Consider the following 83,555-nt stretch of genomic DNA (forward strand, 5'->3'; position numbering starts at 1 on the left):
AACGCCGCTTCGAGGTACTCCACCCCGAACCGCGCCAGACGATCACGATGCTCCACAACCACCACACTGACAGACGGGTCCGACAACACCCGCCGCAGTTTCGGACGCTTCCCATTCAGCCCCGGACCCGACCTCACACCACCTCACCAACCTCGTGGCCATTCGCAGTCGCCCACTCGGTGAGCCGAGCCACCTGACGATCCAAGTCCGCGCGCTGATCATGGAACGACACCCACGCATACACCACCACCCGGCCACCACCACCGACCTCAGCAACGTCGACCCAGACCGTGCCCGACTCCAGACGACGAGCAGACACCGGCATCCGATCCTCCCGAAACCACCGATACGCAGTCTGCGGATGCACCCCCCTGCGACCGCGCCCACTCAGCCAACTTCACCCACTCAACAAAACACACATTCGATCACGTTTACTCACAACGTAAGGAACAGTTCACAACCCCATCTCAGCGCGCCGCAGGCGGCGCCATCCCGGATGCGGCCGCCTGGAGATCCAGTGCCTCGGCGGTCGTGACGAGATCGGCCACCAGACGTTCTGCTCCCGCGCGATTGGACCGCCAGGCCGCAACCGTGGTGATCGCCGCGCGCAGCCCGTCGATCGGCAGAATGGCAACAGGCTCACCGTAGAAGAGCCGGTTGGCCATGCCATTGCCCAACCCGACCAAGGTGAATGCCTGACCGCTCGCGACCAGGTGCGCCAGTCCGGCAAAGTTGTCCCCGGTCAAGGTGATCCGCTTGCGAATCCCGTGGCGGTCGAGCAGATCATCGAGGTTGCGATAGATCTCCGGCGCGGAGTCGTGGTTGATCGAGGCGAACGGGATGTCGGTCAGGTCGGCCAGCGTGATCGAGGTACGGCCGGCGGAGATGAGATCGGAACCGACGGCGACACCCACCGGCTGCCGCTCGAGAAATCTGCTGTCCACCTCGGCACCACCGACCGGGCCGTGCACGAGCGCGAGATCGACCTGACCAGCGCGCAGATCCCGCAGCAGGGGCTCGGTACTGGCCGGGTACAGGCGCGGGACGATGTCTGGATGGGCCGCGGCGAGATCGGCCAGAAAGGTGTCCCGCACCGTCGCCGACACCTCGGGGGCGATGCCGATCACCGCTTGTCGCGGCGTCGTCGCGTCCGCCTCACGCACGACGTCGGCCAGGCCGTCGACCCGCTCGAGCACATCGAGTGCCCGCGGCAGCAGCGCCGCGCCCGCTCGGGTCAGTTCGATGTGATGGTGCGCTCGGACGAACAACGCCGCACCGAACTCGCGCTCGAGGTCCTTGATCCGCCGGCTCAGCGGCGATTCCGCCATGTGCAGCCGCGCCGCCGCCCGGGTGAAATTGCGTTCTTCGGCGACCGCGACGAAGTAGCGCAGTCCGATCAGGTCCACACCGCATACCTTATCGACGCCGCCAGGGCCATGACCGATCCGGTCACACGCCACTGTCCACATTGATGATGGTGATCGACAGCTCGATCGACCTAGCGTGGCAAGCAGGCACACACAACGAGAAAGAGGGCCGAACATGACACGCGAGCCGATTCGGGTCGCGAACTTCTCCGGATACTTCGGAGACCGGCGTAGCGCCGTCGACGAGGCGATGGCGGGCGATCGGTTCGACGTACTGGTCGGTGACTACCTCGCCGAGATCACGCTGGCCGCGCTGTCGGCGGCCTACCAGCGCGACCCCCGCCGCGGCTACGTCGACTACTTCGTCGACCAGGTACGCCCACACCTGGCGGCGATCGCCGACCGCGGGATCAAAGTGGTGACCAACGCCGGCGGGTTCCATCCCGCGGGCCTCGCGGCCGCGCTGCGCGACGAGATCGCCGCCGCAGGGGTCGAACTGCGGGTGGCTCACGTCGACGGGGACAACATCCTCGACGAATTGCCGCGGCTGCGGCGCGACGGGCACCGGTTCGACAATCTCGATGGCGGCGCACCGCTGGCCGACTGGGCGGCCACCCCGTTCGCCGCCAACGCCTACCTCGGCGGTTGGGGAGTGGCCGCAGCGCTCGACTCCGGCGCTGACATCGTGGTCTGTGGTCGTGTGACCGACGCATCGCTGACCGTGGGTCCGGCCGCGTGGTGGCACGGGTGGCATGCGTCGGACTTCGACGCGTTGGCGGGCGCGGTCGTGGCCGGACACATCATCGAATGCGGCCCGCACGCCGTCGGCGGCAACTTCTCCGGATTCCTCGACATCCCACACCGCACCGTGCCGGGCTTTCCCATCGCCGAGATCGCCGCGGACGGCAGTTGTGTCGTGACCAAACACGCACGCGACGGCGGGGCGGTCACCCGCGACACGGTGACCGCGCAGATCATGTACGAGATCCAGGGGCCGGTGTATCTCAATCCCGACGTCACCGTTCGCCTCGACGATCTCCGGGTCCGCGACGTCGGACCCGACCGCGTTGCGGTGTCCGGTGCGCTCGGCGGCCCCCCACCACACACCACGAAGGTCGCGATCTTCGGACCCATCGGATTCTCCGTCGTCAACACCGTGTTCGTGACCTCACCGCATATCGAGGAGAAGATCGCGCTGATCCGCGATCAGCTCATGCCCGGTCTGCCCGACGGCGTGACGCTGGACCTGACGCCCATCGGTACTCCGGCAGCCGACCCGGAGTCGCAGTGGGCGGCCACTGTGGCGCTTCGCGTGATGGCCACCGCGCCGACCGCCGACGCCCTCGCCGAGGCCGATCTCGCCCGCCGTCTGGGGAGCCTCTATCTGCAGGGCATCCCCGGCTACTATCACGACGGCGCGGCCGGTCTGCATTCGAGCCCTCGACCTCGCATCGACTACTGGCCGGGCCTGCTCCCGTTGACAGTTCTTGATCATCGCGCCGTTCTCGACGACGGTCGGAGGGTCGCGGCCGCGATTCCGCCGACCACCGACGTGGTGGCGCAGCCCGTTCACCCCGAACCCAGGGAGGCGCCGCTCCCGGATCGGGTCACCCGCGCCCCTCTGGGACTGGTGGCGCACGCCCGAAGCGGCGACAAGGGCGGCAACAGCAGTGTCGGCATCTGGACGCGTGATCCGCGGGTGTGGTTGTGGCTGAGAGGCTTTCTGAGTAGCGATGAGCTTCGCAGGCTGCTTCCCGAGGCCAAGGACCTCGACGTGGACCGCCACGAGTTCCCGGAACTGCAAGCAGTGCATTTCGTGATCCGAGGGCTGTTGGGTACCGGCGGGTCGTCGAACACACGCGTCGACCAGGTCGGCAAGGCCATCGGGGAGTACCTGCGCTCACGCCAGGTGTTGATCCCCGACGACCTGCTCGCCGGTGATGACTCCGACCGCGACCCGACGACCGAGGAGCAGCGTTGACCAGCCTGACCGATCGGCTCCGCACCGCCGCCGAGAACCCTGCCACTGACGACACTTTCGATCCGCGGACCGAACTCGAGGATGTGCTCGGCTCCATCGGTATGCGCGCCACCGACACCGGGGGCACCATCAGGTTCCTAGGGGCCGATCCCGTGGTGCCCAGTACGTTACGTCTGGGTGGTGCGGCGGCGATCGCGCTGGCCGCGAAGTCGGCTGCGATCGCCAAACTATGGCAGGTTCGCGGTGGTGACGGGCAGGACCTCACCGTCGATCTGCGCAGTGCCCCGCATCGCCTGTGCCCCTTCTACGATCGTCGCTGGGAACTGGTCAACGGTTATCCTGCAGGCACCCCGTCGAACCCCTCGAATGCCTTGGGATTCCGCTTCTATCGGACCGCCGACGACCGCTGGATGATGCCGCTCAACCCCTATCCCAAGATCAAGGTGGCAGCGCAGAAGCTGCTCGGTGTGCCGGACGACGAGGAAGCCGTCGCCGAGGCGATAGCGTCCTGGAAGGGAATCGAACTCGAGGCAGCCGGCGCCGACGCGGGCGTGGTGATGCCGATGTTGCGCACGGTCCCCGACATCCTGGACGAGCCGCATTTCCGGGACGTTCTCGCCGACATGCCGCTCGTGGAGGTCACCAAGATCTCCGATGGAGACCCGGTCGCCGTCCCGGCCGGCGCCACCGGGCCACTGGACGGCCTGCGCGCCCTGGGCATGGGCCATGTGATCGCCGGCGCCGGAGTCGGACGGGCCTTGGCCCTGCACGGAGCCGACGTGCTCAACGTGTGGCGCCCCAATGAACTCGAGCACGACGCAACCTACGTCAGCGCCAACGTCGGAGTGCGCTCCACGCTGCTGAATCCTTACAAAGGCGAAGGAGCGCAACGCCTTCGCCATCTCCTCGCCGATGCTGACATCTTCTACGCCAACCGGCGACCGGGCTATCTCGACGGGATCGGGCTGTCGGCGGCCGACGTGGCCGCCGGTCACCGCGGCATCGTCTACGCGACAGCCTCACTCAACGGTGAGACGGGGCCGTGGTCGTCCTGGGTGGGCTTCGACCAAACTGCCGGAAGCCTGGCCGGGATGATGTTGTACGAAGGCGGAGGCGACCGTCCGGCGCTCCCCCCGATCCTGGTCGTCAACGACTACATCGTGTCGTGGTTGATGACCGCGGGGATCGTGGAGGCGCTGTCTCGACGCGCACAGGAGGGCGGGAGCTATCGCGTGCACGTGTCGCTGACCCGGGCCGCGCTGTGGATCGTGGGCATGGGCGTGTTCGACCGCGAGTACGCCCATCAGGTGGCGGGGCGCTCCGGCGACGACGACCGTCACGTCTACCTCGATCCGGAAGTGTTCACGGCCGATACGCCGCTCGGGCGCTACCAAGGCGTCACCGACCAGGTGCAGATGACACGCACGCCGGGGGAGTACCGCACGATTCTCGTCCCCCGGGGTTCCTCCCGGCCGGAATGGCTTCCGTTCAGTTGATTTTCGAGTAACCGACGGAGCCCTCGGTCGGTTCGGGTAGCGTCGCATCGTCGGACCGCGAAGGGTGAGGGGGCACGAGCAGTGACCGAGATGAGCATGATGAGGTCGACCGACCCGACCGAGGTGGGCGAGCGTATCGCGGAACGGTTGAGCACCGTGTGGGATCGACCGGTGACGCTGCGGGACGCTCGCGTCGTACCTGCTGGCGCCAGCCGCACCACGTACGCGGTCACGGTCGGGGACGAACGCGGCGACGAAGCAATCATCGTGCGAGCCGCACCGGCCGCAGCGACCGGCGCAGGCGGGTTGCGCAGCGAGGTCGATGTGCTCCGGGCCGCATACGTCGCCGGTGTACCCGTCCCCGAGGTCCTCGACCTCAGCGACTCCGCCGACGAGCAGAGCGTCCTCGGGTTCCCTTATGCGGTCATGCGTTTCGTCGATGGTGAGTCCATCGCCCGACGAATCCTGCGTGATGACGCCTACGGTTCAGTGCGCGATGACTTCGCGCGACAAGCGGGCACCGTACTCGCCCGCATTCACGCGATGAAGTCGACCTCGACCGGCCTCGACCACATCGGCGACCCGATCGAGGCGCTGCACACCCTGTTCGCTCGTGAGTACGCTCGCGCACCGGCGGGACTCGTGCTCGCCATCGACTGGCTCGATCGCCACCGGCCCGAATCCGCTCCGAGTGACACCGTGGTACACGGCGACTTCCGGCTGGGCAACTTGTTGATCACGCCGGATCGGATCTCGGCCGTACTCGACTGGGAGCTGGCCCATCTCGGGGACCCGATGGAGGATCTCGGCTGGTTGTGCGCCAAGGCCTGGCGGTTCGGTGTACCACGCCCGGTCGCCGGGATGGGTGCGCGCGCAGATCTACTCGACGCCTACGCGCAGGTGGCGGGCTGGCGTCCGACGGAGGACGCCCTGCGGTGGTGGGAGCTCTACGCCACGGTGCGGTGGGGCCTCATCTGCGGCTCGCAGGCCAATCGGTATCTCGACGGTACCGAACGTTCGATGGAACTCGCCGCCATCGGACGACGCAGTGCCGAGCAGGAATTCGATGCGTTGCTCTCTCTCGGCATCACCACACCTGTCTCGATACCCGACCCGCTGAACACCGAGGAAACCGCGCTTGCTGCCGACGGGGGTCCACACACCGCGCCCGCGTTGCTCGATCTGCTCGACGCCGTGTCGGGTTTCCTGACCGACGAGGTCGCCGCCGACAGCGGAATCTCTCCGCAGGTGCGTTTTCGGACCCGGGTGGCGGGTAACGTGCTGGCCACGGTCCGCCGACAGGTACTGCTCGGTGCCCAGCAGGCCGAAGCGAGCCGTCGACGACTGGCCCCACTCGGCGTGCACAGCAGCGCCGAACTCGCCGACGCACTGCGCAGCGGTTCGCTGGCCGCCGGCGACGACAGGATACGAGCCGTGGTCGCCGCCGAGGTGATCGACCGTCTCACGGTCGCCAACCCCAACCATCTCACCCAGCCCGATTGCTGACCAACCCGATTGCCGACCGAGAGGCGTTTGACACGTGGACTTCGCACTGCCCGAATCCCTGACGGACTACCTGGCTGAGCTCGATGCGTTCATCGCTGCCGAGATCGTGCCGCTCGAGCAGACCGACGACAACATACGGTTCTTCGACCACCGTCGTGAGGATGCGCGCACCGACTGGGACCGTGGTGGTCTGCCCAGCGCCGAGTGGGAGGCACTGCTGCGGGAGGCACGTCGTCGTGCCGATGCAGCCGGACACTTCCGATATCCGTTCCCGGCCGCGTACGGCGGTCGCGACGGTTCGAATCTGTCGATGGCCGTCATCCGGGAGCACCTGGCGGCCAAGGGGCTCGGCCTGCACTGCGACCTGCAGAACGAACACGCGATCGTGGGCAACAACGTCGGTTTGCTGCTGATGCTCGAGTACGGTTCGCCCGACCAGAAAGAGGAATGGGTCGAGGCGTTGGCGGCCGGAGAGCGGTTTTTCGCCTTCGGTATCACCGAGCCCGAACACGGCTCGGATGCCACTCACATGGAGACCACCGCGGTTCGCGACGGCGATACGTGGGTGATCAACGGTGAGAAGACTTGGAACACCGGCATCCACGTCGCGCATCGCGACATCATCTTCGCCCGAACCAGCGGCGAAGCCGGCGATGCTCGCGGCATCACGGCGTTCCTGGTGGACCCGCAGGCCGCCGGATTCGCTGTCGAAGAGTACCTGTGGACCTTCAACATGCCCACCGATCACGCCCACATCACCTTGCGGGACGTCCGTGTGCCCCACTCGGCGATCATGGGTGAGGAGGGCCGCGGCCTGCAGATCGTCCAGCACTTCTTCAACGAGAACCGAATCCGTCAGGCAGCCTCGAGCCTTGGCGCGGCGCAGTACTGCATCGATCGGGCGGTAGGGCACGCCAACGAGCGATCCCCGTTCGGCAAGAAGCTGTCGACCAATCAAGCGATCCAGTTCCCGTTGGTGGAACTGCACACTCGTGCGGCGATGCTGCGATCGTTGATCCGGGAGACAGCATGGAGGATGGACACCTACGGTCCGTTCGCGGCCTCTCAGGAGGTCTCCATGTGCAACTACCAGGCCAACCGACTCTGTTGCGACGCCGCCGATCAGGCGATGCAGGTCTTCGGCGGTCGAGGCTACTCGCGCCATGAGCCGTTCGAGCACATCTACCGGCACCATCGTCGTTACCGGATCACCGAGGGCGCCGACGAGATCCAGATGCGCCGGATCGCCGGGTATCTCTTCGGCTTCATGTCTGCGGGGGCGCCGAAGGGGGTCGCCACCACGTCCGGCTAGGGCCGGCAGCTGCCGGAGGCCGGGGCCGGGTCGTCGGTCACCTGGGGATACTCATCGGAGCCCGTCGGGATGTCCGGTCCAGCCCTTACGCCCCGGCCGCATGCGGTACCGGAGAAAGCACCGGACGGCGGTTCGCCGACCGCGCGGCGGCCCGAGGTATGACCCGCACGTGATCTCGACCGTCCGTGGCGAAGAGCGAGACACCATCGGGTAGCGCGCGAGCCATACGACGCACCTGCGGTGTGGGATGGTCGTGGCCCATACCCACCACCACGGCAGCCGCGCGCACGCGCGCGGCGACCTCGGCGAGCCCGTGGACCGGGTCGGCGACCACGGTCTCGGTCGTCACCGTCGCCGACGTTCGGCCCAGCACCACTTCCTTTGCCTCGCGAAGCTTCTCATCCAGAATCGCCCGTTCCGACAGCAGGTATGAATCGGCGCGCAGCGCGTCGTAGCCGAAAGTATCCGACCTCGGCGGTCGTGGACGGGTGGTGGCCATCGCCAGTACGATCCGACTACGTCGGTCGAGAGCGGCGGCCGCAGTGATTGCCGCGGTCCACGATCTCTGCGTATCGCTGAATCCGACCACCACAATTCCCTGCGGGAGAACAGAAGTGGTCTCGGTAAACCATCGGTTCAGGTAGTCGCGGGCGCACATGGACATTGCTCTCACCTCGGGTCTGGGGTTGGGTCGCTGCCGGTACCGATGACGCTAGGCGGCAGCCGATCGCCGATCTGCATCCCGAAGTCGGAACCGTTCTCCACCCGAGGGTGGAGTCGGTTTCCACCCAGAATGCGATGCCCCCGGCCGCCGACCGCTTATCCTTGTGGCGGTGAGGTCATCGATCAGGTGGATACGCAGCCGACTGGAGTTGGCCGGCGAGGGATACCCGCCGCTCTTCACCGCGGTGACGCTGCTCGGTTCGTTCACGATCATCATCGGTGCCACCGCGCAGCGTGTGCCGATCGATCCTCCTTGGTGGGCCCTGATGGGTGCGGGCGTCGCCCTGATATCGCTCCTGCTCGACCTGTGGTTGCAGAGCAAACTGCCGTGCAACATCTTGGCGGCCGTGTCGACCGGGCTGATGCTGATGGACCCGGTGTCACTGGACATCGCGCCGCTGTTTCTGGCCTTGACCACGGCGATCGCCGCCGCGATGGAGTCGTTGCGCGCGAGCGTCGCCGTCCTGGCGCTGTCGATCACCGTGATCGTCATCGCGGGGGTCACCGATCATTTGCAGTCACCCGCCGCGTACCTGCTCGCGATCGTGTGCGGATGGCTGGTCGGATACATGATGCTGTATCAGAAATTGTTGTCGGAGAACGAGGTGCGCGCCCAACGCGTGCGAGCCGATCGCGCGGCCGGCGACGAGCGCCGGCGGATCGCCCGCGAGGTCCATGACGTCATCGCACATTCGTTGTCGATCACCATGCTCAACGTAACCGGCGCGCGGCGCGCCCTGCAGGATGGTGATCGCGCCGACGCGCTCGAGGCCCTCGAGGACGCCGAGCGACTCGGCCGCCAGGCGATGACCGAGATCCGATTCATCGTCAAGGTCCTCGGCACCGGCGGCGCCGAAGCAGCGCCCACCCCGGGCGCCTGCGATGTGGAGCATCTGATCGACGAATACCGGAAGGCCGGTCTGACAGTGTCCGTCGATCGCAGCGGTGACCTCACCACCGTCCCCGGCCCGATTGGCTCGGCTCTCTACCGGATCACCCAGGAATCACTCGCGAACGTGGTGAAACACGCTTCCACGCCGTCGGCGTCGATCACACTGCGCGCCGACGACCAGGTGTCACTGTGCGTGCGCAACCCCTATGCGCCGGGCGCGCGGCCAGGAACCGACGGATCGGGGATCGAAGGGATGAAGCAGCGGGCGCGATTGTTGGGCGGCGAGGTGGATGTCCGTCCGGACGCCGATGAATGGGTGGTACGCGCGGTCTTCCCGACGCCCGCCTCTCCCGAATCGGCGGCGGTCGAGCGGACGGCGGTCTGATGTCATCGACGCATCCCGTCGCGGTCGACGCCGACCCGATCCGTGTTCTGCTCGTCGACGACCAGGAACTGGTTCGTACCGGTCTGCGCCGAATACTTCGAGCTCGTGACGGGTTCGACATCGTCGGGGAGTGCGGTGACGGCAGCGAGGTGGTCACCAGCGTCTCCGCCTGTACCCCCGACATCATCCTGATGGATCTGCGGATGCGCCACGTCGACGGCATCACCGCCACCGCGGCGGTCCGGCGCATGGCCGCACCGCCGCCGGTGCTGGTCTTGACCACCTTCGACGACGACCAACTCCTCTCGGGGGCCCTGCGTGCCGGGGCGGCGGGCTTCATCCTCAAGGATTCGCCTGCGGAGTCGCTGATCTGGGCCGTGCGCGCGGTCGTCGCCGACGGCGCTTTTCTCGATCCTGCGGTGACTGCTCGTGTCCTGCATGGGTTTCGACGTTCTGCTCCCGACCACGGGCGGTCCCCGAGCCACCGGCTCACCGACCGCGAGCTCGAGGTGTTGAAGCTGATGGCACGTGGACGCACGAACGGCGAGATCGGCGCCCGCCTGTTCATCTCCGAGGTCACGGTCAAGAGTCACGTCAACCACATCTTCACCAAACTCGATCTGCGCGACCGTGCCGCCGCGATCGTCTACGCCTTCGACCATTCACTGGTGGTCCCGAACGGCCCCGACGAGGGGTGACCCACCCTAGTCCCCAGCCATCAGCCATCAGCCCAGCCACAACATCGGCGACGGGGGACATTCGCCGGCAACGCACCTGGTGCCGCGCATTCGGATTCGCTAGCGTTAAGCATGGCCACGAAGCTGGTCGAGGGAATGGTCTTCCGGACACCGGTAGCGGTGGCCGTCGATGACGCCCTGATCGCTTCTTTTGCCGAGGTGGTGGACGTTTCGGAGGCCGAGACCCCCGTGTCCGTCGTCTTCCGAGTGAGCGTCGAACTCGCCCACCAGGCCATGGATGCCGGAGTGGTCCCGCGCGATGGCATCGTGCACACATCCGAGGCGCTGCATGTGCGTCGACCGCCTCGGCGCGGGGATCTGCTCACCGGCCTGCTCACCGTCACGAGCGTGCGACATCGCGCCGGCACAACCCAACTCACGGTCCGCAGCGACATCCATGCCGCCGACGAGACCCTGCCGATCGCCGACAGCACTTCCACGCTGGTCTTTCGATCAGAAGAGGCCGACGGATGAGTCACGTGGCGTCTCACACCGACCTCGACGCCCCGCTGTGGGACGCCGAGGAGCACCTCACCCTCGACCGTGTCCGACGCTACGCCGCGGCATCGGGTGACGACAACGCCATCCACATCGAACCGGCCGCCGCGCGCGCAGCCGGACTCGATGCGCCGGTGGCACATGGACTGCTGCTGGTTGCCATTGTGCTGAAGTATGCCCAGCGGTGGGCTCGCGATCACCGGGCGATGATCACCGGTTGCGAGACGCGGTTCGTCCGGCCGGTGTGTGTCGGCGACGAACCGACCGTGCTCCATGTGACCGGACGTCTCGTGTCGACCGGCCACATCGCAGCAGCCGTCTGGGTTCTCGACCCCGACGGGAGCACGCACCGTGCCGTGATCCGGCCCATCCGGATCAGTTACGCGTCTGCAGCCGACTGACCCGAGGAGGCGGTCGCACCGACCAGTTCCGCTGCGCGTCGCAGGTCGCTGCGCAGCGCCGGCGGCGTCAGCAGGCGCAGCATCGGCAGCAGCGGCGCGAGGAACACCGGGACGGTCAGATGGGCGAGTGCGCGGACATCTGTGCCGGGCCGGGAGGTCTCGCAGAACTCCAGAGACAGATGGGCGTCGACCGTATGCCAGGCACCGATCTCCGCCCAACGTCGACCCGCCACGCACTCGGTGACCTCCAGTCGCGGGGCGACCCAGGGGGCAACGGTGACATCGGTCCAACTGGTTCCGACGTCACCGGCCCGGCCACTCGGCGTCGTCAGGTTGTTCACAGCACGCAGACTCGACTGCCAGTCCGGGCGGTTCTCCGGGTCGCTGAGGTAATCGAAAACCGCCTCACACGGGGCGTGGAAGGACACCGACACGTCGGCGATCAACACTCGAACACTCACGAATGCACGTCCTTTCGCGGTCCAGCCCGATTCATCAGTGTGCCAACTTCAACCCGACCACCGATGCGACGATCGTCAGGATGAGGCCCACTTTGAGCCATGAAGCCGCCTCGGCGCCGGTGACCATCGCGATGACGACGGTCAGCGAGGCACCGATACCCACCCACACCGCATATGCGGTGCCGGTGGGCAGATCGCGCATCGCATACGCCAGTCCCGCCATCGAAACGACCAGTGCCAAAAAGAAAATGATCGTGGGTGTCGGTTTGCTGAATCCTTCCGACCGACCGAGTGCGGTGGCCCAGACGGCCTCCAGCACACCAGACAACACCAATATCAGCCATGACATCGACTTCCGGACCTCCAGGCGCCGTCTTGTCGCTGTCCGGGTACGGCGCACCTCGTCCGGTTGTCATCATCGACATACCCGAGTGTACCGCCGCCCATCTGCCGCCAGGTGGTGGTTTTCGCCACCATCGCGGTTCTCATCACCGCGGGTGGCTCGACTCCGGCATGCTCAGGCGCTAGTCTGAACACAGGCGTAGTCAGATAGGGTATGGCAATGACCAGTACACAGCGCATGTCACGCGCCGAGATGGACCAGATGGACAGCAGCATGTTCGCACGGTCGCTGCTGTCGATGGGGCAGACGATGAGCACCGCCAACGTGATCATGCAGTTGGCCAACCCCGCGGTCGGATACGGCGTTGCACACAGCACCGTCGAGAGCGGTCGTCTCGACCGACATCCGATCAAACGAGCTCGCACCACCGCGTCCTACCTCGCGGTGGCCGCGATGGGCACCGCCGAGGATCGACGTCGCTATCGCCAGGCCGTCAATCGGCAGCACGCCCAGGTTCGCTCGCACGGGGACAGTCCGGTCGAGTACAACGCCATGAATCCCGAACTGCAGCTGTGGGTTGCGGCCTGTCTTTACTACGGTTGGGAAGACATTTACGAGCGCGTGCACGGACCATTGACCGGTGTCGAGCGCGACACCTTCTACCGTCAGGGCATGGTCGTCGGCACCACCCTGCAGATGCCGGCCGAGATGTGGCCCGCCGACCGCGAGCAGTTCCAGGTGTACTGGGATCGGCAGGTCGAGGACATCGAGATCGGCGACGAGGTCCGTGAGTTTCTGCTCGACATCGCCCATTTCGGCTATGCGCACCCGTGGATCCAGCGGCGCTACGGGCCGACGAAGTATCGGCGCACGATCGGCTACCTGCCCGAACGTTTCCGGACGGCACTCCGGGTCTCCTGGTCCGCAACCGACCAACAGTGGTTCGATTCCTATGTCGATCGTCAGGTGCAGCGCGAACGACGCAAGCCGTTGTGGCTGTCGCAACTGATGTTCCGTGCGCTGCTGTGGGATGTGCGGTTGCGCAACCGCTTCGGGCGACCGCTGGTGTGAGAACTCAGAACGAATCCCGATGTCGCTCCTGCTCGAGTAATGCATCGAGATCGTCGAGGCGTCCCATCGAGGCCACGGCACGTGCGGTGCGATGATTGGACCGCAGCATCTCCCGGTGGCGATGGGTGAACGCCCAGTAGCCGGCGGTGAAGGGGCAGGCCTTCTCGCCGACTCGCGTCCTGGGGTCGAAAGCACAGTCGGCGCAGAGATCGGACATCCGGGAGATGTAGGCGCCCCCGGACGTGTATGGCTTGGTGGCCATCAGCCCGCCATCGGCGTGCTGACTCATGCCGATCACGTTCACCGGCATGACCCAGTCGAATCCATCGACGAAGTTGACGCGAAACCATTCCGTGAGCTCGGCCGGATCGTATCCGCGCTGCAAAGCGTGGCTACCCAGCACCATCAGGCGGGGGATGTGGTGCACCCAACCCCGCTCACGAACTCTGGCCAACGCATCGGACAAACATCGCGCGGTGACCGCGGCGTCGTCGAGTTCACGGAACCAGCGCGGCAACGATCGATGCGCATCCAGGTGATCGCTGGACGGGTAGTCGGATCCAAAGTGCCAGTAGAGGTGCCACACGAACTCGCGCCACCCGAGGATCTGCCGGATGAATCCTTCCGCCGACGCCAGCTCGACGTCGCCGGCCCGGGTGGCGTCCTCCGCGGCGCCGACGACGTCGAGCGGATGGAGTAACGAGAGGTTCAGCGGCACCGACAACAGCGAATGCGACATCGCCCAGTCCTCGCCCATGATGGCGTCCTCCCATCGGCCGAACGTGGCCAGCCGGTGGCCGACGAAATGGGCCAGCGCTCGCTGCGCCTCGTCATGGGTGACTGCGAACAGTCGCGGGCCGTCGTCGCCGGTGAACGCCACATCCATGGTGTCGAGGTCGGCACGTACCTGTTCGTCGATGTCATCCTCGGTGGGCCACCACGGATCGTCGATCCCGAGAGTCCGCCGACGCGGCGGCGGCTCGCGGTTGTCGCGATCGAAATTCCATGTGCCGCCGAATGGTTCGTCACCGTCCATCAGCACCTCGAACCGCCGACGCTGGTCTCGGTAGAACTCTTCCATGCGGAATCGTTCGCAATCGCCTGCCCATTGGCGGAAGTCACTGCGGGACAGCGCAAAAGATGGGTTCGGCAGGATCTCCGACACCAGTCCCTCGGCCGAGAGTCGGTGCACGAATCGCGCTGCGGCTCGCGAACTCGGTTCATGCACCACCACGGGGCGGCCGAGCGCAGCGAGCGCGTCACGGTAGGTCTCGGCCTGCCAGAGTTGGGCGCGATCACCGAGCTCGTCGGCGAGATGTCGCATCCCGGACAGCAGAACGTGCGCTTTCTGTCGGTGGCCGCCACGACGGCGAAAGGCCGTCGACGACTCGATCAACACCACCTCGCGATCGTCGTGCTCGGCGGCCGAGAAGATGTGTCGGCCGAGTTGATCTCCGAACAGCCACAACGGGTCTGTCGATGCCGCATGCGCCACGTGACCACCTCCTACGACACCGACGCTAATCGGTGCGCGGGACGCGATCGCGCACCTCGAGTCCACCGCAACCCGGTTGCGACCTCGGTAACGGCGGGATAACCCCCGGCGACGGTGGTCGGGTATCGCCGACGACCCAGACCGGTTCAGTGGGTTTGTTCGGCGTCGGGGTCGGGGGCGACGTGTGCAGCGGCGAGTTCGTGCAGTGCGCGGAACACTCGTTTGGCCGGTTCGGCCCACGGCATCAGGATCGGGAACACGTGAAACATGCCGAACTCCTCCATCGCGGCAACTCGCACGCCCGCCTTCTCCAAGACGTCGACGAACTCCCGGATGCCGTCGCGGAACATCTCGTCGGCTCCCCAGCACACGAAGGTCGGCGGAAACCACTCCGCGTCGACATCGGCGTAGATGACCGAGACGCGGGAGTCGTTGGGCTGCACACCATGCAGATACGGGGTGACCGGTACATTCCACGGCAGGATGTCGAGCTGCGCGTTCTCGGTGATGGACGGGCGGTCCAGATCGAGATCGACCTCCGGCGAGAACAGCGCGGCCGCCGCCGGCATGGGCATCGAGTGATCGTGCAGGTGAGAGATCAGCGAGGTGGCCAGGCCGCCACCGCCGGAATCGCCGGCCACCACGAGGTGCTCCGGCGCAACCCCGCGGTCGAGCAGGCCACGGTAGACGTCGGCCGCGTCATGTACGCCGGCCGGGAAGGGGAATTCCGGAGCCATCCGATAGTCGGCGATGAATACCTCGAAGCCGGTGTGTCTTACGAGCGCAGCGGCGAACGCGGTATACATGATCGGCGACGTCCCGATATAGCCGCCACCGTGGAGGTACAGGATGGTGGCGCCGATCGTCTGCTTGTCCTCCTGGTCGTCCACATAGGCGTCCGAGCTGGCCTTGGCGCGACACCAGAGGCCGGGCACTCCGCCGATGGTGTCGGCGGTGATCTCGACGCCGTTGCTCACCGCGACGAACGGCGGCATCACCACTCGGCAGATGTCGTCGAGCACCTTCTCCATGGACCGGAACTCTTCGATCGGCAAACCCATCGAGTAGCCCATGAACGACCGGACGACCTGCCGGGTCACCGACTGCCCGAGGTTGTCCAACAACCCACCGGGCCCCTGCCAGGGTCGTCGCAGCGGTACCCGCGCCAGACCGTTGACCAGACTCTCGGCGAGCCCCACGACCGTCAGCGCCGTGATCGGACCTGCCGCCGTCTGCACCTCGCGACGATCTGCCATCACCATGACGCTCATCGTAGTGAGATCCGTGCGTACCGCAGCGGTGTGCGTGTGCAGCGGCGGTACTCCCGACGCGAGACGCTCGCGGTAGCCATTGGCTACACTTGTTTCATATTGCTACCGCGCGAGGCCGGCTCGGCTCACGAACGGCTCGGCTCACGAACGGCTCGGCTCACGAACGTCGAAGCCGCGACGACCCAGCGCAGATACACGGGAGTACACACATGCCTCGCTCCGCCGACAAGGTGACCCGGTTTGACGCCGAGTTGATCGACAGCGCGATCAGCGAGGGCCGCCGACAACAACGAACCGGCAGACAACAGCTCGAACACTGGGCGCGGGTCGGACGCGCGGTGACCGCCTACGAGTCGGCCGCACTGAGTAGGGTGCGCGCAGCACTACGCGGGGCGCACCCGGTCGATGACCTCACGGTCGATGAGGGTCGGGTGTTCAACGCCGAGATCCGGGCGCGGGTCGCTGAAGATCTCGCGAACGCAGACTATCGCGCCACGCAGGTGGCCCGCGGTGTCACGACGGTGGCCCTCGACGATGCCGGCCGCATCGTCGAATACCGTCCGGACGGCAGTGTGCACCACGTGGCCGACGAGTGAGACGTCTCGACCTGGTCATCGGCCCCAACGGGGCCGGTAAATCGACCTTCGTCGAACTCACGCTCGCGCCACTGTTGGCGCGCAGTGTCTTCGTCAATGCCGATCTGATCGCGCGGCAGCGCTGGCCCGGCGACTCCGCGGCGCGATCGTATGAGGCGGCCGAGGTCGCGGCGGCCACTCGCGATCGGTTGATCACCGACGGGCGGTCATTCATCGCCGAGACGGTGTTCTCCCATCCCGCGAAGCTCGATCTCATCGGCCGCGCCCACGCGGCGGGATACGCCGTCGTCCTGCACGTTCTCCTGGTGCCGGAGACCATCTCGGTCCTGCGCGTGCGACATCGGGTCGATGCGGGTGGCCACGCGGTTCCCGAGGACAAGATCCGCGCGCGCCACCGACGGGTGTGGCCGTTGGCCGTTGAGGCCATCGGGTGCACCGACGAGGCGACGGTCTACGACAACGCGAGCGGCGTTGCGCCGGCCATCGTGGCCGAGTTCACCGGCGGCACGCTGGTCGGCGACGCGCGCTGGCCCGACTGGGCACCCGCCACCCTGCGAGACAGCTGGTGACGGTCCGAATGGTCATCGGCACCACACTGACAACCTCGGCCGATGGCCATACAGCCCCCTGCACCGTGCGAGTGCCGAGCGCGGACGTGGCACACTACCTCGGGTCCTCTTTCCCTGCGACCCGGTGAGGCGGCGATGGACAACTCAGAGCAGCCGACGTTGGCGCAGGCGTGGGACGCCAACCGCTCGATTCAGCGATCGGCGGCGGTGCGACTTTTCTCCGCGACCAACTCGGCGCTGTATGTGACGCTGATGGAACGTCACCTCGACTTCGGCGCCCGGCGCACGGAACCCGAACTCACGGTGCGCCTCGAACGCGATCTCGCCGAACTCGGGGTCAGTGATCAGCCCGACGGTCTCGAGCTGATCAAACTGTGGGCCAAACAAGGATGGGTGCACCGGGTCACCGAGCCGGCAGCGGCGACGGGACACAACATCTGCCACCTGACCGCCGAAGCGCGTTCGGTCCTCGACTACATGCGACGCCTGCGGCGAGCCGACAGTGTCGCCACGGGTGGGTCCATCAACGGCATCGCGGCGGGACTACGACGCGTGGCGGGCCAGGTCTCCGACGATCCGGGCCAGATCCGCGAGGAAATCGAACACCAGATCAGTGAACTCGACGCCGAGCTCGCCGACCTCGATGCCGGTCGCCGACGCCGACCCGATCTGCGTAGCGCCGAGGACGAGGCTCGTGCGATCGCCTACCAGATGGAGCAGATCGTCTCCGACATCGGACAGTACGGCGCCATGCTCGACCGCATCACCACCCAACTCCTCGATGACCCGCACGACTCCGACCTGGCCTATCGCGATCGGCAACGCCGGCTGTTCGACGACTACGAGGCCCTGCTCGAGTCGTCGCAGAGCACCTCGTATCACGCGTTCACCCAGATGATCCAGGATCCGACCCAGCGAGAACGACTCGTCACCGATATCTCCACGGTGACCGACCAGCTGCCCGACATCGAACCCGGGCTCCGATCGGTGATGGACAACTTCTTCGAATTGGTGACCCAACAGATGGGGGAGGTCGGACGGACCCGGCAGCGGTGCGCCCGCCGTATCCGTCGCTTCGTCGCCGCCGGCACGCTGGAGCAGAGCCGTGGCGTCGCCCGACAACTCAACGACGCGCTCGCATCAGCGCATGAGTTGCTCAAGTCATCACTGGCCGACCGCCGCATCGGGTACGAGCTGCCGTTAGCGACACCATCGGTCACCTCGATCGGCCGGCTCGCTTTCGAGATCCGCGATCGGACGCCACCGGCGCAGGCCACCCCGGCCACCGCCGGCGCCGATCTGAGTTCGTTTGCGTCGCTCGCCGGGCAGGTCGACACCGTCGAGCTGACCGAGACCGTCAACGCGGCCCTCGCCGACGGCCCCGCGACACTGTCCGACGTCCTCGCCCAGCTCGACGAACCCTATCTGGCACATGTGATCGTGCTGTGGTCCTGGGCACTGCGTCAGCCCGGCACAGCGGGTCCCGAGTCGACCATCATCCGGTTCCGATCATTGGAAGGCGAGGATCAGGCCATCGAGGTTCCCGCATTGTCGTTCACCGAACCCATCCCCACCGCGGAGGTCGACGCAGCATCGTGAGTAACAGCACCGACATTCGGGACGACCGCGGCGACCAGCGGTCCGAGGAGTACACCGGATTCGACGAATTGCCCGCCGTCGAAAAAGGTCGACCGGACGACACACCCGGCGCCCCGCGTTTCGAAGGCGACGTCAGCGCCCTACCGGACCGGGCCTGCTGGGCGCTGCAGAACCTGCTGACCCGTCGCTACGTGAGCGGCGACCGTCAGCCCCAGCTGTGGGCATGGGTGATCGAATACCAAGACGCACTGCGAGTTCGGCTCTCCGAACTCGACCTACGGCTACGGGTCGTCGACGAAGTCGAGGTGGCCTTCGTGGAACAGGCCGGTTACGACTCCCGGTGGGGACGAAAAATCCTCAAACGTGAGACCATCCACACCTACGACGCCATCCTCGCGTTGCACCTGGCCAAGTACGTGCGGGCATCCCGCGACGAACATGTACTGATCACCCGGGAGGAGATCCACGAGCTCTTCGCCGGCGTCACCAACACCATCGATCGCGATCTGGCGTTGTTCGACAAGCGGATCGGACGTGCGATCGACAAGCTCGAGGAGATGGACTTCCTGCGCAAGCACCGCGACGACCCGGACACCTTCACGGTGAGCCCGGTCATCTCGGCGGTGATGACCGCGTCGGTGATCACCGACCTGCAGCGGCAGTTCGAACAGTTCATCGGTGCCGGCGACCCCGGCGACGACATCGGCGAATCGCCGGATCAGGCCGATGCGGCCATCCGGAGTGCGTACACCGGCGATGAGAGGGACGTTCACGGCGAGGACATTCACGACGGGGACGACGAAGGAGACGAGTGGTGAACGAAGCTGTGGACCAGTACCACCTGTCGCGACTACAGCTGATCAACTGGGGGGTGTTCGACGGCTATCACTCGATTCCGTTCAGCGCCGGCGGATCCCTCATCACCGGATCGTCGGGGAGCGGCAAATCCTCACTGCTGGATGCTATTTCCTTGGCGTTCCTACCCGATCACCGACGCAACTTCAACGCATCTGGCGACGCGACCGCGGCCGGCTCGTCCAGTGGCCGCCGGACAGTCGGCAAATACATCCGCGGTGCGTGGGGTGAACGCCGCAGCGGCGCCGGCGGGCAGCGCGAGATCATGTACCTGCGTGGCTCGGGACCGGCATGGGCCGCGATCGCGGTGACGTACACCTCGACCTCGGGCGAGGCCATCACCGGCCTGGTCCTGAAATGGCTGGCGGCGGGCAAGATGACCGACGCCTCGAGCACCTACTTCATCCATGACGGCGACATCGACATCGTCGACGTGTGCAACGAGTGGGCCCGGGCCAACCACAATTCCGCCATCTTCCGGGATCTCGGCTGGCGAGGCGGGCCGGGAGAGGGCAAGTACCTGTCCTCGCTCTACTCGCTGATCGGTATCCGCGGTTCGGATGCCGCGCAACAATTGTTGGGAAAGGCCAAATCACTCAAGAGCGTCGGCGGCCTCGCGCAATTCGTGCGGGAATTCATGCTTGACGAACCGAGCAGCATCGTGGGTATCACCGACGCCCTCGAACAGATCGACCCCTTGGTCGAAGCTCGTGAGCTACTCGACGTAGCGCGGCGCAAGCGCACCATCCTCGGCAACATCGAGACCGTGCACGAACGTTACGCCGCCGAATCGGCCACGTTTTCGGTGCTCGACACGATCGACACTGCGTCGATCCGCGCGTATCTCAACAACCTGCGACGTCGGACCGCGGAGCCCGAGATCTCCGATCTCGACGACCAGATAGCCCGCCTCGAAACCGATCTGGCCGCGTTGACCGCGCAACACGATCAGCTCCGCCAGGACCACAGTCATCTGCTGTCGCGGATCGCCACATCGACCGGTGACCTCGCACCGCTACAGGAACAACTGACCACCGCGCAGCGCGCCGGCAACGACGTCGCGGCGCGGCGCAGTTCGTATGACACCAAGGTCTCGGCGCTCGATTTCGACCTCCCCGACGATGCCGAGGAGTTCTGGACGCTGCGCGAGCATCTGATGGAGGAGGCCACCCGGATCGACGGGCAGCTCGACGCCGGCAAGGCTCACTACGCCGATGCCCTGGCGCGCGAAGTCGCCGCTCGATCCCAGCGCGACGCCGCCCACGACGAACTGCAACGGGTGACGCAGGCCGGTTCGGCGCTTCCGCGGGCCGAGCACGAGATGCGCCGGGTGATCGCCGAGGCCCTGCAGGTCGACGAAGCCGAACTCCGTTATGTCGCCGAACTCGTCGAACTCCGACCCGAGCACGAACGCTGGCGTCTGGCGGTCGAGAAGGTGCTGCGCTCGGCCGGGTTACGACTCCTGGTTCCCGCGGAGCATTTCCGAGCCGCGTTGCGTTTCGTCAACACCCACGACATGCGTGGTCGGATCCAGCTGCACCACGCGGAGAATCGCACTGCACCGGCGCCCGAACCCGGCACGCTCGGTGCAACGTTGCGGTCGGTCGACCCGGGCCACCCGTGTGCGGCCGAGGCGATGGCCATCCTCACCCGACTCGGCAACTACGTGTGTGTCGAATCGCCGACGGAATTCACCGAGCACGCCAAGGCCGTCACCGACCGCGGTCTGCGCAAGGATTCGGCCAAGCTCGCGGTCAAGGACGACCGGCAGTCGCTGCGTCCGTCCCAGCACATCTTCGTCGGGGACGTCGACGCGAAGATCGCTGCGCTGCAGGCCGAGTTCGACGACGAACAACGCGCGTACAACGCTGCGCGGGAGGCCAGTTCGGCGCTCGACCGCGAACGTACCGAGAAGCAACACCGGCGCGACTCCTACCGCAGGGTGTGCGAACAGTTCACCCAGTGGAGTGAGATCGACACCGACTCGGCCGATGAACGGGTGGAGCAGCTCACCGAACAGTACGAGTTGTTGATGGACGAGCACCCCGATGTGGAAGCCTTGCAGCGCAAGGCCGATGACATCTGGGACCAGGTACGCGGGGCGATCTCGCAGGCGGCGTTGGTGCGCGACAAGATCGCCGGACATGATCGACGGCGCACCCAGCTGCTCGACCTCGTCGACCGGCTCGACATCGAGGACATCTCCACCCAGGCCGAGCAGACGCTGGACGGCTTCCGCGAAGAATCCGGGGCTAGCCTCGATGTGCTGGCGCCGGAGCCGTATCGGCAAGAACTGCTGAAGCTGGTGGCCAAGGACCGCGATCGGATGCGCGCAGACGCGCGACGGTCCCGCGACGAACTGGCCCGCATCCTCGACACCTACGACGAGGAGTTCCCCGACGCGGTCCCGAACGACAGCGACGACTTCGACGAACGCATCCATGATTACGTCGCGGTGAGCCGCCGGATCGACGAGCGTGAACTGCCGGCCGCCTATGAACGGATGCGTCGCCTGATCACCGAACAGGCCCCGGGCGCAATTCTCAACCTGCACATGGCCGCCGACGCCGAGGAGCGTCGCATCGTCGAACAGATCGAGCGTGTCAACACCGGCCTGGGCGCGGTGGCTTTCAACCGCGGTACCCGGCTGCGATTGCACCCGGGACGCAAGCATCTGGCTGCGGTGGCCGATCTCAGCGAGCGGGCCAGGCAGATCTCTCAGCGCACCACTGCGGTGAGTTTCGGCGACGAACAGGCGATCCTGGAGCAGTATGCGGACATCCTGCTGCTGCGCGAGCGGCTGGCCGGGGTGACGCCGGAGGATCGTCAGTGGACTCGCGATGCCCTCGACGTGCGCAACCGCTTTGACTTCTACTGCGAGGAACACGACGCGGTGACCGGCGAGACCATCCGCACCTACAGCAACGCGGGCGACAACTCCGGCGGCGAACAGGAGAAGCTGATGGCGTTCTGCCTGGCCGGCGCGCTCAGCTTCAACCTGGCTAGTCCGGACGGTACCGACAACCGCCCGATCTTCGCGCAGCTCATGCTCGACGAAGCGTTCTCGAAGTCCGATCCGCAGTTCGCGCAACAGGCGCTCTCGGCGTTCCGCAAGTTCGGCTTCCAGCTCATCATCGTCGCGACCGTGCAGAACACCAGCACTATCCAGCCGTACATCGACAACGTGGTCATGGTGTCGAAGTCCGAGGTCGGCCAGGAGGGGAGCGCAGACACCCGGCCGGTGGCCACCGCACTGTCGACGACGATCCGGGCATTCTCGGACCTGCGGCGCTCGAGCGGCGGGCAGCTGCCCGTCTGACGTTGGGCCGAACGCTCAGCGTCGAACGGCCCGCCCGGTCTCCAACCACATCGAGAACTGACATCCACGGCGGTCGTAACCGCCGTGGATGTCAGTTCTGCTTGTGGTTCCCGTTCGGCTCAGTCTCGCGCGGCGGCCAGCGCGTCGTTGAACGTCTTGCTCGGGCGCATCACCGAGGCGGTCATCTCCGGGTCCGGGTAGTAATAGCCGCCGAGGTCGACGTGATCTCCCTGCGCTCCGTTCAGTTCGCCGACGATCGCGTCCTCATTCTGGGCGAGGGCTTGCGCGAGCGACGTGAAACGCTTGGCGAGGTCGGGATCCTCGGTCTGCTCGGCGAGTTCCTGAGCCCAGTACATCGCCAGATAGAACTGGCTGCCCCGGTTGTCGAGCTCACCGGCGGCCCGCGACGGTCCCTTGTCGTTCTCCAACAGCTTGCCGGTCGCCGCGTCGAGCGCCTTGGCCAGCAGCACCGCACGCTTGTCGTCGGTCTTCTTGCCCAGTTCCTCGAGGCTCACCGCGAGCGCCAGGAATTCGCCGAGCGAGTCCCACCGCAAGTGGTTCTCTTCGATGAGCTGCTTGACGTGCTTGGGTGCCGATCCACCCGCACCGGTCTCGTACAGACCACCCCCGGCCATCAGCGGCACGATGGACAGCATCTTGGCGCTGGTGCCGAGTTCGAGGATGGGGAACAGGTCGGTGAGGTAGTCACGCAGGATGTTGCCGGTCGCAGCGATGGTGTCCATCCCGCGGATGACCCGCTCCAGCGTGTACCGCATCGCTCGGACCTGCGACATGATCTGGATGTCGAGACCCTCGGTGTCGTGATCGGGCAGGTACTTGTGCACCTTCTTGATCAGCTCGTTTTCGTGCGGGCGGTACGGATCCAGCCAGAACAGCACCGGCATCCCGGAATCGCGGCAACGCGTGACGGCCAGCTTCACCCAATCCTGGATCGGGGCGTCCTTGACGATGCACAACCGCCAGATGTCGCCCTCCTCGACGTTCTGGGTCAGCAGCACCTCGCCGGTGGCCAGGTCGGTGATGTTGGCTACCCCCGCGGCCGGCACCTCGAACGTCTTGTCGTGCGATCCGTACTCTTCGGCTTTCTGCGCCATCAGCCCGACGTTGGGCACGGTGCCCATGGTGGTCGGATCGAACTGCCCGTTGGTCTTACAGAAGTTGATCATCTCCTGGTAGATCCGCGAGAAGGTCGACTCCGGGTTGACGGCCTTGGTGTCCTTGAGCCGCCCGTCGGCGCCATACATCTTGCCGCCGGCACGGATCATCGCCGGCATAGACGCATCGACGATGACATCGCTGGGGGAGTGGAAGTTCGAAATGCCGCGGGCCGAATCGACCATCGCCAGTTCGGGCCGGTGTTCGTGGCACTTGTGCAGGTCGTCGATGATCTCCTCGCGCTGCGCGCTCGGCAACGACTCGATCTTGCTGTAGAGGTCGGACAGACCGTTGTTGACGTTCACGCCGAGTTCGTCGAACAGTTCGCCGTGCTTGGCAAATGCATCCTTGTAGAACACCTTGACCGCGTGTCCGAACACGATCGGGTGCGACACCCGCATCATCGTGGCCTTGACGTGCAGCGAGAACATCACGCCGGTCTTGTAGGCGTCCTCGATCTGCTCTTCGTAGAATTCGACGAGCGCCTTCTTGGACATGTACATGCTGTCGATGACGTCGCCGTCGGTCAGCGACACCTTCGGCTTGAGAACGAGGGTCTCGCCGTCGGAGGTGATGAGCTCCATCTTGACCTCGCGGTCGCCGGAGACGGTCATCGATTTCTCGCCGTGATAGAAGTCGCCCTCGGTCATGTGCGCGACGTGGGTCCGCGACGCCATCGACCACTCACCCATGCTGTGCGGGTGCTTGCGGGCGTATTCCTTGACGGCCTTGGGGGCTCGCCGGTCGGAGTTGCCCTCACGCAGAACCGGGTTGACCGCGCTGCCCAGGCACTTGGTGTAGCGGTCGCGGATCGCCTTCTCTTCGTCGGTCTTGGGATTGCCCGGGAACTCCGGCAGGTCGTAGCCCTTCTCCTGCAACTCCTTGATGGCCGCCAGCAATTGGGGGACCGACGCACTGATGTTGGGCAGCTTGATGATGTTGGTCTCGGGAAGCTGGGTCAGCCGGCCCAACTCGCCGAGGTTGTCGGGCACCTTCTGGTCCTCGGGAAGCAGATCGGAGAACTCGGCGAGGATGCGCGCGGCGACCGAGATGTCACTGGTCTCGATGTTGATGTCGGCGGCATCGGCGAACGCGCGTATCACCGGCAAGAAGGCGTAGGTCGCGAGCATCGGCGCCTCGTCGGTCAGCGTGTAGATGATGGTCGGCTTCTCCGCGCTCATGTTCTCTTCTCAACTCCAGTTCTTGGTCGCGTATGCAAGTGGTGCGAGATTTTGTCTCGGCGTTACCAGTATCACGTCGGAGCGGGCGTTGTGTGCACCGACCGGTTCACCCCCGCCTGTTGGCAGAGCACAACCTGTCATCGGAACGGGTCCCAGCGCGAAGCCCCGAGCGCTCGTAACGCTACGCCGATCCGCCAGTAGAGGAGACCGCCGAGTCCCCGTGGAAAGAACGTCGAGGTCGTGACGAGTTCGGCGCCGACGTGTCCGTCGGCGGATCTGTCGGTGATCGCATGATCGACGAACGCGCGGCCGGGCTGTCCGCGCTCGGTCCCCATCCGCAGATGCGTCGGCTCGGTGGCCGCCACGACCTCCCAGCGCGTGCCCGTGCGCGATCGCAGGCGCCGCCACAGATCGGGGGCTGACCGGTCCTCGACGCGTCGATCGACGGTGCCGAACGACACCTCTCCGGCCCATGGCGGGTCGGTGGGTAGAGGTTCGGCAGCGCATGTGTCGGCGGTCGCGTTCGACCACTCCACCGAGTTGTCGCCGCGGGCCACCCGCTGCAGCGTCGCGGCCAGCGCCGCGCGATAGGTCATGAGTCCGCCGGTCGGCGGGGCGATCACATCGTCGATGTCGTGTTCGTGGCAGATCGCATCGCACTCCAGTGACTCGATCAGTGGGCGGGCGATCTTGCCCCTGATCGGGGTCACCAGGCGCACCCAGCGACTCGCGATGGTGGGGGTGAGGTAGGGCAGGACGATCATCCGTCGTGGGGGCAGGCCCGCGACCTCGGCGTATCGCTGCATCATGTCGCCGTATTCCAGGACGTCCGGTCCGCCGAGATCCCACGTCCGTGACGTCGGCACGTCAGCGGTGGCTGCCTCGACCAGATAGTGCAACGCGTCGCCGACGGCGATCGGCTGGATCTTGTTGTGCACCCACCGTGGTGTGGTCATCACCGGCAATCGCTCGGTGAGGTGCCGGATCAGCTCGAAGGATGCCGACCCCGATCCGATCAGGGTGCCCGCCTGCAGCGCCACCGTCTCGATCCCCGAATCGATCAGGATCTCGCCGACCTCGGCGCGTGATGCCAGATGCTCGGACAACTCCACACCCTCGGGATGCAGACCGCCCAGATACACGATGCGCGACACCCCACAGGCCGACGCCGCGGCCACCACGTTCTGTGCGGACCGCCGCTCCTCGTCGGCGAAGTCGGCGTCGGTGCTCATTGAATGCACCAGGTGATAGACAACGTCGATGTCGACGAAAGCTTCGAGCAGGGAATCACGGTCGGACAGGTCGCCACGCACCACCTCTGCACGGGAGTTGGCGGCCCAGGGCGCATCGGCGATCTTGGCCGGGGTGCGGGCCAGCGCCCGCACCCGATGTCCGCGGGCCAGCAGGCGGGGCGCCAAGCGGCCACCGACGTAGCCCGTGGCTCCGGTCACCAGACACCGTCGAGAGTCGTCCACGACTCCACCCTACGGATTCGCCCGACAGACCACGGTCGCGTTTCGACTCGACGTCGAAAGTGAGGTGAACGTGCCGACAATCGGCACGATCACCTCACACGTCGTCGGGCTGGCCCGCCCCAGCGCTCAGCTGTTGGTTTGTTCCTTCTCGGCGGCGGCGATCTCGGCGCGCACCTGATCCATGTCGAGGTCGCGGACCGCGCCGATCAATTCGTCGAGCTGCGCAGCAGGCAGTGCTCCCGGCTGGTTGAAAACCAGGACACCATCTCGGAAGGCCATCAGGGTGGGAATCGATCGGATGCCGAACCCGCCGGCGAGCTGCTGCTCTGCCTCGGTGTCGACCTTGCCGAACACGATGTCGTCGTTCGTCTCGGACGCCTTCTCGAACACTGGCGCGAACTGGCGGCACGGTCCGCACCATCCCGCCCAGAAGTCCAGCAGGACGATGCCGTCCTGGCCGATGGTCTCTTGCAGATTGTCGATGGTGATCTCACGAGTGCTCATGACACTTCCAATGCATACCCCTACGGGTATATTCCTCGGGTGCAGTCCGCGTTCCACGCTACGCACATTCCGTGCAATGCTCCATCCGACGCCCGCTACCTCAGGGCGGCAGCCAATCTCCGCCACTGCTCGCGGGGCATCGCGCGATGGTCGGCCTGGAGGACCTGGACGCAGACATGATCGGCGCCCGCCGCACGATGTGCCTCGATCCGGTCGAGCACGACCGCTTCGTCACCCCAGGCGATCAGTGCGTCGAACAGTCGGTCGCTGACCGTCTGCAGATCGTCTTCGGAAAAGCCCAGGCGCAGGAGGTTGTTGGCGTAGTTGGGCATTGCGAGGTAGCCGGTGAGCCACTTGGTGCCGATAGCGCGCGCCTCATCGCGGTCCGACGCCAGGATCGCCGTCTGCTCGGGAGCGACCAACGGTCCCTCGCCCACGGCCGCACGCGCAATCGCGGTGTGCTCGGGTGTCACCAGATACGGGTGCGCTCCGCGGCTGCGTTCAGATGCCAACGCGAGCATCTTGGGACCCAACGCGGCCAGGACGCGACTGTCGACCGGAACCGGATCGGCCGCCGCGTCAAGACCGTCGAGAAAGGCTTTGGTGGTGGCCAACGGCTTCCGGTACCGACCGGCCTCCTGGGCATCGATCAACGGCGCGTGGCTGATCCCCAGTCCCACCAGGAACCGAGGTCCGTGTTCTGCGGTGAGGCGCGCGTGCGCCGCTGCGACGTCTGCCGGCTCATGCATCCACATGTTCAGGATGCCGGTGGCGATGACCGCCTTGGTGGTCGCCCCAAGTAGGTTCTCCACCGAATCCATCAGCGGCCCACCGACATCGGGCACCCACAGCGCGGTGAACCCGAGCTCGTCGAGCTCGGCCGCCGCCTCGGCCGCCTCCGCGGAATCGCCATAACGCAGCGGTGAACTCCAGATACCAACCCCGTTCAGTTCCATGACCCGACCCTACCGGGGTGTGCCGAGTGGCCCGAATTGCCGAGTGTTGGCCCGAATGGTGCTGTTGTCGGCACCCAACGGCGCTCTATGTTGATGGTGATCGACATCACAGTTCGGCTGCGGGAGTCATCCGACCCCCGCCGAGGCAGAAGGGGACAAGAATGCCGCTCGAACCGGTATCACAGGGGCTGTTGCAGCAACTCGCCGAGGAACGCCAGCCACCGATCAGCGAACAGACACCGGCACTGGCCAGGATGACCGGACCCATCTTCGCCGGCATGAGTGGTCGGGGACCGGAGGTCGGTGCGGTCCGCAACGTCAAGCTCAAGGGTGCTGACGGCGGCCTGTTCCGGGTGCGCGCACTCATTCCCGAGGGAGAACCCGAAGCGGTGATCGTCTACTTCCACGGCGGCGGTTGGGTGCTGGGTGACATCGATCTGCAGTACGACCATGTCGGGCGCGATCTGGCGAACCGCACGCGGTCGACGGTCGTCCTCGTCAATTATCGGAAGGCGCCGGAGCATCGGTTCCCGACCGCGATCGAGGACAGCTACCTCGGCTTGTGCTGGGCTGCCGAACATCTCGCCGAACTCGCCACAACCGGCGCGCCGCTGATCGTCGCGGGCGACAGCGCCGGCGGCAACATCGCCGCGGTGATGACCCACTGGGCACGCGACCGCCGTGGCCCACAGATCGACTATCAGGCCCTGGTGTATCCGGTCACCGACTGCGATGTCGACACGCCGTCCTACGTGGACCCCGAGAACCAACTGATGCTCAGCCGGGACACGATGATCTGGTTCTGGGACCACTATTTGCCCGACGTCGCGGCCCGAACCCACCCCGACGCATCACCACTGCGCGCCGCCGACCTGTCGGGCCTGCCACCCGCGTTGGTCTATGTCTGCCAATACGACCCGCTGCATGACGAGGGGGTGGCCTACGCCCGGGCGCTGGAGAAGGCCGGTGTACCGGTCACCCTCGCCGAGGCAGAAGGACAGATGCACATCTACTTCCAGATGGCGAATATCTTGCCGGGCTATCAGACCGGCATAGCGCTCGTCGCCGACCACATCACCACCTTCATCAGTAATCACGCGCACACCAGCGCGCCACAGGAAGAGGCCACCAGCGATGCCTGACCGGGACGTACTGATCATCGGCGCCGGTTTCTCCGGCCTGTATCAACTTCACAAACTCCGCGAACTGGGATTCGATGCCCATGTCGTCGAGGCCGGGCCGCAGGTGGGCGGCACCTGGTACTGGAATCGATATCCCGGCGCGCGATGCGACATCGAATCGATCGGTTACTCCTACTCTTTCGATCCCGAATTGCAGCAGGAGTGGAACTGGACCGAGCGCTATGCGGCGCAACCCGAGATTCTCGCCTACCTCGAACACGTTGCGGACAAGCTCAACCTGCGCACGGACATCTCATTCGACACTCGGGTCGTATCGCTCGATTTCGACGATCCGCAGGACATGTGGACCGCAACCACCGAGAGCGGGGCGACGATCACCGCGCGCTACGTCGTCGCCGCGACCGGATGTCTGTCCAAACCGCTGCTTCCCGAGTTCCCCGGCCTCGACGACTTCGCCGGGGACGTGTACTGGACCTGGGACTGGCCCACCGACGAGGTGGATTTCGCCGACAAACGGGTCGCGGTCATCGGCACCGGATCGTCGGGAATTCAGACAATCACGGCCATCGCACCCACGGTCGGTTCGCTGACGGTGTTCCAACGGACCCCAACCTACGCCGTCCCCGCGCAGAACCGGCTCATCGCCGAAGAACTGGCGGAATTGAAGACCCACTACGACGACTTCCGGGCGGAGAGCCGACTCTCGGTCGGCGGAATACCTTGTGGCGATGAACTTCCGCCGTTCTTCGACGACCTCGACGATGGGCGCATCCGTTCGGAACTGCATATGCGCTACGACGATGGTGGCCTGTGCTTCCAGCAGTCCTTCCGCGATCTCCTGCAGAACGAGGAGGCGAATGCCCGGGCCGCCGAGTATGTGCGCAACCGCATCAAGGACAAGGTGCACGATCCGGCGGTGGCCGAGAAGCTGACTCCTCGGTCGTACCCGATCGCGGCCAAACGGATGTGCGTGGACACCGGCTACTACGAGGTCTACAACCAACCCAATGTGACGCTGGTCGACGTCAATGAACAACCGATCGAACGCATCACCGAACACGGGATCCGGGCCGGGGGGACCGACCACGAGTTCGACGTGATCATCCTGGCCACCGGTTTCGACGCGATGACCGGGGCGCTGGCGGCGATCGACATCCGCCACGGCGCACAAACGCTGCGCGACAAGTGGTCCGACGGACCGCGGACGTACCTCGGACTGATGTCGGCCGGTTTCCCGAACCTGTTCACCGTGACCGGACCGCAGAGCCCGTCGGTGCTGTCGAACATGGTGACGTCCATCGAGACCCACGTGGAGTGGATCAGCGCCGCGTTGAGCCACCTGCGCGAACACGGCCTGACACGCATCGAGCCGGACGTGGCGGCCGAGGACAACTGGGTCAACACGACCAATGACGCCGCCGACATGACGCTGCTCAAGCAGGCTCCGTCGTGGTATATGGGCGCCAACGTGCCCGGAAAACCTCGTGCCGCGTTGCCGTTCGTCGGTGGGGTGGGCACTTACCAGCAGATCCTCGACGGGATCGCAGTGACCGGGTACCACGGGTTCGAACTGGTCTGAGGCCGGCCCTGCGCGACGTCGGTTCCCCGTGGGTGCTCCTGCGGGGAACCGACGTCGACGTCATTGTGCGTGTGCCGTGCCCGCCCACCGGCGCATCGCACGCGAGAAACTCGACCAATCGCGATATCCCAAACGTTCGGCGATCTGCGTACGCGGCAGATTCGTGTCCCGCATGAGGTCATGGGCGAGGCTTCGACGCACATCGTCATGGATGGCGCGGTACGACGTACCCTCACGCGTCAGGCCGCGACGCAGGGTCCGTGCGGAGTAGTGCAGGTCGGCAGCGCACTCTTCGAGAGTGCAGTCCAGCGACGGCCTATCGAGCAGGTAGGCACGCACGCGTCCGGCGATCCCGTTGGCATGCAGCCTTTCTGCTCGAATTCGCTCGCACTGCTCGATGATCACCGCAGCGGTGTGCGGGTTGGCCATCGGCAACGGAAGGTCCAGGTAGGACCGCTCGAAAATCAATTCGTCACGCGTACAACCGAATCGAACCGGAGCGTCGAAGACCTCGGTGTAGGCCCGACGCACCGCCGCATCCTCGACGCGATGGGCGAACCGCACTTCCTGCAGCGGCGTGACGCCGGTCCCGGCGAACAGTTCACGTTGCATTTGCACGCTGGCGCTCAGATCGCGTTCGATCACGAATGCGGCGATGTCGTCGGGCACACCGTCGGTGTGCGCGGTGAGCGACCACCGCTCGCCGGCGAGTAACTCACCGGTCATGGTGGCGAATGCGAACGTCAGCGGCGAGTACCGCAGCCCGCAGCGCACCATGTCGGCGACGATCTCACATGCCTGGAGCAGGTAGCCGTAGTAACCGTAGGACGTCAGGTGATACTCCCGACCGATCTCCGCCCCGATTGCCGGTCGGTGCCCGAGGGCATCGAGCAGGTTTCGGATGACGACGATCTCCTGCTGCGCCTCGATCAGGACGGTGGCGTCACCCAGCGATGCGCGGGTCAGCCCACTGCCGTCGAGCAGACGCTCGATCGCACTCCCGTGCCGCTGTGCATAGTCGCAGATGATGGCCACGCCGGCCGTCGTGCGGGGGTGGTCCCACGGATCCGGCATGCGGGCGAACACGGGGTCAGCAGGATCGGAGTCGTCCAGCTCCCCGCCGGCTTCGACGATCATCGTCACGCTGTCATCCTCTCCTCAGACGCACACCCTGCCCTGTGAGCAGTATCACGCCTCATCCAGATCACGGCAACGAACCCGCCGTTGTGACCTGCACCTTTGTGGGACAAGTGTCCAGCTCGAAGATGGCCGCAATTGCAGTGGTTCTGGCCGCGGATGGCCTGTTGTCACCCGGGAGTCCGACCATACGCTCATCCACGACCGAAGTGACAGGTGTCACACGCTGAGTTTCGGTGCGAAGCGGGTCACCGGTGCGTCTGTCCTGCGCACCTGTGCGTGCGCCGGAGCTTTTGCCCGAGTTCCCACCGAGTTCTAAGGAGCAGACAAATGAAGACCAAAGCAGCGATCCTCGAGGATGTCGGCGCCGAATGGAAGATCGACGACGTCGAGCTGGGCGAGCCGGTTGCGGGGGAGGTACAGGTCAAACTGGCAGCGTCTGGCCTCTGCCACTCCGACGCACATCTGCAGAGCGGCTCCAGCCCGGTGCCGTTCATGCCCGTCCTAGGCGGCCACGAAGGAGCGGGGGTCATCACCAAGGTCGGGCCGGGTGTCACCGGGCTGGAGGAGGGCGATCACGTCGTTTTGGCGTTCATCCCCGCCTGTGGCACGTGTCCGGCGTGTGCCACCGGTCGGCAGAACCTGTGCGACGAAGGCGCGGGACTGCTGTCGGGTCAGGCCATCTCGGACAAGAGCTACCGGGTCAGCCGCAACGGGCAGCCGGTGCTACAGATGTGCCTGCTGGGCACGTTCGCGCCCTATGTCACGGTCCACCAGGCGTCGGTCGTCAAGATCGAGAAGGACATCCCGTTGGACAAGGCGGCGTTGCTGGGCTGTGGTGTCTCGACGGGGTGGGGCTCGGCGACCGAGATCGGCGACACCCGCCCCGGCGACGTCGTCGTGGTGATGGGCGTCGGCGGCGTCGGGATCAACGCCGTCCAGGGCGCCGCGTTCGCCGGTGCCCGCTACGTCATCGCCATCGACCCGGTCGAGTTCAAACAGAAGAAGGCCATGGAGTTCGGTGCGACACACACCTACTCCACGGTGGACGAGGCGATCGCCGAGCTGCCGGACCTCACCTGGGGGCACATGGCCGACGTCGTGATCATCACCGTCGGGGTGATCTCCGGTGAGCACGTCCAGCAGGCCCTGGGACTGACCGCCAAGGGCGGGCAGGTCGTGGTCACCGGCATGGGCGATTTCCAGGACGGGCAGGTCGATCTCAATCTGTTCGAGTTGACCTTGCTGCAGAAGCGGGTGCAGGGGGCCATCTTCGGCGGGGTCGGTCCGCGCACGCAGATCCCCAAGCTGTTGCACCTGTATCGGACCGGACACCTCAAGCTCGACGAGCTCGTGACCACGACGTATCGGCTCGAGGACATCAATCAGGGCTATCGCGACATGGCCGAGGGCAAGAACCTGCGCGGAGTCGTCGTCTACACCGATCAGGACTACTGAGGAGAACCACATGCGGACACACAAGGACCACTACATCAACGGCCAATGGGTTCCCGCGACGGGAAGTTCGCTGCTGCCGGTGACCAACCCCGCGACCGACGAGATCATCGCTGAGGTCGGGGCCGGCTCCGCCGACGACGTCGACCGCGCCGTCGCCGCCGCGCGTGCGGCATTCGACAGCTGGGCGGCCACGCCGGTGTCCGAGCGCGCCCGCTACCTCGGTGCCATCGCACAAGGACTCACCGAGCGGGCCGATGAACTGGCAGAAGTGATCTCCAGCGAGATGGGCTCACCCCTCTCGTTCGCTCGGGCCGCTCAGGTTCCGTTGCCGATCAACAGCTTTGCCCAATCGGCCACGATCGTCACCGAGTTCGAATTCGAACAGAGCTACCGGGGCTCGACGATCGTCCGCGAACCCTACGGCGTCATCGGAGCGATCACGCCGTGGAACTACCCGCTGCATCAGATCGCCCTCAAAGCCGCCTACGGCATGGCCGCGGGCAACACCGTCGTCGTGAAACCGAGTGAGAACACTCCGCTCAACGCGATCATTCTCGCCGAGATCGTCGAGGCGGCTGGCCTTCCGGCCGGTGTCTTCAACGTCGTGTTCGGCACCGGACCCGAGGTGGGGGAGGCGATCGCGTCTCATCCCGACGTCGACCTGGTGAGCTTCACCGGATCCACCCGCGCCGGACGGCGAGTGAGCGAACTGGCATCGGGGACCGTGAAGCGGGTCTCCCTCGAGCTCGGCGGCAAGAGCCCCAACATCCTGCTCGACGATGCCGACCTGAACGCCGCGGTGCCGGCCGCCGTGCAGGCGGCGATGATCAACTCCGGCCAGACGTGTTCGGCATTGACCCGCCTGCTGGTGCCCCGCGCCAAGCTGGCCGAGGTCGAGGGCATAGCCAAGGCGGTCACCGAATCGATCACGGTGGGTGACCCGACGGACGAGACCACCGTCCTGGGCCCGTTGTCCTCGCGCACCCAGCAGGAACGCGTGCTCGGCTACATCCGTAAGGGCATCGACGAGGGCGCCCGGGTGGTGACCGGCGGCCAGACCGAGCCCGCGGAGGGCGGGGGTGCCTACCTGTCGCCGACGGTGTTCTCCGATGTCACACCGGAGATGACGATCCACCGCGAGGAGATCTTCGGCCCGGTATTGGCGATCGAGCCGTACGACACCGAGGAGGAGGCCGTCGCGATCGCCAACGACACGATCTACGGACTGGCCGGTGGGGTGTGGTCGGGCTCGACGGAGCGCGCCCAGCAGGTCGCGCGCAAGATCCGCGCCGGCCAGATCGCCGTCAACGACGCCGGGATGAATCTCGACGCGCCTTTCGGCGGGTACAAGCAGTCCGGAATCGGCCGCGAGGCAGGACAATTCGGGCTTGAGGAGTTTCTGGAAGTGAAGTCGATCCAAGGCTGACGACCATGGGGCATCGGGCGCCCGGCGAATCGCCGATTCGCCCTCGGAACACCGGCAGCCCGACCTACTGTGTGGTCGAGGCCACAATTCCGGGGTGCCCGATGGCCCCACACTTTCACGACAGGGGAACAGACGAGGATGACTGCCACCGCCAGCGGACAGACCAGCGAACTGACCACCGAGCCGATCCGTTCACGGCGTAACCATTGGAACAACCAGATCCGCCGACACTCGTTCATGGTGCCCGATCAGGTCGCGGTGAAGTACCTCGACCGGGCGACCACGTGGCGGCAACTCGAGGAACGAACCCACGCGTTTGCGGCCGCCCTGCACCGGCGCGGCGTCCGATTCGGGGATCGCGTGCTCATGGCGATGCTGAATCGCACGGAGTACATCGAGGCTGTTCTCGGTGCCAACCTGATCGGCGCGATCCCGGTACCGGTGAACATCCGGATGAGCCCGGCCGAGGTCGCGTTCTTGCTGACCGACAGCGGTTCGAAGATGGTGGTGACCGAGGCGATGCTGGCGCCGCTGATCGACGCTGCCGTCGCGTCGGCCGGGGGCGTCGAGGGCATCATCGTGGTCGATCGGCCGGCCGACTCCGACCACCTCGACTATGCGGCGCTGCTGACCGAGGACCCGTCGGATCTGCCCGAGATCGATGTACCCGAGGATGCCGTGGCCCTCATCATGTACACCTCTGGCACAACCGGTAAACCCAAGGGCGCCATGTTGACTCACCAGAACCTCCAGGCGCAGGCGATGACGGTGATCGCCACGTCGGGGGAGAGCGGCGAGGATGACGTCGCATCCGTGGTGCCGCCCATCTTCCACATCGCGGGAGTCGCGGCGTTCGCGCCGGTCTTCTATCGCGGTGTCCGATCGGTGATCCACCCGTTGGGCGCCTTCGATCCCGACGACATGCTGGACACGCTGGAACGCGAGGGGACGACTTCGGTGTTCATGGTGCCCGCCCAGTGGCAGGCGGTATGTGCCGCGCAGCAGGCGCGTCCGCGCGATCTCAAACTGCGGACCATCAGTTGGGGCGCCGCGCCTGCGTCGGACACGGTCCTCAACGCGATGAACCAGAACTTCCCACAAGCGATGAACATGACCGCTTTCGGACAGACAGAGATGTCGCCGATCACCTGCATCCTCGAAGGCAAGGACGCGCTGCGCAAGATCGGTTCGGTCGGCAAGGTTGTGCCGGCGGTGACCGCACGCATCGTCGATCCCATGATGAATGACGTCAAGCGCGGCGAGGTCGGTGAGATCGTCTACCGCGGACCCAACATGATGAAGGGGTACTGGCAGAATCCGCAGGGCACCGCGGATGCGTTCCGCGGTGGTTGGTTCCACTCCGGCGACCTGGTGCGCGAGGACGAGGAGGGCTTCCTCTACGTCGTCGACCGTGCGAAGGACATGATCATCTCCGGCGGTGAGAACGTCTACTGCGCCGAGGTGGAGAACGTGTTGTTCTCCCATCCCAAGATCACCGAGGCCGCGGTGATCGGGCGCGCCCACGAGAAGTGGGGAGAGGTGCCGGTCGCAGTGGTGGTGCTCGCCGAAGGCGTCGACGACCTGACGTTGGCCGAACTCGAGCCGTTTCTCAACGAGAGCCTGGCCCGCTTCAAACAGCCCAAGGACCTCGTCATCATCGACGAACTGCCACGCAACGCCGGCGGCAAGGTGGTCAAGCCGAAGCTGCGCGATGCCTATGGCAGCAAGGACGAAGGTCTCGCGCACTGAGCGGATGATCGTCGCGGCGACTGCCCTTCGTGACGGCATCCGCAAGCTCCGGCCTCCTCAGGGACCAGCGGCCCGACCCCTGAGGAGCGAGCTTGCGAGCGTCACGAAGGGGGGTCTACTTCGCGTAGTCGTAGAAGCCCTTACCGCTCTTCTTGCCGAGGTAGCCGGCCTCCACCATGCGCTGCAGCAGCGGCGGCGGCGCGAGGTGCGGCTCGCGGAATTCCTGATAGAGCGACTCGGTGACGTCGAGGATCACGTCGAGGCCGATGGTGTCGGTCAGGGTCAACGGCCCCATCGGGTGGGCACACCCGTTGATCATCCCGGTGTCGATGTCCTCTTTGGACGCATAACCGCTCTCGTACATTCGGATGGCGCTCACCAGGTAGGGGACGAGCAGCGCGTTGACGACGAAGCCGCCGCGGTCACCGGCCTGGATGGTCTTCTTGCCCAGATGGTCGCGCGCGTAGGCGGTGACCGTCTCGACCGCCTGCGGCGAGCTCGCGAGGCTGCTGATGATCTCCACCAGCGGCATCACCGGGACCGGGTTGAAGAAGTGCACACCGACCACGCGCGAGGGATCGGCGACGTCCTTGGCGACCCGGATGATCGGGATCGACGAGGTGTTGGTCGCCAGGATCGCCTCGGGTGCGGTCACCTTGTCGAGTTCGGCGAAGAACCCGACCTTGAGCGATTCGACCTCCGGTAGAGCCTCGATGACGAGTTCGCGATCACCGAAGTCCTTGACCGCCGTGGTGAGACGTAGCCGGTCGAGGGCCTGCTGCGCGTCGTCTTCGCTGATCTTGCCCTTTGCCACGCCACGTGCGAGCGACTTGTCGATGCGCGCACGGGCGGCGTCGGCCGCGGCGTCGTCGCGTTCGAGGACGAGGACGTCATCACCGGCGCGGATCGCGACCTCGGCGATCCCGGCGCCCATGGTGCCGCCGCCGACCACTCCCAGCTGTGTCATGCATTCTCTCCAGATCTCGAGGACGGGTCGTGGTCAGGATAGACGTGGCGACCGGGACGACCACATCGGCGATCAACCGACCACCCGGCAAGAAATGTGAGCAATCCCTCATCTTTGGCATTGATCCGACGCTCAACGAGTTCACGTTCGCCGGGATTCCCGCCGCTGCGGGCCTGTTTTCGGTGCGGCGGCGGTCCGGTTCGGCGTCCCACGGGCGACGTGTTCGCCCGGTCTGCCACGCGGACTCACGCAACGTACTCGCGCGTAGGGAATCGATTCGCAACAATCGAGCGGTGTCCGTCGCCGATGTACCCGAAACGTCGGCCGGAGCCACCCGACCTGGTAATCGTCACGACCCGCTCGGCGGGGAGCGCGACACCCGCGCGGACCGACCGACACGACCACAGAGAAGGGAGTCGGTGATGTTCACTCGCATTGCCATCGTGAACCGGGGAGAGTCCGCGATGCGGCTCATCCACGCCGTGCGCGGACTGTCCGCCGAGACCGGACAGCCGATCGAGGTGATCGCCCTGCACACCGACGTCGACCGCAACGCCTCATTCGTGCGGGCAGCTGACGTCACCTACGATTTGGGCCCGGCCGCGTCGCGCCCCTATCTCAATCTCAAGATCCTCGAACGTGCGCTACTCGAGACCGGCGCCGAAGCCGCCTGGGTCGGGTGGGGCTTCGTCGCCGAGGACCCGTTGTTCGCCGAACTCTGCGAACGCATCGGCGTGACCTTCGTCGGACCGTCTGCCGAGGCGATGCGCAAACTCGGCGACAAGATCGGCGCCAAGCTCATCGCCGAAGAGGTCGGTGTGCCCGTCGCGGCATGGAGCCGTGGTGGCGTCGACACCCTCGACGATGCGGTGGCCGCGGCGGCCGATATCGGCTACCCGCTGATGCTGAAGGCCACGGCCGGCGGTGGCGGCCGTGGTATTCGCAAGGTGACCAGCGATGCCGAACTCCGCGATGCCTACACCCGCACCCGCGACGAGGCCGAGCGCGCCTTCGGCAGCGGTGTGGTGTTCTTGGAACGCCTGGTCACCGGTGCACGCCACGTCGAGGTCCAGGTGATCGCCGACGGCCAGGGCACGGCGTGGGCGTTGGGCGTGCGTGACTGTTCGGTGCAGCGACGCAACCAGAAGATCATCGAGGAATCGGCGTCACCGGTGCTGCCCGCCGACCAGGTCGCCAATCTCAAGGCCTCCGCTGAGCGTCTCGCCGTCGCCGTCGGCTATCGCGGCGCGGCCACGGTGGAGTTCCTCTACCACCCGGGCGAGAACCTGCTGGCCTTCCTCGAGGTCAACACCCGACTACAGGTCGAGCACCCGATCACCGAGACCACCACCGGTTTCGACCTGGTCCGCGCCCAACTGCACGTGGCCTCCGGTGGCCGCCTGGAGGGCGAGCCGCCGGTCGAACGGGGCCACGCCATCGAGGCCCGGCTCAACGCCGAAGATCCCGACCGCGACTTCGCGCCGGCACCCGGCCGCATCGCGCTGCTCGAATTGCCGGCCGGCCCCGGCATCCGTGTCGACACCGGCGTCAGCGAGGGCGACACGATTCCGGCGGACTTCGATTCGATGATCGCCAAGATCATCGCCTACGGACGTGACCGCGAGGAGGCGCTCGGCCGATTACGCCGCGCCATGCGTGAAACCCGGGTCATCATCGCCGGCGGCGCCACCAACAAGAGTTTCGTCCTCGAACTGCTCAGTCGACCCGAGGTGATCGACGGCAGCGCCGACACCGGCTGGATCGACCGCGTTCGCGCCGACGGCGGCCTGGTGGCCAACAGGCACTCGGCCATCGCACTGGCCGCCGCCGCCATCGATGCCTACGAGGAGGAGGAACTCGTCGAGCGGCAGCGCTTGCTGTCGACCGCGTCGGGTGGGCGCCCGCAGGTACAGCACGACAGTGGTCGTCCGCTGGATCTCAAACTGCGTGGTGTCGGCTACCGGGTGCGCGTCGCCCGCATCGGTGCACACCGCTTCCGGGTCGGGATCGAGGCAGGCGTCGAGACCCACACCGCCGATGTCGACCTCGAACGCTTCGACGATCACACCGCCCAGATGGTGGTCAACCATGTCCGGTACCGCTTGGTCACCGACACTCACGGACCCATCCACCTCGTCGACGTCGACGGCGTCACCCACCGGGTGAGTCGCGACGAAGGCGGTGTCCTGCGATCACCGGCGCCGGCCCTGGTGGTGGCCACACCGCTGGAGGTCGGAGCCGAGGTCGAGGCCGGCGCGCCGGTGCTGGTGCTGGAGAGCATGAAGATGGAGACGGTGCTACGTGCCCCGGTGCGCTCCCGACTCAAGGAGTCCATGGTCTCGGTCGGCACCCAGGTCGAGACCGGCGCGACCCTGTTGCGTCTGGAGCCACTAGCCGACGACGACGACGACGCCGAGGCGGCCGAGGAGACCACCGAAGCGGTCGACCTCGAACTGCCCGCGCAGCGCACCGATGTGCAGGCGCACGAGCGCACCACTCGCACGCAGGAGGATCTCCGCAGTCAGCTACTGGGCTTCGACGTCGACCCGCACGATCGGACGCGCCTGCTCAACGATTACCTCGCCGTCCGCCACGACGCGATGGAGAGCGGCCGCCGCCCGCTGGCCGACGAGCTGGAACTGATCACCGTGTTCGCCGATCTGGCCGAGCTCAGCCAGAATCGTCCGTCCGGCGAGGTGCTGGGTGTCGAACACGTCCACAGCGCCCGCGAGAACTTCCACACGTACCTGCAGAGCCTCGACGTCGAACGGGACGGGCTCCCGGAGACCTTCCACACCCAGCTCGGTCGGGCACTTGGCCACTACGGGGTGCCCGATCTCGAGCGCAGCCCGGAGTTGGAGGCCGCGGTCTTCCGGATCTTCCTGGCGCTGCAGAACCCGGCCGACTCGGTCACCGTGATCAGCACACTCCTGCGCGAGTGGCTGCGCGAACCCACACCGCGCGACGAACTCCAGGACGCTGTTGGCAGCGCGCTGGACCGTCTGGTCGCAGCGACGCAGGTACGCTTCCCGGCCATCGCCGATCTGGCCCGCGGTGTCATCTACGCCTGGTACGGCCAACCGTTGCTGCGCCGGGATAGGGCCCGGGTGTACAACAACGTGCGCAAGCAGTTGCGCTACCTCGACGAGAACCCGACGGCGACCGACCGCGCCGAGCGGATCGCGGACATGGTGCGCAGCACCGAGCCGCTGGTCCGGCTGCTCGGTCAGCGCATCGTGCGGGGCAACCTCGACAATTCGGTGATGCTCGAGGTGCTGACGCGGCGCTACTACGGCAACAAGGGGCTCAGCGACATCCGCATCCAGCCCTCCGGTGGCGCGAGCTTCGTGGTCGCCGAACGCCACGGCGCGAATCTCGTGTCGGCGGCGGTCGGGTTCGACGATTTGCCCGCAACCATGGACGGTCTCGCCGAGCTCGCCCGCGACACCGCGTCGGTCGACGCCGACATCTACCTGAGCTGGGAACAGCAGCCGGACGCCTTCGATGCGATGGCCGCCACGCTGCACGAGATCATCTCCGCCACAGCGATGCCCACCCAGGTCCACCGGATCACGGTGACTGTCGCGGGCAGCGGCGACGCTCGGATGCACAACCACTTCACCTTCCGACCGTCGGCAACCGGCATGTCGGAGGAACGCCTCATTCGGGGACTGCACCCGTACATCGCGCAGCGCATGCAGATGGAACGGCTACGCAAGTTCGACCTCACCCAGTTGCCGTCGTCCGATGACGAAGAGGTCTACCTGTTCCGGTGTGTGGCCAAGGAGAACCCCGCCGACGAGCGGCTGATCGCCTTCGCTCAGGTGCGTGACCTGACCGCCATGCGCGAGCACGACGGGCGGCTGCTGACCCTGCCGACCGCGGAGACCACGCTGGCCTCGTGTGTCGATTCGATCCGGCGGGCCCAGCGTGGGTCGCGTTTGACGTCGTCCACCAATCGGATCGTCATGTACGTGTGGCCGCCGATCGACGCACTCGACGACGACCTGAACACGATCGCCGACTACTTCCGAGGCGCGGCCACCGGAGTCGGGCTCGAAGAGGTGCTGCTCATTGCACGGCGGCGCGAGCGCGACACAGGCGAGCTGACCAAGGTCGCCATCCGCTTCTCGGTCAACGCCACCGGTGGATTCGACGTCGCGGTCGGCGAGCCGGCCGACGAACCGATCGAACCGGTCGACGAGTACCGGCAGAAGGTGCTGCGGGCAGCCAAACGCAACACCGTCTACCCGTACGAGTTGGCCGGTCTGCTCGGTGACTTCGCCGAATACGACCTCGACGCAGAGCAGCGACTGGTGCCCGTGGATCGTCCGCGCGGGCGCAACAGCGCAGCGATGGTGGCGGGTGTGGTCACCACCGCCACCGAGAAGCATCCGGACGGCGTGACGCGGGTGGTGTTGCTCGGCGACCCCACGAAATCCCTGGGTGCGCTGTCGGAGCCGGAGTGTGCGCGGGTCATCGCCGCACTGGATCTGGCTGAGCAGATGCAGGTCCCGCTCGAGTGGTACGCGCTGTCGTCGGGCGCGCGTATTTCGATGGACTCGGGCACCGAGAACATGGACTGGGTGGCGCGGGCACTCAAACGTGTCGTTGAATACACCCAGGCAGGTGGGGAGATCAACATCGTCGTCGCCGGTATCAACGTCGGTGCGCAGCCGTACTGGAATGCCGAGGCGACGATGCTCATGCACACCAAGGGCATTCTGGTGATGACCCCGGACTCGGCGATGGTGCTGACCGGCAAGCAGTCGTTGGACTTCTCCGGCGGTGTTTCGGCCGAGGACAACTTCGGCATCGGTGGCTACGACCGCGTGATGGGCCCCAACGGGCAGGCGCAGTACTGGGCACCGAACCTCGGCGCAGCGCGCGATGTGTTGATGTCGCATTACGACCACACCTACGTCGCACCGGGCGAGCAGTCGCCGCGGCGCGCTGTCACCAGCGACCCCAGCGACCGCGACGTTTCCGACTTCCCGCATGTATTGGCCGGCAGCGACTTCACCACGGTCGGACAGATCTTCTCGGCCGAGAGCAACCCGGATCGCAAGAAGCCCTTCGACATCCGAACCGTCATGCGCGCCCTCGCCGACCAGGACCATCCGGTACTCGAACGGTGGGCAGGCATGGCCGACGCCGAGACCGCCGTGGTCTGCGACGTGCATCTGGGCGGCATCCCGGTGTGCCTGTTGGGTATCGAGTCGCGTGAGGTGCAGCGTCGCGGGTACAAGCCCACCGACGGTCCCGACACCTACACTGCCGGAACGCTGTTCCCACAATCATCGAAGAAGGCGGCGCGGGCGATCAACGTGGCCAGCGGCAATCGGCCGTTGGTGGTGCTGGCCAACCTGTCCGGATTCGACGGGTCACCAGAGTCGATGCGCAAACTGCAGTTGGAGTACGGCGCCGAGATCGGGAGGGCCATCGTCAACTTCCGCGGTCCGATCGTGTTCTGCGTAATCTCGCGCTATCACGGTGGTGCCTTCGTGGTGTTCTCCAAGGCACTCAATCCGAACATGACCGTCCTGGCCATCGACGGCTCCTTCGCGTCAGTGCTCGGTGGCGCCCCGGCGGCGGCTGTGGTGTTCGCCGGCGAGGTCGCCAAACGAGTGGGCGCCGATCCACGGGTGCGCGATCTGGAGTCACGGGCAGCCGAGGCCACCGGTCCCGACCGCTCCGCGCTCAACGCCGAAGTGGCCGACATTCGGCAATCGGTGCGGGCGGAGAAGATCAGTGAGATCGCGGCCGAATTCGACAAGGTGCACAGCATCCGCCGTGCCGTCGAGGTAGGTTCGGTGGATGCGGTGATCCGCGCCGACGAGTTGCGCCCGCGCATCATCGGCGCCATCGAGGCCAGCCCGAACTGGTCGGCGCGGGGAGCGCACGCCGCGATGTCCTGAGGTGTGCCACCTGCCCCCTGAGGAACGAGGCGCTAGCCGAGTGTCACAAAGGGCTCCAACATAATTCAATAGGTGCGTGGCTATCGCGGCCACAACGAACCAGTGCCGGGTCAGGGGGAAATCCTCCGACCCGGCACTGGTTCGTATAGTTCACCCTTGACGAGACTTACAACGTAAGGGTACAGTCATCCAGACTTCAGCCATACACCGTAAGGTCGATTCGCCGCCCATCGATCGGAGTCACGCCATGACCGCACCGAGCACACCTCGCCACGAAACCTCCGTACGTTCGGCGGCCCGCTGGGCCGGACTGGGGTATCTGGCCATCTTCGCCCTGGCCATGTTCGCCAACTTCTTCGTGCTGGAGCGCGTGTTCGATCCCGCCGATGCGCAGGCGACACTCGACGGAGTCGCTGCGAACGGAGGCCTGCTGAGGTGGGGGATCATCGCGTTTGCGGCCGTGTTCCTCGTCGACATCGTCGTTGCGTGGGCTTTGTACGTGCTGTTCCGCCCGGTCCACCGAGATCTGTCCCTCCTCGCCGCATGGGCGCGGCTCACCTACACCGTGTTTCTCGGTGTCGGACTGGTCTTCGCGGTGGCCGCCCTGCTGATAGCGGAGAACTCCACCGAAGCGACGGCCGCGGACGTGCAGCTCGCAATGCGCTCGTTCGAGATGACGTGGCTGATCGGGTTGACCGCGTTCGGTGTCCACCTGATCGTGTTGGCCCGCCTGATGTCGGTTTCCGCCGGCGCACCCCGGTGGCTGACCGTTGCGCTCGCAGTGGCCGGTGTCGCCTACATCGTCGACACCGGTGCACACATCCTGCTGGCCGACTACGCGTCCTATGCCGACACCTTCCTGGTGATCGTCGCGGGGCCGTCAGTGGTCGGTGAACTCGGTCTGACCGTGTGGCTCCTGCGGATCGCCGCACATCGGACAGCCACGCCGGCGGCGACATCGCTCGAGGCCGAGCCGACCTCGACGACGGTTTCCTGACTCCGCAGCGCCTCACCGCGCGGCACCAGGCGCCCAGGGCCCTTGCGACATGTGGAGGGGCTCTGAGCGTGTGCAATCGTCCCGTTCCACCCTTGACATACAACCACTTAGTTGTATGTTTGAGAGGTGACCGACGAGGACGAGGAACGAGCAGACGCCCTCTTCCATGCGCTCTCCGACCGCACCCGTCGCGACATCATGCGTCGGGTGCTGGCAGGAGAGCATTCGGTCTCGGTGCTCGCGGCGAAGTACGACATGAGTTTCGCCGCGGTGCAGAAGCACGTCGCCGTGCTCGAACGAGCAGGACTGCTGGTCAAACGGCGCAGCGGCCGGGAACAGTTGGCATCCGGCGACGTGTCAGCGGTGCGCGCGGTATCGGACCTGTTGACCGACCTCGAACAGGTATGGCGGGGCCGAGTGGCGCGAATCGACGAACTGATCGAAACCGAAACACCATCGAAGGACTGAATCATGCCTGTCACCAATGTGTCTCACGACATCGACACCCGCACCCTGACCATCACGGCGGAGTTCGCCGCTCCGGTCGAGCGGATCTGGCAGATCTATGCCGATCCTCGTCAGCTGGAGAAGATCTGGGGTCCGCCGTCGTATCCGGCGACCTTCGTCGAGCACAGCCTGCAACCCGGAGCCCGCGTCACCTACTACATGACCAGTCCGGAAGGGGAGAAGTTCGCCGGTTATTGGGTGATCCAGACCGTCGACGAACCCACCGAGCTGACCTTCGACGACGGGTTCGCCGACGACGAATTCAATCCGGTCGAGTCATTGCCGGTCTCGAGAAACGTCTATCGATTCCGCGACGAGGACGGTCGTACGGTGGCCACCTACACCAGCACCTACGAAACCGCCGAGGGACTGCAGAAAGTCCTCGAGATGGGAATGGTCGAAGGTGCATCCAGCGCGATCAACCAGATCGACGCATTCGTGGCCGGCGCAGACAGGTAGTCACCGACGCGGGCGCGCGTCGAGGATCACCGCAGCGGTCGCCCTGACGGTTCGGTCCGGGTCCGTGGTCAACGCGACGAGCAGCCCGTCGGCCGTCGGGGAGTCAATCTCACCGAGCGCCTGAGTGATCCGCAGTCGTGATCCGGCGTCCGCCGCCGCCAGGGCATCTCCGAGGAGCCGGGCGGCGTCGGTGCAACCGTGAGCGCTGAGACAGCCCAGCGCCTCGGCCGCTTCGACATCGCGTCGCCCGGCGTTCACCATCGCGACCAACACCGACGCCCCGGCGGCATCGCCGCGCTGGGCCAGCGCGATGGCCGCGCGGTCGCGAACGTCGACATCGACGTCGTCGAGAGCGCTGCGCAATGGTGCCGTCGCTTCCGCGACGTCGATGCCCGAGATGGCCAGGACCGCACGGCGTCGGATGGTCACCTCGGTCGATCGGAGGCCGGTGACCAACCCGTCGAGGGAACGAACACCGGTGCGCGCCAGAGCCCAACGAAGAGCACCGGCGACATTCACGTCTGCCTCGGCGAGGACCGCGGCCACCAGATCGTCGACCGCGATCGCGATGTCGTCGGCGGGTGCGAGCACGGCCTGCTGACGTCGGGCACCGGAGTCGGACTCCAATGCGCGGGCCTGGGTGACGACACGTACGACGTCCGCCCAGTCGTTCGGTGCATGGTGTTGCACCCGTTCCAGGCGGGCCAGCAACTGGCGTTCGGCCTCGATCCGCTCGCGCGTCCGGGAGATCACGTCGTCGATGAGGTCGTCCGGGGAGAAATCTGGTTCGGCGAGAGCCTCTTTCACCTCCTCGAGCGTCAGCCCCAGCGTGCGCAGACTCTCCACGTGGAAGAGCCGGCGCACGTCGTCCGCCGAGTACTGGCGGTAGCCGCCAGTCGTGCGGCCGGTGGGGGCCACCAGCCCCAACCGGTGATAGTGGCGCAGCATCCGCGCACTGACACCGCAGCGCTGCGCCACCTCGCCGATCAGCATCTGCGCAGCCTACGCTTGCGCACCCACCGACACCCGGCGGGCTGCGTCGACCGACAGAACGAATGCCGAATCCGGATCACGGATCAGGCGTTCGGTTGACGCAGCGTGCGCGCGGACGTGCTCGTCCGCGTGGGATGCGGCGTCGGCCACGACCTGCTGCGCGGCCTCGCCCAGGGCCAACAACGCCCTCGACAGACTCAGTTGCAGCTGGTCATCTCCCCGCCCCAACTCGATGCCCAGCTGTGCGGCGAGTGCGCGTGCGTCGTCGTCATCGTGACCGTCGACCAACGAGACCGCGGCCCGCCAGGCGGTCCGTGCCACCTCGTCGTCGCGGTCGTGGATCATCGCGGCGACGTTCGAGAACACCTGTGGATCACCGATCTTGGACAGCGTATGCAGGGCCTGAGCGCGTGCGCGCGGATTGTCGGAGGTCAGCTCGCCGACAAGCCGGACGCGCACCGGTCCGGATGGCAACCTGCACAACGCCCACGTCATCATGTCGCGGACAAAGAAATCCGGCTCCACCCCGCTGCGCGCCACGAGGATGTCCAGAAATCGCTCGTCGGCACTCGTTCCCGCCGTCAGCGCAGCCTTCAGCCGCGTGGACGCGCTCGCAGCGTCAAACGCGCCGCTCACCTGGTGGTACTGGTCGTTCGTGATCATCACGATCACCTCCTTCACCGACCATCCAACAGGTTGTCACGGTGTCAAGGTCAAGCGTCGGCGTCACATGGACGTTCTCGGATACGATCCGCACAGACCAGCGCTCGTGTCGGGTGGCAGGAAGGCACACCATGGTGGACGCAACACTGAGCACCGACTACCTGGTCGTCGGTGCAGGCGCGATGGGGATGGCGTTCACCGACGCGCTGGTGGCTCATTCCGACGTACACGTCACCCTCGTCGATCGCCGGCACACGGCCGGCGGGCATTGGCTCGACGCTTACCCCTTCGTGCAACTGCATCAGGCGTCGGTCTTCTACGGGGTGGCATCCACAGTATTGGGCACCGGCGCCGTCCAGCAGGGCGGTCCGGAGCGGGGCTCGGCGAACGCGCTCGACAGTCCGAGATCGTCGCCTACTTCGACGACGTCGTGCGACGACTGGTCGCTTCGGGGCAGGTCACCTTTCTCCCGACCAGTGACCATCACTGTGCTGACGGCACCCAACTGGTCACGTCGCGGGTCTCCGGTCGCACGTGCTCGATCGATGTCCGCCGCCGGGTGGTGGATGCGACGTACTCCGCGCCGACGATCCCGGCCACCACTGCGGCCCCGTTCACCGTCGCCGACGATGTGCCGGTCATCCCGGTCGGCGAACTGGCACGACTGTCCGAGGCGCCCGGTCACTTCGTCATCGCGGGTGCGGGGAAGACGGCCACCGACGCCATCGTGTGGTTGCTCGGCCACGATGTCGATCCCGACCGCATCATGTGGGTCCGCCCGCGCGAACCGTGGATGTTGAATCGGTCTGTGGTGCAGCCCGATCCGCTGGTTGCACTGCGCTTGGCCACGGACATGATGACCGCTGCCGCGCAGGCCGCCTCCAGCGACGACCTGTTTGCGCGGCTCGAGGACGCCGGTGTGATGCTTCGGATCGACCAGGGAGTGATCCCGACGATGGCGAAGGCTCCGACGCTCGCCGAATGGGAACTGGACCTGCTGCGGACCATCGAACGGGTGGTGCGGCTCGGACACATCCGCGCGGTCACCGCGCACGAGATCGTTCTGGAGCGTGGGTCGGTGAACCTGCCGCCGGATTCCGTGGTGGTGCACTGCGCGGCGTCGGGCCTGCGTTATCCGCCACTCGTTCCGATCTTCGGCACCGACCGGATCCGACTGCAACCGATCCGGGCCGGCTTCCCGTGCTTCAACGCGGCCCTCGCCGGCTATGTCGCGGCCACCCGCGACGACGACCGCGAACGCAACCGGCTGTGTCCGCCGAATCGGCTGTCCGACAACCCGCGTGACTGGATTCACATGCAGTCACGCGGCAGCGTCGCCAGCCGGACCTTCACTGCCGAAACCGATATCGCCGCGTCGGCCGACCGATGCGCGCTGAACCCGTCGCGCATCGACCCGTCGGTGCGCGACACCCCGGAGATCCGTGCGGCACTCGCCCTGCTCGCCGAGTGCTCACCGGCCGGCCTGGATCGTCTGGCACGGCTGGGTGGCGGATCGGCGTGACGAGCCGTCTTCGGCCACAACGGATCCGTCAGTCCGGGTCGGCAAAGACCGGCGCGCGCCGCGCCATACCGGCATGCACCGCTTCGAGCTGATTGGGCGAACCCATCAGGCCCACTTGCAGCTCGCTCTCGAGTCTCAGTGCGGCCGCCGAATCTGCCCCCGACCACGTGCGGTCGTAGAGGTTCTTCGCGGCACGGATCGCGTGGGGCGACTTCGCCGCGATCTCGTGGGCGAGTTCGAGTGCCACGGTCAGCGGATCGGAGACAGCGCGCGTCACCAGCCCCATCGCCTGCGCCTCGGTTCCCGAGACGATCCGACCGGTGAAGGTCAGCTCCTTCGCAACATCCGCCGGGAGAAGCCGCGGGAGGGCCTGGGTGATACCCATGTCGGGGACCAGCCCCCACTTGATCTCCATGATCGACAGCCGGGCGTCGGGGGCCGAGTACCGGATGTCGGCACCGAGCGCGATCTGCAGCCCACCACCGAAACAGTTGCCGGTGATCGCCGCGATGACCGGGGCGGGTACCGACGCCCAGTCGACGGACACGCGCTGTGCCCGATTGGCGATGCTGTCGTCGTCGCGGTCCAGCAATGACGACGCACCACCGCCCTGACCGAGACTGGTGATGTCGAGTCCCGAACAAAAGCTCTTGCCGGCTCCGTGCACAACGACCGCACGCACCCGCCGCTCGTCGCGCAGAGTGGACGTGACCTCCAGCAGGGCGTCGAACATCGCCCCGTCGAGCGCATTGTGCTTGTCCGCCCGATTCAGGGTGACCTGCGCGACGCCGGCATCATCGATGGAGAGCGTGATCCTGTCTTCATTCATCGGCGCGATGCTACGGGGCCCGCCGAGGCGCGTGTGGCCAGACGCCCATATTGGCCGGGTGCGCAGGTTTGTGGCCCCGCAGACCCATGGTCGACCCGTAGGCTGGCACCCGTGACGGACACGACCTGGCATCTGACCGCGTCCTCGGGTTCGGTAACCGTGTACACCGATGTCGCCGGTCGTGCGGCCCGTGCCGGCCACCGCCTGATCATCGAGATGCGCGAGTGGTCGGCCGACGTCACCTGGGCGGCCGGGGTGCCGGCCGGGCTCGAGGCGGTCGTGCTGGTCGACTCGCTCACGGTCGTCTCCGGCACCGGCGGACTGACGCCAATGACGGGCGCCGAGCGAGCGGTGGCCCGGGTCAATGCGCTGAAGTCGTTGGAAGCGGACAAGTTCGGCGAGATCAATTTTGTCGCGGAGGCGATCACCGCGACCGATGAGGGTTTCCGTGCCCACGGGACCCTAACCGTCCACGGAAGACGCCGCGCCCAGGCCGTCGAACTGCTGGTCACGGAGACCGATGATCGATGGGACATCAGGTCGGAGACCATCCTCGCGCAGACCGACTTCGGCGTGCGCCCATACTCTCTGATGATGGGTTCACTCAAGGTCGCCGACGAGGTCCAGGTGATCATCGACGTGTCCTACACCAAGGAGTGTGATGTCTCGCAGTAGCCGCGGCGTCATCGGGCACTGACCGAGATCGTCTGGCTCAGTGTGTGGGTGCCGCCGGCCGGCACGACGATCGAGTCCGGACCGGCGTTGGCCGCCTCGACACACAGAAACTCATGCCAGTGCGGACCGACGTCGGTCATACCCGCAGCGCCGTACTCACCGGGGTTCCACACGACCGCGCTCCGACCACCGCGCACGGTCACCTCGATCACCCGTCCCAGCCCGGGATCTATGAGCCGGTACCGCCCGCCCGCTGCGGGGTAAACCCGGTCGCTACGCGGGTCATCGCCAGGTAGCACCCAATCGCCTTGCTGAGCATGCGATCTCATACCATCGAACTTGTCGAGGTAGCTCAGCCCGTCCAGGCCGCCGACCCGTACCGACCCGACGTCTGCCACCCGGAAGTAGTTGTGGAAGGCCTCGGTCATCGTCACCGGTTCGGAACTCGGATTGTGCGTGCGTAGTTCATGTTCCAGGGCGGCACCCACTCGCACGGTCAGCTGCGCCTGCAGAAGTGTTTCGGGGATCTCCTGCGGTGCCAATACGAGCTCGACACCCTCGGATCCGTTTGCCCGCCCACCGATCACATCCCACCGCGCGGTGCGGGCGTATCCGTGTGACGGCGCATCGTCGGGCTGTCCCTCGCGCGCGAAGTACGGCCAACACAGTGGCACGCCGCCTCGAATCGGGGTGGGCGGTGCGGCGAGCAGGGGAGACAGCCAGATGACGTCGGCGGTAGCGTCCGCCGGGAGGAATGACACGACCTGCCCACCGAACAGGGAGATCACGGCGACCGCCTGCGGTGTCTCCACCACGACCGCGTCGAGCCCGTGGAAAGTGTCGTACCGTACGCCGCCGATGTCGTCAGATGTCGTCACATTCCCAGAATGTCACAGCGTGCCACACCACAGTGCGGCGTAACCGGGTCGAGTCGTCTCCGCCGCGCCGAACTCACGTCACGGTTCCTCCGGCGGCGAGTCGTCGTGGGATCGCGCGTCGTCACGCTCGTGCCGACCGAACTTCACATCGATCTCCTGGAATCCTTTGTGGCGCTGCGCCTGCGCTTGTGCCTGATACGCGGCTCGATCACCCCGGGTCAGTACCACGTTGTCGGTGAACGGCGTCAACAGCGACCGCGGGTACAGGCGATCCACGCGCACTGCGTTGATCTCCATGCACACCACGGCCATCACCGATGCCAGGTACAGAAAGGCGAGCAGACCCAGCACAACGGCGAACACCCCGTTGGTGGCGCTGGCGTTTGCGATGACGCGTTGGACGAACACGCTGCCAAAGGTCTGCAACGCCTGCCATGCGATCGCGGCGACGATCGCGCCGGGCAGCACGTCACGAACACTCACGTCGCGGGCGGTGCCGAACCGGAATCCGACCACGAAGACCCCCGCATACAGGATCACCGGCCCCACGATCGCCAGCACACGACCGTTACCGACGAGGTCGATGGACGCAATGACACCGTTGAGGACGGTCAGTCCGATGACCGCCAGCCCCACCGTCGACAGCAACATCGCACCCTTGAGTCGCGCCTGGATCGGATTGGGTCGTTCGTTGCGCGGCACCGCCCACACGATGTTCATCGCATTCTGGATGGCGACGGACACCCCGAGCGCACCATAGATCGCACTCACCACACCGATGGTCACCGCGGTCGCCGACCCGCTGAGTTGGCCCTGCTCGCCCAGCTGTTCACCGACCACCGGGATCTGCGAGAGCGCCGAATCGACGATCTGCCTCTGGAGTTCAGGATTGCCCTCGAGGACATAACCGAGCACCGAGGTGAACACCAGCATCAGCGGGAACAGCGAGATGAAGCCGTAGTAGGTGATCAGTGCGGCAAGGTAGCCGCCCTGATCGTCGAAGAATTTGTACGCGACAGCGAGGGGATACCCCGTCTTGGGGTAGCGACGCTGGAAGCCGTCGATGCGCGCCGCCACCGACACCCTGCGCCACCTTTCGTCGAACCCAGAGACCTGATCCGGTCGGCTGGTTCGTTACGCCGGGCGGCTCCGCTGCGGTGAGTGTATGTCCTTCACTATGCCGACGCACGGCACACGCCGAGTGTCTCGGGTAGAGCCGATCAACGCCTGACCGCACCTCCCGAGTCGTGCGCCGGTGCGGCTGCCGATGTGTGAACTCGATGAGCAGGTGGGCCGCCAGCTCCAGCTTCTCGCATGAACCCCAAGGCGCCTGCGACTTCGCACGCGTCGCTTATCACTTGTTGCAGCATCACTGTCAAGCGCGATCGCCGGCGTCACGCCAATGCACCGACCAAGAAATCGACTTCGTCTGCGAGCGCCTTCTGCTGCCACGGACCGAGATACACATCGAAGTGGTCGACGGGATACTCCAGCACGGTGGTTGGGCCGCCGGCGCGACGGGCCGCCCTGCGGGCGGCGTGTGGGGGAGCCACTCGGTCCTCGCTGCCGATCTGCACGAGCGTCGGACAGGTGATCTTCGGCGCGTGTGTGACCGGCCGGTTGAACGCAACCTCCAGCGAGGTTCGCGCACACACCTCATTGCGCCAAGTGGGGCCACCGATGGCCTCATAACCCTCCAGCGCGCCGGGAGCGGCGAGCACAGCGAGCGAGCCCGGCTGCGCAGCCAGCGGGATCTGATGCGGCGAGCCGCCGGTCAGCGTCTGAAGCACGTCCCGCAGTCCGTGGCCGATCAGCTTGAGCGGCGCAACCGGTCCGGCGCAGCGAGCGATCTGCCACACCGCCGCCGCGCCGTCAGGTGCAGGCACGAGTGACACCACCGCGGCGACCCGCGGGTCGACTGCCGCGACGGCAAGGACGTGGCCACCTGAGTAGGAGGTGCCCCAGAGCGCGATCCGGTCGGGGTCGACACTCCGCAGCCGGCGGGCCGCGTCGACGGCGGCGTGGTAGTCCTGACGCTGCCTCCGGTAGGACACGGCTTGGCGAGGTGTGCCGTCGGACGCGCCGAAGCCGCGGTAGTCGAATACGAGCGAGTCGATGCCGGCGTCGGCGAAACCCTCCGCGAAATCGAGCAAGGCGGTGTCACGCGTTCCGCCGAAGCCGTGTCCGATCACCACACACGGCCGCCTCCCTTTCCTGGCGAGGCCATCGGAGGTGGCTCGCACATGCCATGCGGCACAGCGCACCCCATGGCTGGTGAACGTGATGTCGGAACGCAGGGCACTCATGATGCGACAGCGGCGGTCTCGAGCCGAGTCGACTCGAACTTCAGCGCGGGGTCGGCGACCGGGCCGTGCTCGAGACGCTCGATGTCGGCCTCGTAAGCCATCTTGACGGTCCACGGTCCGGCGGTTCCGGCCTTCGGAAACGTCCCGATACGGCGCTGCACGTACCCCGAGCTCATGTCGAGCAGCGGAGTACGCTCCATCGTCGAGTCGGTCAGCACGGGGGTCACGACGTCCATACCGTGCTCGTCCATGTGAGCGAGGAGCCGCATCATGTGGGTGCAGATGAGGTCCACCTTCAAGGTCCAGGCGATGTTGGTGTATCCGATCGCGAACACGAAATTGGGGACACCACTGAGCATCATCGCCTTGTACACGACCGTGTCGGACACATCGACCTGCTCGCCGTCGACGCTCAGGTCGATGCCGCCGAACGGCATGATGTCGAGACCGGTGGCGGTGACGATGATGTCGGCATCGAGGTGCTGTCCCGATGTCAGCGCGATGCCGGTCTCGGTGAAGGCATCGATGTGGTCGGTGACCACCGAGGCCTTACCGGATGAGATCGCAGTGAACAGATCACCGTTGGGCACCATGCACAGTCGCTGATCCCACGGGTCGTAGCTCGGGTTGAAATGTGTGTCGACGTCGTAGCCCTTGGGTAGGCGCCGCTTCACGTCGGCCATCAGCAGCTTGCGAACGACCTTCGGCGCGCGCTTGCTCGCCTTGAAGATGCCCCGGTTGAGTGCGATGTTCTTGCGCCGGATGATTCGGTAGGCCTTGTCGGGCCCGACCAGCTTGTTCATCGTGTTCGCGATCACGTCTTCGCCGGGCAGGGACAGGACATAACTCGGGGAGCGCTGCAACATCGTGACGTGGGCGGCCTGTGCGGCCATCGCCGGGATCAGGGTGACCGCGGTGGCGCCGCTGCCGATCACCACCACCTTCTTACCTGTGTAATCGAGATCGTCGGGCCAGTGCTGGGGGTGGATGACCTGGCCGCGGAAGGTGTCACGGCCCGGGAACTCAGGTGTGTAGCCCGCCTCGTAGTTGTAGTAACCGGTCCCGGAGTAGATGAATCGCGCTGTGTACGTGATGGGGTCGCCGGTCTCGGCGTCGGTGGTGCGGATCGTCCAACGTCCGGTAACCGAGTCGAAGTCGGCGCCGTCAACCTTGGCGTTGTAGCGGATGTGCGCGCGGATGCCGTTCTCGTCGACGGCCTCGTTCAGGTAATCGAGAATGACGTGCGCGTCGGCGATGGACTGTCGGTGTGTCCACGGCTTGAAACCGAATCCGAAGGATGGCATGTCCGAATCGGAGCGGATGCCGGGGTACCGGAAGAGGTCCCAGGTACCACCGAGTGCCGAACGACCCTCGAGGATCGCAAACGACGTGGACGGACGCTTTGTCTTGAGATGGTAGGCGGCTCCGATGCCGGAGATACCGGCGCCGATGATGACGACGTCAAAGTCGGTGTCGGTGTCGGTGTCGGTGGGCGGTGTGGTGGGGACCATCGCAAGGCTCCTTTGTGATCTCCGTCGATCGTGACCGTCATCACGGTATGGGAACCAAGGACCGCGATCTATGGTGGTTCACACATTGATTGCGTCCCTCTATGGAAGATCCGACATATGCTGGGTTGATGGCTGATGTCGACGTCTCACTGATCAGCGACATCGCCGGGCGCATGCTCGAGGAACTCGACGATCTGGTCGACGCGATGAATGAGTCCGTTTCCGAGATCGTGCCCAGTCTCGCCGCAGATCGTGCCATCACCGAGGAGATGTCTGCGAGCAATCGGGCCAACATCGAGAATGTACTGCGAAACCTGCGTGACGACCCGAGCGGCCCACTGCCGGACACACCGCCGACCGAGGCTCGCGAGATCCTGCGCACAGTTGTGCGCCGTGGGCTGGAGCTCGATGTGATGTTTCAGTCGTACCGGCGAGGACAGACCGCGGTGTGGCAGCGTTTCATGCAGATCGCGCCGATGGTCGTGCCCCCGGGCCCGGAACTCGTCGCCGTCATCGAGCGATTCGCCGAGGCGATGTTCACCTATGTCGACCGGGTCCTGCTCGATCTGGTGGCCGAGGCGCAACGACTGCGCGAAGAGATGCTCGGGGGCGCACTCGCCCGGCGGACCGAGACCGTCCGGCTGATCTTGGACGGCGCACCGATCGACGAGCGGGTCGCGACGGGACGGCTGGGCTACGAGGTCGCACGTGACCACACCGCAGTGGTGTTGTGGCTCGACGATCCGGTCGGCGATGACGGCACCCTGGAATCGGTTGCGGCATCTCTGGCCCGTGCCTTGGGGGCTCGACCACCGCTGAACATCTCCGCAGGCGTTCGCACGATGTGGGCGTGGTTACCGAGGGAAGGCGACGCAACCGTCGATCGCCTCCGCGATGCGGCAAATGCGGCACCCACGGGCGTACGAGTTGCCGTCGGGCCCACCCGTTGGGGGCTAGCGGGATTCCGGTCGTCGCACGCGGACGCCCTGGTCGTCGAGCAACTGGTCGCCGAGAATGCGGGTGGCGACCGTCTGGTCACCTTCGGTGACATCGCACCCATCGCGGCTCTGGCGCGTGACGAACGGGCCGCCAGTCAGTTCGTCTCCGACACGCTGGGTGCACTCGCCGCCGACGGCGAGCGTGCCGACCGTCTGCGCACAACGCTGCGGGTGTATCTGTCCGAGGCCGACAACGCGTCGACAACGGCGGAACGCCTGCACACGCATCGCAACACCATCTTGCAACGCGTCGGCAAGGCGACCGAATTGCTCGGGCACCCGCCCGGCGAACGCCGATTGGCGGTCATGACCGCGCTCGACATCGTCTATTTTCTCGGCCCCCGCGTCCTACCGGGCGGGCCGCCCACTACGACGGCTACTCAATGGGGGTGACCGCAGCTGCGCGAATGACGTCATGATGAACTTTGGCTTCAGCACATTGACCCCTTACTTCGACGTATGTGAATATTGACGCATGTCGAATCAAGAGCTTGCCCTGACCGCCATCGGGGGCGGTATGACCCCGGAACGGGCGGGGTCGTGGGCGCCGGCGCTGAAGGCGCTCGGGGATCCCGTGCGGCTGCGCCTCCTCGGCGAGGTCGCCGCCTCGCCCGGTGGCGAAGCGTGCGTCTGTGACATCTCGGGTCCTTTCGATCTGTCGCAGCCGACGATCTCACATCACCTCAAGGTGCTGCGGGAAGCCGGACTGGTGACCAGCGAACGACGCGCCACGTGGGTGTACTACCGCGTCAACTCCGACGCTTTGGCACAGCTCGCCGCCGTGCTGAGCGACCTCGCGGCCGTGGTGGGAGAGCCGACATCGTGTGAGGTTGCCGAGTGAGCGCGACAGACACCGCAGTCGCCGGACGGTTGTCGGTCGTGGATCGATTTCTGCCGGTCTGGATCGGGGCGGCGATGGTGGCCGGCCTGCTGCTCGGTCGGGGCGTCCCCGGTCTCGGCGACGCGCTCGCAGCGGTGGAGATCGACGGAATATCACTGCCGATCGCCCTCGGCTTGCTGATCATGATGTACCCGGTCCTGGCCAAGGTCCGGTACGACCGACTGGACTCGGTGACCGGAGACCGGCGCCTTCTGATCGGCTCTCTGGTGTTGAACTGGGTAATCGGCCCGGCGCTGATGTTCACGTTGGCGTGGCTGCTGTTACCGGATCTCCCGGAGTACCGCACGGGTTTGATCATCGTGGGGCTCGCGAGATGTATCGCGATGGTCATCATCTGGAACGACCTCGCCTGCGGCGATCGCGAGGCGGCCGCCGTCCTCGTCGCGTTGAACTCGATCTTCCAGGTCATCATGTTCGCCGTCCTCGGCTGGTTCTATCTCTCGGTGCTGCCCGGATGGCTCGGACTGGAGCAGACCACGATCGATACCTCCCCTTGGCAGATCGCCAAATCGGTACTGATCTTCCTCGGCATCCCGCTGCTCGCCGGCTTCGTGACCCGCCGTCTAGGGGAACGCGCCAAGGGCCGGGAATGGTACGAGAGCACGTTCCTGCCGCGACTGGGACCGTGGGCACTGTACGGACTGCTGTTCACGATCGTCATCCTGTTCGCATTGCAGGGCGAACAGATCACCTCCCAGCCGTGGGATGTGGTGCGAATCGCGGTGCCGTTGTTGATCTACTTCGCGGTGATGTGGGGCGGCGGTTTCGTCCTCGGCGCGGTGATGGGCCTGGGCTATGCGCGCACCACCACATTGGCGTTCACCGCCGCGGGCAACAACTTCGAACTTGCGATCGCGGTCGCGATCGCCACCTACGGCGCTTCGTCCGGTCAGGCGCTGGCCGGAGTGATCGGGCCGCTGATCGAGGTCCCGGTGTTGGTGGCGCTCGTCTATGTCTCACTCGCCCTGCGCAACCGCTTCACTGATCTGCGCCAGCCGTCCCTGGATCAACCGAAGGAGTCTGTTCGCGATGTCTGAGAAGCCGGCTGAGCAACGGCCCAGCGTGCTGTTCGTCTGTATTCACAACGCCGGCCGCTCCCAGATGGCGGCGGGCTTCGTCGCGGCGCTGGCCGGCGATCGGATTGAAGTCCGCTCGGCCGGGTCTGCGCCCGCCGAGACCATCAATCCTGCCGCCGTCGATGCGATGGCCGAGCTCGGCATCGACATCTCGGCCCAATCACCCAAGATCCTGACTTCGGAGACGGTGGAAACCTCCGACGTGGTCATCACCATGGGCTGCGGCGACGCGTGTCCGGTGTTTCCCGGTGTGCGTTACCGCGATTGGGCTCTCGACGACCCCGCCGGCAAAGGGGTCGACGCGGTGCGGCCGATCCGAGACCGAATTCGCGAGCTGGTCGTCGAACTCCTCGAAGAGTTCGACACCGCCGGCAAGCAGGCCTCGCGGTGAGTCAACCGCGGTCGGTGCTGTTCGTCTGTGTCAGCAATCGGGGCAAATCGGTGATGGCCGAAGGCCTTGCACGGACGTTCGTCGGAGGATCCATCGCCGCTTCCTCGGCGGGAACCGCGGCCAAGATCGGTGCTGCGCCCAATGATCTGTCGGCGGAGGCGCTCGCCAAGGTCGGCGCCGACATCACCGGACATACACCTCGTCAACTCACCGACGAACTCATGCGATCCGTGGACATGACTGTCATGGTCGGAACGTCGGCCGTGATCGATGCACCGGAAGGCATCGTGGTCGAGGTGTGGGAAATCGACGAACCGTCGTTGCACGGCATCGACGGGATCGAAAGGATGAGACGCATCCGCGACGAGTTGATCGATCGGATCAAAGACCTGTCGCGACGACTCGCTTCCTGATCCGGGCGGTGGAGCAGATGGCCGCCACCGCGGGCATCCGCTCCACTCATCAGGTCAGCAACACGCGGCCCGGGTATCGGCCGAGCTGTCGGCGGCCACGGCGTCGCTACTGCAACAGACCGAATCGCAAGTGATCTGCTCCGTGACGTCGTTCTGCGCCGGGCCGGCCTGCCTCGAATCGTTGTGCGCCAACTGTTTCGGGCTGTCACCGAACCGATCGGCGTCGGCGAGCACGGTGTAGACCTCCCACTTCTCCTCACCCGGGCCGGTCACCCACACCTTGTCCTGCGTGGCGAAACAACAGGTGGTGTTCATCTCCTCGTCGGTGAAAAGACCTGCGCTCGAGAGCCGCTCGATCTCGGCATGCACCTGCTCACTCGTCTCGACTTCCACGCCCAGATGGTTGATCGAGCCACCCCGCCCGGGGTTCTCCAGAAGTACCAGCTTCAACGGCGGATCGGCGATGGCGAAGTTCGCGTATCCCGGCTTGAGCTTCGCCGGTGCAGTGTCGAACAGCTTCGAGTAGAACTCGACAGCTTGATCCACATCGTCGACGTTCAGAGCGAGTTGCATGCGGGACATGACCTACCACCAATCTGGAGTGAGACATATATCGAATTACCGGACAGAATCCAGAGTGCCACCTTTTCGACATATGTCAATACACCGGGTAGGGTGAGTGGATGCCGAAGTCTCTGCCCGTCATCGATGTCAGCGCGCCAATATGTTGCACACCCGTCTCCGCGGCCCCCGTCGACGACGCGACTGCCCTCGAGATCGCACTGCGACTCAAAGCGCTCGCAGATCCGGCACGCATCAAGTTGCTGTCGATTCTTCTCGCCGACAACGCGGATGGGATCTGCACATGTGACCTCGCGACCGGCCTCGGGCTGACCGAGGCCACCACCAGCCATCACCTCGGCCAACTCCGTAAGGCAGGCATGGTGACCCCAGAGCGACGCGGGATGAACGTCTACTACCGGGCGCAGCCCGAATCGCTCAACGCGCTGTGCACGGTGCTCGGGACGTCGCCGAACTGCCGCTGATCCGGACCGCAATCTCCTCCGGTGGCGGGGAACGCGCGCCTTGATCCGTGCGGAACTGCGGGGACGCATAATCCAGTTGCCGGCCTGCGGGAAGTCGGTTGAAATCTCGTGTTCGCTGATACCCCTCGCCCCGAGGGGGCAGCTTCTAGGGGTGTCGGCAGCGTCGGTCGCGATAGAGGTACATCACTCCGGCGCGCGGTGTCGCCGACGGTCTGCAGAGGCCTGCGTGTGCTCGTCGCAGCCGTGCACGCAGAGCGTCGCCGACCGCCAGGGTCTCGGGACAGGTCAGGATTGGCGTGGCAGTTTCTGGGTGGGTGCCACTCGGGCGGGCGCCGAGCGGATCGTGGACTGGAGTGTCGTCCCTACCCAGTGCTTCGACGGGTTCGGGACGACGACACTCGGCGCGGCGGCCGCGGGGATCGTCACAAGGGGATGGCTCGGCTGTAGGGGATGTGACGTCGTCTGAGTTGCCGGCGCGCGAACAGTCGGCTGCCGACCCATCCCGGGACGACGGTTCGAGCGCGGTATCGTCGGTGAGAACAGTATCGCCCGTGCAACTTTCGGCGTCGCCCACTCGTATCTCGCACCCGCGGGCGCTGTCCTCACCGACACCGGCTTCATCGATGCCGGGCTGTTCTCTGGGCGCTTCGGCCGATGTCGCTTCGGCCGATGTCGTTTCGGGCGGTGTCGTTTCGGGCGTGGTCGTCGCTGGCATGGTCGGGCCGTGCGTGGCCGTGGTCTCGGGTGTGATCGCGTTGTCGTCGACCGCCACCGACGGGGTCGCGTCGGCGGCCCGCTTGCGGGTGCGGGCGGTGCAGGTGTCGTAGCCGCACTCGCAGTCCAGGCGCACGTCGGGGACGCTGTGGATTTCGGCGAGGGCGATGGCGCGTCGGTGTCCGACGCGGCGCGGGTCGCGGCGGCAGACCCGTTCGGCGATGAGGTCGGCGATGCGGTGTTGGAGGTGGATGGCGTGTTCGGCGCTCAGGCAGGCCGACATTTGCATGTGGCCGAAGGCTTCTTTGGCGAAGGTGACGTTCTGGAAGGCTTGAGCCACGTCTTCGCGGGCCTGGGCATGGGCGTCGGGGTCCAGACTGATCAGTGCGCTGTCGAGTTCGTCGCGCAGCACGGTGTCGGGGGTGGGCCGGTAGGCCAGTTCCAGGGCGATGTCTTCGAAATCGACGGGCGCGTCGGCCGGATCCTCGGGTGTCTTCTCGTCAACTGTGTCGTCCGTGGAGCCCGGGTCGTCACCCGTATCCGTGTCGTCGGTGCTCGCGTCGTCGTGGGCGCCGGTCTGCCCGTCTGTGGCGGGTTCGTCATCTGTTGTCGTGGGGGTGGGTCGGGGGCCGAGCGCTTCGTCGAGGATGTCGTTGAGGCGTGGTCGCAGGTTGCCTTTGGGGGCGGTCTGCGAGCTGGTGGCCAGTTCGGTGACGCGGTGGGTGCTGAAGTCTCCGGCGAGGTAGGCCAACCGGATTTTGGGCAGGTCGGCCAGCATGTGCGCCAGTGAGGCCCATTCGCCGGCTTTGCCGCGGGTGATGCCCAGTTGCAGGGAGATCTCGCCGATGGCGTATTTGTGGGCTGTGGTGTGGGAGCTGGAGTTGGCGTGTGGGCCTTGTCCGTTCATGCGGTCGTTGTAGGCGCGGTCGCCGATCATGCCGGCACCGAGCACGGTGCGGGCCTCGGATTGGCGGCTCAAGCGCAGCGTGTCGCGCACACCCTCGGCGTAGGCCATCTGTTCGGCGACACCATCGAGCGGCGCCGACAACACGGTGTCATCGGCGTCGTGATCGGTGAAGGAGAACACCAGACGACCCTTCTTTTGAGACGGCGGCGGCCAACGAATCAGGAACTACAGTCAGGCTAACGATGGGATCCGACAACAACGGTCCACCAGCATCGGAGGATGCGGCACCGGCGCGGCGTCATCGAACAAATCCAGAGTATCGACGGGGTACGACACGTTCGGTGCCACAGCGGCAGATCCGCGACTACAACCCACCAAGTCCTCGGCCGGACAATCCGATTCGCCGGGAGCGGTTCGAGTGCGCGTCACGGCTCGACGCTCGTTCTCGTGCAATGTGTCGCACTCTTGTCCAGTGGGTATCCACATTCGGCGTTACCTCTGGCTGTTGTTGTACTGGAAAGCGAGGATCGACACCAACATGCGCGCGATCACGTACTCCCGCTTCGGCGGGCCTGATGTCTTGGAGCTCACCGAATTGCCCGAGCCCAAAGTCGGGCCGGACTCAGTGCTGGTGCGAGTCCATGCCTCGAGCGTGAACCCCGTCGACTGGAAGGTGCGAGAAGGACACCTCGACCCGATCATGGACAGCGTATTCCCAGTCATCCCGGGCTGGGACGTGGCCGGAGTCGTCGAACAGGTCGGCCTGGACACACCCGAATTCCGCGTTGGCGATGAGGTGTTCGGCTACGTCCGCAAAGATGTGGTGGGCGGGACCGTCGCCGGCGGCACGTTCGCCGAGTTGGTCGCAGCGCCGGTCCGAACCCTCGCACACAAGCCGGCCACCTGGTCGTTCGAGCAGGCGGCTGCGGTACCTCTCGCCGGCCTTACGGCATATCAGACGACCCACCGCGCCGGTGTGCAGCACGACCACACGGTCCTCATCCATGCTGCCGCGGGTGGAGTCGGGTCGTTCGCGGTTCAGATCGCCCGATCGATCGGCGCGCGGATCATCGGCACAGCATCGGAGGACAACCACCAGTATCTGCGCAGCCTGGGCGCAGAGGCCATCACCTACGGTGAGGGCATCGTCGAACGTGTACGTGAGTTGGCACCCGAGGGTGTCGACGTGGTCCTGGACTATGTCGGCGGCGACGCGCTCGACCCGGTGCCCGACGTACTTCGTGACGGCGGAACGGTCGCCTCGATCACCGATGCCCGGGCGCGCGACGAGTTCGGCGGTCACTACATCTGGGTGCGCCCCGACGTCGCTGACCTCACCGAGCTCGCGCGCCTCGGCGACGCGGGCGAACTCGTGCCCGAGATCGCGGAGGTCTTCGACCTCGCCGAGGCCGCGGCCGCCCAACGGCGCAGCGAGTCCGGCCATGTCCGGGGAAAGATCGTCGTACGGATGTGACGACACAGTACGACCGTGGATACGAGACGCTTTCGTCGAGTCTGGTCACAACGTGTCGGCATCCGGCCGATTGGGTACCCGCATCAGGTGAATGACCGAGGGTTGATCGTGATCGGCAGCGGACCTGCCGGCGTCGCCGCCGCTGCGGCGTTTCGCGAGTATTGCGACGATGTGCCGGTACGGATGCTCACTGCCGATGTGGATCGGCCCTACTTCCGTCCACCGCTCAGCAAGGAGTTCTTGCGCGGCGGAACCGAGGACGTCAGCAGGGACGGTGCCGAGTGGTGTGCCGATCATGGCGTGGAATTGTTGACGGGCACGCGCGTCGACGCGATCGAGGTCGAGCAGCGCGTCGTTGTCGCGGCGGGCGCGCGGTACCCCTATACCGAACTGATCCTCGCGTGCGGTGCCAGTCCGACGCCGCCGCCGGTGCCCGGTGGAGATCTCGCGCACATACTGCGGTCACAGCGAGACGCGATACAACTGCGAGATGCGGCGCGTCGGGCAGATTCCGCGGTGGTCATCGGCGCCGGATTCATCGGGTGCGAAGCAGCGGCATCGCTGGCGATGCAGGGTCTTTCGGTGACATTGGTTGCACCAGACGAGTTCCCGCAGCAGAAACGCCTCGGCGCCGAAACCGGTCAGAGATTGGCGGCGCTGGTGGAGAAAGCCGGCACTCGGTTCGTCGGAGACACCAGGGTGCAGGAGATCACCGGCGACAGCGTCGTGCTCGACGATGGTGTGTCCGTGCACGCCGATCTCATCGTCGCGGCCACCGGCGTCGCACCCAACAGTGCTATCGCCGAGACCGGCGGGCTCGAGGTCAAGCACTCCCGCATCGTTGTCGACGCCGGGATGCAGACCTCCTGGCACGGCGTCTTCGCGGCCGGCGACGTGGCACTGGGCGTCAACACCACCGCGCGACGCCCGATCGCCATCGAGCACTGGCAGGATGCGACCAATCAAGGTGCGGTCGCCGGTCGGCGTGCCGCAGGGGCTGACGCGGCCTGGTCGCAGGTCCCTGGGTTCTGGACGACCATCGGCGACGAGACCCTCAAATATCACGCGTGGGGTGACGGATACGACCGCAGTCGACTCGTCGACCACGGCTCGGGTTTCACCGTCTGGTACGAGGCCGACGAAGCCGTCGTCGGCGTGCTGACACACAACGCCGACGACGACTACGACCTTGGGGAGAGGCTGATTCGCGACCGGAAGCCGGCGCCGGTCCCCATGCAGTGACCGGGTGGTCGCCGACGTGCTCAGCGGTGACGGTTGCCCGACCGGCGCTTGATGGCTCGTCGCATGCGCGCGATCTCCTTCTTGTTGTGTCGTTCCCGCTCAGCGCGAAGGCGGGCGTCGGAACGGGAGGCGACGTAGGCGTTCTCGCGGAGAAGTCGACGGTAGCTGTCGAGGCGGCGCTGGGGGATTTCGCCGGAATCCACGGCTGTCAGGACGGCGCACCCTGGCTCGACGGTGTGTGCGCAGTCGGTGAATCGGCAGTCGCCGGCCAGTTCGACGATCTCGGAGAAGGTCTGGTCGAGCCCCTCGTCGACCCCAAGAACACCAACACCCCGCAGTCCAGGGGTGTCCAGGAGGACTCCGCCCGTGGGCAGTGGCAACAACTCCCGCCAGGCGGTGGTGTGGCGGCCCTTGCCGTCACTGCTGCGCGCCGCCCCGGTCGCCAACCGGTTCTCGCCAAGCAGACAGTTGCCCAGAGTGGACTTGCCCACTCCGGACGGTCCGAGCAGAACGACCGTGCCCGCCAGCGCGCCGACCACGATGTCCATACCGTCGCCTCTGGTCGCGCTGGTGACCAGCACCTGCACCCCGGGCGCGACGCCCGACACCTCGTCCAACGCCTGCGGGACGTCGGCGCATCGGTCCGCCTTGGTGAGCACCACCACCGGAGTGCCGCCGCTTTCCCAGGCCAGCGCCAGTATCCGTTCGATACGTCCTGGCTTGATCGGATCTGCGAGAGAGACGACCACCACAACGGTGTCGACATTGGCGGCCAAAACCTGGCCCCGTGAGGTACCCGCCGCGGACGCTCGGACCACGGCGGTCCGACGCGGCACGATCGCCACGATTGTCGCGGTGTCGGTCCTGGTGGACGGTCGGAGTGCCACCCAATCTCCGGTGCAGGGTGTCAGCGATTCCGCTGCGGTGGATGGGGGAGATGCTGCCGCCCGCACCGGGCCGGTCTCGGCGACGACGTCGCAGTGCCCACGCTCGGCGCGCACGACCCGGGCCGGCACCAAACCGTGGGCGCGGTGGCCGGCGAACGACTTCTCGAGGTTCGTGTCCCAACCGAAGTCGGCGACGGTCATCTCGGGAACGGAAGTGAAATGGGTTGAGGGTTGATGGGTTTCGGGTTCAGGAAACACGGGAGATACCTTTGCCGGAGGGGCCTCCCGAGTCGGTACCCACGCCTGGCGAACTCAGACGGAACGAGCAGGATTCGTGGTGCGAGTCAGGATTGAGCCCGGGAAATGAGGACGAATGAGTCGCTGCACTCGGCAGCCCTACCGGCGGTCATCAACGCACACTCCTGGATCATGGCGGCGGACCCATCGCCTGCCGCGATGCCCACTCTAACGCCGCCCAATCGGATTCTCCACGGGTTTTCGCGGGTGTTCCCGCGCGGCAGTTCTACAAGGGTCAGGGGTGAGCCACGAATATCGAGGGAAAGTTTGGGTGGTTTCCCTGATTCTCTGAGCGGAGTCGCTACGTCACCATCAATGCATGTTCACGTCGGTGGCGGGATGGACGGTTCGCAATCGTTGGTCGGTGGTGGCCGGGTGGGCGGTCGCGCTCGTCAGTTGTGTTGTGTTGGCAGGGATCTTCGGCGGTGACTCGATCACGAACTTCGCCGACGACGAACGAACCGAATCCGGCCGAGCGCTCGCCACTCTCAACGCCGCGGCCGGGGGATCGGCGGCCGACGAGGCGCGCGTCGTTGTCTCGACCGCCCCGACCGTGCCCGGGGGCGTGCGAAACCCGGCGGTCCGGGCCGAGGTGGATGCGTTCCGTGAACGGATCACCGCCGTCGATCCCGACACGCAGATGGCAGACCTCTACACTGCCGAGGTCACCGGCGACACAGCGATCTCCTCGGACGCCACCGTCGGCTACACCACGCTGACCGTGCCAGCGCAATCTTATGGCGAGCGCGCGGATCTCGTCGCCGAGATCAAGGATGCATCATCACAGTTCGATGCCCCGGACAGCCGTGTGAACTTCGCGGGTGACTGGTTCGCCGACGAGGCACCGGCAGGCATGGGCGAGGCGATCGGCATCGGTCTGGCGATGATCATCCTGCTCATCGCATTCGGGACGGTCATTGCCGCGGGACTACCCCTGGTGACGGCGCTGTTCGGTGTCGGGGTCGGCGCGTCGGTACTCCTGCTATTGCAGAACGTGGTCGATACCCCGAGCTTTGCGGTGTCGCTTACCGCAATGCTCGGAATCGGGGTGGGCATCGACTACGCATTGCTCATCCTGACGCGATTTCGCGCTGCCCTGGCCGATGGCTGCGCGGTCCCCGACGCGGTGCTCGCCGCCATGAACACCGCCGGGCGATCGGTCGCCTTCGCCGGGGCGACGGTCACCATCGCCATCGCCGGTCTGCTGACCCAGGGTGGAGTGATCGGACCAACGATGACCCTCGCCGGGTGCGCCGGTGTGCTCGCGGTGATGCTGGCCGCCCTCACGCTGTTGCCGGCGCTGCTCGCGATCATCGGCACACGCGTCAACAAGCTCGCGATTCCGGGATTGCGGACCCGCCCCGGAGCCGACGGCGCGCTGGCCCAACGCTGGAGCCGGACCGTGCAGCGGCATCCATGGGGCGGGGTGCTGGTGGCCCTGGCGATCCTCATCGTGCTGACCATCCCGGCATTCGACCTGCGACTCGGCTTCGGCGATGCCGGCAACCGGCCGGCGCAGGACACCACCCGAATCGCCTACGACGATCTCGCCCGCGGTTTCGGTGCCGGCGCGAACGGGCCGCTGTACCTGGTCACCGAACTGCCTGACGGCGCCGGGGGAGTCGCCGAGCTCGACGCACTCGCCACCCGGCTCGAGGGCACCGACGGGGTCGCGACGGTGAGTCCACCGATCCCGCTGGGTCGCGTGGACGGCACTCCGGTGGCGATGCTGTCGGTCACGCCGACGACCGGCCCGCAGGATGCGGAGACGCTGGACCTGGTGCATCGCATTCGAGCCGATCTCATCCCGGAATCCGGATTGCCGGTGGAACTCACCGGCGCCGCCGTCGGCGGCAGCGACTTCGCCGAACTCACCCTCGACCGGCTACCGCTGATGGTCGCGGTAGTGCTGATCTGCTCGTTCCTGCTGTTGGCGTTGGCTTTTCGATCCCTTGTCGTCCCCACCAAGGCGATCGTGATGAACCTGCTCTCGCTGGGTGCCGCGTTCGGTGTGATCGTCGCGGTGTTCCAGTGGGGTTGGGGGATGGAACTCATCGGGGTCGGCAAGATCGGTCCCACCGAGGCCTGGGTGCCGATCGTGCTGTTCGCCGTCGCCTTCGGTCTCGCGATGGACTACGAGGTGTTCCTGGTTTCACGAATCCGCGAACGCTATCTGGCCACCGGCGATCCGACGACCTCGGTCACCGAGGGCCTCGCGAAGACGGCGCGAGTGATCACCGCCGCGGCCGCGATCATGGTGTGTGTGTTCGCGAGCTTCGTGTTCTTCGACGACCGCGGCCTCAAGGCGATGGGGCTCGGGCTGGCCACCGCAGTGTTCATCGATGCGACGGTGGTGCGAATGTTGTTGGTGCCCGCGACGATGGAGATCCTGGGTCGTCACAACTGGTACTGGCCGTCGTGGCTGTCGCGCGTGCCGTCCCTCGACGGGGTGCATCGAAGCGCCGTCGAGCCCGATGAATCCCCGGCCGTGTCGACACGCGCCGACGTCGGATAGACAGCGCGTCCATGCCGGTCGCCGGCGGTGTGTTGGTCATGTGGCCGAGCGCTCCTCGGAACGGTACCCCTTATTGCTCAACCACTGTCGCGCACGACCACGTTTACGTTCGGCGGAGAACATGCGATATCGGATGAATTCGTAGCCCGAGTCGAACAGCACGTCTTTGAATCGACGAAACGCGCCTTTGCCGGCCAGCGCGATGCTGAGCTTCTCGACGAGCGCCTCGTCGACCACCGAATCGAGGAAGTCCTCCATGTCGCGGTAACCCGACCGAGATCCGGTGTTCTCGACAAAGAACCAGCGGTCGGAATCCTCCAACTCGTCCTCATCGAACATGTCGCTGCCCACGTCGTCGAGCATGCTCTGCTCCCACGGCATACCGGTCTGGAGGTCGATGTACCCGTCGCCATTGCGCAGATCGCCCTCGAGGAGATCGGCGATGTCTTCGAGAGTCACAGCGATCGGTCGGAGCATGGGGGTGGGCCCGCCGAGGACGCCCTCGAGCTGCGCGGCGAGCTCGTCGTCGCCGTCCCAGCCCCGGGCACGCAGCGCGTTGGCACACTTGGCGGCCACGTCGTCGGCCCCGGCCACCTTGTTCTCGACGGCCGAGGTCACCGCGTCGCCGACGTATTGCAGGACCGCATGCACGGGGCGTTGCTTCAACAGGTCGACGAGTTCCGGGCCGGACGCGGCGACAGCTCGCCGGAGTTCCTTCAACGACGCATCGTCCCACGCCCGCCCAGACTGGTCACCGGTGTCCGGCGAAGGCGTTGTGGGCCTGCCAGATTCGAGTCGCTGCCGCAGCCACTCCGTCACGTCGCCGACTGCCGCAGTCGCGATCGGGGTTGGATGCCCGGTGAACCCATGCGGCACACCAGGGTAGATGCGGATGTCGACATCGTTGTCGGCGAGCGCGAGCCGAGCGGCCATGGCGATGTTGTCGTCGAGCAGGACGTCGCGCTCGCCGACAACAAGCAGCACCGGGGGTAATCCCGACAGGTCGGCGAAGACGGGCGAGACGTCGGGGATCGTCCGGTCCGATACGCCGCCCACATAGGCTTCGAGAAAGTACTCGTCGCAGATCAACCGGCCGGCCGGCGTGGTGGCGCTGAGGTCCCAGGTGCCGAAGTGCAGGGCGGCGCCCGCGACGTGGTGTGCCAGTGAATGATCGCGCAGCCGGAGCAGCGTGGTCACCGCAAGCGTCGCACCCGCCGAGAATCCACCGATCGTGATGCGGTCTGTGCCGAAGCGGTCGTGGGCGCAACCGATCAACCACCGCATCGCGGTCTCGCAGTCGTCGGGTGCGGCCGGCCACGGGTCCTCCGGCGCGAGCCGATACTCAACACCCACGACGACGCTCCCGAGCTCGTCGGCGAGCCGGCGGTTGCCGAGGTCGTCTTGGACGGCGGAGCCCAGATAGAAGCCGCCTCCGTGGATGTTCAGGTGAATGCCGCGGACCCGGCCGTCGGTGGGTGGGATGATCCGCACAGGCACCGACCGGCCGTCGACCTCCACTGTCTCCACTGTGGCGTGCGCGTCGGGAACGGCACGCACCTGTTTGCGACGGGCCGCCGCGAGTTCGTCGCCGTCGCGTGGCCCGCGACCGGTCGGCGTGTTCCGGTAGTAGGCGAGTGACTCGGCGAGATCGCCCTCGGGCACCGGAACCGCGATGTCGCTCATCCGCAGTTGCATGCGAGCACCTCCTCCGAATCCCTTCTACCCGGACAGCGGGCGAGCATTCAACGTGTTGCGATGAGTCGGGAGCAGCACCGCGTTTTTCAGCCGGATGGAGCTCACCGACCTGGGCGACCAACAGTTGTGCACACCGCCCGGAGGCCACCGTCGATCTCCCGTACCGTGAGCGTGCGGATCTCGACCCGCCGGACGCTCAGACAGGAGACTTGCTGTGGCCAACAATCAGTCGCCGGCCCCATGGCCGCTGAAGGCTCGAGCAATCAGCGAATCCACCGACCACGGCATTCGCGCGGTGCGCGCACACGACCTCGCCGGCTTCGCGGAAGCCCTCGAACAACTCGCCATCCACCCCGAGGCCCGCGAGGTCCACGCCCACATGGTCCGCGAACTCATCGAGACCCGATACCAGGACGGTGTGACCGGTGACGATGTCGCCGATGTGCTGTCCCGCACGGTCGGCGACTCCGGCGCCTGGCATGCACCAGTCGATCCGTCGGCCGTGGTGGTGGTGCTCACCGGCAGTCTGGGCGTGGCCGAACGTTCTGACGATGACGGTCCGCCCGCGACCATCCCGCCGGCTGAGCTCAACGGCGCGGCGATCCTGGTGATCGCCCACCTCGCGGCCGATGCCGCAATCGATCATCAGCAGTATCTGGTGCGTGCCATCGAGGAGATACGCCGCGCTCAGACGGTGGAGATGCCCTGAGCAGTTGCGCAACAGCCGGTCCCGCTCAGCGTCGCTGTGTCGGTCGCCGACGCTGTCCGGTTCGCGCCGACGTGGAGCGTTCGCGCACTGTCACCGACATGCTGACGTAGGTACCACACCAGCATCAGTGCCGACGCAGTGCCATGAAAGCCGTAGCACCCAGATCGGTCCGGGCGGCAGGCTGAACACGTAGATCGCGTAGATCGCGTTGCCGAGGTTGGCGAGCGCGATGTTGCCGATGCTGTAGGACGAGAGGTCGCGGGTGCGACCCGCCTTCCACAACATCGGCAAGGCGGACACCACGAATACGGCCGTCGACACGCTGCCGGCCAGAGTCACCACCGCAGTCATCGGTGTACCCCCGTCGATAGCGCCAACGGCGTGTCATCGTGTGCTGATCTGATCATCTCGGTCTCCTGTCTCCGTGGTGCGACGCGCTACGCGCCGATGCACCAACCATCGACTCCGGCCGTCACGAGGGCATCGGGAGTTGTTCCCTATCTCGCCGCCCGCGCCGGACACCAGAGTCGGTGCCGTGTCATACCGTCAGCACCATGACCACTTGGGACGCGATCACGGCTGCCGCCGGCCTCGCGCTGGGCGGCGAGCCGGACCGAGGCAGATGGCTATCTGAGGCAGGGCAAGACCGCCCTGGCGCGCGAACATGCGGCCGTTGGTGTCGCCATGGCCGATCTTCTACCCGACGACGGCTACGGGCGGCTCATCCGTGACGGGCTCGATCGACTGGAGACCCGGATCGAAGATGTATCGGCCGAACACCCGAGGTGAAGCGATCACGTTCGCACACATGTGCGACGATGATCGGGTGACTTCGCGCAGCAAAACCGGACTGACCGCCGACGACCTCGAATCCCTGTCCTCGAGTCTCGCCGCAGGCAAACGGGTCACCGTCTACCTTCGCGATCCGATGCCTGCCCTCGGACTCGAGGCCGGGGTATCGGCGCGCGTCCTGTCCATCGACGGCGCCACCGTGATCGCGAGCCCGAAAGGTGTGGACGATCAGCTGCCGTTCGAAGCCGATGAACTCCATCGGACTCGTGCGGCGGCAGCATCTGCCACCGCGCCGCAACCGCGCGCATCGTCGGCGGGGCACGCAGCTCCGCCTCCGGCACCGGCGAAGTCGCCACGAAACACACACCGCACGGCCAAGCCGCCTGCGGAATCGACGGCCGCGAAGTCACCCCGCGAGCCGGCACCGCCGACCGCGGCAGCCAAGACGACCCGCCGCGCCAAGCCGGGCACAGCAGCCGTCAGTGTCACCGTGACAGCGGTCGATGCGACCACCTGGAAGGTGTCGGTGATGCATGGCACCAAGAAGCTGGGCAAGGCCACCGAGGTGACCGCCGACCGGGTGGCGAACGCCATGCGGGAACTCGGCGACACCACCGCCATCTCAGCGGTGGACGACGTGATCGAGTCCGCACGCGCTGCCGCACAGAAACGCATTGACGAGCTCAACGACGAACTCGAGACGGCGCGCGCCGCCTTGGCTCAGCTCGACGATCGCCTCGGCAACAGCAGTTGAGACAACCAGTGTCAGGCTGACTCCATTGCCCGCTTCGCCTTTTCCAACGCGGCGAGCGTACGCAACACGGACTCGCGTTTCGCCGTCAGATCGGACACCTTCGCCTTACCGCCGAGACCGGATTCTTGCTGCGCGACCGCGAGACGGTTCTCGATGTCAGTGAGCTGCGCCAGCAGGCCCTCGGCTCGGTTGACGAGTTCGGCGCTGTCGGGGCGGGAGATATTCGTGGGTCGGGTGCCTCCGGACGCGGCGACCGGGGGCTTGTCAGCCGGCGCCTTCGCGGCGGTCGTCGCAGCGGGGGAGGCGGATCGGGTGACCGCGGTTCGCTGCCTGGACCGTGACGCTCCCCGGGACGGCGTGTGAGTACGGGTTCGGGTCAGCTCTGCCGACGCCGCGCCGGCCGCGACCCGGTGCGCGCGCTCCTCCTCATCGTCGGACTCCACCGAGCCACCCAACGGACGCAGACCGTAGAAGCCGACGAACTCACGAGCCGCGGCGATCGTCTGCTCTGCGGTGCGACAGCGCCCGCACCGCGGTTCATCGCGGAAGTCCGCGACGTCCTCGTCGGACGAGCACCACACGCATTCCTCGGTGGTGACGTCGGTCATGGAAGCACTGGTAGCGAGGGAAGACACGGGTGAACATAGTACGACACATGGCTTTTCGCTTCGCGCCGGGGGTTTCGCTGCACCGTACCGCGGCGGCCGGTTATCCGGACCGGAGCTGATCCGGGTCCCGGTAGGTCACCACCAGCGGAGCGTGATCAGACAGGCGGTCGGCCGGCGACAGCCCTTTGTCCACCACGACATCGATCGCCCGGCGTGCGAGGCCGGGCGTCGCGAGCTGGTGGTCCACACGCCAACCCACATCCTTGGTGAAGGACTGACCGGCCCAGCTCCACCAAGTCAGTGGCCCGGGTCGTTCGCCGTACACCTGTCTCACCACGTCGACGAGCCGACGCGTACCCAGGATCGAATCGAACCACGCCCGGTCTTCGGGTAGGAAGCCGTCCATGGTGCGAGCGGCACGCCAGTTCGTCACATCGTGTTGTGTGTGGGCGATGTTGAGGTCGCCGGCAAGCAGGAATTCGCGCCCCGCCCGCAGCGCCGCGAGACGGCTGCGCTCGAGCTCGCGCGCGAACGCCGTGAGGAAGCGCTGCTTGCGCGCATACTTGGCGCCGCCGTCGGGCGCGTCGCGCATCGCCCCCGGCCGCTGACGGTCTCCAGGCAATCCGCCCTTCGGTAGGTAGAGACAGGCGATCGTGACGGGCCGGTCGGCCAGGTCGACCTCGATGTAGCGGCCGTGGGTGGCGAACTCGCCAAGTCCACGCGCGCGCGGTGGGTGGGTCACCCACGTCCGCACGGCCGCGGGCGACAATCGTGTGAGCACGGCGACCCCGTTGCGACCGGCCAAGGACCCGACATCGGCGGCCACCGAATAGCCGGGGAAGTCACCGAGGTCAGACATCCGACAACGTAATTCCTGAATCGCGACAATGTCGGGGGACCGCTCGGCGAGCCAGCGATCAAAGCCACGACGACGCGCCGCCCGAATCCCGTTGACGTTGAACGAAACGACCGTGAAGGACATCAGGCCATCTTGCCAATCCTTCACTTTCGGGCAAGTAATTCAATTTGCAGTCATGCCCACTTCACTATGGTAATCGTGGGTTGTCGGGGTTTCAGTTCCGGATTGCTCGAAGACATCTGACCCGAGTTGCGCGCATTCGGTACTCAAAGGTGTTCCTGTGCAATCTGTTGGGACTCGCAAGCTTCCGGCGCCCGCACGCGCGCACCAATCATCATTCAGAAAGGCATATCCATGCTCATCGGAATCGTCGAAGCAATCAGAGACCTGCACGTCGGTGCCTATGATTTACTGCTCGCGCTGCTTTCCACCGGTAGCGCCGGCAGTAGCTAGCACGATCACGTCCCGCAGAACGTCTGGAAACTGTCGCTGAAGGACGCCGGGGCTGGCCCAGCGAAGTGCTCCCACTCGGTGCGCGGCTCGAACGGATGCGTGACAGCGTCCATCAAGCGCTCGAACGGCGTCAGGTCGCCGTCGGTGGCGGCACGTAACGCGAAGTCCACTTGGTGGTTGCGCGGGATGTAGAGCGGATTGATGCGGTCCATCGCGGCAGCCGTCTGCGCTCGATCGCGCCCGAGCCGATCCAGAGTTGCATGCCAGCGGTGCAGCCAGGGGTCTACGTCCTCGCGGGGGATGGCGTCGACCAGCGCTGTCGGGTCGCCTCGAAGCTCGGACGCGAGTGCACGGAAGGCTCCCGTCCAGTCGGCACGGTGGGCGGCCATCAGGGTCACCAGGTCGTCGACGAGTTCTGGCTCGCCGAAAGCGTCGGTCAGCCCGATCTTGTTCGCCATCCCGGCGAGGAAATGCTGCTGATACCGGGCGTCGAAGGTGGACAACGCCGCGGTCATCACGGCGATCGCCTCGTCGGCCGTCGGACCGGCCAACGGAAGTAACGTTTCGGCGAAACGCGCCAGGTTCCACTTCACGACGTCGGGCTGATTGGCGAAGGCGTAGCGTCCGCCGTGGTCGATGGAGCTGAAGACCGCCGCCGGGTCGAACGCGTCGAGGAAGGCGCACGGACCGTAGTCGATGGTTTCACCGGAGATGGTGGTGTTGTCGGTGTTCATGACGCCATGGACAAACCCGACCAGCATCCAGTCGGCCACCAGGGCGGCCTGCCGCTCGAGCACCGCCTCGAAGAATGTGAGGTAGCGGTTGCCACTTCCCTCGGGCGCGAGCCCTAGCAGGTCCGGGTAGTGGCGATTGATTGCGTAGTCGGCCAATGGCTGGACCAGCTCGGTGTTGCGGGCCGCGAGCTCGAAGGTCCCCACGCGGAGGTGGCTGGCGGCCACACGGGTGAGCACAGCGCCGGGCTCGAGGCGGTCGCGGCGCACATCTCGGCCGGTCGCTACGACTGCGAGCGACCGGGTGGTGGGTATACCCAGCGCGTGCATCGCCTCGCTCACCAGGTACTCGCGAAGCATCGGACCGACCACCGCGTAACCATCACCGCCACGCGAGAACGGCGTCGGACCAGAACCCTTGAGCTGCAGGTCGACTCGATGGCCGTCCAGGTCGATAAGTTCACCGATAAGCAATGCGCGACCGTCCCCGAGCAGCGGGGCGTAGTTGCCGAATTGGTGACCCGAGTAAGCCGTGGCGACCGGATCGGCGTCCGCCGGTGCCGCCGCACCCGACAGGAGCGCGATGCCGTCATCTGCGCGCAACGCTGCCGCGTCCAGCCCCAAGGCCTCGGCCAGTTCGTCGTTCAGCACCAGCAGCCGGGGGTCGGGCACGTCGGCGCCCTTCCACGCCACGGTCAGCGGCGGCAGTTCGTCGGCGAAAGTGCGCTCGAAGCCGGTGATCGCGGGGCTCGTGCGGGTGGGGGAGTCGGGACCTGCAGACACTGCTCCAGGGTAACCACATCAGGTGGAGGGCGACCGGTCTGAATCTTCGCGGCGGCGGAGGACGTCGTTTGCCGCTTCGAGGACGGCGAGTGGCCTGGGGGCCGGCTGACGGCATCGCTCCGAGTCTGTACGAGAACGGGTCTGGTCACGGGTCGTCGACGATATTCCAGGCGTGCACGAACATCTCGCCAGCCGCGCGCGGGTGGGCACGGTTCGTCGTCAAGGAGCAAGGTGATCAGGATGAGATCATGATGGCATGGGCACTCATGACGATGAGCATCTATTGCTGTTGAATGCGGCGGTCGCCGTCATCGCCGACGGGTTGCGGTTTTTTGACATTGTCACGACGCCTGGGGCAACCGAAGACGACGTGATTGCACTACTGAAGCGCACTTGCGGATTCGATGATCTGCAAACGGCGTTCGTTCTGGCCATGCAGGCCCGAAACTTCTCGGAAGTCAAGGCGCAGATGCTGGCCTTGGAGCTGTCGGAAACTTCAGGATGTACAGGGCCATGAGGAAGGTCGCGGACGCTGGACAGCCAAGGCTCATCGTGAGGCAACTTGTGATGTGAAAGAAGTCGGAAGCGAGGTGGACCGTCTTGGCCACACGTGCCTCATGTACAACATCTCTCTCCTTCGGACGAACGCACTTGTCACAGCTCGTCAGATCTGGTGATAACCGATGCCCCCTCGTCGGCTTCGACCTCCGACCGCAAGTCAGCATACGGACACAACACGCCAAGAGTGGCAAGTCCTCAATGCCTCCTCAGGCGGCGTCAAGCGTTGCGATCGATCCGTCGGTGTATCGAATATGGTTGTGCTGCAGCGCATTTCCGATTCTCGCCATTAACTCGACACACGGCCAGAGCGACCCTGGCACATCGGCACCGCGGACTGTGGGGACGTCGAAACAGGTCACCTCGGTGAGCGTGGACGACCGCCATCCGTCGCCGCGCAGCCATTGCAGATCACGACTGCGCGTGAGGGGAGCCAGCATCAGTCGGCGCGGACCCTCGTTCGTGACCGCCCGGGACGCATCACCGTGCTCGGTTGTCTTCGTCCACCACAGCACGCCGTCGACGTCGACCTCGGGCATCGTCGCTCCGCCGGGGAGGCTCTCGCGAGCGCGGATCGGGGACTTGCTGAAGACGAACAATCCGCACCCGCCTATGCCCGTCAGGCTTCGCGCGTCTCCTGGCGAAACCTCGATCGATGCGAGCGCGTCATTGACCGCTTCGGGCACCCAAACCGGCGTCAGACTCTGCAACACCTCGACCGCTGTGGTCGAGTGCATCAGGTTCCCGCCGAGCATGCGGCAGAGCGCGTCGTTGTCGAGTTGCTGTGCCGCGACCTCGTCGAAATCAGCATGACCTGGACCGCGCCCGGCGTCGGCAAGCGCGTCCAGCTCAGCTGCGTATGCGGTGTCGCGTGCACCGACCATATGGATGTATGCCGTCCATTCCACAGACAGATCGCGATACGCCTGGGCCAGCTCCAGATGTATCCGCGGCAGCCCGGTGGACAACCACGGACGTGCGCGATTGCCTTCGCGCCTGCCGTGTGTGCGGCCTCGTCGGCCCGGTCTCGGTGTGCGATATTTGCTCGACATGCGGGCAACAGTAGGGCCATTGGGCACTCGGACCCTCGTTCGTATCCACAGGCCTGTCGCCTATTCACAGCGGCCGCGCAACGTCACACGAGACGCGTGAAGCGTATGGGCCGTTCCTCAGCTCACGGCAGCGCGCAAACGGGGCAGTTGCCGCAACGCGTTGATGCGTTCGATCTCGTAGCGTTTGCCGGTGTTGAAGACATCGCTCAATCCACGAGCGGGGTCGCCGCTCCCCTCGAGGAACACGGTTTGGCTGAAGGGCCAGTCGGAGCCGAAGACGATGTGGGAGCGCGGTGCGACCGCGCCGGCACTGACCGCATTGCAACCGATCGTGCGGCCGATCTCGGTGCGGATGGCGACGGTCAGGGCGGAGCGCTCCAGGTAGTGGATCGCTCGAACGAGGTCGGCAGCAGTGTAGCATCTGGTGCTACACTGGCTTCGTGACCGAACCCATCAGCCAGCGCGAGTTGCGCAACGACAGCGGACGAATCATGCGCGAACTCGACGAGGGCCGCAGCTTTGTCATCAGTCGCAACGGTCGCCCGATAGGGGAGCTGAGGCCACTGCGTCGCGAACGTCTCGTCGACACCCGCGTCGCACTGGCGGGCTTCACCGCCGCACCAGCAATCGACTTCGACACGTTCCGTCGCGACGTCGACGCGACGCTCGACCAGGAACCCGAACCGCGTGCCTGAGGACGAGGCGGCGGGCCTGCTCGACACCTCGGTCATCATCGACCTCAATTCGATTAACGCATCGGTGTTGCCCGCAAAGATCGCGATCAGCACCGTCTCCCTCGCGGAGATCGCCGCCGGACCGGCGGCGACCGATGATGTTGCCGAACGAGCCCGCCGGCAAGATCGACTCCAGCGAGTGGAAGCCACGTTCGAACCAATACCGTTCGACGGCGAAGCCGCCCGCGCGTACGGGCGCATCTACGCAGCCGTCGTGGCCGTCGGCCGAAAACCGCGCCGCCGGCTCGCAGACCTCCAAATCGCTGCGACAGCGCTGGCCAACGATATGACCTTGATAACGCGAAACCCCGACGACTTTGTCGGGCTGGATGATCTGATCCGAGTTGTCGCAGTGTAGACATTCACACCGAGTATGAACGAGCAAGAGGAGAGCTGGACTCAGTCGCGACAGTCCCTCTGTGAGTCAATGTCTCTTCGCGCGGCTAACGGCAGTCGGTGGTCCGCTGCGCCCGTCGATGACGCAAGCTCCAACAGCTGACGATCGGTTCACGCTGCTGCTGGCGCATCCACCCAATGGCGCGGATGACGAGTCGGGCTTGTGCGTGCGGCATTTAAGGTCGCGAACGCTTATATTCGTCACTGTGACGTAACTATGTTGTACGCCGGGCCCGCGTGACGGGCCGGAGGGACGATATCGCGAGGTCCAGTGAACCAAAGAGCAAGTCGCAAAATAAGATTCGGCGCGTTGGCCTATACGTTCCCACGTCGGTACTTTACGGTCGACGCGGCCGCATGAGGCAGTTGCCTTGTCAAACGCCGACAAAACAGCCGTCCAGATTCGCCAACTTGATGACATTTCGCCAATCTGGGCGATCATCGACACACGAGGAGCTCTCTCATCTGGTTTAGACTCGTCCTCCTTTACTGGTAACCACTCGTATCACTTTGTCTCGAGTATCACGCAGGTGATTCCGAAGTTGGTAGAAGAGTTTTCAGTTGGGGAGTTTTCCGGTTAGGTATTGCTGGATTGTCGGCGCGACGATGGCGATAGCGACGGCGCGGTCAGTGCTGGCGAGAGGTTCGGCGCCAGCGATGGTTCGGGCGGTGGCAATGCCCAGCAGATGCGCGCCGGCGAGAGTCAGACGTAGCGCTGCCTGATCATCAACGACGAACTCCGGCAGCGCTTGGGCCGTGATACGCGATCCTACGATGTCCCGGAGTAGGTTGCCGAAGCGTTCGGATGTGAATGCCGTACGGGCAGCAGGCATGGAGCCGCTGTGGGAGGAACTCGACGCCAGGAAGGCCGTCGTACTGATTCACCCCGCGGACCTGCCCGGCCCGACCGTTCCCGGCCTTCCACCGTTCGCGACCGACTTCCTTCTCGACACCACCCGCGCCGCCTACCTGCTGGTCCGCAACGGGATTCGCCGCACCTACCCGAACATCCGGTTTCTGCTCAGCCACGGCGGTGGATTCGTTCCCTATGCCGCCCATCGAATGGCGGTCGCCATCACCGGCGATACCGGGCGTAGCATCCTCGACTCGCTCGACGACTTCCGCTCGTTCTACTTCGACACAGCGCTGACCGCCAGCGCTGCATCGCTGCCGAGCCTGATCGCTTTCGCCCGCCGGGGACACGTCACGTTCGGCTCGGACTGGCCCTTCGCCCCGGCCTCGGCCAGCGCGTACTTCGCCGCGAACCTCGAGAACTATGGAGCGCTGAACCAGGCCCAACGCGAGGCGATCGAATGGTCAAACGCCGCCGCACTGTTTCCCCGGCTCGGCTATCCCACTCAGACGTTGCCGGATCGGCCGGCCCGTCCGGTCGCAGCAGCCCGTCGACGAGCGATGCGCGTCCTCGCCCGCGCCATGCAACCCTGACGTGCAAACTTGACGTGCAAGCACTTTCGGCGCTGACGCCCACGGTTCGACCCGTCCGTCACGTCACAGGCCCTGGCGGGGTCCTCTGAGTAGAGATCAAGAGTAGAGATCAATTCGGCGACCGGCGCCGGACCGGAATCATGCTGCAGCGACCGGTAACTGGGATCATTCAGACGCGGTGACCGATGCCCGGTAGATGCTGATCAATGCGACCGGTAGCGGCGCTAATGTGTCTGCTAACTTTGTGCCGTCCGCACGCTCGGCGATCAGGGCGCCGTCGATGGTTGCACGCGCGAACCTCGCTAGCCGCGCAACGATGTCGCTTCCAGGTTCCAGCGCCAGGGCTCCTCGGATGTGGTGCTGCATCAGTGACAGCCCCAGCTCACGGACGTCACGGGCCAAGTCGGCCCCCTTCTTGTCTCGACCGGCCACACCCTCGGCGCCCGAGAAGGCTTTGCAGGGATCGATCTAGCGGAGTCTTCCGCGCGTGATCGGAATGCTCAAGAAGCTGGCGTGTCCTGCCGACCCGAAGTGCACGGTAAGGTTGCCGAGGCGGTTTGGTGAAGCCACCGTGGGCATGAGGTGCGGCCACAGGCAGCATTTTCGCTTGAGATCCAATGGGACGAGTTCTCTCATCTAGTTGAACTCGTCCTAGTTTTTCACCGATAATTTACCTTTTATGTCAGTGGGCTTGTCGGCACCCAAAGTGGCGTCTGGCTATCTCGAGGTCGTAGGTCTGCAGTCAAAGGCTACAACCTTTTGTTGATTTGCTATCTACGCTCGCATTTCAAACCGGTTGAACGACATGGGATTCGGCTTGATTCGACATAATCAGGGAGTTTCCCGGGTTCGTCTTACCCGGGAGCGGGAAGGTCGAAAACCCGAGAGGATTCGAGCCGCCACGCCAGATATGCCAGGCCGAGCCTGATGCGGCCGTACCCGTCCTGGAAGTCGAAGCCGACCTCGGCGCGGAGGAGCTCGGACCGCGTCTGCACCGTGCTGTGGTGGACGCCGGCGCGGCGGGCGGCCTGGCGTACTGACGACGTGGCCAGGATGGCCTCGATGGTGGAATCGGCCCACGGGTGGGTCATCACCGTAGCGATGCGGGCCGAGTCGCTGGTGGCGATCGTGGATGGTCCGGCGTCGGCGAGGAGCTGAGTCAGCCCGCCGTAACGGTCCGCGCAGACGAACGGGTCCGACGGCGGGCGACACAGCCGGACCGCGACGAGTGCGGTGCGGAACGACGACTTCAGGTCGTCGACGGGGGTTGCAATGCCGACCCCCGACGGTCGCACGTCGAGCTCGGTGGTCGTGGCAGGCACGATCGTGGCGTGTACCGGACCAAACGCGGTGCTGATGACGTCCGAGGGGCCCGCCGGATGGGATGCCCACACAGCGAACAGCGGAGCGGCCACCACCCTGTGGGTCCGGGTCGCGTCGAGGCCCAGCCGTCCGGCTGCCTCGGCTCGCTCCGACGCGGACGTCGACGAGTCAAGCACGACTCGCAGATCACGGCGCGGCTCGATCTCCCGGCGTTCAATCCCCGCCCTTACGCCCACCGCTAGCGCTAATCGCTCGAGAATGATCGCGTCGTTGGCGTGTGGCGGCCCGCTGCGCTCCAACCAGACGCGGACAGCCCCCGGAAGCTGACTGACCGTGACGTCGTCGGGGCGGGCGCCTTCCAGCACGTCGCCGGAAGGACCGAGCCGTAGCTCGGTCCTCCCAGCGCCGGTCTTCGCCCCTGCCGGGCACCCCGCCAGCGACGCTGCGGCAGCCAGCAGCCCACGGGTGTTCACGTCACCGACGATGAGTTCGTCGAAGCAGGCGATCACCCGAATACCCAGACTGGCGTCGGGATCAAGTGCCGCGATTCTGCCGAGCAGCTCCTGCATCACGAACTCCTCAGCGACGGGACGGCGACGGACAGGCGAGACCCATTGTCAGCCGCGCAACGCCCGGTAAGTCGCGGTTTCCAGGTCCAGGTAACCGGTCACGGAGTCCGCATCGGCGAACGGGAAGATCTGCGTGGCCCAATACCCGCCGATCGAGTTGCGCCGGTCGATCCAGTAGTAAAGATTTGCCAGCCCCGCCCAGGCTACGCTGCCAGCGGGACGTCCCGTCGGCGCCTCCTCGTCATTCACCATGAAGGTGTAAGCCCAGGACTTGGACTGGCCGGGGAAGAACTCTGCGTCGTTGCTCAGAGTGGGGATCACCCCGGGGAGCATCTTGACCTTGAGATCGCCGAGGTGGTTCTGCGCGGCGAACTCGACGGTGTCGGGCCGCAGGATCTGCTCGCCCGACGGCGCCGAGCCGTCGTTGAGCCACATCCGAATGAAGGACAGATAATCCCCGACCGTCGAGTACAGGCCGTGACCACCCATGTGGACCTCGGGGTCGGGCAGGCGGAAGTCGGTTGGTTCGAGCGCCCCGTCAGCGCCACGCTGGTGCATGGTCGCCACCCGCGATTCCATGTCGCCGTCAAGGGTGAACGATGTGTTGGTCATGCCCAGCGGGGTGAGGATGCGGTCGCGGAACACCTCACCGAGCCGGCGGCCGGTAATCCCCTCGATCACCTGTCCGGCCCAGTCGATGTTGCTGCCGTACTCCCACTGCTCGCCCGGATCGAACAGCAAAGGGGTCTGCAGAGCGCGACGACTCGAAGTGACGATGCTGGGCTGCCCATGGTTCTCCGCGAGACGGTTGTACTGCTCGTTGAAGAAGTCGTATCCGAAACCCGCAGTGTGGAGCAGCAGTTGCTTGGTGGTTATGTCGGACTTGGGCGCCCGCAGGACCGGATCGCCGTTATCGTCAAATCCATCAAGGACTTGCACCTCGCCGAGCGCCGGAGCGTACTCTTTTGCCGGCGCGTCGAAGTCAAGGTCGCCGCTCTCGCGCAGCTGCAGTGCCGCGACACCCGTTAGGGCCTTCGTGGTGGAGAAGATCGCGAACACCGAGTCGGTGGTCATCGGCGTCTTGGTGCCCAGGTCGCGGTATCCCGAGGCCCCGAGGTATACCGCCTCCTCCGCAGTCGTGACGCCGGCGACGACGCCGGGGACCCGATACGCCGCGTCCTGAACGACGCGGTCGACTGCCTCGGCGATCGAGCTGCTATTCGTCGTGGTCATCGTGAACTCCTTTGTTCTGTGTAGCTTCACCTGCGAGAAACTCAGTCGGACAACCGATTCGCCACCCAATCGAAACGGGCACGCATCATTCCCTGGGCGAGCGCGGTATGCGGGGCGAAAATGTCGAAGGCATGAAACCCACCGGTCCATACGTGCAGCTCGGCGTCACCACCGGCCCGCCAGATCGCGGTCGCGTAGTCGATCGCCTCGTCGCGGAAGATTTCCGCCGATCCCACGTCGATGAACGCCGGTGGAAGGCCGGTGAGGTCGGTAGCGCGAGCAGGGGCGATATAGGGCGAGACGTCGTCGCCGCCGTACCTGTCACCCAGCACCGCCGCCCACCCGGTCTCGTTGCTGATGCGGTCCCACACCCCGACGCCGTCGAACTGCCCGGTAGACGGGGTTCGCCCCCGGTCGTCGAGCATCGGATAGACGAGCAGCTGTCCGCACAGCGCGGGACCCGATCGGTCGCGGGCGGCCAGTGCGGCGCCAGCGGCCAGACCGCCCCCGGCGCTAGCGCCGGCGACCATCACTCGACGGGGGTCGATGCTCAGATCACCGGCGTTGGCGACTGACCACACGAGGGTGGCGTATAGATCCTCGCGGGCATACGGGTCTTGGAATTCCGGTGCCAACCGGTACTCGGGGCACACGAGAACGGCGCCGAGCTGCTCGACCCAGTCGAGGTTCATCGCCAACGCATTGAAGCGATCGCCGAACATTAGCCCACCCGAGTGAGCGTACACGATGGCCGGCCGCGATCCGGGATGGTCGGGGGATCGGAAGACCGAGACTACGATCCCGTCGCCGCCGTGACCCCGGACGGTGTACTCGTCATGGAGGACTTGGCGGCCCTCGAGGATCTCCGCCACCGGCGGAGACGCATAAGACCGTCGCATGAACGGGATCAAGTCGGGGGTAATGGTTGGCGGAAATACCCCACCGACCACCGCAAGACCGGCCTTTAGCTCGGGGTCGAAACGCGGACGCCGTACGCCCGCACCCCTGCCGCCCTCTTTTGACGAGGCTCAAGAAACTTCCCCAGGTGTGCTCGCTGAAATTCCCCACCTGTGGGCGGCTCCTACTGTAGCGTCCGTCGGGTTGGCGCGGTGGC

Annotated in this window: 71 protein-coding genes, 2 pseudogenes and 1 riboswitch; of the genes and pseudogenes, 40 read left to right on the plus strand and 33 right to left on the minus strand. The window is 65.9% G+C overall.

Features of this window, described 5'->3' with window-relative positions:
- Together ACIGKQ_RS20645 and ACIGKQ_RS20650 are read right to left on the minus strand one after the other, a co-directional pair.
- A pseudogene (locus tag ACIGKQ_RS20645) lies at positions 1-401 on the minus strand (IS607 family transposase); the annotation flags it as partial.
- A gap of 66 nt (positions 402-467) precedes the next feature.
- Positions 468-1,406, minus strand: coding sequence for a LysR family transcriptional regulator (locus ACIGKQ_RS20650; RefSeq protein WP_396574801.1), 939 nt, complete (start codon positions 1,404-1,406; stop codon positions 468-470).
- Between the two features lie 136 nt (positions 1,407-1,542).
- Between ACIGKQ_RS20650 and ACIGKQ_RS20655 the strand changes: the two genes are divergently transcribed.
- The 4 genes from ACIGKQ_RS20655 to ACIGKQ_RS20670 all read left to right on the plus strand — a co-directional run bounded on the left by ACIGKQ_RS20655 (position 1,543) and on the right by ACIGKQ_RS20670 (position 7,662).
- The gene (locus ACIGKQ_RS20655) at positions 1,543-3,348 is read left to right on the plus strand and encodes an acyclic terpene utilization AtuA family protein (protein WP_396574802.1); all 1,806 of its coding nucleotides are present in this window, start codon (positions 1,543-1,545) and stop codon (positions 3,346-3,348) included.
- Positions 3,345-4,844 carry a CoA transferase gene (locus ACIGKQ_RS20660; RefSeq protein WP_396574803.1) on the plus strand — a complete coding sequence of 500 codons (1,500 nt, stop codon included), beginning with the start codon at positions 3,345-3,347 and terminating at the stop codon, positions 4,842-4,844. Before ACIGKQ_RS20655 ends, ACIGKQ_RS20660 begins: the two co-directional genes overlap by 4 nt.
- Positions 4,845-4,943: 99 nt before the next feature.
- Positions 4,944-6,350, plus strand: coding sequence for a phosphotransferase family protein (locus ACIGKQ_RS20665; RefSeq protein WP_396574838.1), 1,407 nt, complete (start codon positions 4,944-4,946; stop codon positions 6,348-6,350).
- A gap of 34 nt (positions 6,351-6,384) precedes the next feature.
- Positions 6,385-7,662 carry an acyl-CoA dehydrogenase family protein gene (locus ACIGKQ_RS20670; RefSeq protein WP_396574804.1) on the plus strand — a complete coding sequence of 426 codons (1,278 nt, stop codon included), beginning with the start codon at positions 6,385-6,387 and terminating at the stop codon, positions 7,660-7,662.
- Positions 7,663-7,747: 85 nt separating this feature from the next.
- Here the strand turns inward: ACIGKQ_RS20670 and ACIGKQ_RS20675 are convergent, their stop codons facing one another.
- A complete protein-coding gene (locus ACIGKQ_RS20675) occupies positions 7,748-8,326 on the minus strand; it encodes a hypothetical protein (protein WP_396574805.1) in 579 nt (192 codons plus the stop codon).
- Positions 8,327-8,495: 169 nt separating this feature from the next.
- On the opposite strand from ACIGKQ_RS20675, the gene ACIGKQ_RS20680 reads away from it, so the two are divergent.
- The 4 genes from ACIGKQ_RS20680 to ACIGKQ_RS20695 all read left to right on the plus strand — a co-directional run bounded on the left by ACIGKQ_RS20680 (position 8,496) and on the right by ACIGKQ_RS20695 (position 11,298).
- Positions 8,496-9,662: a sensor histidine kinase gene (locus tag ACIGKQ_RS20680; RefSeq protein WP_396574806.1), complete on the plus strand. Its 1,167-nt coding sequence runs from the start codon at positions 8,496-8,498 to the stop codon at positions 9,660-9,662.
- Entirely contained in the window at positions 9,662-10,360 is a 699-nt protein-coding gene (locus tag ACIGKQ_RS20685; RefSeq protein WP_266063317.1) for a response regulator transcription factor, read from the plus strand. Before ACIGKQ_RS20680 ends, ACIGKQ_RS20685 begins: the two co-directional genes overlap by 1 nt.
- A 111-nt stretch (positions 10,361-10,471) precedes the next feature.
- Positions 10,472-10,873 carry a hypothetical protein gene (locus tag ACIGKQ_RS20690; RefSeq protein WP_235726015.1) on the plus strand — a complete coding sequence of 134 codons (402 nt, stop codon included), beginning with the start codon at positions 10,472-10,474 and terminating at the stop codon, positions 10,871-10,873.
- Between the two features lie 5 nt (positions 10,874-10,878).
- Positions 10,879-11,298 carry a MaoC family dehydratase gene (locus ACIGKQ_RS20695; RefSeq protein ID WP_287015512.1) on the plus strand — a complete coding sequence of 140 codons (420 nt, stop codon included), beginning with the start codon at positions 10,879-10,881 and terminating at the stop codon, positions 11,296-11,298.
- On the opposite strand, the gene ACIGKQ_RS20700 is transcribed toward ACIGKQ_RS20695, so the two are convergent.
- Both ACIGKQ_RS20700 and ACIGKQ_RS20705 read right to left on the minus strand, forming a co-directional pair.
- Positions 11,277-11,759: an SRPBCC family protein gene (locus tag ACIGKQ_RS20700; RefSeq protein WP_235726013.1), complete on the minus strand. Its 483-nt coding sequence runs from the start codon at positions 11,757-11,759 to the stop codon at positions 11,277-11,279. The genes ACIGKQ_RS20695 and ACIGKQ_RS20700 overlap by 22 nt on opposite strands.
- A gap of 34 nt (positions 11,760-11,793) precedes the next feature.
- A complete protein-coding gene (locus ACIGKQ_RS20705; protein ID WP_396574807.1) occupies positions 11,794-12,108 on the minus strand; it encodes a DMT family transporter in 315 nt (104 codons plus the stop codon).
- A gap of 15 nt (positions 12,109-12,123) precedes the next feature.
- Positions 12,124-12,188, minus strand: a riboswitch (guanidine-III (ykkC-III) riboswitch).
- Between the two features lie 133 nt (positions 12,189-12,321).
- On the opposite strand from ACIGKQ_RS20705, the gene ACIGKQ_RS20710 reads away from it, so the two are divergent.
- Positions 12,322-13,173 carry an oxygenase MpaB family protein gene (locus tag ACIGKQ_RS20710; protein ID WP_396574808.1) on the plus strand — a complete coding sequence of 284 codons (852 nt, stop codon included), beginning with the start codon at positions 12,322-12,324 and terminating at the stop codon, positions 13,171-13,173.
- A 4-nt stretch (positions 13,174-13,177) separates the two neighbouring features.
- Here ACIGKQ_RS20710 and ACIGKQ_RS20715 read toward each other — a convergent pair whose 3' ends face one another.
- On the minus strand, positions 13,178-14,668 hold the full coding sequence (locus ACIGKQ_RS20715; protein WP_396574809.1) for a cryptochrome/photolyase family protein: 1,491 nt from the start codon (positions 14,666-14,668) through the stop codon (positions 13,178-13,180).
- A gap of 146 nt (positions 14,669-14,814) precedes the next feature.
- On the minus strand, positions 14,815-15,930 hold the full coding sequence (locus tag ACIGKQ_RS20720) for an alpha/beta hydrolase (RefSeq protein WP_235726009.1): 1,116 nt from the start codon (positions 15,928-15,930) through the stop codon (positions 14,815-14,817).
- 218 nt (positions 15,931-16,148) lie between these two features.
- Between ACIGKQ_RS20720 and ACIGKQ_RS20725 the strand changes: the two genes are divergently transcribed.
- The 5 genes from ACIGKQ_RS20725 to ACIGKQ_RS20745 all read left to right on the plus strand — a co-directional run bounded on the left by ACIGKQ_RS20725 (position 16,149) and on the right by ACIGKQ_RS20745 (position 22,877).
- On the plus strand, positions 16,149-16,535 hold the full coding sequence (locus ACIGKQ_RS20725) for a hypothetical protein (protein ID WP_266063323.1): 387 nt from the start codon (positions 16,149-16,151) through the stop codon (positions 16,533-16,535).
- Positions 16,532-17,104, plus strand: a complete 573-nt coding sequence (locus tag ACIGKQ_RS20730; RefSeq protein ID WP_396574810.1) for a zeta toxin family protein — start codon at positions 16,532-16,534, stop codon at positions 17,102-17,104. The genes ACIGKQ_RS20725 and ACIGKQ_RS20730 overlap by 4 nt, the downstream gene beginning before the upstream one ends.
- Positions 17,105-17,239: 135 nt before the next feature.
- Positions 17,240-18,703: a DUF3375 domain-containing protein gene (locus ACIGKQ_RS20735; protein WP_396574811.1), complete on the plus strand. Its 1,464-nt coding sequence runs from the start codon at positions 17,240-17,242 to the stop codon at positions 18,701-18,703.
- Positions 18,700-19,521 (plus strand): DUF4194 domain-containing protein, encoded by an 822-nt coding sequence (locus ACIGKQ_RS20740; protein WP_396574812.1) that lies wholly within the window; start codon positions 18,700-18,702, stop codon positions 19,519-19,521. The genes ACIGKQ_RS20735 and ACIGKQ_RS20740 overlap by 4 nt, the downstream gene beginning before the upstream one ends.
- The gene (locus ACIGKQ_RS20745) at positions 19,518-22,877 is read left to right on the plus strand and encodes an ATP-binding protein (protein WP_396574813.1); all 3,360 of its coding nucleotides are present in this window, start codon (positions 19,518-19,520) and stop codon (positions 22,875-22,877) included. Before ACIGKQ_RS20740 ends, ACIGKQ_RS20745 begins: the two co-directional genes overlap by 4 nt.
- Before the next feature lie 119 nt (positions 22,878-22,996).
- Here the strand turns inward: ACIGKQ_RS20745 and ACIGKQ_RS20750 are convergent, their stop codons facing one another.
- The 4 genes from ACIGKQ_RS20750 to ACIGKQ_RS20765 all read right to left on the minus strand — a co-directional run bounded on the left by ACIGKQ_RS20750 (position 22,997) and on the right by ACIGKQ_RS20765 (position 28,169).
- Positions 22,997-25,234 (minus strand): NADP-dependent isocitrate dehydrogenase, encoded by a 2,238-nt coding sequence (locus ACIGKQ_RS20750; RefSeq protein ID WP_235726003.1) that lies wholly within the window; start codon positions 25,232-25,234, stop codon positions 22,997-22,999.
- Between the two features lie 137 nt (positions 25,235-25,371).
- Positions 25,372-26,709 (minus strand): NAD(P)H-binding protein, encoded by a 1,338-nt coding sequence (locus tag ACIGKQ_RS20755; protein ID WP_235726002.1) that lies wholly within the window; start codon positions 26,707-26,709, stop codon positions 25,372-25,374.
- A 126-nt stretch (positions 26,710-26,835) separates the two neighbouring features.
- Complete coding sequence (gene trxA, locus ACIGKQ_RS20760) at positions 26,836-27,213, minus strand: thioredoxin (protein ID WP_235726001.1); 378 nt, start codon at positions 27,211-27,213, stop codon at positions 26,836-26,838.
- Between the two features lie 95 nt (positions 27,214-27,308).
- Positions 27,309-28,169 (minus strand): LLM class F420-dependent oxidoreductase, encoded by an 861-nt coding sequence (locus tag ACIGKQ_RS20765; protein ID WP_328714427.1) that lies wholly within the window; start codon positions 28,167-28,169, stop codon positions 27,309-27,311.
- Positions 28,170-28,330: 161 nt separating this feature from the next.
- Here ACIGKQ_RS20765 and ACIGKQ_RS20770 point away from each other — a divergent pair, with 161 nt between their 5' ends.
- Positions 28,331-29,311 carry an alpha/beta hydrolase gene (locus ACIGKQ_RS20770; RefSeq protein ID WP_235725999.1) on the plus strand — a complete coding sequence of 327 codons (981 nt, stop codon included), beginning with the start codon at positions 28,331-28,333 and terminating at the stop codon, positions 29,309-29,311.
- Positions 29,304-30,890 (plus strand): flavin-containing monooxygenase, encoded by a 1,587-nt coding sequence (locus ACIGKQ_RS20775; RefSeq protein ID WP_396574814.1) that lies wholly within the window; start codon positions 29,304-29,306, stop codon positions 30,888-30,890. Before ACIGKQ_RS20770 ends, ACIGKQ_RS20775 begins: the two co-directional genes overlap by 8 nt.
- 60 nt (positions 30,891-30,950) lie before the next feature.
- Here ACIGKQ_RS20775 and ACIGKQ_RS20780 read toward each other — a convergent pair whose 3' ends face one another.
- Positions 30,951-32,027, minus strand: a complete 1,077-nt coding sequence (locus ACIGKQ_RS20780; protein WP_396574839.1) for an AraC family transcriptional regulator — start codon at positions 32,025-32,027, stop codon at positions 30,951-30,953.
- Between the two features lie 330 nt (positions 32,028-32,357).
- Here ACIGKQ_RS20780 and ACIGKQ_RS20785 point away from each other — a divergent pair, with 330 nt between their 5' ends.
- The 3 genes from ACIGKQ_RS20785 (at position 32,358) to fadD5 (ending at position 36,660) form a co-directional block, all read left to right on the plus strand.
- Positions 32,358-33,485, plus strand: a complete 1,128-nt coding sequence (locus tag ACIGKQ_RS20785) for an NDMA-dependent alcohol dehydrogenase (RefSeq protein WP_235725997.1) — start codon at positions 32,358-32,360, stop codon at positions 33,483-33,485.
- 10 nt (positions 33,486-33,495) lie between these two features.
- Complete coding sequence (locus ACIGKQ_RS20790; protein WP_396574815.1) at positions 33,496-34,911, plus strand: aldehyde dehydrogenase family protein; 1,416 nt, start codon at positions 33,496-33,498, stop codon at positions 34,909-34,911.
- Positions 34,912-35,049: 138 nt separating this feature from the next.
- Positions 35,050-36,660 carry a fatty-acid--CoA ligase FadD5 gene (gene fadD5, locus ACIGKQ_RS20795; RefSeq protein WP_396574816.1) on the plus strand — a complete coding sequence of 537 codons (1,611 nt, stop codon included), beginning with the start codon at positions 35,050-35,052 and terminating at the stop codon, positions 36,658-36,660.
- Between the two features lie 115 nt (positions 36,661-36,775).
- Here fadD5 and ACIGKQ_RS20800 read toward each other — a convergent pair whose 3' ends face one another.
- Positions 36,776-37,627: a 3-hydroxybutyryl-CoA dehydrogenase gene (locus tag ACIGKQ_RS20800; RefSeq protein ID WP_235726343.1), complete on the minus strand. Its 852-nt coding sequence runs from the start codon at positions 37,625-37,627 to the stop codon at positions 36,776-36,778.
- Positions 37,628-38,049: 422 nt separating this feature from the next.
- Between ACIGKQ_RS20800 and ACIGKQ_RS20805 the strand changes: the two genes are divergently transcribed.
- The 4 genes from ACIGKQ_RS20805 (at position 38,050) to ACIGKQ_RS20820 (ending at position 45,508) form a co-directional block, all read left to right on the plus strand.
- On the plus strand, positions 38,050-43,545 hold the full coding sequence (locus ACIGKQ_RS20805; RefSeq protein WP_396574817.1) for a carboxyl transferase domain-containing protein: 5,496 nt from the start codon (positions 38,050-38,052) through the stop codon (positions 43,543-43,545).
- A 247-nt stretch (positions 43,546-43,792) separates the two neighbouring features.
- Complete coding sequence (locus tag ACIGKQ_RS20810) at positions 43,793-44,542, plus strand: DUF4386 domain-containing protein (protein WP_396574818.1); 750 nt, start codon at positions 43,793-43,795, stop codon at positions 44,540-44,542.
- Between the two features lie 126 nt (positions 44,543-44,668).
- Complete coding sequence (locus ACIGKQ_RS20815; protein ID WP_266063332.1) at positions 44,669-45,010, plus strand: helix-turn-helix transcriptional regulator; 342 nt, start codon at positions 44,669-44,671, stop codon at positions 45,008-45,010.
- Positions 45,011-45,013: 3 nt separating this feature from the next.
- Positions 45,014-45,508: an SRPBCC domain-containing protein gene (locus tag ACIGKQ_RS20820; RefSeq protein WP_235726093.1), complete on the plus strand. Its 495-nt coding sequence runs from the start codon at positions 45,014-45,016 to the stop codon at positions 45,506-45,508.
- Here the strand turns inward: ACIGKQ_RS20820 and ACIGKQ_RS20825 are convergent, their stop codons facing one another.
- Both ACIGKQ_RS20825 and ACIGKQ_RS20830 read right to left on the minus strand, forming a co-directional pair.
- Entirely contained in the window at positions 45,509-46,501 is a 993-nt protein-coding gene (locus ACIGKQ_RS20825; protein ID WP_396574819.1) for a MerR family transcriptional regulator, read from the minus strand.
- Between the two features lie 9 nt (positions 46,502-46,510).
- Complete coding sequence (locus tag ACIGKQ_RS20830; protein ID WP_396574840.1) at positions 46,511-47,164, minus strand: HEAT repeat domain-containing protein; 654 nt, start codon at positions 47,162-47,164, stop codon at positions 46,511-46,513.
- Positions 47,165-47,594: 430 nt separating this feature from the next.
- Here ACIGKQ_RS20830 and ACIGKQ_RS20835 point away from each other — a divergent pair, with 430 nt between their 5' ends.
- On the plus strand, positions 47,595-48,686 hold the full coding sequence (locus tag ACIGKQ_RS20835; RefSeq protein ID WP_396574842.1) for a pyridine nucleotide-disulfide oxidoreductase: 1,092 nt from the start codon (positions 47,595-47,597) through the stop codon (positions 48,684-48,686).
- Positions 48,687-48,714: 28 nt separating this feature from the next.
- On the opposite strand, the gene ACIGKQ_RS20840 is transcribed toward ACIGKQ_RS20835, so the two are convergent.
- A complete protein-coding gene (locus ACIGKQ_RS20840) occupies positions 48,715-49,515 on the minus strand; it encodes a crotonase/enoyl-CoA hydratase family protein (RefSeq protein ID WP_396574820.1) in 801 nt (266 codons plus the stop codon).
- Positions 49,516-49,626: 111 nt separating this feature from the next.
- On the opposite strand from ACIGKQ_RS20840, the gene ACIGKQ_RS20845 reads away from it, so the two are divergent.
- Positions 49,627-50,190, plus strand: a complete 564-nt coding sequence (locus tag ACIGKQ_RS20845) for a YceI family protein (RefSeq protein ID WP_396574821.1) — start codon at positions 49,627-49,629, stop codon at positions 50,188-50,190.
- An 8-nt stretch (positions 50,191-50,198) separates the two neighbouring features.
- Here ACIGKQ_RS20845 and ACIGKQ_RS20850 read toward each other — a convergent pair whose 3' ends face one another.
- The 4 genes from ACIGKQ_RS20850 to ACIGKQ_RS20865 form a co-directional block, all read right to left on the minus strand.
- A complete protein-coding gene (locus tag ACIGKQ_RS20850; RefSeq protein ID WP_235726098.1) occupies positions 50,199-51,068 on the minus strand; it encodes a D-hexose-6-phosphate mutarotase in 870 nt (289 codons plus the stop codon).
- Positions 51,069-51,146: 78 nt separating this feature from the next.
- A complete protein-coding gene (locus ACIGKQ_RS20855) occupies positions 51,147-52,151 on the minus strand; it encodes a YihY/virulence factor BrkB family protein (RefSeq protein ID WP_396574822.1) in 1,005 nt (334 codons plus the stop codon).
- A 311-nt stretch (positions 52,152-52,462) separates the two neighbouring features.
- Positions 52,463-53,365, minus strand: a complete 903-nt coding sequence (locus ACIGKQ_RS20860) for an alpha/beta hydrolase (protein ID WP_396574841.1) — start codon at positions 53,363-53,365, stop codon at positions 52,463-52,465.
- Between the two features lie 5 nt (positions 53,366-53,370).
- The gene (locus ACIGKQ_RS20865) at positions 53,371-54,885 is read right to left on the minus strand and encodes a flavin-containing monooxygenase (RefSeq protein ID WP_396574823.1); all 1,515 of its coding nucleotides are present in this window, start codon (positions 54,883-54,885) and stop codon (positions 53,371-53,373) included.
- A gap of 128 nt (positions 54,886-55,013) precedes the next feature.
- Here ACIGKQ_RS20865 and ACIGKQ_RS20870 point away from each other — a divergent pair, with 128 nt between their 5' ends.
- From ACIGKQ_RS20870 to ACIGKQ_RS20890, 5 genes are all read left to right on the plus strand, one after another.
- Positions 55,014-56,276: a PucR family transcriptional regulator gene (locus tag ACIGKQ_RS20870; protein ID WP_396574824.1), complete on the plus strand. Its 1,263-nt coding sequence runs from the start codon at positions 55,014-55,016 to the stop codon at positions 56,274-56,276.
- Between the two features lie 82 nt (positions 56,277-56,358).
- Positions 56,359-56,724 carry an ArsR/SmtB family transcription factor gene (locus ACIGKQ_RS20875; protein WP_396574825.1) on the plus strand — a complete coding sequence of 122 codons (366 nt, stop codon included), beginning with the start codon at positions 56,359-56,361 and terminating at the stop codon, positions 56,722-56,724.
- Positions 56,721-57,821: an ACR3 family arsenite efflux transporter gene (gene arsB / locus ACIGKQ_RS20880; protein WP_235726103.1), complete on the plus strand. Its 1,101-nt coding sequence runs from the start codon at positions 56,721-56,723 to the stop codon at positions 57,819-57,821. The genes ACIGKQ_RS20875 and arsB overlap by 4 nt, the downstream gene beginning before the upstream one ends.
- Positions 57,814-58,251, plus strand: a complete 438-nt coding sequence (locus tag ACIGKQ_RS20885) for an arsenate reductase ArsC (protein ID WP_235726104.1) — start codon at positions 57,814-57,816, stop codon at positions 58,249-58,251. The genes arsB and ACIGKQ_RS20885 overlap by 8 nt, the downstream gene beginning before the upstream one ends.
- Positions 58,248-58,664, plus strand: a complete 417-nt coding sequence (locus ACIGKQ_RS20890) for a low molecular weight phosphatase family protein (protein ID WP_396574826.1) — start codon at positions 58,248-58,250, stop codon at positions 58,662-58,664. Before ACIGKQ_RS20885 ends, ACIGKQ_RS20890 begins: the two co-directional genes overlap by 4 nt.
- A gap of 54 nt (positions 58,665-58,718) precedes the next feature.
- Here the strand turns inward: ACIGKQ_RS20890 and ACIGKQ_RS20895 are convergent, their stop codons facing one another.
- Entirely contained in the window at positions 58,719-59,246 is a 528-nt protein-coding gene (locus tag ACIGKQ_RS20895) for an ArsI/CadI family heavy metal resistance metalloenzyme (protein ID WP_235726106.1), read from the minus strand.
- A gap of 101 nt (positions 59,247-59,347) precedes the next feature.
- Here ACIGKQ_RS20895 and ACIGKQ_RS20900 point away from each other — a divergent pair, with 101 nt between their 5' ends.
- On the plus strand, positions 59,348-59,710 hold the full coding sequence (locus tag ACIGKQ_RS20900) for an Rv2640c family ArsR-like transcriptional regulator (RefSeq protein ID WP_235726107.1): 363 nt from the start codon (positions 59,348-59,350) through the stop codon (positions 59,708-59,710).
- Positions 59,711-59,855: 145 nt separating this feature from the next.
- On the opposite strand, the gene ACIGKQ_RS20905 is transcribed toward ACIGKQ_RS20900, so the two are convergent.
- The gene (locus tag ACIGKQ_RS20905; protein ID WP_396574827.1) at positions 59,856-61,511 is read right to left on the minus strand and encodes a hypothetical protein; all 1,656 of its coding nucleotides are present in this window, start codon (positions 61,509-61,511) and stop codon (positions 59,856-59,858) included.
- A gap of 358 nt (positions 61,512-61,869) precedes the next feature.
- On the opposite strand from ACIGKQ_RS20905, the gene ACIGKQ_RS20910 reads away from it, so the two are divergent.
- Positions 61,870-62,805: an NADP-dependent oxidoreductase gene (locus ACIGKQ_RS20910; protein WP_328714605.1), complete on the plus strand. Its 936-nt coding sequence runs from the start codon at positions 61,870-61,872 to the stop codon at positions 62,803-62,805.
- Positions 62,806-62,892: 87 nt separating this feature from the next.
- A complete protein-coding gene (locus tag ACIGKQ_RS20915) occupies positions 62,893-64,047 on the plus strand; it encodes an FAD-dependent oxidoreductase (RefSeq protein ID WP_328714439.1) in 1,155 nt (384 codons plus the stop codon).
- Between the two features lie 20 nt (positions 64,048-64,067).
- Here ACIGKQ_RS20915 and rsgA read toward each other — a convergent pair whose 3' ends face one another.
- Positions 64,068-65,135 (minus strand): ribosome small subunit-dependent GTPase A, encoded by a 1,068-nt coding sequence (gene rsgA, locus ACIGKQ_RS20920; RefSeq protein ID WP_328714440.1) that lies wholly within the window; start codon positions 65,133-65,135, stop codon positions 64,068-64,070.
- A gap of 415 nt (positions 65,136-65,550) precedes the next feature.
- Between rsgA and ACIGKQ_RS20925 the strand changes: the two genes are divergently transcribed.
- The gene (locus tag ACIGKQ_RS20925) at positions 65,551-67,746 is read left to right on the plus strand and encodes an MMPL family transporter (RefSeq protein ID WP_396574828.1); all 2,196 of its coding nucleotides are present in this window, start codon (positions 65,551-65,553) and stop codon (positions 67,744-67,746) included.
- A gap of 36 nt (positions 67,747-67,782) precedes the next feature.
- Here ACIGKQ_RS20925 and ACIGKQ_RS20930 read toward each other — a convergent pair whose 3' ends face one another.
- On the minus strand, positions 67,783-69,441 hold the full coding sequence (locus ACIGKQ_RS20930; RefSeq protein ID WP_328714443.1) for a UPF0158 family protein: 1,659 nt from the start codon (positions 69,439-69,441) through the stop codon (positions 67,783-67,785).
- Positions 69,442-69,655: 214 nt separating this feature from the next.
- Between ACIGKQ_RS20930 and ACIGKQ_RS20935 the strand changes: the two genes are divergently transcribed.
- Positions 69,656-70,150, plus strand: a complete 495-nt coding sequence (locus ACIGKQ_RS20935) for a hypothetical protein (protein WP_328714445.1) — start codon at positions 69,656-69,658, stop codon at positions 70,148-70,150.
- A 90-nt stretch (positions 70,151-70,240) separates the two neighbouring features.
- Here the strand turns inward: ACIGKQ_RS20935 and ACIGKQ_RS20940 are convergent, their stop codons facing one another.
- Positions 70,241-70,501, minus strand: a complete 261-nt coding sequence (locus tag ACIGKQ_RS20940) for a hypothetical protein (protein WP_396574829.1) — start codon at positions 70,499-70,501, stop codon at positions 70,241-70,243.
- 457 nt (positions 70,502-70,958) lie between these two features.
- Here ACIGKQ_RS20940 and ACIGKQ_RS20945 point away from each other — a divergent pair, with 457 nt between their 5' ends.
- Complete coding sequence (locus tag ACIGKQ_RS20945) at positions 70,959-71,696, plus strand: DUF6319 family protein (RefSeq protein ID WP_396574830.1); 738 nt, start codon at positions 70,959-70,961, stop codon at positions 71,694-71,696.
- An 11-nt stretch (positions 71,697-71,707) separates the two neighbouring features.
- Here ACIGKQ_RS20945 and ACIGKQ_RS20950 read toward each other — a convergent pair whose 3' ends face one another.
- From ACIGKQ_RS20950 to ACIGKQ_RS20960, 3 genes are all read right to left on the minus strand, one after another.
- A complete protein-coding gene (locus ACIGKQ_RS20950) occupies positions 71,708-72,304 on the minus strand; it encodes a hypothetical protein (protein ID WP_396574831.1) in 597 nt (198 codons plus the stop codon).
- Positions 72,305-72,404: 100 nt separating this feature from the next.
- The gene (locus tag ACIGKQ_RS20955) at positions 72,405-73,286 is read right to left on the minus strand and encodes an exodeoxyribonuclease III (RefSeq protein ID WP_396574832.1); all 882 of its coding nucleotides are present in this window, start codon (positions 73,284-73,286) and stop codon (positions 72,405-72,407) included.
- 335 nt (positions 73,287-73,621) lie between these two features.
- Positions 73,622-75,130, minus strand: coding sequence for a protein adenylyltransferase SelO family protein (locus tag ACIGKQ_RS20960; RefSeq protein WP_328714449.1), 1,509 nt, complete (start codon positions 75,128-75,130; stop codon positions 73,622-73,624).
- A gap of 256 nt (positions 75,131-75,386) precedes the next feature.
- On the opposite strand from ACIGKQ_RS20960, the gene ACIGKQ_RS20965 reads away from it, so the two are divergent.
- The gene (locus ACIGKQ_RS20965; RefSeq protein ID WP_396574833.1) at positions 75,387-75,647 is read left to right on the plus strand and encodes a hypothetical protein; all 261 of its coding nucleotides are present in this window, start codon (positions 75,387-75,389) and stop codon (positions 75,645-75,647) included.
- 250 nt (positions 75,648-75,897) lie between these two features.
- On the opposite strand, the gene ACIGKQ_RS20970 is transcribed toward ACIGKQ_RS20965, so the two are convergent.
- Positions 75,898-76,740: a hypothetical protein gene (locus ACIGKQ_RS20970; protein WP_396574834.1), complete on the minus strand. Its 843-nt coding sequence runs from the start codon at positions 76,738-76,740 to the stop codon at positions 75,898-75,900.
- A 440-nt stretch (positions 76,741-77,180) separates the two neighbouring features.
- Here ACIGKQ_RS20970 and ACIGKQ_RS20975 point away from each other — a divergent pair, with 440 nt between their 5' ends.
- Positions 77,181-77,435, plus strand: coding sequence for a type II toxin-antitoxin system Phd/YefM family antitoxin (locus tag ACIGKQ_RS20975; protein WP_235726259.1), 255 nt, complete (start codon positions 77,181-77,183; stop codon positions 77,433-77,435).
- Positions 77,428-77,832 (plus strand): type II toxin-antitoxin system VapC family toxin, encoded by a 405-nt coding sequence (locus tag ACIGKQ_RS20980; protein ID WP_235726258.1) that lies wholly within the window; start codon positions 77,428-77,430, stop codon positions 77,830-77,832. Before ACIGKQ_RS20975 ends, ACIGKQ_RS20980 begins: the two co-directional genes overlap by 8 nt.
- Before the next feature lie 595 nt (positions 77,833-78,427).
- Here the strand turns inward: ACIGKQ_RS20980 and ACIGKQ_RS20985 are convergent.
- A complete protein-coding gene (locus ACIGKQ_RS20985; RefSeq protein WP_396574835.1) occupies positions 78,428-78,703 on the minus strand; it encodes a hypothetical protein in 276 nt (91 codons plus the stop codon).
- Between the two features lie 13 nt (positions 78,704-78,716).
- Between ACIGKQ_RS20985 and ACIGKQ_RS20990 the strand changes: the two are divergent.
- Positions 78,717-79,316 (plus strand): annotated as a pseudogene (locus tag ACIGKQ_RS20990) (amidohydrolase family protein); the annotation flags it as partial.
- An 854-nt stretch (positions 79,317-80,170) separates the two neighbouring features.
- Here the strand turns inward: ACIGKQ_RS20990 and ACIGKQ_RS20995 are convergent.
- Genes ACIGKQ_RS20995 through ACIGKQ_RS21005 form a run of 3 tightly spaced genes read right to left on the minus strand, consistent with a single transcriptional unit; the run spans position 80,171 to position 83,340 of the window.
- A complete protein-coding gene (locus ACIGKQ_RS20995; RefSeq protein WP_396574836.1) occupies positions 80,171-81,208 on the minus strand; it encodes a PucR family transcriptional regulator in 1,038 nt (345 codons plus the stop codon).
- Between the two features lie 48 nt (positions 81,209-81,256).
- A complete protein-coding gene (locus tag ACIGKQ_RS21000) occupies positions 81,257-82,441 on the minus strand; it encodes a serine hydrolase domain-containing protein (RefSeq protein ID WP_396574837.1) in 1,185 nt (394 codons plus the stop codon).
- A gap of 41 nt (positions 82,442-82,482) precedes the next feature.
- A complete protein-coding gene (locus ACIGKQ_RS21005) occupies positions 82,483-83,340 on the minus strand; it encodes an alpha/beta hydrolase (protein WP_348542412.1) in 858 nt (285 codons plus the stop codon).
- Positions 83,341-83,555: the final 215 nt, after the last annotated feature.

This window comes from Gordonia sp. NPDC062954, assembly GCF_044543825.1.
In the GTDB taxonomy this organism is placed as follows: domain Bacteria; phylum Actinomycetota; class Actinomycetes; order Mycobacteriales; family Mycobacteriaceae; genus Gordonia; species Gordonia tangerina.

Bases quoted from the DNA above. Each gene is read 5' to 3' on its own strand.
- ACIGKQ_RS20655 (WP_396574802.1), top strand. From the start codon at position 1,543: ATGACACGCGAGCCGATTCGGGTCGCGAACTTCTCCGGATACTTCGGA.
- ACIGKQ_RS20750 (WP_235726003.1), bottom strand. From the start codon at position 25,234: ATGAGCGCGGAGAAGCCGACCATCATCTACACGCTGACCGACGAGGCG.
- ACIGKQ_RS20895 (WP_235726106.1), bottom strand. From the start codon at position 59,246: ATGTCCCGCATGCAACTCGCTCTGAACGTCGACGATGTGGATCAAGCT.
- ACIGKQ_RS20930 (WP_328714443.1), bottom strand. From the start codon at position 69,441: ATGCAACTGCGGATGAGCGACATCGCGGTTCCGGTGCCCGAGGGCGAT.
- ACIGKQ_RS20925 (WP_396574828.1), top strand. From the start codon at position 65,551: ATGTTCACGTCGGTGGCGGGATGGACGGTTCGCAATCGTTGGTCGGTG.
- ACIGKQ_RS20940 (WP_396574829.1), bottom strand. From the start codon at position 70,501: ATGACTGCGGTGGTGACTCTGGCCGGCAGCGTGTCGACGGCCGTATTC.
- ACIGKQ_RS20805 (WP_396574817.1), top strand. From the start codon at position 38,050: ATGTTCACTCGCATTGCCATCGTGAACCGGGGAGAGTCCGCGATGCGG.
- rsgA (WP_328714440.1), bottom strand. From the start codon at position 65,135: ATGACCGTCGCCGACTTCGGTTGGGACACGAACCTCGAGAAGTCGTTC.
- ACIGKQ_RS20685 (WP_266063317.1), top strand. From the start codon at position 9,662: ATGTCATCGACGCATCCCGTCGCGGTCGACGCCGACCCGATCCGTGTT.
- ACIGKQ_RS20765 (WP_328714427.1), bottom strand. From the start codon at position 28,169: ATGGAACTGAACGGGGTTGGTATCTGGAGTTCACCGCTGCGTTATGGC.
- ACIGKQ_RS20820 (WP_235726093.1), top strand. From the start codon at position 45,014: ATGCCTGTCACCAATGTGTCTCACGACATCGACACCCGCACCCTGACC.
- ACIGKQ_RS20945 (WP_396574830.1), top strand. From the start codon at position 70,959: ATGTGCGACGATGATCGGGTGACTTCGCGCAGCAAAACCGGACTGACC.
- ACIGKQ_RS20780 (WP_396574839.1), bottom strand. From the start codon at position 32,027: ATGATCGTCGAAGCCGGCGGGGAGCTGGACGACTCCGATCCTGCTGAC.
- ACIGKQ_RS20770 (WP_235725999.1), top strand. From the start codon at position 28,331: ATGCCGCTCGAACCGGTATCACAGGGGCTGTTGCAGCAACTCGCCGAG.
- ACIGKQ_RS20705 (WP_396574807.1), bottom strand. From the start codon at position 12,108: ATGTCATGGCTGATATTGGTGTTGTCTGGTGTGCTGGAGGCCGTCTGG.
- fadD5 (WP_396574816.1), top strand. From the start codon at position 35,050: ATGACTGCCACCGCCAGCGGACAGACCAGCGAACTGACCACCGAGCCG.
- ACIGKQ_RS20965 (WP_396574833.1), top strand. From the start codon at position 75,387: ATGGGCACTCATGACGATGAGCATCTATTGCTGTTGAATGCGGCGGTC.
- ACIGKQ_RS20840 (WP_396574820.1), bottom strand. From the start codon at position 49,515: ATGAATGAAGACAGGATCACGCTCTCCATCGATGATGCCGGCGTCGCG.
- ACIGKQ_RS20950 (WP_396574831.1), bottom strand. From the start codon at position 72,304: ATGACCGACGTCACCACCGAGGAATGCGTGTGGTGCTCGTCCGACGAG.
- ACIGKQ_RS20875 (WP_396574825.1), top strand. From the start codon at position 56,359: ATGTCGAATCAAGAGCTTGCCCTGACCGCCATCGGGGGCGGTATGACC.
- ACIGKQ_RS20735 (WP_396574811.1), top strand. From the start codon at position 17,240: ATGGACAACTCAGAGCAGCCGACGTTGGCGCAGGCGTGGGACGCCAAC.
- ACIGKQ_RS20725 (WP_266063323.1), top strand. From the start codon at position 16,149: ATGCCTCGCTCCGCCGACAAGGTGACCCGGTTTGACGCCGAGTTGATC.
- ACIGKQ_RS20985 (WP_396574835.1), bottom strand. From the start codon at position 78,703: ATGCCTGCTGCCCGTACGGCATTCACATCCGAACGCTTCGGCAACCTA.
- ACIGKQ_RS20790 (WP_396574815.1), top strand. From the start codon at position 33,496: ATGCGGACACACAAGGACCACTACATCAACGGCCAATGGGTTCCCGCG.
- ACIGKQ_RS21000 (WP_396574837.1), bottom strand. From the start codon at position 82,441: ATGACCACGACGAATAGCAGCTCGATCGCCGAGGCAGTCGACCGCGTC.
- ACIGKQ_RS20810 (WP_396574818.1), top strand. From the start codon at position 43,793: ATGACCGCACCGAGCACACCTCGCCACGAAACCTCCGTACGTTCGGCG.
- trxA (WP_235726001.1), bottom strand. From the start codon at position 27,213: ATGAGCACTCGTGAGATCACCATCGACAATCTGCAAGAGACCATCGGC.
- ACIGKQ_RS20710 (WP_396574808.1), top strand. From the start codon at position 12,322: ATGACCAGTACACAGCGCATGTCACGCGCCGAGATGGACCAGATGGAC.
- ACIGKQ_RS20870 (WP_396574824.1), top strand. From the start codon at position 55,014: ATGGCTGATGTCGACGTCTCACTGATCAGCGACATCGCCGGGCGCATG.
- ACIGKQ_RS20955 (WP_396574832.1), bottom strand. From the start codon at position 73,286: ATGTCCTTCACGGTCGTTTCGTTCAACGTCAACGGGATTCGGGCGGCG.
- ACIGKQ_RS20665 (WP_396574838.1), top strand. From the start codon at position 4,944: ATGAGGTCGACCGACCCGACCGAGGTGGGCGAGCGTATCGCGGAACGG.
- ACIGKQ_RS20720 (WP_235726009.1), bottom strand. From the start codon at position 15,930: ATGGTGATGGCAGATCGTCGCGAGGTGCAGACGGCGGCAGGTCCGATC.
- ACIGKQ_RS20970 (WP_396574834.1), bottom strand. From the start codon at position 76,740: ATGTCGAGCAAATATCGCACACCGAGACCGGGCCGACGAGGCCGCACA.
- ACIGKQ_RS21005 (WP_348542412.1), bottom strand. From the start codon at position 83,340: ATGCGACGGTCTTATGCGTCTCCGCCGGTGGCGGAGATCCTCGAGGGC.
- ACIGKQ_RS20800 (WP_235726343.1), bottom strand. From the start codon at position 37,627: ATGACACAGCTGGGAGTGGTCGGCGGCGGCACCATGGGCGCCGGGATC.
- ACIGKQ_RS20995 (WP_396574836.1), bottom strand. From the start codon at position 81,208: ATGCAGGAGCTGCTCGGCAGAATCGCGGCACTTGATCCCGACGCCAGT.
- ACIGKQ_RS20785 (WP_235725997.1), top strand. From the start codon at position 32,358: ATGAAGACCAAAGCAGCGATCCTCGAGGATGTCGGCGCCGAATGGAAG.
- ACIGKQ_RS20885 (WP_235726104.1), top strand. From the start codon at position 57,814: ATGTCTGAGAAGCCGGCTGAGCAACGGCCCAGCGTGCTGTTCGTCTGT.
- ACIGKQ_RS20690 (WP_235726015.1), top strand. From the start codon at position 10,472: ATGGCCACGAAGCTGGTCGAGGGAATGGTCTTCCGGACACCGGTAGCG.
- ACIGKQ_RS20825 (WP_396574819.1), bottom strand. From the start codon at position 46,501: ATGCTGATCGGCGAGGTGGCGCAGCGCTGCGGTGTCAGTGCGCGGATG.
- ACIGKQ_RS20910 (WP_328714605.1), top strand. From the start codon at position 61,870: ATGCGCGCGATCACGTACTCCCGCTTCGGCGGGCCTGATGTCTTGGAG.
- ACIGKQ_RS20830 (WP_396574840.1), bottom strand. From the start codon at position 47,164: ATGATCACGAACGACCAGTACCACCAGGTGAGCGGCGCGTTTGACGCT.
- ACIGKQ_RS20900 (WP_235726107.1), top strand. From the start codon at position 59,348: ATGCCGAAGTCTCTGCCCGTCATCGATGTCAGCGCGCCAATATGTTGC.
- ACIGKQ_RS20675 (WP_396574805.1), bottom strand. From the start codon at position 8,326: ATGTCCATGTGCGCCCGCGACTACCTGAACCGATGGTTTACCGAGACC.
- ACIGKQ_RS20775 (WP_396574814.1), top strand. From the start codon at position 29,304: ATGCCTGACCGGGACGTACTGATCATCGGCGCCGGTTTCTCCGGCCTG.
- ACIGKQ_RS20865 (WP_396574823.1), bottom strand. From the start codon at position 54,885: ATGGTCCCCACCACACCGCCCACCGACACCGACACCGACACCGACTTT.